Below are 113,719 nucleotides of genomic sequence, written 5' to 3' on the forward strand. Positions count from 1 at the left end.
AGCGTCGCGATGGGCGACGGCGAGTGCGCTGACGCGCCGGAATGCTTGAAGGGTCGCTGCGTACTCCGCCATGACGAAGGTAAGGATCTCAGGCCAGTGGGCGTCGACCCGCTGGTTTGGCAACTCCTCCTAAATCGTCCGACGCGACCGCTGCTATGGTCCGATCTCTCCGAATACCAGAGTGGGATCGTAGTCGTCGACCATGGCAATCGGCTCGTCGAGAGTGATCGTGAAGTTCCAGCCCTCGTTCTGGATTGCCTGGCCAAGTTCGTCCCAGGTCAGCTGTCGGCCATCGACGACCACGGCCATCTCATCCGGGCTGCGCCAGATGATCCTGCCGCGTACCTCGCGGTCGGCGATGGTCGGCTTGCCGCTGAATGGGCTGCGCTCGAGGTAGTGCCTGCCGATCTCGCGGCGGGCGGTCTCCCGTACGTGGTCAAGAGCGCGTTGCGGGTCGGCGTAGGGGGCTGCGAGTGAGCGGAACTCATACCCTTCCTCGACGCCGACTTCCGTGAGGTCGGCTTCGATGCCGGTGGCGCCGTGTGTGAGGCGGTAGGCCAGGACATGCGGCCGACCGTCAGGATCGACGAACATCTCTGGTGGCGGAGGCGACGGCAGCGGATCACGTCCGGTCCGGTCACACATCCACGAGTTCCAGCAAGCGTCGCAGAGCATGCCCACCGGGTTGAGATGAATCCGGGCGGGTTGCCCGCACCTGCTGCATTTCGCGCTTTCGGTAGCCACCTGCTGACTCTACGTCTTCGGGTGTCTCGGGCCGCGTACATGAGATCGGCGAGGCGATACGCTCGCCGTCATGCTCTCCGTAGCCGAGAGTCCGGTGTTCGCAGCCGCCCACGCCCTGGCCGCCTGGGTAGGCGAAGGACGTGCGGTCACGCCGGGCGGCGTACTTAAGCCCACTCTCGTCCCGGATGTCGCGAAGGCCATCAACGTTCCTTGTCCGATCAAGGTACGGCGGCTGAGCGATGTTCCCGAGGTGTTTCGGGCATGGCTGACCGCGGTAGCCATCGAGATGATCACGGTCAGCGGGGCGCGTGCCGTACGCTCCGAACCCGAACCGCACCTGGACGCCGCCCGCGGGTATGTGGCGCTGGAGCAGGTGATCGCGGCGCAGGTCACCGATCCGTGTGGGGCAGACCCGCGGATCTGCTGCCAGGTGACGCTCGACCTGCTCGCCGAGGAGGAGCCGCCGCTCGGGCAGGCGCTGCGGCGCGAAGTCGAGGCCGTCATGCGGCAGCGTCGCGACTGGGACTGGCGCGCATCCGGGCTGATCGACGGGCATCCCGCGGACCAGGTCGTGACCATTCTGCGCGAGTTCGGCGCGCTGGACACCCGGCTGAACGTGACTGAATTGGGCGAACATGCCCGCCGTGAACTGGCGGACCGGATCCCGCTGCCGGTCACGCCGGACTTGGACGCGGCCGAGGTGCTGCGCCGAGTGGCCATGTCCGCCGAGGAAGACGTACCGGAACTGTTGCGGCGATGGCGGATCCCTGACTACGGTTCGCTCGTTAGGCCGCCGAGGCCGCGCAATTGCCCGGTCGGTTGCTCGGTGGTTGCTCTTCGGCCATCGGCACCCGTGAACCCGCGGTGGCATTTTGGGGCATTTCGAGGACAACGGAAAGGGACGGAGCGCTACAAGGAAGTACATTTAGGTACGGCTTGACACAAAGGCTAGTGACTCTTAATCAGCGGGTCCGGGGTTCGAGTCCCTGGCGGCGCACCGCGCGAAAACCCCAGCTTGATGTGCCGAGCTGGGGTTTCTCGCTTCGTCGGCGGGCGCGTGGCCGACCGGCCCGGCTCCGGCTGGTCAGCTCATCTTCGGTACGCGCCACATCGGCCAGACGGCTGGGCCGTCGGGCAGAAGGATCGGTTCTCCGCACCGCACGAACCCGTGGCGTTCGTACAGCCGCAGGTTCGCCTGCCCGCTCGCCTCCAGGTAGGCGGGCAGACCGGCCGCGTCGGCGCGTGCCAGACCGCGGGCGAGCAGCGCGGAACCGGCGCCCTGCCCCTGGCAGGCGGGGTGAACGCCGAGGAACTGGAGGTGGAGGTGGTCGCGATCGCTCGGGTGCCGAGCGGTCGTGAGCTCCACATACTGCCTCAGGCGGACGGGCAGTTCCGGTGGCAGCCCGTCGGTCGCGGAGCCGGGCGTGGAGTCGTCGGCGGACCAGGGCAGCCAGACGGCGACGGCCACCTCGTCCTGGACCTCCAGGCCTCCGGCCGCGGCGGACTCGGCAACCACGAAGGCGAACATCCGGGCGGAGACCTCCGGGGTGAGCCAGCGGATGACGGCGTCGGCGGCGAAAGCGGCGGTGAGCACGCGAACGGCCGCGCCCGCGTCCCCTTCCGGTGTCCGGTCACGACGAAGGCCGCTCCCCTGGCCGCGGCTCGTCACGCGCCCTCCATCGGCGTCGCCGCCGCGGCGGCGGCCGCGGTCTCGAGAAGACGGCAGCGCTCGTCCGGCCCGATGTACCGTCCGGCGGCCACGACCGCGTGGATCCTCCGGGTGTTGGTGATGTCGGCCAGCGGATCGGCGTCCAGGACCAGCAGGTCGGCCAGCCTGCCCGGCTCGACCGTCCCCGAGATTCGCTCGCGTCCGAGGAACCTGGCGGGTTCGAGCGTCGCGGCCCGCAGGGCGCGCATCGTGCTCAGCCCGGAGCCGACCAGCAGTTCGAGCTCGTCGTGCAGGGCGAAGCCCGGGAACAGACCCGGGGTCACCGCGTCCGTGCCGGCCAGCACGCGCACGCCCGCCTCGTCCATGGCGGCGACCGTCGCCCGCCGGTGGTCGAACAGCCTGCGCCGCTTGGTCACCTCGTCCGAACTACGCCCGCCGCCGTGGAAGATCTGGTCCCGGACGAACGCCCACATGTCGGAGGTGCCGGGGGCCATGTAAGCGAGCCGCTGGTCGTCCAGCCGGATTCCCTCGGCCAGGTCGACCGCGGCGTGCATGATGAGCGTCGGGCAGTAGGCGACGTCCTCGGCGACGAACCGCTCGAACAGCGCCGTGGCGGATGCCCGGCTGTAGCGGTTGACTGACCCCCATTCCACCTCGTTGACCTGCTTGAACCAGTTCGCGTAGTGGAAACCGGGTTCGGGGGAGATCCGGGCCATCGCGGCCTCCATCCGCTCCACGTCGTCGGCGGTGGCGGGCCACAGGCCGTGGACGTGCTCGAAGGACCGCTGGCCCGCGCCGACCTGCTCGACGAGCGGGATCAGGTCGGACCGGTGGCCGACCACCGGGATGTCCTGTTTGGCCGCCTCGTCCAGTAGTGCGAAGTAGGGCTCCCTGCCCAGCCGGGAGTACGCCTTGACGAAGTCCGCTCCACCGTCCTTGGCCTCGCCGACGGCGCGCCGGGCCTCCTGCTCGGTGGTGACCGAGATGATCGGCGCGTCTTCGAACAGCTCTTCCCACAGGGCGGGGGAGCCGTCCACGATCGGGCTGGCGATGATCGACCGAGGTCCGAGCATCTTGCCCGCCTCCGTCCGCCGCCGCCATTCGTGCAGGTGCGGCTGACCCCACATCTCGCGTACCGTGGTCACGCCGTTGGCGATGTAGAGCGCGGGAAACTGCCGTTCGTCGTCGCCGCCCTCGCTGTGCACGTGCATGTCGGTCAGCCCCGGCAGCACATAACGCCCGGTAAGATCATGGATTTCGGTCCCCGGCGGGATCACGACCTGGGATGCGGGCCCCACCGCCACGATGGTGCCACCGGCCAGCAGGACGGTCTGGTCCGGCAGGGACGGCCCGCCGGCGACGTCGATCACGGTGACATGGGTGAGTGCCATGGGTACGTCGGCGAATGTCATGTGTACACCGTATGGATCGGCACGCCCGCAGGCTCGATCACCTGATGCACTTCTTCAACCGTACTGCTGGCTGGGCGCTGAACGGCGGCTCGCCGGGTTGCCCGCGTTCGCTTCCGAACTAGTACAGTTGGGCCGTGGCAGCGGTGCGGGATGATCAACGACCGGCGCAGCGCGTCGTTCTCGAGCTGCGCCGCAGGATCGCCGACGGCGTCCTGCGGCCCGGTGATCGGGTGCCTTCCACCCGGCAGATCGTGCGCGATTTCGGCGTCGCCATGGCGACCGCGAGCCGCGCGCTGACCCTGCTGAGGGAGGAGGGCCTGATCGTCACGCGGCCCGGCTCGGGCAGCGTGGTCAGGGTCCCCGAGACCCGCGCGCCCGCCGCGCCACGGTTGTCGCCCCGCGACCTGACCAGAGCGAAGATCATCGCGGTGGCCATCGCGGTCGCCGACCGCGAGGGGATCGAAGCGGTCTCCATGCGTGGCCTCGCGGGCAGGCTGGGCGTGGCGGCCATGTCCCTCTATCACCATGTCGCCGGCCGTGACGAGCTCGAGCTCCTGATGATCAACGCGGTGTTCCGGGCGCAGCCGCTGGCCGCCGTCCTTCCCGAGGGGTGGCGCGCGCAGCTGGAGGAGATCTACCGGCTGCAGTGGCGGCTCTACCGCCGTCACCCGTGGCTGGCCGGGCTGCTGTCGCTGACGCGGCCGCCGTTCGTCCCCGAGGCCATGATGCACAGCGAGCGGACCTTCGCGGCGCTCGCCCAGCTCGGCCTGTCGCCGGACGAGCGCAAGCGCGCGGCCCTCGCGCTCCCCGCGCTGGTGCGCGGGCTCGCCTTGACGGCGGCGGATGAGGTACGCGCGGAGCGCGAGACGCGCATGCGCACGACCGACTGGTGGGCGGCCATGGAGAGCGAGGCCAGGATGACGTTCCGGTCGGGGAGCTTTCCCCATCTCGCGGCCGTGGAGCAGACCGTGCTCGCCGAAGACCTGGAGGTCGTGTTCGAGCATTCGCTCATGCGCTATCTCGACGGGCTGGCGGGGCTCGCCGAGCAGCGATGACCGGGCTCGCCGCCAGCCCGGCAACCGACGCGAGAGCAGACGTCGCGCTCCGCATGCACGGCTTCCTCGATCTTGGTGAGTGAACCGGACCGAGCCTGCCCGAGCCCCGCGGCGTCGGTCCACCGGATGGCCGAGAGGGAGGGAAAATCCGTCCGGCCGGCCGCGATGCGCGAGCGGATCGTGGACGCTACGACAAGGGAACGTGGAGGCTCCGGCATGGCCCACCGTGCGGCGATGGGTGAGGCTTTCCTCCAGATTCAGCCGTTCCGATCAAAGGAGGGATTCCATGCCCGTCCTCCTCCAAGGGGGTCGACCTGGAGCAACTCCACGGTGATCCGCATGCGGTACTGGTTGCCCCCGACGAAGCGCCGCCGCGACAACATCAAGATCGTGGACTTCGGCAAGCGGGGGGAACACGGGGCCAGTGATCGATGACGGGATGGTGGACAGCTTCGGATCCGACTGGAAACCCCTTCTCATCCGGAGTTACCAGCGCCGCGTCGGCAAGGTCCGCGTGGAGTTCGTCTTCGACCGCAAGGGTAAGGACCCGCGGTGCTCGAGGACGTTCTGACCGACGGTCCGCTCTCGCCGGCCGCCCGGCGCCCTCATGGGTCTCCGACGCCTCGCAGCCTTGGGGCGGTTTCGGTGGGTGCCGGGAGGTGCGCCGGCCAGCGCCGTGCCACAGGCAGCATGGCCAGGCAGCCGGCGAGGCCGCACCCGCCCACGATCAGGGCCGGGTTGCCGGCGAGGTCGGTGAGCGCACCCGCCAGGCTGGTGGCCAGCCCGATTCCGGCCATCATCCCTGCGGCGGCGACGCCGAAGGCCCGGGCGCGGTGGGAGCCGGGCACCTCGCGTACGAAGCGGGCGTTGAGCGCGATCTGAAACGCCGTGCCGTACCCGCTCAGGGCCAGCAACCCGAGCACCACCGGGAGGGGCGGGCCGGCGGCGATCGGCACGAGGGCGAGGCACGACAGCAGCGCCATCGGGCGGACCTGCCTCCAGCGCGCGGCCGGCGAGGTGAAGCGGCCGTAGATGATCGCTCCGATCATGCAGCCGAAAGGCATGGCCGACAGCAGCAGCCCGACGGTCGCGTCACCGCCGCCAACCCACTGCGCGTAGGCGGTCATCAGCCCTTCCGGTGCCGTGGCGAAGGCCGCCCCCGCCCACCCGAGCAGGAGATACGCCCGCAGCTGCGGGTCGCGGGTGACGAGGCGGAAGCCGTCGGCGGTCGACCGGAGTACGGTGGGCGCCCCCGCCCGTGCCGGAGCCGGACGGCGGATGAGATGGCGGGCGAGGAGAAGCGCCGAGATGGCGAAGGTGGCGGCGTCGATGAGCAGCACCTCCCGCGCGGACAGGACCGCCAGCAGCAGCCCGCCGCCGGCGAAGCCGAGCATCTGAGCGATCTGGCCGGTCAGGCTGCTGATGCCGGCGGCGACGACGTACTTGTCCCCGTCGAGCACCTCGGGCATGGTCGCCGAGCGAGCGGCCTGGGCGGGCGGGGCGAGCAGCGCGGACACGAACAACACGCCGATCAACACGGCGACCGGAAGGCCCGGCGTCACCAGCAACGCGATCAGGCACATGCGGGCCGCATCGCTGACGATCATCACGGTACGCCGGGGAAAGCGGTCGGCCAGAGCCGACAGCACGGGTCCGAGGACCACCCACGGCAGATAGCCGATACCGAAGGTGACCGCCGCCAGGAACGCGGAGCCGGTGCCGGTGAACACAAGAGCCGCGACCGCGACCTTCGTGAGCTGGTCGCCGATCAGCGAAAGCAAGTGGGCGGCGAACAGGGCACGGAACTCCCGGAGCCGGAAGATCTCTCGATAGGTGGCGGCCGTTGTGTCTGTCGGCATTCTCTTCCCCGGATCAACTGCAGTCGAGGTGGGCCCGCACACCCCTGCACGCGGGCCCACCCCTTACCCTTCAATCGGCGCACACGACCGAATCAATACCAGGTGTTCCCTCGACGTGCCTTCACGTGAATCACCTCCGTCCTTCTCCGCTTGAAACGTTCGTTCTTTGGCTAGGCTATTGAATCTGGCACGCGAAACGATGTCGCGGGGTCCACGCTTTTTGGCGATGCGTCCACAGGAAAGGCGGATATGAGCGGGGAAGCGGAGCGGGTGCGGTCGCATCCTGCCGACTGGTTCGAGGTGTGGCGCGAGCAAATGAGCAAGGGCGCGGGATTGGAGATGGCCAGCGAATTCGCCGACGACATACGGGTCAGCGGGCAGGAAACGCCCCTCGGTCCCGTGGACCTTCAGGTGAAGTCGTTCCGGTCGGCGGCGGCGCGGCGACTGCGGGGCAGCACGATCGACGATCGCACGTATCAGATCGTCCTGCCCCTGCGCGGGAGCCTGCGCGCCTGCTGGGACGGGCGAGAAGCCGAGGTCGGCGCCGGAGACCTCTACGTGCACGACATGGCGCGGGCCGATCGTTACGAGTTCAGCGCGCCCCACGAGCACGGGTTGTTCGAGATGGCGGTGATCGCGTTCCCGAAGGTTCTCCTGCCCCGCAACGCGAGGCACGAGCAGATGCTCGGGCAGCGCATGTCCGGCAGGGAGGGAACGGGCGCGCTGCTGAAAGGCTTCATCGCCGAACTCGCCAACGGAAAGGGCGAATTCAGCACGTCAGAGAGAGTCAGGCTGGGTATGGTTCTCGTCGACCTGGCCACGGTCCTTCTCTCCTGCCCGGGCGGCGAGGAGATGATCGACCCAAGGGCTCGGGACAGATATTCCCTGACCCTGCAGGTTCAGCGGTTCATTCAGGTCAATCTCGCCGATGCCGAACTTTCGCCGAGGTCGGTCGCCGCCGCGCATCACATCTCGGTCAGTTATCTGCACAAGCTTTTCCAGGAGCAGGAAATCTCGGTCGCCGCATGGATAAAGACGCGCCGGCTGGAGCGGGTGCGCCGCGATCTGGCTGATCCGTCGCTGGCCGACGTCCCCATTCACGGAATCGCCGCCCGGTGGGGATTTCCGGACGCGGCCGGTTTCAGCCGTTCGTTTCGCGCGGCGTACGGCATGCCCGCCAAGGACTTCCGGGCGCAGGCGCTGGACGGCGGCGCCTGACGGCCGGTCGTCAAACGGTCGCCGGGCCCCTTCGCCAGCGGGCCGCGGCGGTCCTGACGATCGTGGGCACCATCCCGCGCACCCCCAGCGCCTGGATCCCGGAAAGGGGGCTCCAGTAGTCACGCCAGGTGACGATCTCCCCGCCCCGCGCGCGCAGCACCTGAATGTAGGGCATGCGGTACGGCTTGCCGGTGCTCACCACCCGCCCCCGCCCTTCGTACTCGGCGACGACGACCTCCGGATCGCCGGTCTCATAGACGCGGAGCCCGTGAAAGCCGGTCAGTTCCAGCGGAGTGGAGGTGATCGAGGTGAGATAGCGGCGGATCTCCTCCCGGCCCCGCAGGAACTTCGGCACTCCGGGTGGAGCGAAGGGCAGTTCGTGTGTCCCGTCGGCCGCGAACATGTCGGCGAAGCCGTTCAGGTCTTTGGCGAGGAAGAGCCGCTGCGCGCGTTCGAGGATCGCCTTGGGGAGGGTGTCGGGCGTTGGCATGGCGGGTCTCCTCATTGGGTCTACGGTTGTTGACTGAACTGATGCTAGTGCGAGCCGGCGGGTTGGGTCAACGGCTGTAGACTCAAGTTTCATGTCCGACCACCGTCCCCGCCTGTCCCGGGCCGAGCAGCGCAGACAGACCGAGAACCGGATCCTGGCCGCCGCTCGTCACCTCTTCGCCACCCTGGGGTATGACCGCACCACGATCAGGGGAGTCGCCGCCGCCGCGGAGGCCGACCCCGGGCTGGTGATGCGCTACTTCGGCTCGAAGGACGCGCTGTTCGCCCGGGTCGCCGAGGTCGCGCCCGACCGGCCGGTGGCCGGGACGCCGGAAGAGGTCGCCGAACTCCTGCTGGCCTCCATGGCGGACAAGCTGGAGTCCGATGCCCCGGGCGCCCTGGCGATGCTGCGTTCCATGCTCACGCACCCGGACACCGGCGACGAGGTGCGCGCCGCGATCGCAGAGCAGCAGCGGCAGGTGGCCGCCGCACTCTCCACCGACGACGCGGTTCTTCGCGCCGGGCTCATCGGCGCCCTCACCGTCGGGGTCCTGCTGAGCCGCCACCTCCTCCACCTGGAAGGGGTGAGGGACGCCGGAGCGGCGGAGATCGTCAGCGTGCTGCGGCCCGCCGTGCACGCCATCGCCCAGGGCACGGCCGCGCCCGATCCGCGGCGCGATCACTGATCGCGAGGTCGTCCCGAACCCGCCGGCGGTTCGGTGTTCGATGCCGTGGAAGGACACCCCGGCGTCCAGCACGCCGGGTGGCGAACTCGCGCACGGAGCAGAGCCAGGCCATCGGATGCCCTCACTCGGAAAGGGATCCGGATGCGGCACCGGCGGGACGCCTGCCGAGGACGAAGGCGCCGCCCTGGGCGTGGAAGACACCCATGGCCAGCACGCCCGCCGCGCCGGCGGCGAGCGCGGGGATCGGGTGTCCGCCGAGCTCGCCGGTGATCACCAGAGTGATGGCGATCACGTACATGGCCCAGCCGGCCACGAGATTCACCAGCGGGCTGGTGCCGAAGAGGGTCGGAAATCGTTCTCTGGTGATGCCCTTCACGAAATGGGGTGTGGCGTTGGCGGCCAGGACGCCGGCCAGGAAGCTGAGCAGAATCGTCTGCGTCACGGCACTCTCCTTGGGTCTTGGTCAGATCAGCATTCGGCCGGTGAGGCCGGTGAGGCCGGTGAGGCCGGCGAGCCGGCGTAGCCGGGTGCGCGGCACGGCCGGCTCCTCGTCCTGCTGGGCATTCCGCCGAGCACGTCGATCACCGCGAGTAGACCTGCGTGCGCCACGTGACACGCGCGCTCGAGGTGTCGGATGAGCTGTACGCCCGCAGCGCCGAGGCTCGGTAGCCGACCAGCTTCGCCGAGTCCCCGGCCGACCACGGGACGCTGACCGAGCCCGACCTCCCACAGGTCTCGGCCTTGAACCCCTTCTCCTTGCCGTTGACGTAGCCGCGCACCTTGACGCACACGCGGGCGGTGGCCGACCAGCGGTAGGACAGCCGCGTACCGAGACGGTGGGAACAGCCCTGCTGAACCGGGCCCCATGTCCTGGCCGGCGCGTTGACGCTCTTCTGGCAGTTCACCGGATCGGCCGCGGCCGGCCCCGCCGCCACCGGCGTCAACGCGATCGCGGCACCAGCCGCCGCCACCAGGCCGAGAATCCTTCTCATCGGTGTTTCCCCTCAGTAGGAGTGACCGCGCTCCCGCGGGCCTCCACCCAAGGATCTTGGCCGGGCACGGCGGCGTCCATGCCGGGAAGTCGCCCGCACTTGACTCCGCGTCCACAGGACGCTGATGCCTGGAGCACCCAGCCGCGTTCGACGTCGAGGACCAGCTTTCCGGTGCTGCCGCCGGACCCGACGCGCCGGTGTGCCGTCGCCCCGGCTCGCGGATTCCCTGGCGGCCTGGCCGCCTACGGCAGGCGCAGGCCGCGCAGCCGCGTCCACGACAGCAGCACGTGCACCCGGTCCGGCAGGTCCAGCTTGGTCAGGATGCTCGACACGTGCACCTTCACGGTGTATCGGCTGATGACGAGCCGGCGGGCGATCTCGTCGTTGGACAGGCCCTCGGCGATCAGCTCACACACCTGCCGCTCGCGGTCGGTGAGCCGGTCGGCCGCAGCCAGCAGCGCCCTGTCGGCGTCGGTGGGCAGCGTGGGCTGCAACGCCTCGATCATCCGGGTCGTCGCCTCAGGAGCCAGCACCGACTGGCCGGCGGCGACGATCCTGATGCCGTCGCGGATGCGCTCGCCCGGCGCGTCCTTGAGCAGGAAGCCGCTGGCTCCGGCCTGCAAGCCGGCATAGACGTAGCTGTCCAGGTCGTACGTCGTGAGAATGAGCACCCGGCTGTGCCCGCCGGCGATGCGGCGGGTGGCTTCGATGCCGTCCATGCCGGGCAGCCGGATGTCCATGAGCACCACGTCAGGACGGTGCTCCGCGACGGCGGCCACGGCGGCGGCACCGTCACCCACGGCGGCCACCACGGTCAGGTCGTCCGCCGCCCCGACCAGCCGGACCAGCGCCTCGCGAAGCAACTGCTCGTCGTCGCAGACCAGGACGCGGATGGCGGTCACGACACCGCCCGCAGCGGCAGCGTCGCGCACAGCTCGAACATCTCCCGCCCCGAGCTCACCTCCACGGTGCCGCCGAGGAGCCCGACGCGTTCGCGCATGCCGATCAGCCCCACCCCGCTCGGCCCGCCGGCGGGGGCCTCGGCGGGGACGGCGTTGACGACCGTGACCCTCAGGTGGGTGGCGGTGTAGTCGAGCGACACCCGTACGTCCACGGGGCCGGCGTGCTTGGTGACGTTGGTCAGCGCCTCCTGGACGACGCGGTAGGCGGCCAGCTCGATGCTGGTGTCGACGTGCCGTACGTCGCCGGAGCGAATCAGCGTCGCCCGTGGCCCGCCCGGCGGGATGGCCGCCACCAGAGCGTCGAGCTGGTGCAGCCGCGGAGGAGGAGCGAGCGGATCGTGCCCGGGCGGCGCCTGCCTGAGCACGCCGAGCAGCCGCCGCAACTCGGCCAGGGACTCCCGGCCGGTACGGGCCACCCGGCGCAGCGTCTCCTCCATGTCGTCACGGGTGTCCGCGCCGGCCTCCGCGTCCAGCACCATGGTGGTGACCGAGTGGTTGAGGATGTCGTGCAGCTCCCTGGCCAGCAGTGTCCTCTCGCGCTCCGCCGCGCGCCGCTCGGCCAGCTCGCGTTCGGCCTCCAGCCGCCGCGAGCGGGCCTGCAACTCGTGGATGCGGTCACGGCGGCGCCCGTCCACACGCCCCATGGCCCAGAACCCGACGACGAGCACCGCCGCCACCGCGTACACGGCCACCACCCGCAGGGGGTCGCCGAGTGACACCAGCGTGACCGGCAACCCGATGCCCAGCAGCGCCAGCACCGCCGCGACGCCGATGACCCGGTGGCCACCCCGGCCCCACGCCCCGAGACGGGACGCGGCGACCAGTGGCGCCACCAGGACGGGCATCTTGACGAGAATCAGCGCCAGCTCGAGGACGACGCTCACGCCCAGCACGGAGAGCGGAAAGCGGCGCGACAACATCAGCGCCGCCGACTGCGCGCCCGCCAGCGCCAGTTGCACGCCCGGCTCGTCACCGGGCACGACCAGCCAGGCGGCCAGCGGCGGCAGCAGGGCGGGCAGGCCGTCGCTCAGCCACTCCAGCCTGGTTTCGCGCTTCGCCGGATCGCCCGCGTACGCGCCCAGCCGGCCGCCACCAGCACCAGCACCGGTGCCCACGGCAGCAGCGCGATCGTCCAGCTCACCCCGAGCGGCGGGCCCGGCTGGTCGATCGCCTGGACCGGCAGGACTCCCGTCGAGGTCGCGCCCGCTCTCTCCACGGCGAACTCGAAGCGCCATGTGCCCTCCTCAGGCAGTGAGACGACGTCCAGCCCCCAGACCTGCTCCGCGCGGGGATGCCGCGGCAGCACGATGGCATCGCCGCGGCGCTGCAGGACGATGCCCTTCAGCCCTTTGCGGTCGCCGCTGGGCGACACGGTCGTGACCAGGCCTGTGCGCCCGCCGATGCCGCCCGCCGGTTCGAAGGTGAAGTCGAGGGACTGCAGGGCGCGGACCGGCCACTCCGTGAACCCTACGGTGATCGGGGCCCCGTCGCTCATGGTGACGGTCTCCGTGTGCACGATCTCACCGGGGAGCGGGGCGGCGGCGGCCGGTCCCGCGGCGGTCATCACGGCCAGGGCGGCCGCAAGAGCCACCAGGACGCGCCTCATGCCGTCACCGCCTGCGGGACGGAGAGGCCGCGCTCGTTGAAACGGCGCAGCAGGACGGCGCACTGCCAGCCCAGCCATCCCGCCCCCGCGCCCAGGGCGGTCGCCGCGGCCAGCGTGATCGGCAGGTTTATCTCCAGAATCCCGAGCCCGCCGTAGAAGAGCGCGGTGTTCGTACCGGCCAGCGCGCCGGCCGCCATCGCGATCCGCACCGGCTGCACCGCGCGCCGGACCGCCCACGCCGTCATGGCGCCGGCCAGCAGCGCGACGAGCGGATAGGTGACCGGGAACCCGATCAGCGCCTGTGGCATGTTCGCGGCGTAGTCGCGCATCGGCTGGCCGATCGCCTCGGCGTACCACCGGGTGGCGGCCGGGGCGAACAGTGAGAGCCCGCCTTGGACGAGCACGAACGTCAGCCCTGTCGCGGCGGGCCAGTGCCAGGAACGAGTGAGGCCGATGACCAGGCTCAGGATGAGCGCCGCCGCCGCGCTCAGGCCCAGCACGCGGGGCGCCACGCCGGGCAGCCATTCGAAGATGATCTCCGACACCATGCCGAAGGCCGACGTCGAGCCGAGGGTGGCCAGGCCGACGGCCAGGGCCAGGCCCCATCGCTCGGCCCGGGTACGCCGCAGCACGGCGAACGCCATGATCATGGCAAAGATCTCGACCTGGATGGACAGCCCGAGCCCGAAATGCGACGGGGTGGTCCCGGCGGCGATGTCGAAGCCGTACACCTCGTGCCACCACAGGTCGGAGCCCGCGTACAGGAGGTTGCCCGAAGCGCCCAGCCCGCCCACCAGGAACGGCCACGGCGCCCGGAACGTGCGCAACACCGTCACGGAGGGCGTGCTGGTGGGCGCGCCACGCGCCCACGTGGACTGCAGCACCACGATCAGGCAGGTGAGCCCGATGATGCCGGTGCCGGCGTAGAGGAGCAGGTGCGGGGCGGTCCAGAAGTTGTCGGGCCCGACGTCGCCGTGCCACTGCCCGTCCCACACCATGCCGGTCAGTAACGTGGCGTAGCCGAGGAGCAGGGACCAGGCGCCGGTGACCTCCCGGCGGGGTATGTGTGGAAGTTCGGATGACATGGGGGAGTCACTCCTAAGCTGTGATCAATGTGTTGACTTTGATGACTTCGGTGCCCGAGGTGTCGTGCACGCGGACGCCGATCTCCCACGGGCCCGTCATGGTGAACAGTTCGCCGCGGGCCACATAGCGGCCCGGCCCGTCGGACCGGGCCTGGAGCTCCGGCGTGGTGTGCCCCATGTGCGGCATCACCGCGGAGATCGAGACGTCCGCCGGGGACGCCGGGTGGAGCTCGACGCGCACGTCGAGAGGGCCGAGCCGGGGTTCGAGACGCACCACGACGGCGTGGTGGGTGCCCCGGCCGCGCAGCTCGGCCGGTCCGGGAGCGGCGGGACTCCCGTGGAAGATCCAGGCGATGCCGGCCGCGATCAGCAGCACGGGCAGGACGATGTACAGGCGGCGCCTCATCGGCCGCTCCCTTCTTCGGCGACCTCGATGACGTGGGGCACGGTGACGATCCGGTAGTCCCGGGCGTACTGGATCCAGACCAGGTAGCGGCCCGGCCGGGGAAAGCTGAAGACGAACTCGAGCCGGGGCCCGTAGCGGGCGACCGACTCGTCCGGCACCCGGGCGGCGGTGGCGTCGGCCATGGAGCGGGCCTCATGGACGTGGCCGAGGTAGCCGCCGTCATGGCTGCGCAGGATCAGATGGCCGGCCATGCCGAGCCATGGCCGCAGCGCGGTGGCGCCGGTGTCGAGCGTGAGGCGGAGCGGCCGTCCGGCTACGGGATGCGCGGGTTCGGTGACCGGCCGCGCGCCGGTGGAAGCGGTCACCGGCCGCGCGCCGGTGGAAGCGGTCACCGGCCTGTCCCCCCGATCGCGGTGATCCGGGTCGGGGACGGTGAACGTGCCCGAGACGAGCTGGCCGCCCGCACCGGCCCGTTCGAACTCGACGTACACGAGGTGCCGCCCCGGCTGCTCCGCGCGCAGCCGCACCTCGTACACGCCCGGCGCGGTCCTGATCGGGTGCACGTGCCGGAAGAAGCGGCCGTCGTCGCTGGTCACGACCAGGTGTGCCAGGGCGGCGTGGTGCTCGGCCAGGTCGTCCGCCGGGGCCCCGGTAGAGCCGTCGAACAACGTCACCCGCAGCCGGTAGGCCGACTGGAGGGCGGGTCGCTCCGGCGCCACCTCCACCAGCGGCTGCGCGTTCGGCCGGGTGAGCGTCTCGGGAGCCGGGGCACCCTCCGGCGCGAACCAGGGCGAGATCGCTCCGGTGGTGAACGCCACGACGATCGCCACCGCGAACGTCCCCGCGAACCCCACCGCCGCGCCCCTGCGCCGAAGCGCCGCACTCGCCAGTGCGCCGAGCAGCGCCACCGCCCCGCACGCGAAGGCCGCGTACACGACGACCTCCCACCGCGGCGTGGTCGGCACCAGCAGGCTGAACGGCAGCACCGACCGCTCCCCGCCCGCCCGCACCTCCAGCTCGTGCGGTCCCACGTCCTGGGCGCGCAGGATGGCCGGGTACATGCCGGGGCGCCCGCCCTCGACCCGCACGGAGGCCGTGGACGACCCGCCGTTCTCGACGGACCGGACGGCCAGCTCGACCTGCCCGCCCTTCCCGGGGTCGTGCGCGACCACGTCCACCTGCAGCGGAGCCGGTACCCGTATGCTCGCCCGCACCACGACGGTGAGTTCCATGCCGCCGATCGTCTGGGCGAAACGCGCATCGGCCTCGGCGTCCCGGCCGTGCGCGGCCGCGGGGGACGCCCAGGCGAGCAGGGCCACAAGGGCGAGCAGAACCGGGGTCAGACGGTTGATCACGGCGTCGAGCGTAGGAGCCGGCCCGCATCCGCCACATCGCCCGGCGGCACTGACGTGCCTAGTTCCACGGAACTACCGACGTCGCCGGATCGATCGTGCCGCCCCGCCCGCGCACGCCCGATGGCGGGGACGCGGCCGGCGTCCCCGCCAGGTCGGTTGGGGACGGCTACCGCTCGGCGGAGCGTTCGGCCTCGCGCTTGACCTTCTGGATCTGCTCGTCGGTGACGACCAGGTTGCCGAATTCCTTGACCGCCTGGTAATAGGTCCAGGCGAGCCCGTCACAGGTGGACTTCGACACTCCCGAATAGCCGGCGCACACCCGGCGCATGTCGAAGTAGAAAGCGTCGTCTATGCGGGGCTTGTTGGCCGGGAACTGGCTGACGTCCTTGTAATTGCGGTAACCGAAGTCGTGCCGCCTGCACGGCATGCGGAAATCGAAGCCGAGCGGCTGGTCGGGGCTGCTCGAGCAGAGGTCGGTGGACCAGTCGAAGGCGTAGTCGGCCCAGGCCGACTGGTTCTCCCACGCGTTGCGCCACGCATTGGCGCTCGTGGTGGTGGGCTGGCTGAACGAGGAGAGAGCGGCGAGTTTCTGCTCCAGCGTCACCGCGTGGGCCGGCAGCGCGAATCCGAATAAGGTGAACAGAAGGACGACGGCGGGGGTGATGAGGGCGATTGGTCGTCTGATCATGAAAACCTGCTCCAGATGCCCGGGGATATGGCAGGGTTCGCCTGATGTCCTTACGATGACGCGCGGTTCCGGGAAAATCCGAAGCAGATCTTGCCCAAACTTCCGGGCAGGCTTCGCACAGCATTGATCTTTACAATGCGACGCGATTCTGTCAGCTGTGGAGTCAGCGGGTGACGCGGCGGGACAGCAGCAGCCGCGCCGACCAGCCGGCGGCCCACAGCAGGAGCAGCGCAACGAGCGCGCCGCCCAGCACGATGGTCAGCCCGGCGCCGATGTTGGCCCCGACCGTGCCCGCCGTCACGACCCGCCAGCCGGCTCCCACGACGGCGCCCGCGGCCAGCACCGGGATCAGCGCCGCCCACCACCGGCGGTCGAACCGGCGCCGCCGCGACGCCCGCACCAGCAGTGCCGCCGTCACGCCCGCCACCACCAGCGCTCCCAGGCCGACGGCGCGCTCGGCCCACGGGCCCAGGCCGGGTGGACTGATCAGGTGGTCGAGGACCGTGCCGGGCGGCACGTCCGCGCTGAGGTCGCCCACCAGCCACCAGACGGCCACCGGTACGGCCAGCGCGCAGCCCGCGGCTGCCGCGAGAAGGCCCCGTCCCGAGGGCGATGCCGTGTCTCCCATGCGGTAAGTCTTACCGCCACGAGGGCCGGCATGCGCCCGGCCTTCAGCGTTCGCTCCCCAGCCGCTGCACCGAGCACCTGACCACGATGTGGGTGCCGAGCGTGATCGGCGGTTCGGCCAGCGGATCCCTGCCCGACAACGCCAGGCGCACGGCGGCCCGGCCCAGCTCGGTGTGCGGCAGGTGAACGGTGGTCAGCCCGATGTCCTCGGCGGGCGGCACGTCGTCGTAGCCGACGATCGAGACGTCCTCGGGGACGCGCAGCCCGTGCTCGCGCAGCGCCTTGACGGCGCCGGCGGCGATCAGGTCGGTGGCGGCGAAGACCGCGGTGAAGTCACGCGGCCCCTCGGCCAGCCGTCGCTTCATCGTCACGTAGCCGCTGCGCCGGTCGAAGTCGCCGCACATCTCCAGCGCGGGGTCGGCCGCGACCCCGTGATCGGCGAGGGCCGCGCGATAGCCCGCGACCCGGGTGTCCGACGTGGTGTTGCCGGGGCGGATCCCCAGGTAGAGGATGCGGCGGTGCCCGGCGGACAGCAGGTGCGCGGTGATCGCGTGGGCCCCGCCGGTGTTGTCGAAGTCGACCGTGAAGGCCGGCACCCCGTCACCGAGCGGGGGCCGGCCGCACAACACCAGGCGGGAACCGGAGGCCGCCAGCCCGTGCGCGTAGCGCGTCATGCGTTCGCGGTAGTCGTCGTCGAGGACCACGCCGCCCACCAGGATCACCGCCTCGGCCCGCTGCTCGCGCATGGTCTGGACGAAGGCCAGCTCGCGTTCGGGATTACTGCCCGTGGTGCAGACGAGCGACAGGCGGCCCTCGGCGGCGGCCTGCTCCTCCACCCCCTGGGCGATGTAGGCGTAGTAGGGCGAGTCGACCGAGTGGATGACGATGGCCACCGCGCCGGGCGAGGCCACGGACAGCGCTCTGGCCTGGGCGTTGGGCACGTAGTCGAGCTCGCGCACCGCGCGCAGCACCTTGCGCCTGGTGCTCGGGTGCACCGGATAGTCACCGGCCAGCGCGCGCGAGACGGTCGCCACCGAGACCCCCGCGTGCGCGGCGACGTCGCGGATGGTGACGCGTCTAGCCGGTCCAGACAACGCGTGCTCCCGCGGATCCATGCCGGCGGTAGGCGGGCTCGCGTCCGAGCCGGACTTCGACCCGCGAGCCGGCGGCATCATTCCACGAGACCTGCTCGCCGTGCACCGAGATTTCCGGGCTCTTGGCGGAAGGGGCCCGCCCCAGCCGCACCGCCGAGACGAAGATCGCCGTGCGACCGCCCGGGTGGGCGCCGACGAGGTAGGGGGTCGCGGAGTGGGGGCCGAACGCGTTCTCGTCGTGGCGGAGGGCGGCGGCTGCCGTGTCCCAGCCGTGCAGCCCGGCGATCTCGCTGACCAGTTCCTTCCCCGAGGTGGTGGTCACCGAAGCGGTGAGCCCGCCCGGCGTGACCGTGCACGGTTCGTCGGCGGCGACGGCGTGCCCGCCGTCGCGGACCACGCTCCCCGCGGGGGCGCTCACCCGGTGCACGCGTATCTCCCAGGGCCCGTCGAGCACGGACGCGGTCTCCACGACCACCTCCCCGTCGGCGTAGCGGGACGCGGCGAAGCCGTCGGCGACGCCGATGCGCTCGATCCGGCGGCGGCGGGTGGCCCGCCCGTCGGGCAGGAGCACGGTGAGATGGTTGTCGATGTTCTCGGCCCGGCCGCCGGGGCCGGTCTCGGGCGCGGTGTGGGTGGAGTAGCCGAGCTTGGCGTAGTGGGGGTCGTCCCTGGCGGTGTCGGGGTCGTTGCCGTCGCTGCCGTGGTTGACCAGGCGGGTGATCCCGTCATGGCGGTGCAGCAGCCAGCCGGGCGCGGGCAGGGCCAGGCTGAGCTCGCCCGCGTCGGGGTCGGCGGCCGGTGCGGTCCACACCGGGTGGTCGGGGCCGAGCAGCAACCCCAGGAAACCCTTGCTCGCCCAGTAGGGGGAGGCCGGCCCCGAGTAACCCTGGGTCACGGGCAGGAAGGGACGGTGCCAGCCCAGGCTGAGCAGGCCGCGTTCGTCGGGCGCGCCGTGGGCGGCGAAGTGGTCGAGTGTGCGGCCGGCCATCAGGCGGGTGGCGCCCGGCTCGATCGGGGAGGCGTCGAAGAGCGCGCCGAGCCAGAGCGGGGCCAGGCTCGCCATCCGGTAGGTGAGCGAACGCCCCTGGTGCATGGGAGCGCCGTCGGGGGCGAACAGGTGCCGGTAGCCGTCGAGGAACGTGCGGAGCCGGTCGCGGTGGACCGTCGCGTCGGCGCCCGACATCCTGGTCCACAACAGCGTGTAGAGGTGGATCGCCCATCCGCAGTAATAGTCGTAGTTCTGGCCGGCGCCGTCGGTGTACCAGCCGTCGCCGACGTACCAGCGCTCCACGTCCGCGAGGTGCCGGTCGATCTCGTCCTGGTCGTACGGGCCGCCGACCCCGGCGAGGAACTGCTCGACGATCACCTTGAACAGCACCCAGTTGCACGGCCAGGCGTGCTTGCCGACGATCCCGCCCAGCCAGGCGACCACCCGCTCCTGGACCCCGGGGTCGAGCCGGTCGAAGAGCATCGGCCGGGTCTCGTGCAGCGCGATCGCGATCGAGGCGGCCTCGACGATGGTCTGGTGGCCGTCGGCGATGGGCAGCCAGGCGAATTCGTGGCCGGGGTCGGTGCCGCCGGCCAGCCCTTCTGCGTAGCGCTCCAGCAGCGGCGCCGGCGCGGCGGCCGGGTCGCCGGCGAGGCGGAACGCGGCGAGCAGGAAGGTGCGCGCGAACCCTTCGAGCCCGTCGGACTCGGGCCCTGACCTGCTGGTGCGGCCGGGCAACCGGTATTGCGCGTGACCGGGCGTGGCGTAGGGAGTCACCGCGTCGAGCAGCCTGTCCGCGACGCTGACCCAGTTCTCGCGAGGGTGGTCAGCGCGCATGACGACTCCTTGGTAACGGGTTACTGTGATGCCGCGCCGAAGATACGCACGCACCGCGATGAGCGTCAAGCCTCGGTGTGTAACCGGTTACTACGACCCGTCCGCGTGGGCGCGGGCGCGCCACAGGAGATAGACGAAGTACGGCGTGCCGATCAGCGCCGTGACGAGCCCCGCCGGCACCTGCGCGGGGGCGATGACCGTACGCCCCAGCGTGTCGGCGAGACTCACCAGCAGCGCGCCGAGCAGCGCCGCCACCGGCAGGACCCTGGCGTGGTGGGCGCCCACCATCGCCCGGGCGGCGTGCGGGGCCACCAGGCCGACGAAGGCGACCACGCCGACCGCCGACACCGCCGTGGCGGTGAGCAGCACGGCGCCCGCGAGCGCGGCCAGCCGTACGGGCTCCAGAGGGACGCCCAGGATGCGCGGGCTGTCCTCGTCCAGGGAGAGCAGGTCAAGGTCCCGGCGCAGCCAGGCCAGCAGCGGCACGGCCAGCAGCAGCGCCAGCGCGACCGGGATCAGCTGCGCGGGCACGCGGCCGTACGTGGAGCCGGACAGCCAGGTCAGGGCCAGGGCGGTGTTCCACGGGTCGGCCTTGACGATGATCAGCACGGTGAGGCTCGTACAGGCGTACTGCACGGCGATCCCGATGAGGACCAGCCGGTCGGAGCTCAGGCCGCCGCGCCACGCCAGCCCGTAGACCAGGCCGAAGGCGGTCAGCGCGCCCAGGCCCGCCGCGCCGGTCATGGCCCAGATCCCGGCCACCGGAGCCAAGGTCAGCAGCGAGATCGCGCCGACGCCCGCCCCTGCCGTGACGCCCAGCACGCCCGGCTCGGCGAGGGGGTTGCGGCACACGGCCTGTACGGCGGTGCCCGCCACGGCCAGCGCCGCCCCCGCCAGCACGGCGGCCAGGACCCGCGGGTAACGCTGGTCGAGCACGAACGTCAGGGCCCGGCCCGTACGGCCCTGCAACCAGTTGAGCACGTCACCGGTCAGCAGCCACCGGTCACCGGCCAGCAGGCCCAGGACCAGCGCCCCGGCCAGCAACGCCGCGAACGTGCCGGTCACGGCCAGGAAGGCCGCGCGCGACCGGGTGGCGCCGATGCGCGCGGCCGGAGGGCGGCGCGTCGGCCCGGCGTCCCGGTAGCGGCGTGCCAGCCACACCATCGCGCCCGCGCCGAGCAGCGTGGTCACGACGCCCGGCGGCACCTCCACGCCGGCCTGCGCTCCCAGCACGGCACGGAGGGCGATGTCGGAGCCCAGCACGATGAGCACGCCGGCCAGCCCCGACAGGGGGAGCATCGACCTGTTCCTGTGCAGCCCGGGGATCGACCGGGGCAGCAGCCGGACGATCACCGGGGCACAGAGGCCGACGAACCCGATCGGCCCCGCCACGGTCACGGCGGCGGCCGCCAGCACGATGGCCAGCAGCGTCAGCCACAACCGCAGGCGCCGCACGTTCACGCCGAGCACCGAGGCGGTGTCGTCGCCGAGCCCGAGGATGTCCAGCCGCGGCCCGGCCAGGATCGCCGCCGCCATCGCCACCGCGATCACGGGGGCGAACTGGGTGACGGCGCGCAGGTCGCCCTGCACGAGAGAGCCGCTGCCCCAGGCGTACAACCCGGTCGTCTCCTCCTCGAAGAGGATCATCACCAGGTTGGTGAGCGAGCTCAACGCCAGCGCCGTGGCGGTGCCGGCCAGGATCAGCCGGGTCGTGCCGCTGCGCCCGCCCGCCGACATGGCCATCACCAGGGCCGCCGCGGCCAGGCCGCCGACCAGGGCGAGCCCGCCGGACACCGGCAGGGGCAGCGTCAGGCCGAACGCGGCGGCCGTGGCGATGGCGAGGTGGGCGCCGGAGCTGACGGCCAGCGTGTCCGGCGAGGCCATCGGGTTGCGGGCGACCGACTGCAGCAGCGAGCCGGCCACGCCCAGCGCGCAGCCGACGGTGACGCCGGCCAGCAGGCGGGGCAGCCGCGAGGCCAGCAGGACGCGGGCGGCCTCCTCGCTGCCGCCGAAGGGCCCGTTGAAGAGCAGCGCCAGGAGGTCCAGCGCGCCCACCGACGAGGTGCCCTGCGTCACGTGCACGGCGGCCACCAGGACGGTGGCGGCCACGGCGAGCAGGAAGACCCCGGCGGTCCCCAGCCGCCGCAGTGGCGTGGCGGGAGGCGCCGGAGCCAGGACCGGGACGCTCAACCCGCGTACGCCTTCACCAGCGCCTCGGCGTACTGCCGGCACGACAGGGGCCCGCCGAAGGTCCAGATGCCGTCGGGCAGCTTGGTGACCTGCCCCTTGGCCACGAACGGCAGCGACTTCCAGATGGCGTTGCTCTCCAGGCCGTCGGTGAACACGTCCACGCCGTCGGAGGCGTTGTAGAAGAAGCGGATGTCCGGGTCCTTCAGCGGGGACAGGCCCTCGACGTCGGTGGCGCCGAGTCCCCACACCTCGTCGACCTTGCCGGTCCAGGCGTTCTTCAGCCCGAGGCGGATGGCGACCTGGGAGACGAGCGAGCCCTCGCCGAACGGGCGGATCGAGATCGTGCTGCCCTGCTTCCACCCGTCGGCCATGACGAACGGCTTGCCCGCGGCGCCGGCGGCGGCGATCTTCTCCTTGGCGGCGGTCATCGCGGCGTCGAAGTCGGCCATGAGCTTGCCGGCCTCGTCCGTCCTGCCGACCGCGGTCGCGATCCTGTCGAGGTCGTCGCGCATCCGCTTGAGGTTGTCCTTGGCGTCGCTGCCCTCGAACGCCAGCACCGGCACGAACTTCTCCAGCTGGCTCACCAGCGCCGAGTCGCGTCCGGACTCCATGACGACCAGGTCGGGCTGGAGCGCGCTGATGGAGTCGACGCTGGGCTCCTGCCGGCTGCCGACGTCCTTGACCGAGGCGTCGAGCTTGATGGAGGTGTTCCAGGTGGCGTAGCCCTTCACGTCGGCCACGCCCACGGGCATGACGCCGAGGGAGGCCAGCATCTCGGTCTCTCCCCATTCCAGGCTGACCACCCTGGTCGCCGGGCGGTCGAGGGTGACCTGCTTGCCGCGGTCGTCGGTGACGGTCACGGCGGCGGCGGTCGATCCGCCGGGAGAGGGGGTCTGCTCGGTGACGGGCGCCTCGGTGGTGCCGCAGGCGGCGAGGGTCACGATCGCGGCGAGCGCCGTCAAAGCGCTGCGCAGTGAGGTCATGGTCGTTCCTGTCATGTCGTGGCGGGGACGTTTTTGGTGTGCCGGCCGATCGGCCGGGTGCTCACCGTCCCCGTCCTGGGGTCGTGGCTGACCTCGATGCGGATGCCGTACGTGTCGCTGAGCTGGTCCTCGGTGAGGACCTGAGCGGGCGGGCCGTCGGCGATGACCCGGCCCTCCCGCAGGAGCACGACGTGGTCGGCGATCTCGGCGGCCTGGTTGAGATCGTGCAGCACGACGCCGATCGCCACGCCGTGCTCGTCGGCCAGGTCGCGGACGAGCTCCAGCAGCTCCACCTGGTAGCGCAGGTCGAGGAACGTGGTGGGCTCGTCGAGCAGCAGCACGCCGGTGTCCTGCGCCAGGCAGGTGGCCAGCCATACGCGCTGCAGCTCGCCGCCGGACAGCTCGTCGACCGGGCGTTCGGCCATCGCCGTCACCCCGGTCAGCTCCATGGCCCGGCGTACGGCCTCGGAGCCGCCGGGGTCGCCGGCCCTCCAGCGCCCCCTGTAGGGGTGGCGGCCGTACCCGACGACGTCGCGGACCTGCACGCCACCGGGGGTGGGCCGGCTCTGGGCCAGGAGCGTCACCCGCCGCGCGAAGTCGCGGGCCGACAGGGCGAGCGCGGAGGCGCCGTCGCCCAGCGTCACGGTGCCGCGGTCGGGACGGTGCAGGCGGGCCAGGGCGCGCAGCAGCGTGGACTTGCCACTGCCGTTCGGGCCCACCAGCGCGGTGACGTGGCCGGGCCGCAGCACGATGCGGCCGTCCTCGACCACGGTGGCTCCGTGGTAGCTGAGGCACAGCTCCGCCCCGCGCAGAGAGATCTCCTCGGTCATGAGGATAGGTTAGGCTAACCTTGCCAAATAATCACCATGCCGCACGTACGGATTTATGGGCCGTTCGGCGAACGCCGGGCGGGCCTGCGCAACCACAGGCCGCCCGTGGCGGCGAAGACGACCAGCAATCCCGTGGCCACCAGCACCCGCCCGTCCGGCCCAGCCATGCCGCCGCCCCCGGTCGCCACGCCTCCCGTCGGGAGCTCGGTCACCGTCCTGGTCGTGGTGGAGGCCGGGCTGGTGGTCGTGTCCTCAGGGGTGGAGACGTCGGGGTCGGGCGTCTCCGACCCGGCGGTCTCGTCAGGGCTGGGGCTGGTGGACTCCCCGGTGACGGTGAGCGGATATTCGCGTAGCGACTCCTCGTCGTCGACCTCGCACTCGATCACGCGCTCCTGCGGGGTGGGGCCGAAGTTGACGGCGGCGGCGTGCACCGTGCCGGTGCCCGGGAAATTCGCGGTGGTCTTCATCTCGACGGTCGTCGCGGGCAGCGTGATCGGCTGCCCCGGCGTGACCGTGCCGAGCTGGCCGACTCCCGTGGCGGAGGTCAGCCTGTCGATCCCGCTGATGCCGGCGTAGGCGTACATCTTGAGCTGGCCGTCCGTGGCCGTCGTGGGGGCGAGCAGTCTCGCGGAGCCGACGTAGGAGCCGCGCCAGCCGATCGTCATCTGCGTGCCCACCGTGGCGTCCGTGGGCACGGTCAGCTCGATGTCGAGGCTGATCTGCTGTTGCATGCCCGTCGCGACGGTTTCGCACGTGTACGCCACTGTGTCGGCGTGCGCCGCCGAGGGCAGGGCGGTGTACGCGAGGGCCAGGGCCACGGCCGGGACGGCCAGTCGAACGCGCAAGGCGGCTCCTTGAGGCAGATGGTGCGCAAGAGGAGACGGGGCGCGAGGGCATTCGGTTGACAGATGTGTCCGCATCGGGACAACGCATGCGTTTCCTGGCCCGACCGATCTGTGGCTAGTTCATGACATGTCTGAATTTCGCCATGGCGGAAAGTCCTATGACCAGCGCAGTTGTGCCATCTTAGACCAGATGAAATGACGCACATGTGGAGGAAAGAGATGTGGCCTGGTCGATGGGCCCCAGTCCGGCGATGGGCCGCGGTGGCGGCCGCGCTGGCGGTGAGCATGACACCGGCGCCGGGAGCGCGGGCAGACTCCGTACCGGAGCTCTTACCGGCCGCCAACCCGCGAAGTTACGACGTCACGCTGATCACCGGTGACAGGGTGCACATCACCGTCGGCGAGGACGGCCGGCAGCGGGCGAAGGTCACCCCGCGAGACCCGGCACGCACCGGCTTCCGCATGGTGGACCACGGCGGCGAGCTGTCCGTGGTGCCCGCCGACGTGGCGGACCTGGTGCCGGAGCGGCTCGACCCAGAACTGTTCAACGTGACCTCGCTGGCCGCCCAGGGCTACACCGACCAGCAGACCGACTCCATCCCGCTGATCGTGCGGCAGGACGCGGGCGCCGCGCCCCTGGCCGGGCTCGCGGCCGTCACCCGGCTGGAGAGCATCGGCGCGACCGGGGTCAGGCTCGCGAAGAAGGACGCGGCCACGTTCTCGACCGGCCTGGTCACCGGCTCCGGACTGGCCGCGGGCGTGCACAAGATCTGGCTGGACCGCAAGATCACCGCACGGCCGGTCACGAGCGCGTCCACCGCCGGGGCCGCGGCGACGGCGACGGCGGCGGCCGGCGGCGACGGCGCCGGCACCACCGTCGCCGTCCTCGACAGCGGAATAGACGCCGGCCACCCCGACCTGGCGGGCAAGGTCGCGGGCACGCGCGACTTCACCTACGACGGCGACGGGGTCGACCGGTACGGCAGCGGCACGGCCATGGCGGGTGTCATCGCGGGCAGCGGCGCGTCGTCCGGAGGCACGTACACGGGCGTCGCTCCCGGGGCGCGGCTGCTCAACGGCAAGATCATCGATGGCTCCGGCAGCGGACTCGCCTCCTGGGCGATCGAGGGCCTGGAGTGGGCGTCGGGGGAGGCGGGCGCCGAGGTCGTGACGATGGCGGTGAGCGTCCCCGGCAAGGGCGGCCCGCTCACCGACGCCGTGAACGAGCTGACCGCCAGGAACGGCACGCTCTTCGTCATGAGCACGGGCGACCGGGGCTGCGAGGCCTGCGTCGAAAGTCCGGCGGACGCCCGGGCCGCGCTCACGGTCGGCGCCGTGGACGGCAAGGGCGGGCTCGCGGAGTTCTCCGGCTACGGGCCGGTGGGCCTGCACCGCGCGGTCAAGCCCGAGCTGAGCGCGCCCGGGGTCGGCGTGGTCTCGACCCGCGCCGGCGACCTCCCGCCCGCCGAGCCCGTCGGCGACCACTACGCGCGCTTCTCCGGCACCGCCCTCGCCGCGTCGTACGCCGCGGGCGCCGCCGCGCTGCTGCGCCAGGCCAGGCCCGGCATCACCGCTCCCGAGGTCAGGTCCGCGCTCGTGGGCGGCTCGGAAGCGCTGCCCGGCGTGCCCGTGGACAAGGGCGGAGCGGGCCGGCTCGACGTGGCAGGGGCGCTCGCGCGCACGGTGCTGGCCGGCGACGCGACGCTCGACTTCGGGCTCGCGACGGCCGGCGCCGGCGACCCGGTGACGCGTACGATCTCCTACCGCAACGTCGGTGCGGAACCGGTCACGGTCGCCCTCGACGCCGGTGCCCCGTTCACGCTCTCCACGACCGAGCTCACCCTGCCCGCGGGCGGCAAGGGCCAGGTGGACGTCACCCTCGACCCCGCCGGGGCACCGGCGGGCTGGGCCCGCGCGGAACTCGTCGCGACGCCCGCCGGCGGCGCCGCGCTGCGGACGCTGCTGACCGGCAACGTCGAGGTCCAGCGGGTCGAGCTCCGGGTGTCCGCCGTGGCACGGGACGGCCGCCCCCGCCGCATCCTGCCCAGCGTGGTCGACCTGGGCAACGGCGACCTCTTCGGCCGCGAGCTGCCGAGCGACCCCGACAGGCGGTGCGAGACGGACGCCGGGGACTGCTGGCTCGTCCCGCCGGGCACGTACTCGATCGCCGGAATCATCAGCACCCTGCGGCCGGGAGCCACCAGCGAGGGCCGCGGAGACATCGTCAACCAGAGCTTCGCCGGGTATCCGGAGATGGAGGTCACCCGCGACACCGACGTCGTGCTCGACGCGCGCAAGGCGGTCGCGGTGAAGATCGACACGCCTGACCATCACACCGCGCGGAACCGCGGAGCTGCCACCAAGCTCGTCTACACCAGGCAGCCGGTGAAGGGACCCAGGTATACCGAGAGCCTCCTCGTGGACGGCCGCCTTGAGGAGAGCTATTACCTGCAGCCCACCGCCAAGGTGACCAAGGGCGAGTTCGCGGTGGCCACGCGGTGGCGGCTGGAGGCGCCCGCGCTCACCATGTGGACGTCCGGCGTCGACCTCGACCCCGTATACGTCGACCCGGTCCACTTCAGCAACCGGTCCACGCAGTATCCGCGGTTCGACGGAACCGCGGTGCTGGCCGTCGCCGACGCCGGTGACGGCAGCGCGGCGGCGCTCAAGGGCCGTGACCTGCGCGGCCGGCTGGCGCTCATCCGCCGCACGCCCGGCACGCCCGTCTCGGCCCTCGCCAACGCCGCTGGGGCGGCCGGCGCCCGCATGGTGGCGATCTACGGTGACACGCACCTGGGCTGGGACGAGAGCCGGCTCACCGTGCCGACGGTGACGCTCGCGGAGGCGGAGGGCACACGGCTGGCCGAGCGGGCGAGCCGCCGGACGACCCACGTCGTCGCCAAGGGCATCGTGGCCAGCCCTTACGTCTACGACCTGTACCTGAGCGAGGAGGGCCAGGTCAGGAAGCAACCGTCGTACGTGGTCGGGAAACGCTCCCTGGCCCGCGTGGACACGGCCTTCCACAGCGAGCTGACCGACGACGTCGCCCTCTCCGAGGTCAAGTACGGCTGGATGCCGTGGGAGACCTTCTCGTGGGACTCGGTCAGGCCGGTGGCCAGGGCGCCGCGCGTGCGGACCGACTACCTGAGCCCAGCCCCCGACGTGCAATGGCACAGCGGGACCGACATGCCGGAACGGTCGTACAACTCGATCCTCCCCGAGGAGCCGCAGGGCGTGATGACCGTCAGGGACACCGTGCGCGGTTACCAGGCGGGCAAGCGGATCGAGCGCACGTGGCTGAAGCAGCCGGTGGCGCCCGGGTTCCCGGCGGACTCGCCCACGCAGCGGCAGGGCGACACGCTCACCGTCGACATGCACGCCTTCGTCGACGCCGAGGGGAACACCGGGGCCCAGCAGACCGACCCGTTCCCGCACGGCTACCTGTCGGACTGGCGCATCTACAAGGGTGACGAGCTGCTCGGCAGGACGGCGACCGGCGGCTCCGGACGGATCCTGCTGCCGCCGGAGCGGGCCGGCTACCGCGTGGAGTACACCGTGGAGAACCGCTCGACCTGGGCGCGCCTGTCCGCCAGGACGAGGACGGTGTGGACGTTCGACTCGGAGCGCGCCGAGGGCGATCCCGTCGTGCTGCCGCTGCTGGCCGTCGCGTACGACGTGCCCGTTGACCTGCGCAACCGCACCGCCTCCACCAGGCTCGGCCTGACCGTCGCCCACCAGGAGGGTTCGGAGGGCAGCGCGATCGAGAAGGTGACCCTCGAGACGTCGTCCGACGACGGCAGGACCTGGCGCCCCGCCCGCCGGCTGCGCGACAAGGGCGACGGCACGTACGAGGCCACCATCGAACGGCCCCGCCCGGGTGCGGTGTCGTTGCGCGTCACGGCCTCCGACGCCGCCGGCTCCACGGTGACGCAGGAGGTGATCCGGGCGTACGGAACCCGCTGACCCGAAAAACATCGTCTCTGGCGTTGACGACGATTCCTGCTCCAGGGTACCGTCTGTCTCTGTCAGAGACGATGTTCTGCCCGCCCGGGTGCCACTTCCCGGCGTGGTAGTAATGAGATCCCCGCAGGAGGCAGGAAAGACAGAGCTGGCACCATGACCGAGCACTACCTGGGCGTTCTCGGCGTCGCCGAGGCGCTGGGAGTGACCCGGCACGCGGTGCACAAATGGCGCTCCCGCCATCCGGCCGGCTCCGACCGCCCGTTCCCCGAGCCCGACGTCGAGATCGACGGGGCTCCCGGATGGCGTCCCGACCGGGTGGAGGAGATCGTCCGATGGCGCGACGGCCTGCCGGGCCGGGGTGCGGGCGGAGGCCGTCCGTCCGCCGCCCGCCAGGACTACCTCAGGGCGGCCCTGGCGCGCGGTCTCGACCGCGACGAGGCTCTGCGCGCGCTCGCCGCGTTCGTCGCGGAGTTCCCCGAGATGACCGAGCCGGAGGTCTGCGCCTGGCTCATGGAGAAGTGGCGCGGCTAGCTTGCCGGATCCACCGGCGACCCCAAGGAGACCCCTCGATGGCCCACCTTCCCCGGCCCGGCCGCACCCCCCTCACCGCGGAGGAGAAGTCCCGGGCGGAGGCCAGCTTCGTCACCCTCGTCGCCGAGCACCTCACCGCCGCCGGCCGGTTCAGGGTGAGCGCCGACACCCCCGAGCTGACCGAGATGTTCCAGAACGTCGCCCGCAGGGTGGGCGAGCTGCTCGGACGGCCCGTGGTCAGCTACGCCAACGGCAGGTACATCGTGATCACCTTCGGCCCTCAGGAGTAAGCGCCGCCGGCGAGCAGCACCCCATCCACACCGACGGAAGGCGATGACGCATGCCCGACATCAGCGGGGAGACCGCACCGGGATTCGAAGCAGTACGTACGGCCTTCGCCCGCAACCTGGCCGAGCACGAGGAGATCGGCGCCGCGGTCGCCGTCTACCTGCACGGCAGGAAGGTCGTCGACCTGTGGGGCGGCCTGGCCGACCCCGATGAGGGCCGTCGCTGGGAGCGCGACACCCTGCAGGTCGTCTACTCCACCACCAAGGCGATCACCGCCGCCTGCGCGCTCCTGCTGGCGCAGCGGGGCGAGCTGGACCTCGACGCGCCCGTCGCGCGATACTGGCCGGAGTTCGCGGCGCAGGGCAAGGACCGCATCCCGGTGCGCTGGCTGCTCACCCACCAGGCCGGCCTGCCCGCCATCGACCAGCCGATCACCCCGGCAGAGGCGATCGCCTGGGAGCCCATGGTGGAGGCGCTGGCCGTCCAGCGGCCCTTCTGGGAGCCGGGCACGGAACACGGCTATCACGGGCTCACGTACGGATGGCTCGTCGGAGAGGTCGTCCGCCGGGTGAGCGGCCGCAGCATCGGCGCCTTCCTCGCGGAGGAGATCGCCGGCCCGCTCGACCTGGACCTGTGGATCGGGCTGCCGGAGAGCGAACTGCACCGGGTCAGCCGGATCGTCACGTCCATGCCCGGCATGGCGGACCTGGCCGGGATCGACCTGGACGCCCTGCCCGAGCCCGCCCGCGAGGTGATGCGGGCCTACACCGACCCGGCGTCGCTGACCGTACGCTCGATGTCCGTGGTCTCGCCCCCGCTCGACCACAACGACCCCCGCGAGCAGCAGGCCGAGATGCCCTCGACCAACGGCATCTGTACGGCCCGCGCGCTGGCCCGCTTCTACGCCGCCCTCATCGGCGAGGTCGACGGCCACCGCGTCCTCACCCCCGCCACCCTGGCGGCGGCGACCGCCGAACAGGCCGCCGGCCCCGACCGCGTCCTGCGCATGCCGGTCAGGATAGGCACCGGCTTCGGCCTGCCGACCCCGGACATGTTCTTCTACACCCCCACGACCTTCGGGTTCGCCGGGCTCGGCGGTTCGCTCGGCTTCGCCGACCCGCAGAGCGGGCTCGCGTTCGGCTACGTGATGAACCACGTCAAGGAGGACGGCGAGAACCGGCGAGCCGCCACCTTGGTGGAGGCGGTCAGGAGCGCCATGACCGCCTAGCGGGGAGGCGCGGCGTGTGAAACGGCTTTGCCGCCGATCTCCGAACGTATGACAATGGCCGCTCGGAGCGCGGCGACCATCGGAGATGCGTTATGTCCCCAGAAGAGCGTGACGGTGCCGACGCGGAAGCCGCAGAGGAGTCGCCGGCGGCGTTCGGGACGATGTTGCGGGGCTGGCGTGAGCGGGCGTTGCTGACCCAGGAAGAGCTGGCCGCACGGGCGGGACTCAACGCCCGCACGGTCCGCCGGCTGGAGGCCGGACAGTTGCGACGGCCACGCGGCACATCGGTGCGGTTGCTGGCCGAGGCGCTGGGCCTGGACGAGGCGGAGCGGGCGACGCTGACGCACGCCGCGAGAAGTGCCCCGGCGAGTCCGGCGCCCGTGCGGGTGCCGCCGCGGCACCTGCCCGCCGACGTGGTGGCGTTCACCGGGCGGGAGCGGGAACTCGCCGCTCTCGACGGCGTCGGCGATCAGGGCACGGCGGGCACGGTGCTGATCACCGCCATCGACGGCATGGCGGGCGTGGGCAAGACGGCGCTGGCCGTACACGCCGCGCACCAGCTCGCCGCCCGGTTCCCCGACGGCGACCTGTTCCTCGACCTGCACGGATACACGCACGGCATGGTCCCGGTTGACCCGGCCGAGGCGCTGGCCAGGGTTCTCGCGGTGCTGGGCGTGCCCGGTGAGTCCATCCCCCAGCACGCCGACGACCGGGCGGCCCTGTACCGGAGCATGCTGGCGGACCGGAAGATGCTGATCGTGCTGGACAACGCCGCCGACGAGGCGCAGGTACGCCCGCTGCTGCCGGGTTCGGGCGGCTGCCTGGTTCTGATCACCAGCAGGCGGCGGCTGATCGGCCTGGACGATGTGCGTACGGTGTCGGTCGACGTGTTGCCGCCGGCCGAGGCGGTCGCGCTGCTGACCCGTACCGCCGGCCACGAGCGCGTCGCGGGCGAGCCGCCGCAGGCGCTGGCGGAGCTGGCCCGGCGGTGCGGGTGGTTGCCCCTGGCGATCCGGCTGGCCGCGGCCCGGCTCAAGGCGCATCCGACGTGGAGCGTGGGGCATCTGCTGGCACGGCTGGAGGAGCATCACCGCCGGCTGGGCGAGCTGCACGCCGGGGAGCGCAGCGTCACCGCGGCGCTCGATCTCTCCTACCGGGGGCTGGAGACGGCCGAGCGGCGCGCGTACCGGCTGCTGGGGTTGCACGCCGGCACCGACATCGCCCCGGACGCGGCGGCCGCGCTGCTGGCCACCTCCGTCGCGGCGGCGACCGGCCTGCTGGACCGGCTGCTTGAGGGAAACCTGCTGCAGGAGCCGGTGCCCGGCCGGTACCGGTTCCATGACCTCATCCGCGCTCATGCCGCCGCCCTGGCCGGTCAGGAACCGGAGGCGGAGCGGCGTGCCTCGGTCACCCGCCTGCTCGACCACTACAGCGGGGCCGCAACGGCGGCCATGGACCGCCTCTACCCCTACGAGGCCGACATGAGGCCGCGCCTTCCGCCGGGCGGCGGTCCTCTGCCCGCGATGGACGACGCCGAAGCATGGCTGGAGGCGGAGCTGCCCAACCTGCTGGCCCTCGCCCAGCACGCGGCCGAACACGGCTACCTGGACCACATCCGGCACCTGTCGGCCACCCTGCACCGGTGCCTGCGCATCCGAGGCCGCAACCCGGAAGCCGAAACCCTCAGCGCACGCGCGCTGGCAGCCGCCCGCGCCGCCGCCGACCACACGGGAGAGATGGAGGCTCTCATCGCGCTCGGCGAGATCCGTCACCGGCAGAGCCGCTACGAAACCGCGATCGAGGACAACGTGCGGGCTCTGGACATCGCTCGCGCCATAGGGCATCACTCCGGAGAACTGCGGGCACTCAACTCCCTGGGGCTGCTCCGCGCCGTCCACGGCGAGCACAGCCGATCGATCGAGAACTTCGCGCAGGCGCTCGCCATCGCCCGCGCGACCGGCCACCGCAGCGGCCAGCTGGACGCGTTGATCGGCGCCGGCCACATCCACCGGATGGTGGGGCAGCACGGCGAAGCAGCCGACTCCCTCGCCGAGGCTCTGGACATCGCCCGGGAGACCGGCCACCGCACCGGCGAGGTGCGCACGCTGCTCGCGCTCGGTCACCTCCATCTCGGCCGCGGCGAGTACGACGCGGCCACCGACCGCTTCACCCGGGCCCTCGACCTGGCCAACGGCACCGAGCACCGGCTCGGCCAGCTCGACGGCTGGATCTCTCTGGGCGACATGCACCGCATCGGCGGGCGATACGAGCAGGCCCATGCCTGCTACGAGCACGCCCTCGACCTCGCACGCGAGCTCGGCAACCGGAACTGGCAGTTCGAGGCCATCCACGGCATGGGCCGGCTGCGGCACGAGCAGGGCCATCACGACCAGGCGCTCGACGACCACCAGGAGGCGCTGCGGCTGGCCACGGACCTGGGCCAGCCGGGCGACCAGACCCGCGCCCATGACGGCCTCGCCCGCGCCCACGCCGCGCTGGACCAGGACGACGACGCTCGCCACCACTGGTCGCAGGCGCTGGCCATCCTGAGCAAGCTCGGCACCGACCACACCGACGAGCCAGGCGTCGACACCGACAACATCCGCGCCCATCTCGCCGCTCTCGGGTCGGACGGGTCCGAGCTCCGTCGCGACCCCTGAGGCGGGCGTGCGGCGTTCACCGGCGGCGGGGCGTGTAGGGCGGGAACGCGGTCCTGTCGTCGAGGTCGAGGTCCGTGTCGGGCCAGCGGCGCCGGAGCAGGGCGGCCAACCGGCGGGCCCAGCCCGCCAGGTGGGGCAGGCTGCGGTGCTCGTCGGCGGTACGGGCGGCGGCCTCCAAGGTGGCGACGAGCTGGACGCGGCTCCCGTCGCCCGGCGGGCGCGCCTCGACCTTGGCCAGGCGTTCCAGCCGGACCAGCACGTACGAGAAGCAGGCGGCGGCCAGGCCGAACCCGTAACGCCGGTCGTCCTCCGCCTCGGGCAGGCCGGCGGCCAGGGCCCGGCGGTAGCCGCCGGCGAAGGCGGCGTCCACCGACACCCAGCCGGGACCGGGGACGTGCAGGCAGACGGCGTCGTGCAGCGCGTGCGTGTAGCCGGCGAACTCGAAGTCGATGAGGCGGGCGTCCGGGTCGCCCGTCGCGTGCACGAGGACGTTGTTCGCCTCGGGGTCGCCGTTGCTCAGCGCCAGGAACGAGCCCGGATGCTCCAGCTCCTCCAGCGCGGCGGCGAGCTCCCGCTCCGCCCCGCCCTCGACCGGCGCGCCGAGGCGGGCCGCCTGCCTGCGTCCCTCCTCGCGAAACCCGGGGAACCGTTCGGCGTCGCCGGCCGGCCCGAGAACGCGCCTGCGCGCGCCGTAAAGTGCTGACCCGCCCGCTGTGGCGGCGCTGAGCTCACCGCGGATGCGGGCGAAGGCGGCCAACCCTTCCGCATGGGCGGTGGCGCCCTCCGCACGCAGCAGCCCGTCCAGCGCCGTACGCGGAGCCAGGTCCTCCAGCACGACGAGCTCCGCGTCGAGGTCGGCGGCGATCACCCGAGGCGCCAGGCCGGACGCCAGGTCGTCGGAGAGGAAGCGCAGCGCGGCCACCTCGGTGCGCAGCCGCTGCGACGTCGCGAGACGGGCGGCGCCCGGGTGCGGGCGCATCCACTTGACGATAACCCGCTCCCCGCCCTCCAGCCGCGCCCGCGCGATGGCGTACGGCTCCAGCCGCCGCCACCCGGCCACGGCCACAGGGCCGCAACGGTGACGCGACAGCAGGGACTCCACCTGGGTGACGATCACATCCACGGTCACCGGCGCCAGCCTATGGGGCCGCGCCCGTCGCCGAAAGATACCCTTCTCGGGACGAGCCGTTCGACGACACCGCCATGGAGCCGGGGACCGACTGACGATGGGCGCGGAACAGGATTTCAAGCAGGTCGGCGCCGAGCTGGCCGACCTGGGTGTGCGGATCTCCAGGATGATGGGGAGTCCCGCGCTCAAAGATCAGGCGGGGAAGGTTTTCGCGAGCCTGCAGCGCGACGGCGCGATGGTGTTCCGGCTGGTCAGGGACACCCCCGAACACGCAGCCGCGCTCCAGCTGGCCGGTGCGTCCCTGTTCGACCCCATGGGGCGGGGCAGGGTGATGAAGGACTGGGTGGTCGTGCCCCACACCGCGGCCGAGCGATGGACAGACCTGGCCGAGGCCGCCCTCAGCCGCCCGCGCTGACAGCGGACGCCGCTCGTCACGGAACGATCGTCCGGCCCTGCGCGGTGCCCTCCACGGCCGCGACGTAGGCGCGGGCCACCTCGGCGACCGGCGTCCCGCCCGCGCCGTCGAGGCCCATGCCCTCCAGGGTCTCCTTGATCCAGCCCGGGGCGATCACGTTGATCCGCAGCCCGCGGGGCAGCTCGCTCGCCGCGTTCCGTACGAATCCCTCGAGCCCGGCGTTGACCAGCGCGCCCAGTGACCCGCCGGCGAGCGGGGCGGCGAACGTGCCTCCGGTGAGGGTGATGGACCCCCCGTCGCGCAGGCGACGCAGCGCCCGTCTGGCGAGTGCGACCTGTCCCAGCAGCTTCCCCGCCGTTCCCGCGGCGAACTCCTCGTCCGTCACCGTCTCCAGCCGCACCAGCGGCCCGCTGGCCGCGCAGCACACCACCGCGTCGGCGTCGGGCACCGTCTCGAAGAGCGCGTCCAGCGACTTCCCGTCTTCGAGGTCCACCCGGACCGGCCCTCGCCGCGAGGCCGCGACGACCTCGTGGCGAGGGCTCAGGGCGGCCTCGACGGCTCGCCCCACGGTTCCCGACGCTCCGATCACGATCACCTTCATGTGATCCATGATGGCTCGTGAGCGTCTGTCACGCGTTGATGACCTCCTCCCTGTACTGGGCGTGCAGCGGGTCGCCGGTGGAGCCCATCCACGCGTCCATGGCGGCGCGCCGGCGGGCCAGCTCCTCGGGCGCGCCCCCGTCGGCGAGGTTGTTCAGCGCGTGGGGGTCGTTCGCGAGGTCGTACAGCTCCTCCCGGACGCGGAGCAGGTAGAACTGGGCACGCGCGGCGACCGCGGGGTCCGTCGAGTCGCGCATCGCGGGCCAGGTGAGGCCCTGCATGTTCTCCGCCCGGTAGTTCAGGCTGCCGTCGGACCAGGCGTTCCAGATGTAGCTCCAGCGCTCGTCGTGGACGCCGCGCATGTCGTAGCGCTGGTCCGAGCTGGACTCGTGGAAGACGGTGTTGATCTGGTCGCGGCCTGACTGGCTGCCGCCCTTCAGCAGCGAGGTGAGGTCGCGACCGTCCAGCCCTTCGGGGACGGTGGCGCCCGCGGCCAGGCACAGGGTGGGGAAGAGGTCCATCGTGGACACGAAGTGCTCGTCGTCGGTGCGGCCCGCGCCGGCCACGCCGGGCCACCGGACGATCAGCGGGGTGCGCGTGCACTGCTCGTACACGTTCGCCTTGCCGAACGGCACCGCCATGCCGTTGTCCGACATGAAGATCACGATCGTGTCGCCGGCCAGCCCGGACGCGTCGAGCGCGGCCAGGACCGCGGCCAGCGTGTCGTCGGCGCGCCGGGCGCTGCTCATGTACTGCGAGACCTCCAAGCGGATCTCCGGCACGTCCGGCAGGCAGGTACCCGGGCACCTCGGCGTCGTCGGGGCCGTACACCTTGGACGGCTTGGCGATGCTGGCCAGCTCGTCCCCGTCGAACCTGTTCTGTTCGGCCATGCTGCCGCTGAAGGGCCGGTGCGGGTCCTCGGAGTTGGCCATCAGGAAGAACGGGCGATTCTCGGACTTCGCCCGGTCGAACAGCTCCGTCGCGTGCCGCGCGTAGTCGGCGGGGTTGCGCCCCATGCCCAGCTGCTCGTCCGGAATCACGCTCAGATCCCAGGCGAACCGATCATCCGGGCCGAGGTGGGCGACCTTGCCCAGGATGCCCGTCAGGTAGTTCCGCGGGCGGAGCAGCTCGTTCAGGATCGGCACGCCGGGGTCGATGTCCTCGAAACCCTCGGCGCCGTTGCGGTGGGGGAAACGGCCGGTCATCAGCGCCGACCGGCTCGGCTGGCAGAGGGCGATCGGCACGTGCGCGCGGTGGAAGGCGACGCCCTCGCCGGCCAGCCGGTCGATGTTCGGCGTGAGGTCGGCCCGGCCGCCGAAGCAGCCGGGCGAGCCGCCGTGCATGTCGTCGACGGTGAAGAGCAGGATGTTCGGCGGCGCCGCGTTGCGGGCCCGTGGGGTGTCGCTCCAGGCGGCCCGCACGCCGAGGCCCGCGGCGACGGCTCCCGCGCCCGCCCCGGCCAGCAACGTACGCCGTGAAAGGGGTGTGTTCATACGTGTGATCTACCGGTCGGCGCGTTACGTTTCCGTTTCCGCCGGGACGCCCGATGGGCGGGACGCACAGGTCGACCCCTACTACGCTCCATGGAAGGGCATCATTGGGGGCGGAGGGATTCGTGACGGTCAACGGGGCGAGCCAGGCGGTGGAGGAGGCAGCACCCGCGGCGGGAGACGCGGTCGGGCGGGTGCTCGGCACCCAGGCGGCCTCGCCACTGTCGTTCTGGGTGGGCCTGGAGCCGGGCAAGGTCGTCCAGCTCGACGACGTGGTGGTGACCAGGCGCGACGTGCCCGGCTACGGCCCGGTGCTGGTCGCGGGCGTGGTGACGACCGTCGAGGCCCGGCACGAGGGCGCCGCCTACGACTCCGACGTCTTCCTCATCGCCGACGGCGCGTTGCCCGCGGCCGTGGTCGAGGTGGCCGAGGTGCGGGTGACCAGGGTCGAGCCCGAGGTGTTCGTGCCGCCGCTGCCCGGTGCCAAGGTCCATCTCGCCGGGTCCGACGACCGCGAGCAGGCACTCTACTTCGACGTGATGGACCGGCGCATCCCGATCGGGATGGGGCGCGACGGCCGGCCGATGTACGCCAACTTCGACTTCCTCGACGGCACCCGCGGCGCCCACGTGTCGATCTCCGGCGTGTCCGGCGTGGCGACCAAGACCTCCTTCGCCACGTTCCTGCTCTACTCCATCTTCAACTCGGGGGTCCTCGACGCCGAGTCGGCCAACACCAAGGCGCTGATCTTCTCCGTCAAGGGGGAGGACCTGCTCTTCCTCGACCACGACAACCTCCGGCTCGACGACGATGCCCGCGCCGTCTACGCCCGGCTCGGGCTGCCCGCGCGGCCGTTCGGCAGCGTGCACGTCTTCGCCCCGCCGCGCCCCGGCGACGCCAACGGCGTGCCCCACGTCTCGGCCCGCACCCAGGGCGTGAGCTCCTTCTACTGGACGCTGGTCGAGTTCTGCGAGGAGGAGCTGCTGCGGTTCGTCTTCGCCGACGCCGACGACGAGCGGGCCGGCTACTCGCTGCTGGTCGGGCAGGTCGCCGCCCGGCTGAAGGCGTGGGCGGAGCCGGTGGGCGACGGCGGCGCCGTCATGGTGCAGGGCACCGCCGCCCGCACGTTCGCCGACCTGGTCGAGTTGCTGTCCGACCAGCTGCAGGACGAGGGCACGCGCCAGCAGTGGACCGGCGCGCAGACCCCGCTCGGCACGGTCAACGCCTTCCTGCGCCGGCTGCGCAGCGCGGTGCGCCCGCTCTCGCCGATCGTCCGGGGCGACCTGCCCTTCTACCGCAACCACACCGTCAGCACCTCCGACGCCCAGGTCTCGATCGTCGACCTGCACAACCTGCCGGAGCGGGCGCAGCGGTTCGTCGTGGGCGTGGTGCTGCGCGGCGAGTTCCAGCGCAAGGAGTCGTCCGGCACCGCGAAGCCCCTGCTGTTCGTCGTGCTCGACGAGCTGAACAAATACGCGCCGCGCGAGGGCGACTCCCCGATCAAGGAGATCCTGCTCGACGTGGCCGAGCGGGGCCGCTCGCTCGGCGTCATCCTCATCGGCGCCCAGCAGACGGCCTCCGAGGTGGAGCGCCGTATCGTCTCCAACAGCGCCGTACGCGTCGCGGGCCGCCTCGACCCGGCCGAGGCCGCCAGGTCGGAGTACGGCTGGCTGCCCCCGGCGGTCCGCGAGCGCGCCACGATCGCCAAGCCTGGCACCATGTTCGTCGCCCAGCCGGAGATCCCGGTGCCGCTGGCCGTCGCCTTCCCCTTCCCCGCGTGGGCGACCCGGCCCGCGGAGGCGGCGGCCCCGGCCGCGAAGGCCTCAGGCGATCCGTTCCAGGGGCTGCCCGGCGTCGAAGAAGACATCCCGCCCTTCTGATCACAGGTGATGACGTGAAGATCCTGCACACCGCGGACTGGCACGTGGGCAAGGTGCTCAAGGGCCGTTCCCGCCTCGACGAGCACCGCGCCGTGCTGCGCGAGCTGGTCGCCGCCGCCCGCGACCACGACGTGGACGCCGTCATCGTGGCGGGCGACCTCTTCGACACCTCCGCGCCCACGCCCGAGGCGCAGGCGCTGGTGCTGAACGCGCTCATGGCCCTGCGCGGCGACGGCCGCGACGTGGTGGTGCTGGCGGGCAACCACGACAACCCGCAGCTGCTGGAGGTCTACCGGCCGGTGCTCGGCAAGCTGGGCCTGCACGTCATCGGCAGCTTCCGCCGCCCCGACGCGGGCGGCACGCTGGCCTTCACCGCCCGCTCGGGCGAGCCGGTGCGGCTGGCCGTGCTGCCCTTCCTGTCGCACCGCTACGTCGTACGCGCCGCCGAGGTGCTGGCCGGCACGGCCGCCGAGCACAACCGCGACTACGCCGCCCGCATCTCCGAACTGATCGGCGCGCTGACGGCCGGCTTCCACGGCGACACCGTCAACCTGGTCACCACTCACGGCACGCTGCCCGGCGGCGCGTTCGGCGGCGGGGAGCGGCAGGCCCAGTCGATCTTCTCCTACTACTTCGAGCCGACCGCCTTCCCGCCGTCCACCCAGTACGCCGCCCTCGGCCACCTGCATCGCCGCCAGCAGATCCCGGGCCCGTGCCCGATCTGGTACAGCGGCTCGCCCCTCGCCGTCGACTTCGGAGAGGAGGGCAACACCCCCGGCGCGCTGCTGGTGGAGGTTTCGCCCGGCCGCCCGGCCGTGGTGCGGGAGGTGGCCTTCGGCTCGGCCCGCAGGCTGCGTACGGTGCGCGGCACGCTGGAGCAGCTGGAGGGCCTGGAACAGGGCGACGACTGGCTCAAGGTGATCGTCGAGGAGAAACCCCGCGTGGGCCTGGCCGACGACGTCCGCGAGCTGCTTCCGGGTGCCGTGGACGTCATGCTGGACGAACGGTTCAGGCCGGTGCCGGCCACGCGCAGGACCGGCTCGGCCGACCGTGGCGCCCGCGAGTTGTTCCGCGAATATCTCACCGCCACCGGGCGGCACGACGACCAGGTGGCCGCGCTGTTCGACCGGCTGCACGACGAGGTGACCAGCTGATGCGCCCGCTGCTGCTCCAGCTCGACCACTTCGGCAGCTTCCGCGAGCCGGTGAGCGTCGACTTCTCCGACACCGAGTATTTCGCGCTGGTCGGCCCGACCGGCGCGGGCAAGAGCACGATCATCGACGCGATCTGCTTCGCCCTCTACGGCACCGTGCCGCGCTGGGGCAAGGAGAACGTCATCGCCCACGCCCTGGCCCCCTCGGTGTCCTCGGGGAAGGTGGCGCTGGTCTTCGAGAGCGGCGGCCGGCGCTACGGCGTCGTGAGGGCGATGGTGCGCGACAGCAAGGGCGCGGTGCGTACCAAAGAGGCCAGGATCGACGAGCTCGACCCCTCGGCCCCGCTCGACCAGGCCTACGACGCGGTGCTCAAGCCCCTGGCCGAGGGCGAGAACGTCACCCCCGAGGCGCAGCGGGTGACCGGGCTGGAATACCGGTTCTTCACCCAGTGCGTGGTGCTGCCGCAGGGCCGCTTCGCGGAGTTCCTGCACGCCGCGCCCCGCGAGCGGCAGGACCTCCTGGTGCAACTGCTCGACGCCGACGTCTACGAGCTCATCAGGCAGCGGGCCGTGCAGGAGGAGGAGCAGGCCAAACGCGACGCCGCCTTCGCCCGCGACCAGCTCGGCAAGCTGTCGGGAGCCACGGCGGAGGCCGAGCAGGAGCTGGCCGACCGGCTGGCGGCGCTGCGGCGCCTGGCCGAGACCATCGGCGCCGATCTCGACCTGCTGCGGGCCCGCGAAGCCGACATCCGGCGGGCCGAGCAGGAGCGCGCCGCCGTGGCCGAACGCCGGTCGGTGCTGGCGTCGCTGCGGATGCCGGACGCGGTGCCGACGCTGGCCTCGGCCCGGCGGGCCGCCGCCGAGTCGGTGGAGGCACTGGCCGCCGAGGTCGCGACGCTGGAGGCCGACGACCACGAGGCGTACGAAGCGCTGGCCGCGCTCGGCGACCGCGGGGCGCCCCGGGCGGCGCTGGCCGCCCTGGACGCCCGCGAACGGCACGCCGCGCAGGCCGCCCGCGCCCGCGCGGAGGCGGCGGCCGCGGCGGAGCCGCTGCCCGGCCTGGCCGCCGAGCGGAAGGCCGCGGAGCAGGCGCTGGCCGCCGCCGAGACCCAGCGCGAACGCCTGCGCGACGCCCACGCCGCCGCCCACCTCGCGCCCCGGCTGGCCGTGGGCGAGCCCTGCCCGGTCTGCCGGCACCCGGTCGCCGAGCTGCCCCGCCACGAGCCGCCCGCCGACATCCGCACCGCCGACCGCGCCCTCGCCGGAGCCCGCGACCGGGCCGAGCGCGCCAGCTCCGCCCACGCCAGGGCCGAGGCGTCGGCGTCGATGCTGGCCGGTCAGGCCGACCGGCTGGCGTCCGAGCTGGCCGCGCTGCCCGAGCCCGGCGACCGGGCGGAGCTCGAAGGGAGGCTGGCCGCGATCGGCAAGGCCGAGGAGGTCGCGGCCCAGGCCCGCAACGCCTTCCGCGCCGCCAGGGGCAGGCTCGAACGTGCCCGCACGGGCGCCGAGCAGGTCGAGCGGCAGGCCGAGTCCGCCTGGCGTACCCTCGAGTCCGCCCGCGACCGGCTGCTCGTCTCCGGCGGACACGACGACCCGCCGCCGCCGCTCACCCGCGACGACCTGCACCGGGCCTGGACCGACCTGCTCGGCTGGCGCGACCGGGCCGCGCAGGCCGCCCAGGCGGCGCTCGCGGCCTGCGACGGGCAGCTCGCCCAGGCGGGCGACGCGCTGTCCCGCGAGCGCCGCAAGCTGGCCGAACGCCTGGCCGAGCACGGCGTCGTCCCGCCGCGCGACGCCTCGCCCGACCAGCTCGGCGCGGCCGTCGCCGGGGCCGCCGCGCGCGTCGAGAGCGCGCTCGACCGCGTCAGGGACGACCGCAAACGCGCCGCCGACCTGGACGCGCAGATCACCGGGAAGGAGCACGAGGCCAAGGTCGCCCACGAGCTGGCCCTGCGCCTGCGCGCCAACGCCTTCGAACGGTGGTTGTGCGCCGAGGCTCTGGCGGTCCTGGTCGCGTCGGCGTCCGAGACGCTCCGCGAGTTGTCCGACGGCCAGTACGAGCTGACGCTCGGCGACAAGACCGGCGACATCGAGGTCGTCGACTTCGGTGAGGCGGGCATGCGGCGCAGCGCCCGCACGCTGTCCGGCGGAGAGACCTTCCAGGCCGCGCTCGCGCTGGCCCTGGCGCTGTCCGGGGCGGTCGCCAGAGGGCTCGACTCGATCTTCCTCGACGAGGGCTTCGGCACGCTCGACCCGGCCACCCTCGACACGGTGGCCACCACCCTCGAACGCCTGGCCGCCGGCCAGGACCGCATGATCGGCGTCGTCACCCACGTCCCCGCGCTGGCGGAGCGGGTGCCGGTACGCTTCGAGGTCAGGCGCGACGCCAAGGGCTCCCACGTGCGGAAGGCGGCCACGTGACCGGTTTCACCGTCGATCCGTGGGATCCCGGCTACGCCGCGGCCCTCGCCGTCGAGGCCCTGTCCGAGCTGGGCTCCACCAGCGCCGAACTGGTGCTCGACATCGAACGCCCGGCCGCCGACTGGAAACCCGTCACGCCGGGGCCTGACGCCGACCCGCCGCGCACCCTGCTGGTCGCCGACGGCGTCCGCAGGATCGACGCCCGCGTGTGGGTGCACGACCCCGGCTCGCCGATGCCCGTGCCCGGCATCGCCGCCTCCTACGCCGCGGGGATCGTCAGGTGCGGGCAGGACGGCGCCGAACTGGCGGAGATCCAGGTCAACCGCACGCTGATCTCCGCGTCGCCGGACACCCCCGAGGTGAGGACCGGCCACGCCCTCTACCGCGCCGGCAAGGCCGCCGACTCCAGCTTCGAGGAGCTGTCGCTGGCACTGCAGCGCCAGGTCACCCAGCTGGAGGTCGACCTCGCCGTGCGCCACCGGTCGGCGAGCGACGACCTGCTGCTGGTGGACGGGCCGCTGCGGGGCCGCACCCACCTGCCGCGCACGGTCGGCTACATCAAGACCCACCACACCGCCTACCTGCCGTCGCCGCAGTCGGCGGTGGTCGCCGCGCTCGCGCCGGGGCAGCGTACGCCGGTGTTCCTCATGGGCACGAGCTGGCGGCGGCACGCCTGGTACGTACGCCTGCCCGTCAGATCGACCGCCCCGTGGGCGGGCGTGGCGCGCTGCGAGGCCGGCGCCGACCTCGACCCCGCGCAGGTGGTGCGGCTCGCCGACGCGCTGACCCTGGCCCTGCCTCCGCTGGCCGGAGTCGACTACAAGGACCCGCGCGCGCCCCAGAACCTGGTGCCGATCGGCGGCCTGGAGAAGCTGCTCCGCCACCACCTGGGCGACGCGCGCCTGCTCTACCGCGCGCTGCGCAACGCCGCCCGCGGTTAGCGCCCGCTCCCAGCCGGTCGCTCGGCCGGTCGCTCGGCCGGTCGCTCGGCCGGTCGCTCAGTCGGCTGCGAACACCTGCGCGTCGTCGGCGAACGCCTTGAACTCCAGGGCGTTGCCCGCCGGGTCGAGCAGGAACATCGTCCACTGCTCGCCGGGCAGTCCCTCGAACCGCAGGTACGGATCGATGACGAAGGCGGTGCCGGCCGCGCGGAACCGGTCCGCCAGCTCATGAAATTCCGGAATCGTCAGGATCAGCCCGAAGTGCGGGACCGGCACGTCGTGGCCGTCCACCGGGTTGTGCACCCGCTCCGGACGCGCGGGCGCCAGGTGCGTGACGAACTGGTGGCCGTGCAGGTTCCAGTCGATCCAGCTGTCAGAGCTGCGGCCCTGGGCGCAGCCGATGAGCTCGCCGTAGAAGTGGCGGGCCTTGTCCAGGTCGTCGACGGGCACGGCCAGGTGGAAGCGGGGAATCATGGGCATCGGGAACGCCTGCCTTCCGATAGTGGCACGATCACACGCCCACCCTGCCCCTCCGCCGCCCCTCGACGCCAGCGCCCGCCTACCAGCCCTCGCCGAAATCGCAGATCTTCACCGTGGCGCTCTTCCTGGCGCGCGTCGGCTCGACCACCTCGAAGACGACGCTGTACGTGCCCTCCTTCTTCCACACGATCGACGGCAGAAGCGGCTTCGACGACGCGTTGCCCACCTTCGCGCCCTGGCTCTGACCGTTGAGCCGCCACCGGTAGCTGTAGGAGCCGGTCGCCGACACCTTCGCCCAGATGTTCATGTCGTAGCGCCAGCAGTCCCCCATCCGGATGCCCTCGTAGTCGAACGACACCGACGTCACCCCGCCCGCCTGCCTCGTCCTGGTGGGTTTCGCGGTGGTGGGCCGGGCCGACGGCCTCGGCGTGGTCCTCGTGCTCTTCGCAGGCGTCGGCGTGGCCCGGGTCCTGGTGGGTTTCGGGGTCTTCCTGCCGGGGCGCCGGCCGGCCGACGGGTCCAGCGGCCTGGGCGACCGCTTCGTGTCCGCGACCGTACGCGAGCCGGTGGGGGAGGAGGGCGCGGCGACGGTGGCGGTGGAGGCACCGACGTCACCGGGCGGGGTGGGAAGCAGGACCCAGGCGGCCGCCAGCCCGCCCGTCACGACCAGCGCGGTCGCGCCGGCCAGCAGGGCGATGCCGAGCCGGTTGCGCGACACCGGTCGGGTGGGACCGGTCCGGCCGGGCAACCCCTCCGGCGGCGGCCACCCGCGCCCTCCCACCGGAGGTGCCGCGACCGGCGGACCACCAGCGAAGGGAGCCTGGGCCGGGCCGCCGGGGAAGGGAGCGTGGGCCGGGCCGCCGGGGAAGGGCGCCTGGGACGGAATCGGGCCGCTGCCGGGGGAGTACCGGTCGTCGGCGGCTGACGCCCCGGCCCGGCCGCTGATGAGCTGGAAGAGCACGTCCTGCATGGCCGGCCGGGCGGCCGGATCCTTGGCCAGGCAGCCGTACACGATCGAGCGCAGCGGTTCGGGCACGTCGCCGAGGTCCGGCTCGTCGTACTGGATCCTGCTGAGCACCGCGGGCAGCGAGTCGTTGCCGAACGGAGGCGCGCCCGTGGCGGCGTACACGATGACCGAAGCCCAGGCGAACACGTCGGCGGCGGGCCCGGCGACCGCGCCGAGGAACTGCTCGGGCGCCATGTACGCGGGCGTCCCCACGATGCTGCTGGTACGGGTCAGGGCGGCGTCCATGGCACGGGCGATGCCGAAGTCGATGACGCGCGGGCCGTCCCGTCCGAGCAGGACGTTCGCCGGTTTGAAGTCGCGGTGCACGACGCCGGCCCGGTGGATGGCGGCCAGCGCGGTGGCCGTGGCGACCGCCAGCCGCTGCAGGTCTGCGCCCGTGTGGCGGCCGGCCCGCTGGAGCGAGGGCCCTTCGACGTACTCGGTCACGATGTACGGCCGCGCGCCCAGCGAGGCGTCCAGCACCTGCGCGATGCAGAACGGCTCCACCCGCCGCGCCGCCGCGATCTCCTTGGCGAAGCGGCCGTCGCCCGGCACGCCCTCCCGCAGCACCTTGACGGCGACCTGCGTCCCGTCGGGGGCCGTGCCGAGGTAGACCACTCCCTGGCCGCCCTCGCCGAGCAGCCTGACGACCCGGTACGGGCCGATGGCCTCCGGCGTCACCAGGTTTCCAGCGCGCAGACGCTGAACGACATGCTCTTGCGCGCCGAGGACGGCGAACTGACCTTCAGGGTCACGGTGTGGCGTCCCGCGGGCAGGTTCCACTGCCTGGCGGTCACGAACGCCGTGTAGTCGTCCTCGGGCACCCAGGACTTGCCGCTCTCCTTCGTGCTGCCGTCGACCAGCCACGCGTAGGAGACCCACACCCCGCGTCTGGTCGACTCCACGCGGGTCTGGACGTGCACCGGAGGCATGTAGCAGCCTCCGGACTCCGACTGGCCGGGGCCGCCCCTCAGCTCGAGCGCGAGGATGCTGGCCCTGGCGCTCGTGACCGGCTTCTTGGTGGTACGGGTGCGGGACGGCGTCGGCCGCGCAGTCGTCCGCTCGGGCGTCGCCGTGGGCGTGTGCTTCTTCGGAGTGCCGGCGGGCTTGGTGGTACGGCGGGCGGGGGGCCTGGTCTTCCTGGGGGTGCGCTTCGGGGTGGTCGACGGCGTGGCTTCGGCGGTGGGTTCGGCGGTGGGGGTGGTGGTGCTGGGGGAGGGCGCGGCGATCGGCTTCTCCTCCTGCGTACCCCATCCGGGGGCGATCCAGACGATCCCGCCGATCAGCGCCGCCACGACAACACCCGAGACACCCGCCACCAAGGGCACCACCAGCCCTCTACGGCCAGCCGCCCTCCCCGCGCCCGGCCCGCCCGGGTGCCGCCCGTTCGGAGGCAGCGGACCGCCCGCGCCGGGCCCGCCCGCGTACCGCACGTTCGGAGGCGGGGGACCCCCCGGGTGCGGCCCGGCCGGCATGCTTCCGTGCTGCGCGGCCGTTCCGGGCAGAGGACCGCTCCCTGGCCGGCCGGCTCCGGGCACGTGCGGCGGCAGCTGCATCGGGCCGGAGCCGCCCGCGTGCGGCACGGGCGGGTTGTTCCCGCTCAGCAGCCGCAGCAGCACGTCCCGCATGGTCGGCCGGGCCCGCGGGTCCTTGGCCAGGCAGTCGTACACGACCGAGCGCAGCGGAAGCGGCACGTCGCCGAGCTGCGGCTCGTTGTTCAGGATCCGGTTGATGATCGCGGGCAGCGTGTCCTGCCCGAACGGCGGCGTGTCCGTGGCCGCCCACACCATCACCGACGCCCAGGCGAACACGTCCGCCGGCGGCCCCACCGGCTGGCCCGCCAGCTGCTCGGGCGCCATGTACGCGGGCGTCCCCACGATGCCGCTGGTGTGGGTGGCCGCGTCGTCCGTGGCGCGGGCGATGCCGAAGTCGATGACGCGAGGGCCGCCCGGGCCGAGCAGCACGTTCGCGGGCTTGAAGTCGCGGTGCACGACGCCCGCCGCGTGGATGGCGGCCAGCGCGGTGGCCGTGGCGACCGCCAGCCGCTGCAGATCGGCCCCGGCGTGCCGGCCGGCCTCGTGCAGCGACGGGCCCTCGACGTACTCCGTCACGATGTACGGCCGCGCGCCCAGCGAGGCGTCCAGCACCTGCGCGATGCAGAACGGCTCCACCCGCCGCGCGTTCTCGATCTCCTTGGCGAACCCGTCGTCGAGCCCGGCCCTCGAACGCAGCACCTTGACCGCCACCCGCGTGCCGTCAGGCGCCTGCCCGAGGTAGACGGTCCCCTGGCCGCCCGAGCCCAGCCGGCCGAGCAAGCGGTATGTCCCTACCGCCGTCGGGTCGTCCTCCCGCAGCGGTTCGACGTGCGCCATGAGAGCAGTGACTCCTGAGACGGGTGCGGTGATCTTTACGTACGATACTCACACGAAAGAAGTTTTGTAGTGATGTTACTGGCCTGTAGGAAATCGCCGCCGCAGCCAGAAAACTGGGTCGCGGATCCGCGTACCGGCGCCTATCGTGACAGCGCCGAACACGGACCAAGGAGGCCCGCCATGCACCGCGACGAGATGTCCTTTTGAGCCCACCAGCAAGCGCCGCCGGGGGTTCCCTCCAGCGAGACGCACGTCAAGCGCGGCGACCGGCGCGTCGGCCGCGACAAGGAGCTGATCGAGAAGCTCGGCGGCAAGGACCCGTGCCCCTGCGGCTCAGGGCGGCGCTTTCCGACGGTGCTGCCGTCCGACCGGCCGCTACGACGGCACGCTCGGCGACTACTACGTCCGCGACCGCCCGTAGAGCCGCCGCAGGTGTCGCCCAGCCCTCACCGGCGAACCCCCGCCCCGCCCTCACCCCGCCAGCCTGACGACGGCGGCGGGGACGGCGGCGGGGCGCCGAGTTCTGTCGGTGGGACCTGGCAGGGTGACTCCGCATCCTCCCGACCGCCCCCGCCACAGGGGCCGGGCGCCGATGACGCGGGAGGGCCGGAAAGAGGTGCGGTGACCGGTGAGCGGGTCCGTCCGGATGATGTTCGCGCCGCTGGCGGTCCGCGGCTTCCGCCGCTACTACGCGGGGCAGACGGCCTCGGCGTTCGGTGACGCGCTGACGCCGCTCGCCGTCGCGTTCGCCGTCCTTGACCTCACCGGATCCCCGGTGGATCTGGGAATCGTGGTGCTGAGCACCCGCCTGCCCGTGATCCTGCTGACCCTGCTCGGCGGCGCGGCCGGCGACCGGTTCTCGCGCAGGACCGTCATGCTGCTCGCCGATCTGGCCCGGTTCGCCGCGCACGGCGTGACGGCGGTGTTGCTGCTCACGGGCACGGCGAGCGTCTGGATGCTGGTCGTCCTGCAGCTCGTCGCGGGCGCGGGATCGGCCTTCTTCAACCCCGCCGCCGTGGGGCTGGTCGCCTCGCTGGCCGGCCGGGAGCGGCTGCAGGCGGCCAACTCGCTGATCTCGATCTCCAGGAGCACGGCCTCGATGCTGGCTCTCGGCACGGCGGGGGCGCTCGTGGCGCTGGCGGGGCCGGGCTGGGCGATCGCGGCCGACGCGCTGACGTTCCTGGTGAGCGCGGCCTTCCTCTACCGGTTGCCCGCTGATCTGGCCGCCGAGCGGCTCCAGCGCGGCGGCGGGCTGCTGGCGGGCATCCGCGGCGGGATCGCCGAGGTGCTCGGGCACTCCTGGTTGCAGGTCTGGACCCTGCATGCCGCGGTCACCAACCTGATCGTGGTCTCCCCGATCCTCGTCCTCGGCCCGTACGTCGCCGACCAGCACCTCGGCGGCGCCCCCGCCTGGTCGGCGATCGGCATCGCCTACGCCTTCGGCGGGCTCGCCGGCGGGCTGGCCGGGGCGCGGTGGAGACCGGCACGGCCCATGGCGGCGGCGATCCTGCTCTTCCTCCTGATGGCGCCCTTCCCGGCGTTGCTGGCTCTGCCCGCCGACGTCTGGCTGCTGGCGCTCGCGGCCGTCGCCGCCGGCCTGCAACTGGTGGTGTACAACGTGCTCCAGACCACCTGCCTCCAGCAGCACCTGCCCGAGCGTTTCGTGGCGCGGGCGACGTCGGTCACGATGCTGGGCGGGCTCGTGGCCGCACCGCTCGGCATGGCGCTGGCCGGCCCCGCGGCCGCTCTGCTCGGCACCCGTCCCGTGCTGGGCGCCGGCGCCGCGACCGCCGTGCTCCTGACGGCCGCCGCGTTGCTCGCGCCGGCGGTGTGGCGGGTCCGGGGAGAGCCCGCCGCTGTCCAGGATCCCGTGCCGGAGCCCACGGGATGAGCCGCATCGTGTACTTTTGCCGCCTCCGGCGCTCTCATCAAGCAGCGGCTCCTCCTCTGCAGAGGGGCCCCACCATCACGACCGAGGAGACGATGACCATGGGCAAGGCACTCGTAGCCGTCCTGGCCGGCGGGGCGCTGCTCGCCACCGGCACACCCGCACACGCCCGGACCGTCCGTGCGGAGCAGGCCGCTCAGGCCGTTGAGGGTGCCAAGACCAGGCTGGGCCCCAACGGCTACGGCAAGGTCAGGCTCGGGATGAGCGCGAAGAAGGCGAGGGCGACGGGCAAGGTCGTGCTCAAGATGCCCCTGCGGGGAGGCTCGTGCTCGGGCTGGGACCTGAAGGCGCACCCCACCGGCAAGAACAGCGTGGGCCTGTACATCTCCAAGCGGCGCGGCGTGGCCGTGATCTTCGCCCCGAAGGGGGTCAGGACACCGGAGGGCATCGGCATCGGCTCCACGACCAAGCAGGTCAAGAAGGCGTACCCACGGTGGAAGACCGCCGCGAGCGGCTTCCTTCTCGCCTCCGTGCCGGGCAACAAGAAGGCCTACTACGCCTTCATCGCCTCGAAGAAGGGCACGGTCAAGGAGCTGGCGTTCGGGCTGAACACGCAGGACTGCGTCAACTGAGCAGGGCCTTTCGCCGACGAGGGCGCGGCCAGGTACGACATCGTCACCGTCGAGCCGGGCCGGCTCACGCGGCGGGCACGCGCTAGGCGCGGGGGCGGGGCAGGGAGGCGATCACGACCAGGCCGCCGCCCTCGCGCGGCCGGGCCCGCACCTCGCCGCCGTGCGCGAGCGCCACCGACCGCACGATCGACAGGCCCAGCCCGGCGCTCTTCCCCGTGACCGTCCGTTCGGCCCCGTGCCGGTGGAAGGGCTTGAAGAGCAGCGGGACGTCGTACGGCGGCACGCTCGGGCCGGTGTTGCTGACCTCCACCTCGACCTTCCCGTCCGACACGGTACGGCTCACCACCCGCACCCATCCGGTGCCGTCGTCGAGGTTGTATCGGATGCCGTTCTCCACGAGGTTGTGCACGAGCCGTTCGAGCAGCAGCGCGTCCCCGGTGGTGGGGGCCTGCTCGGCGACCTCGTACATGGTGACCTTGGCCTCGAAGGCGTCGGAGGAGGTGTGGGCGACCACGTGGGTCACCACGTCGGCCAGGTCGACCGGCGACCGGTCCGCGATGTGCTGGTCCGATCTGGCCAGCAGCAGCAGTCCGGAGATGAGGCGTTCGTGGCGGGCGTTGATCTCCAGCAGGTTCTCGCCCAGTTCCTTGACGTCGGGCGTGGCCGTACGCCGGTGCATGGCCAGCTCGACCAGGGCCCGGTTCAGGGTCAGGGGTGTGCGCAGCTCGTGGGAGGCGTTCGCGACGAACCTGCGCTGCCCGTCGAAGGAGTGGTCGAGTCGCTCGACCATGGTGTCGAAGGTGTCGGCGAGCTCCTTGACCTCGTCGTCGGGCCCGTCCAGGGAGATCCGTTCGTGCAGGCCGCGATCGGCCATCGGGGCGGCGGCGATCCTGCGCGCCGTGGCGGTCACCTGGTGCAGCGGCGCCAGCACCCGGCCCGCCACCACCCATCCGAGCACCACTGCGGCGGCCCCGACCACGATCAGCGCGATGACTCCCTGGGTGATCAGCGACGTGACGGCGACGCCGCGCAACTCCATCTCCTGCTGCTCTATGAACTCCCTCGCGGCCTCGCCCGAGAGCTCGACCCCGTCGCGGAGGAGGAAGGTCTTCTTCAACTTGCCGGGCTCCGGCGTGAACCGGCTCTCGAAGTAATGGTTGAGCTGCTGGTTGAACAGGAGATAGGTGACGCCGAGCAGCGTCAGCCCGGCGACCATGAACAGGGCGCCGTAGACGAGGGTGAGCCGCAGCCGGAGCGTCGGCTGCGGGCGTGGCAGACGCAAGAAGATCATGCGATGCGATACCCCACTCCGGGCACGGTCTCCACGACCGGCGGGTCGGCGAGCTTGCGGCGCAGCTTCAGGATGGTGAGCCGGACCGCGCCGGTGAAGGGGTCGGCGTGCTCGTCCCACGCCTTCTCCAGGAGCTGCTCGGCCGAGACGACGGCCCCGTTCGCCCGCATCAGTTCGGCCAGGACGGCGAACTCCTTCTTGGACAACGGTACGAACCGCCCCTTCCGGTACACCTCCCGCCGCGCCGGGTCGAGCGTGATCCCGGCCCGCCGCAGCACGGGCGGCGTCGCGGGGCGGGAGCGCCGGCCCAGCGCCAGCACGCGGGCGGCCAGCTCGGGGAAGGCGAACGGTTTCGGTAAGTAGTCGTCCGCGCCGATGGACAGCCCGGTCACCCGGTCGTCGAGTTGCGCGGCGGCCGTCAGCATCAGCACCCGCGCGTCGGAGTCCGACGCCACGAGCTCCTTGCACACGTCGTCGCCGTGCACGCGCGGCAGGTCGCGGTCCAGCACGACGACGTCGTAGTCGTTGACCGCGATCCGCTCCAGCGCGCTCTCGCCGTCGTGCGCCAGGTCGACCGCGTGGGTCTCGTCCCGCAGCCATTCGGCGATCGCCTCGGCGAGGATTCGCTCGTCTTCCACCACCAGCACTCGCATGGCGTATCCAAGGCCCTTTCATCCGCTTGCCGAGGCCGATTGTGGCGCAAGAGATATTCGCTCGAAGTAAGCCGAAATGGAAACGTCGAGGAAACAGCCGGCTCTATTGCATCTCCCTTCGACGACATTTCGACGGAGGAGAGCTCTGATGCGAGGACGAGTCCTCAGCGCGCTGGCCGTGGCGCCGGTCGCGTTCACCCTGGCCCTGACCGGATGCGGATCCGGCAGCGACGGCGGATCCGATGTGGCGTCGGTGAGCGGCGGCACCGGCAACCAGGCCGCGGCCACCAGCAAGCCGAGCGTGGATCCGCAGGAGCAGGGCCTGAAGTTCGCGCAGTGCATGCGCGAGAACGGCGTGGAGGTCCCCGACCCTGAGCCTGGCAAGGGCGTCAGGATGAAGCTGGAAGCGAAGGGCCAGGAGGATCGGGAGCGGATCGAGAAGGCCCAGGAGGCCTGCAAGGAGTTCGCCCCGAGCGGGCAGAAGTCGGGCCAGGGCGACCCCAAGATGGGCGAGAACCTGCGCAAGCTCGCGCAGTGCATGCGTGACAACGGCGTCGAGAACTACCCCGACCCCGAGGGCGGCATGATGCGCATCACGGGCGAGGTCGGCAAGGACCCCGACTTCAAGGACGCGCAGGCCAAGTGCCAGAAGGAGTCCGCCGACGCCGGTATGGGAGATTCTTGATGGCTCCGGCGACGGACCGGGCCACGCCCCTCGACGGGAAGGCGGAGCCCGGCGCGACGCCCGCCCGCCGCCGACGCGGCGGGCGGGGCAAGCTGGTCGCCGGCCTGCTGGTCGCCGTGGCCGTCGCCGGCGGCGGGCTGATCGCGGTGAACGGCGCCGGCCTGCTGGACGGGAAGGCCGGGCCGACGCAGCCGGCCGGCGCGCTGCCCCCGGCCACCACCGAGGTGACCGAGCAGACCCTGAACGACACCAGGGAGGCCGACGGCGAGCTGGGCTACGGCCCCGTGACCACGGCGGTGAGCAGGAGACCGGGCACGATCACCTGGCTGCCCGACAGCGGCCGGCAGATCACCCGCGGCAAGTCCCTCTACCGGGTCGACAACGAGCCGGTCATGCTGATGTACGGCAAGACGCCCGCGTACCGCGACCTGAAGGCCGGCCTGGAGGGCGACGACGTCGAGGCGCTGGAACGCAACCTCAGCAAGCTCGGCTACGACGGCTTCACCGTCGACGACGAGTACACCTACGACACGGCCGAGGCCGTCATGCAGTGGCAGGAGGATCGAGGGCTGGACGGGACCGGCGTGGTCGAGCTGGGCCGGATCGTCTTCGCGCCCGGCAAGGTGCGGGTGGAGAGCCTGGAGACCGAGGAGGGTCAGCCGACCGCGCCCGGGCAGAAGGTGCTGACCTACACCGGCACGTCCAAGGTGATCACGGTCGACCTGGACGCCGAGGACCAGCGGATGGCCAGGAAGGGGGCCAAGGTCGAGGTCACGCTGCCTGACGGCAGGAGCGTGGACGGCAAGGTGACCGAGGTCGCCACCGTCATCCAGCCCGGCGAGAGTCAGGACGCCGAGCCGGAGACCCGGCTGGAGGCGCTCGTCTCGATCGGCGACTCGAAGGCCGCCAAGGGCCTCGACAAGGCGGCGGTGGACGTGACGTTCACGGCCTCCAAGCGCGAGGACGTCCTGACCGTGCCGGTCGCGGCGCTCGTGGCGCTGCAGGAGGGCGGGTTCGGCCTCGAGGTCATCGAGGGAGGAAGGTCCCGGTACGTCGCGGTGGAGACGGGGTTGTTCGCCGGAGGCCGGGTCGAGGTCAGCGGCGACGGGCTCGCCGAGGGCATGACCGTGGGGATGCCGACGTCATGACGTACCCCATGATCGAGCTGACGGATGTGTCCAGGACCTATCCCGGAGGCGTGGCGGCGCTGCGGTCGGTGTCGCTGCGGATCCGGCACGGCGAGCTGGCCGCCATCGTCGGGCCGTCCGGCTCGGGGAAGTCGACCATGCTCAACGTCGTCGGCACCCTCGACCGGCCCTCCTCGGGGACCGTCCACATCGACGGTTACGACGTCTCGACGTTGTCGGACGGGCAGCTGTCGGCGCTGCGGGCCACCACGATCGGCTTCGTCTTCCAGTCGTTCCACCTCGCCGCGAAGGTCCCCGCGCTGGACAACGTGGCCGACGGGCTCATCTACACGGGCCTGAGCAGGCAGGAGCGGCGCCGCCGCGCGGCGGCCGCGCTGGACCGGGTGGGGCTGGGGCACCGGATGGACCACGAGCCGCACGAGCTGTCCGGTGGTGAACGGCAGCGCGTGGCCATCGCGAGGGCCGTGGCGGGCGACCCGCCGCTGGTGCTGGCGGACGAACCCACCGGGGCGCTGGACTCGGTGTCGGGGACGGGGGTGATGGAGCTGCTGCACGAGCTGAACGCGAGCGGCACGACCATTCTGATCATCACGCACGACCGGGAGATCGCGGCCGGCCTGCCCCGGCAGGTGCGGATGCGCGACGGCCGGATCGTCTCCGACTCCGCCGCCGCCCCGCACGGCGAGCCCTGGCCCCGGCACGCCGGATCAGGGGTGGCGTGATGGCGGGCATCGAGGTGGCGCGGCTCAAGCCGTCGCCGGCCAGGATGCGGCCGGGCGACGTCCTGCGGGTCGGCGCGATCGGTCTGCGCACGCGACCGCTGCGGGCGTTCCTGTCGGCGCTGGGCATCGCGATCGGCATCGCCGCCATGGTCGGCGTCGTCGGGCTCTCGTCCTCGTCGGGCGCCGAGCTCGACCGTACGCTGTCGGCGCTCGGAACCAACCTGCTCACCGTGTCGTCGGGCACCACGCTCATGGGCGAGGCGGCGCAGATGCCGAAGGACGCGGAGGTGATGATCGAACGCATCGGCCCCGTCGAGCGGGCGTCGTCGGTCGGGAAGGTCTCCGAGGCCAAGGTGTACCGGTCGGAGCGGATCCCCGAGGCGCAGACGGGCGGCATCAGCGCGTACGCCGCGAGCCTCGACCTGCCCGCCACGGTGGGCGCGACCCTGAGCAGCGGCACGTGGCTGAACGCGGCCACCGAACGTTACCCCGCCGCCGTGCTCGGTTCCGTCACCGCCCAGCGGCTCGGCATCGGCGCTGCGGGAACGGACACCCAGATCGTCGTCGGCGGCGTGCGGTTCACGGTCGTCGGCGTCCTGAACCCGGTGGCGCTCGCCACCGACCTGGACAGCGGGGTACTGGTCGGATGGCCGGTGGCGGAGTCGAGGCTGGACTTCGACGGCCACCCGACCACGCTCTACACCCGGTCGGATGAGGCCAAGCTGGAGTCGGTACGGCAGGTGCTGGCCGGCACGGCCAACCCCGAGGCGCCGAACGAGGTGGACGTCTCCCGCCCGTCCGACGCGCTGGCCGCCAAGCAGGCGACCAGCCAGGCGTTCGCCAACCTCCTGCTGGGCGTCGGCGCGGTGGCTCTGCTCGTCGGCGGCGTCGGCGTGGCCAACACCATGGTCATCTCGGTGCTCGAACGCCGTGCGGAGATCGGCCTGCGGCGGTCCCTGGGCGCCACGCGCGGCCAGATCCGCACGCAGTTCCTCGCCGAGTCGCTGCTGCTGTCCGCGATGGGCGGGAGCGGGGGGATCCTGCTCGGCACGGGCGTCACCATGGGGTACGCGCTCTACAGCGGCTGGCCGTCCGTGGTGCCGGCCTGGGCCACGGTGGGCGGTCTTGCGGCCACCCTGCTGATCGGCGCCGTGGCCGGCCTCTACCCCGCCATCCGCGCCTCCCGGCTGTCACCGACGGAGGCCCTGTCCACCCCGTGAGCCGCCGGGCGCGGCGGGGCCGGCGGCGCGTCAGGGGCGCCAGCGGCGCAGCCCGGTGTCCTGCTCGTACGGCTGCGCGTCCGGGTAGGTGACCAGCTCCACCACGCTGCCCCAGGGGGTGCGGCAGTGGACGAACCGGTTGCGCCCGCCCGACTCCGGCCCCGGCAGCGGCACCGGCTCGCCCATCGGCGACCCGCCGGCCTCGATCACCCGCTGGACCGCCGCGTCCACGTCGTCCACGTACAGGGCGACGTGCTGCCACCCCAGATCGCACATGAGGACCGGGTCGGCCTGCCGCGGCCCGCCGAACTCGAACAGCTCGATCCCGGGCCCGTTGGGCAGCCGCAGCATGCGGATCGCCACCTCGACCGTCCCCTGGGGCACCCCGAGCCGCCGCTCGACCGCCCACCCTCCCTTCGGTCCGCGCTCCTTGGGCAGGGTGTCGTAGAGCACCTCGGCCCCGAACGCGCGGGCGAAGAACTTCGTCGCCTCGTCGAGGTCGGGCACCGTCACCCCGACGTGGTCGATGCCGTGCACGGTCATGGACTGTCTCCCCTCACCGCCGCCGGGCCGCTGCCGATCCGTCGTCGAGCCGTCGTCGTCCTGACGCCGTCGCGTCGTCCTCTCTCGCGCCGGCGTCACCGGCCGCGGAGCTTGGAGATCAGCCCCAGGTCCTCCGCGCAGCGGCCGAGCCCGAGCGCCACGGACTCCAGCGGCCGCTCCGCCCTGCTCACCGGAATGCCCAGCGCCGCCCGCAACCGCCGGCCGAGCCCGCGCAGCAGCGCGCCGCCGCCCACCACCACCGCGCCGCGGTCGGCGAGATCCACGGAGATCTCGGGCGGGCACTGCTCGACGGTCTCGATCGCGGCCCGCACGATGGACTCGATCGGCTGCCTGGTCGCCTCGTAGATCCGCTGCACGGGCAGCGGCACCGAGCGCTCGCGGCCGGTGTCGCTCTCGCGTCCGCGCACGGTGACCTGCCGATACAGCGGCTTCCACGCGGTGCCGGCGCGCCGCTTGGCCGACTCGGCCTCCTCCTCGTCGAGTTGCAGGCCGTGGTCGCGTTCGACCTGGCGGATGATGGCCCGGTTCATGCCGTCGCCTCCGCCGGGGACCGTGGCGGCCGCGATCACGGAGCCGTGGGAGAGCACGGCGATCCGCGTGGTGTCGCGTCCGATGTCGATCACCATGCGCCCGGCGCAGTCCTTGACCGGCAGGCCCACGCCCAGCGCCGCCGCCAGCGCGTGCGGGATCAGCAGGATCCCCCTGGCCTCCGCCTCGAACGCGATGTCGCGCAGCGCCGCGCGCTCGATGGGGGTGGAGTTGTTCGGCAGCGCCAGCACGACGCGCGGCCTGGAGAACGGGTGCCCGTGCACCTTGCGCAGGAAGTATCTGATCAGGTGCCGGGCGAGTTCGTCGTCGACCGGGAGGCCGCCGCTGACCGGCCAGCGTGTCTCTCCCCGCTCGCCCTGCGCGGCCTCGGCGCCGTACCCGACGACCCGGCCCGTGCGGCTGTCCAGCATGACGGCGGAGGGCTCGTCGAGCACGATGCCTCTGCCCTTGACGTAGATCCGGGTGCTCGCGGCACCCAGATCCATCGCCAGGTCATGACCGAGCACGTTCATCGCGGACCGTCCATCGTGGCGCCTGGGGCGTCGACCAACATGCGGGGTGTATTTCCTGGGCCACTCCAACACAACACCAGGAACCGAACGGTCTCCTTTTACCCGGCGGCGTACGATTCGGGTCGTGCTCGACTATGACCTCGAAGCCGCACATTACGACGAGACCCGTGGCGGTCTGCCGCGGGCCGAGGCCGCCGCGGAGGCCGTGCGCGCTCTGCTGCCCGGGGGCACGCTGCTCGACGTCGCGTGCGGCACCGGGCTGGTGAGCAGGGAACTGGCCGGGCGTGGCCTGCGGGTGCTCGGCGTGGACGCCTCCGCCGGCATGGCGCGGGTCGCCGCGCGGCGCGTGCACGTGGTCCTGGGTGACGGCTGCGCGTTACCCGTACGCGACGGGTCGGTCGACGCGGTCACCACGATCTGGCTGCTGCACCTGCTCGACGACGCCCGCCCGGTGATCGCCGAGGCCGCGCGCGTGGTGCGGCCGGGCGGGGTGTACGTCACGACGGTGGACAAGCGCGCCGCCCACGGGCCTGGAGGGCGGCGGCGTCCCGCCGACGGCCGGGAACTGGTCGTGGCGGAGGCGGTCCGGCACGGTCTGCGCCAGGCCGGCGAGACCACGTTCGTGGGTCACGGGCAGGGGCGGGACGGGCCGGACCCGGTGTTCCGGCTGCTGGCGTTCACCCGCGACGGGTGACAGGGCGGAGTCGGTTTCGCATCGAAAGCGACGCCGTGCGAAGCTGTGGTTGTCCCCAACACCATGGAGGTCCTCATGGCGGAATCACCGGAGCCGGAAGTCAGCGAAACTCCCGAGGACGAGATGAAGCGCAAGTTCCGCGAAGCACTGGAGCGCAAGCGCAACCAGCACGCGGGCTCCGGCGCTGGTGGCAGGGGCGTCGACCCATCGAAGATTCACGGGGCGCACGGCCCGGCTGCGAGTAAGAGATCGTTCAGGCGCAAGAGCGGCGGCTGAGCCGGAAAGGACTGAGGGGGTACGGCATGCCGTACCCCCTTTCGTATTCCCGCGCAAGGTAGATCTTTGCCCGGTTCATGGCGAATCGTTTGCGTATGTCCGATTCGCTGCTAGAGTTGCCGCCATTACCAGCCGGTGACCTGGCCCTTACCCAAGAGAGGGCCTCCGGCTGGCGCCGAATCCCGACTCGATCGGGAACCGGGGACCCACCTCACTGGGGTGAATCCGGCCCGTGCCGGTAGGGCATCTCCACGCCCGAACCCGTCAGCTAACCCGGTAGGTGTGATGGAGAGGACAGAACGCATGTATGACCGCAGCGCACCCCCGAATCGCGTAGCGCCGGCCGCCGCCTGAGCGGCCTCCCTTCCCCCCTTTCTTTCCCTCGCCCGATGTAGTCGCTCGGGCGTGCCGCAGCGCCGTGCCCTCTTGCCGGCGTGCCTCCCCCTCGTCCCCTCGCGAAGGACTTCACACTTTCATGTCTCCCCGTTTTGGCCTGCGTTCCCTTGCCCTGCTCACCGCCTCCGCCGTCGGCTCGATGAGCGTCGTCTGCACCGCGGCACACGCCGATCCCGGCGCCGAGGAGAAGGCCCTGTACAAGGGCTCCACCACGGCGTCGTACTTCTGGGACGACGGCTCGGGCAGGGCGGGCGACACCGGCCTGCCCGCCAGCGGCAAGCCGATGCAGAAAGGCATGGCCGCCAGCCCGAGCTGGCCGCTGCTGACCGAGGGGTACGTGATCTACAAGGGCAAGAAGATGCCCTTCTTCGTCGGGGACAGAGGGCCGGGGGAGCCCTCCAGCCGCGGCATCATGCTGGATCTCGACGCCAAGACGTTCGCCGACCTGACCGGCGGCACCTTCAACTCCCGCTCGCTGATGGTCAACGGCAACGGCGGCAAGGGGCACATCAAGATCGACTATGTCATCACCAAGTGGGGTGACGGCCTGGGCAAGAAGGGGCGGCCGGTGCCCTTCTCGACCGGCGCCTACGCCCGGCGGGGCTGACTTTACGAACGCGACACCGCGGGCTTCATGGACGCCATCGGCTGGCCGGCCGCCCACGTGGTCGGCGCGTCCATGGGCGGGATGATCGCCCAGTCCCTGGCCATCCGGCATCCGGCACGGGTGCTGACCCTGACCTCGATCATGTCGACGCCCGGCCACACGGTCGCTCCGCCGACGGAGGCCGCGTTCGCGGCCCTGACCGCCCGCCCCGCCGCCGAGCGCGCGGCCGTCATGGCGCAGGCGCTGGAGACGTACGCGGTGATCGGCTCGCCCGGCTACGCGATGGACCGGGAGCGGGTCGTCCGGAGGGCCGGGCGCGCGTTCGACCGCTGCTTCGACCCGGCGGGCACGGGCCGGCAGCTGGCCGCGATCATGGCTTCGGGTGACCGTACGGACCTGCTGGCGAGCCTCACCATGCCGGCGCTGGTGCTGCACGGGGAGGACGACCCGCTGGTCCCGGTCGAGGGCGGCCGGGCCACGGCGGCGGCCATTCCCGGCGCCCGGCTGGTGACCTATCCGGGCATGGGACACGACCTGCCCGAGCCGCTCTGGCCGGAGATCGCCCGCGAGATCACCAAGCTGACCGCCGCCTGACCGCGCGGCCGCTCCCGGGCTACGCGGACCGCTCCCGGCGCCGGAGGATCTCGGCCACGTGGGTCTCGGCCCACGCGGCCACCGCCGCGATCGGGGTGTGCAGGGAGCGGCCGAGGTCGGTCAGCCCGTACTCCACCCGCGGTGGCACCTCCGCGAACACCTCGCGCGTGATCAGCCCGTCCTGCTCCATGGTCCGCAACGTCTGTGTCAGCACCTTGGGCGTGACCCCGCCGATCCGCGAGCGCAGCCGGGTGAAGCGCATCGGCCCGTCGGCGAGGCAGAGCAGCACCAGTGCCGACCATTTGTCGCCGATCCGATCGAGAACCACCCGCGTCGGGCAATTCGGGTCGAAGACATCACCGGTATCCACAAGGTACTTATAGCACGGTGAAGTAACCAGTATCCGATGGATATCGTGACGCCATGAAGATCCTGCTTTTCGGCGCGACCGGCATGCTCGGTCAGCGCATAGCCGCCGAACTGGCCGGTCGCGGGCACGACGTGACCGGCCTCAGCCGCAGCGGGCCCGTCAAGGGCGACGTCCGCGACGCCGCCACGCTGGCCAAGGGCCACGACGCCGTCGTCTCCGCCATCGCGCCGCCGCGCGACGGCACCGAGCCGGGACCGCCCTTCCTCGCCGCCAACCGCGCCCTCATCGAGGGTGTGCGCGCGGCCGGGGTGCGCCGGCTCATCGTCGTGGGCGGCGCCGGCAGCCTCAAGGTCCCGTCCGGTGTCGACCTGGTCGACACGCCCGGCTTCCCCGAGAGCCTGAAAAAGGAGGCGCTGGCCGCTCGTGCCGCGCTCGAGCTCTACCGGGAGGTCACGGACCTCGACTGGACCTACGTCTCGCCGGCCGCGGAGCTCGCGCCGGGCGAGCGTACGGGCGCCTTCCGTCTCGGCGGCGACATGCTGCTGACCGACGAGCGGGGCCGCAGCGCCATCAGCGCCGAGGACCTCGCGGTCGCGATCGCCGACGAGGTGGAGCAGAACGCCCACCCGCGCAGCCGCATCACCGCCGCCTACTGAGCCCGAGCGTCCTCGTCGGGGAGCAGGGCCTTCTCGTCGGGCTTGTGCACGAGCACGTTGTCCACGTACGACTTCACGGCCGCGGCCAGTCCCACGTCGGCGTCCGCGCCCTCCGACAGGTACCAGCGATGGTCGAGGATCTCGTGGAAGAGCTGCGCGGGCTCCAGCTTCCCGCGCAGCCCGGCGGGGATCGCCTCGACCGTGGGCTGGAACACCTCCGCCAGCCACCGGTGCGCCACGATGGCCTCGTCCTCGTGCCGCAGGCCCTTGGCGACCCGGAAGCCGTCGAGGTCGTTGAGCAGCCGCCGCGCCTGGTTCTCCTCCACGTCGAGCCCGGTCAGCCTGAGCAACCGCCGCTGGTGGTGCCCCGCGTCCACGACCTTGGGGCGTACGATCAGCCGTCCGGTGCCGACCTTGCGCCGCACCATCATCTCGGCCACGTCGAAGCCGAGCAGGTTGAGCCGTCTGATCCGCTGCTCCACCCGGTGCCAGTCGACCTCCTCGATGATCTCGCTCTGGGTGATCTCGTCCCACAGGCGGTGGTAGCGGGCGACGATGTCCTCGGCGGTGTCCATGGGGTCGATCGACGGGTGCAGCAGCCCGCCGGCCTCCAGGTCGAGCATCTCGCCGAAGATGTTCGTGTGCGCCACGTCGATGTCGCCGCGCCGCTGCCCCTCGCTGATCATCGGGTGCATCTCGCCGGTCTCGGCGTCCACGAGGTAGGCCGCGAAGGCCCCCGCGTCCCTGCGGAACAACGTGTTGGACAGCGAGCAGTCCCCCCAGTAGAAGCCGTTCAGGTGCAGCCTGACCAGCAGCACGGCCAGCGCGTCCAGCAGGCGGGTGAGCGTGTCGGGGCGCAGGGTGCCCGACATGACCGCGCGGTAGGGGAGCGAGAACTGCAGGTGCCTGGTGATCAGTGCCGCGTCGAGCCCGTTCTCGCGGCCGGTGACGTACGCGACGGGCTCCACGGAGGGGGCGTCGAGCCGGGCGAGGTCCCACAACAACTGGTATTCGCGCTTGGCGTACCGCTCGCTGATCTCCTTGATCGCGTACACCTTGCCGGACAGCCTGGCGAACCGCACCACGTGACGCGAGATGCCGCGGGGCAGATCCACCAGGTGACGCTGCGGCCAGTCTTGGAGGGGCACCTCCCAGGGGAGGCGGATCAGGTCAGGGTCGCCTAGCGCGCCGGTGATCTGCAGGGGCATTTCATCAGGATATGGTGCACCGGTGGACGAGTTTCTCAAGTGGTACTTTTCCGACCGTCCCGTCATCGCCAGCACTTTGGGGGCGGACGGCTACGATCACACCCTCGGCGATTTCACCGCCACCGCCTGGACCGCCCGCGAGCAGGAGGAGGTCCGCTGGCACGACCGCCTGTCGGCACTCGAGACCACGTCGCTCGACGACACGATCGACAGAGACCTGGTGCTCTCCCAGCTGAGAGGCTCGATCGCGCTGGCGTCCTGGCCCGCATGGCGGCGCGACCCCGCCACCTACCTGTCCGCGATCTTCGCCTCGATGTTCACGCCGTTCCAGCACCGCCTCAAGCCGGAGCCCGAGCTGGTGACGGCCGCCGTCTCCCGTCTCGCCGAGGTGCCCGGCGTGCTGGCCGCCTGCCGCGCCAACCTGGACCCCGACCTGGCGGCCCCGCTGCTGGTCCAGCGCGGGCTCGGCCAGGCCCGCACCGGCCGCAACTTCCTCACCCGCACGATCCCGTCCATGGTCCAGGACGAGGCCCTGCGCGCGACGCTCGCCGAGGCCGCCGAGCCCGCCGCCCGGGCGTTCGACGAGCTCGTCACCTTCCTGGAGGGCTTCGAGTGCGGCGGCAGCTGGCGGATGGGGGAGAAGCTCTACTCCACGCTGCTGCGCGAGCGCGAGATGCTCGCGTACGGCGCCGCCGAACTGCACGAGAAGGGCAAGGCCGCCTGGGCGGAGCTGGACGCGCGGATGCGCCAGGTCGCGCTCGGGGTCAACGGCGGCGAGGACTGGCGGGCGGCCATGGAGTCCCTCATGGACGACCACCCGCCGACGCTGGCCGACATGCGCGCCGAATACGAGGCGGAGACCCGGCGGGCCCGCGCGTTCGTCAAGGAGCACGACCTGGTCACGTTCGCCGACGGCGAGGAGTGCCACGTGCTGCCGTCGGCCGAGTACACGCGGCCCGTCCTGTCCGTCGCCCACTACCTGTCGCCGCCGCCGCTGAGCGCCTCACGCACGGGTGTCTTCTTCGTCCCCTACACGCCCGACGACTTCACCCCCGAGCAGGTACGCCAGCGCCTGCGCACCAACTCGCGGGCCCAGATGCCGTCGATCGCCGTCCACGAGGCCTACCCGGGGCACCACTGGCATCTGTCGTACATGGCGGGCAATCCGCGCCCGGTCAGGAAGGTCTTCCGCACCCCGTACTTCACGGAAGGCTGGGCCCTGTACGTCGAGAAGGTCCTGCACGAGCAGGGCTACTTCGACACCCCCGCCACGGAGCTGGCCCATCTCGACTGCCGGATCTTCCGCGCCGCCCGGATCGTGGTGGACACCGCGCTGCACTGCGAGGACATGTCCGTCGAGGAGGCCGAGACGTTCATGGCCACGAAGGCGTCGCTGTCGCCGGGGACCGCCCAGGGCGAGGTGAACCGCTACTGCGCCTGGCCCACGCAGGCGCCGTCCTACCTCACGGGCGCGATCGAGATCGACCGGATCCGGGAGTCGTTCCGCGGCACGCCGAAGGAGTTCCACGACCGGATCGCCGGGTCAGGGGGCCTGCCCCTGGGCCTGGCCGAGCAGGCCGCGCTCGCCTGACCGTCACCGGCGGTGCGTTCGGACCGCACGGCCGGGCCGGGCGGGTCAGGGGCGGCGGGGGAAGGCCGGCGGGTTGAGGGCGCGGTCGACGACGGCGGCGAGCTGCTCGTCCGTGAGGATGGCCGGCTTGCCGACGCCGAGCCCTCTGACGTACACCTCGCACAACCACTCCAGCAGGCGGGTCGCCTCGAACGCCTGCTCCAGCGTCGGCCCGATGGTCACCCCGCCGTGGTTGGCCATCAGGGCCGCCTGCTTGCCCACCAGCGCCGCCCGTACGTTGGCGGCCAGCTCGGGAGTGCCGTACGTGGCGTATTCGGCGACCTTGACCACGCCGCCGAGCGCCAGCGCGTTGTAGTGCACCGGCGGCAGCTCCGTCATCGTGGTGGCCACGACCGTCCCGAACACGGAGTGCGTGTGCACCACGGCCAGCGCGTCCGTGGCCTCGTAGACGGCCAGGTGCATGGGGGTCTCGCTGGACGGCTGGGCGTCGCCTTCGACGAGGTGGCCCGAGACGTCCACGATCGGGCACAACTCGGGCGTCAGCCGGTCGAGCGCCACCCCTGAGGGCGTGACCGCCACCAGGTCGCCCTGGCGCACGCTCAGGTTGCCCGAGGTGCCGATGACCAGGCCGAGCTCGACGGCCCGCCGCCCGTACTCGCACAGCTGCTCGCGGAGGCTCATGTGCGTCGAATGTAGCGGGTCGTCCGAAAAGCGGCAATTAGCGGCGGTCGAGGGCGCCCAGCATGATGCGTTCCGCGCCCTCCCGGGTGAGCCGGCCGGGGTAGAGCAGCAGGTGCAGGCTGAGGCCGTCCACCAGGGCGAGCAGGTGCTCGGCGAGGTCGTCCAGCTCGTCGTCCCGGTACTCGTCCCGGTGATCGTCGCAGTGCTCGTCCCGGTGGCCGTCCGGGCGCAGCTCGCCGGCCGCGCGGGCCTGCCCGAGCAGGTCGCGTACGGCGGCGCGCAGCTCGGCCGCCTCCGCCCGCTGGACCTCGGCCAGGCGTTCGGAGGTCAGGCTGCGGCTCCAGAAGCTGACCTCGAGCCGGGTCTCCCGGCCGCGCTCGTCGTCCAGCGGCAGGTTGTCGAGCAGCAGCTCGCGCAGCGCGGCCAGCCCTGTCGCGCCCTCGACCTTGGCGGTCAGCCGGGCGCGGATGCGCTGGTGCGACTGGCGCAGCGCAGAGAGCAGGATCTCGTCCTTGTCAGCGAAGTAGTGGGCGAGGACCCCGTTGGAGTAGCCGGCCTCCTTGGCGATGGCCCGCGTGGTGGCGGCGTCGATGCCGTCCCTGACGATCACCCGGCCGGCCGCCGCCATGACCTCGCGCCTGCGTTCGTCGTGGTCGACGATTTTCGGCATCGGGTAGCCCCTCTCGTAGGCGTACCTCACCATATTGACTTTTTATTCGGACGTCTGTCTATTTAAACCATGACCGTCGCCACCGTCGGCGTGCACATCGTCGACATCCTCGCCAGACCCGTCGAGCACATCCCCGACGGCCAGGACACCGTGCTGGTCGACCAGATCCGCCTCACCGCCGCGGGCGCCGCCGCGGGAACGGCGGTCGACCTGGTCAAGCTGGGCAACTCCGTGGTCACCATGGGCGCCGTCGGCGACGACGAGCTGGGCGACTTCCTGCTGGCGGTGCTCACCAAGCGCGGCGTGGACGTCTCGCGCCTCGCCCGCAGGGCGGGGGAGCAGACCGCCGCGTCGATCCTGCCCATCAGGCCCGAGGGCGGCCGGCCCAGCTTTCACGTGCCCGGCGCGAACCTCGGGGTGACGTACGCCGACCTGGACCGCGAAGTGCTGCGGGGCGCGCGGGCGATCCACCTCGGCGGGATGGACGTCACGTTCGGCCTGGGCGACCCGGCCTTCTTCGCGCTCCTGGACGAGGTACGCGCGGCCGGGACGATCGTCACGATGGACCTGCTTTCGGAGATGCCCGACCTGCTGGACATGGCCACGGCGTTCCTGCCCCACGTGGACTACGTCCTGCCCAACGAGTCGCAGGCCCTCCTCATGACGGGCGCCACCGACGTCGCGGCGGCCGCGGACGCCCTGCTGGCCCGCGGGCCGCGCGGCGTGCTCGTCACCCTCGGCGCGGCGGGCAGCCTCGTCGTGACCGCGGACGGCGCGGAGCGGGTGCCCGCGATCAAGGCGGAGGTGGCCGACACGACCGGCTGCGGCGACGCCTACTGCGCCGGCTTCCTCACGGGCCTGCTGCACGGCCAGGACGTGCCGGTCGCCGCCCGCTGGGGCACGGCCGCCGCCGCCCGCGTGGCCACCGGCCTCGGCTCGGACGCCGGCCTCACCGACCTCGCATCCACCCTCAGCCTCCTGTAAGGACCCCAAGATGACCGACGCAGAACTCCGCCGCAGGGCCTCGAAGGTCGTCCCCGGCGGCATGTACGGCCACCTCAACGCCGCCCTGTTCGCCCCCGGCTTCCCGCAGTTCTTCGAACGCGGCGAGGGCTGCCGGCAGTGGGACGCCGACGGCAGGGAGTACATCGACTTCATGTGCAGCTGGGGCCCCGTCGTGCTCGGGCACCGGCACCCCCGTGTGGAGGAGGCCGCCGCCCGCCAGGCCGCGCTCGGCGACTGCCTCAACGGGCCCGGGCCGATCATGGTGGAGCTGGCCGAGCTGCTGGTGGACACGGTGCCGAGCGCCGACTGGGCGATGTTCTCCAAGAACGGCACCGACGCCACCACGCAGGCGCTCATGGTCGCCAGGGCCGCCACCGGGCGGGCGAAGGTGCTGATGGCGCACGGCGCCTACCACGGGGCCGACCCCTGGTGCACGCCGTCACCCGCGGGCACGACGCCGAACGAGCGGGCCGACCTGGTGGAGTTCACCTACAACTCGCTGGAGTCGCTGGAGGCCGCCGCGGCGACCGTGGAAGGGGACGTGGCGGCGATCATCGTCACCCCCTTCAAACACGACTCGTTCGAGGACCAGGAACTGGTGGAGCCGGCCTTCGCCCGCGGCGCCCGCGCCCTGGCGGACCGACTCGGGGCCGCCCTGGTGATCGACGACGTGCGGGCCGGGTTCCGCGTCGACCTGCGCGGCTCGTGGGAGCCGTACGGGGTGCGCCCCGACCTGACGGCCTGGTCCAAGGCGATGGCCAACGGCTACCCGATCGCCGCCGTGACCGGCACGGACGCGCTGCGCGGCCCGGCGCAGACGCTGTACTCGACGGGGTCGTTCTGGTTCTCGGCGGTCGCGATGGCGGCGGCCAAGGCCACCATCGAGACCCTGCGCGACACGGACGGCATCGCCGCCATGGAGCGGGCGGGCGCGCGACTGCGCGAGGGGCTCTACGCGCAGGCCAAGTCGCACGGGTTCGCCGTGAACCAGACGGGACCGGTCACGATCCCGTGGCTCAGCTTCGACGGCGACGCCGACCTGTCCGTGGCGATGCACTGGAGCGACGCCTGCCTGCGGCACGGCGTCTACCTGCACCCGTGGCACAACTGGTTCATGTCGGCGGCGCACACGGAGGACGACGTGGCCAAGGCTTTGGAAGGCACGGACCGGGCGTTCGCGGAAACCCGCGCCCACGTCGGCTGACGGCCGCCACACAACCTGGTACCGGTTCCCCCAACACGTTATGTGATCGGCCGGTCACTCGTTAGAGTGGGTGCCTCTCGGAGCCCTCATGCCGGAGGGGCTCGAACCATGGGGGTCTCATGCGCGTGTCCAAACTTCCGCTCGTCCTGCTCGCCGTCGCCTGCGCCGGAGCCTGCGCGGGTCCGCCCGCCCCGGTCCAGAACGCGGCCGGTCCCGAGGCCGCCAAGAGCCCGGAGAGCGCGATCACGTTGTCCGGTTCCGGCGAGTTCACCGACGACGACACCTCGGCCATCGCCTACGACCGCAAGCTCGCCCCGAAGGGCGCCCAGGCGAGCGTCACCGTCGAGTCGTCAGGAGACGAGACCACGACCTCGCTCGTCGCGGAGGGCCTGCTGCCCGACCGGCGCTACGGCGTCCACCTGCACACCAAGCCGTGCGGGAAGAAGCCCGACGACTCCGGTCCGCACTTCCAGCACAACCCGGGCAAGATCAATCCGGAGAGCGAGGTCTGGCTCGACATCCGCACCGACGACGAGGGGGCCGGTCGCTCGACGGCCCGCAACGACTGGGCGCTCGACCCCGACAAGCTGCCGAGCTCGCTGGTCATCCACTCCAAGCCCACCACGCCCAAGGGGTCCGAGGCCGGCATGGCGGGTGACCGCGTCGCCTGCCTGACGCTCGCCAAGGTGTGACACGTCCCGATTTCTCTCTCGGCCCGCCTCCCGAACGCTCAGGAGGCGGGCCGACGCCGTGTGCCGGCCGCTTTCCCGTAGGGTGACGAGTCCTTGGCGGAGTTGTGCGCGTCGTAGCGTTACACGCTCGGCACGGTCGATTACGTTCGGTGATGGAACCGGCGAGTCGTACCCTCTCACCCGCCCGCCGGCACACACCGCATGCCCATGCCGTGCTCCTGCGGCGACCCGACCTGGGCCCGACGGTGGGCGTGAAGAGCGCGTCAGGCCCCCTGGTTCCTGTCCGAGCCGGTCACAGCCACCAGGCTTTTCGCAAAACACAGGAGTCCACATGCGATTCACGTCCAAAGTCTGCACGGTCGTCGCCCTGGCGGGGGCGGCTCTCGGGCCCGTCGCCACTCCCGCCGTCGCGGCCCCCGTCACCTGCTCGGATGCCGCGTTGAAGCGCGCGATCGAGAGGGCCAACACCGTCGGCGGGACTCTGGACCTCCAGGCCGGCTGCGTCTATCGCTTGGCAAACGCCGACAACGGCGCCAACGGGCTGCCAGTGATCAGGGCGGATGTCACGGTCAACGGCAACGGCGCGACCATCGAAAGGGCGGCGTACGCCTCGGCCTTCCGCTTCTTCCAGGTGAAGCGCGGAGGCAAGCTCACCCTCAACCGGGTCACTCTCCGTAACGGCCGGGTCAACGGCGCGAACGGCGGCGCGATCCTCGTCGACACCGGGGGTGCCCTGACGTTGCAGGACAGCGTCATCACCGGCAGTTCCGCCGCCAAGGGAGGCGCCGTCTACACCCAGGGCACCATCTCGGTCAGGAACTCCCAGATCGTCGGCAACACCGCGACCGAGGTCGGCAACAGCATCGGAACGGGCTCCAGCGCCGCGGTCATCGTGTCCAACTCCACCGTGGCCGACCAGGCGGGTCCCTCCGTCAACCTCGGCAACACCGTCGAAATGGGAGACCTCTTCGACGGGGACGGCTTCCTGTAAGCCGCGCCGCCTGCGCGAAGTCGCCGGACCGGGGCCTCACACGCATGGCGCGTGAGGCCCCGGTCCGGTTCCGCAGCCGCGTGCTCAGGAGCCGTCGGCCAGGGGGAAGGCGCCGCGGGCCAGGGCGGTCAGCTCGGCGCCCAGCTTCCCGTCGTCGAACGCCGCCTTCGGGTTGACCGCCATCGAGGTCACGACGTACGTCTTCCCGGCGGAGGTGCGAGCCAGGAAGCTCTGGTCGTGCACGCCCGGCTCCGAGCCGCCCTTGTACCACACCGTCGGCCACTGCTTCGGGTCGAGCCCGAGCGCCGAGGCGGGGACCGACATGGCCTTGTCGACCTGCTTGTCGTCCATCTTGATCAGCTGGGCCTGGGCACGGCAGATGTCGGAGGGCGAGGCGAAGTACTCGATCGTGTCCAGCTCACGCGGCTTGGTCCAGGCCTTGACGCGGGTCAGCGGGACCTCGGCGACGACCTTCTCCAGGTAGTCCCGCTTCTTCGCGGTGCTCAGCGACAGGTACCTCTTGGCGTGGCGGGGATAGTCGGCGCCCTTGAGCACGAACAGTTCCCGCGTTTTGAGCAGCGGGAAGTTGCGCTTGTCGGTGGCGCCCCAGGCGCGCATGGTGCGCTCGACCGCCTTGCGGCCCACCTTGTGGATCAGCAGGTCGGTGGCCGTGTTGTCGCTGATGGAGATCATCAGCTTGGCGGCCTCCATCACGGTGACCTTGCTGCCGTCGGGCCGGTCCTGGAGCTCGCCGCTGGGCAGGCTCTTCAGCTCGGGGGTGATGGTGAGCTCGGTGTCCCAGCTGAACGCGCCGGCCTTGATGCGCTGGGCCACGGTGCCGAGCACGTACAGCTTGAAGATCGAGCCCAGCGGGCGCTTCCTGTCGCGGGCGATGGCGTGCACGGGGCGGCAGTTCCCGTTCTTGGCCCCGTTCCCGGCCACCTCGGCCGCGAGGAAACCGGCCTGCGGCGCCGCCTTCTTCAGCCGCTCGTCCAGTTCCGCCCAGCTCTTGGGGGCGGGCGCACGGAACAGCAGGCCGTTGATCAGCCCGGCGGTGTCCACCGACAGCGAGATCTCGTGTCGCCACTCGCCCTCGGTCGCCAGGGCGATCAGCGCGTCCTCCCTCGACGTCGTGACCTTCTCCAGCCGCATGCCCTTGAAACTCGTCAGGACCTGGTTGATGACCTTGGCCGGGGTTCCCTTGAGGAAGTCGGCGGCGAAGTGCTTGCCGATCTCCGCCTCCGGGACCGGCGGGGAGGCCAACGCGTCGAGCAGCCAGGCCAGCTGCTTGCCTGCGGGCGTGTCAGGGATTCCGGGCGCGGCGACGGCGGTCGCCGGCACGGTGGCTGCCGGGACGCTCGCGGCCCCAGCGGGAATGGGCTGGTTCACGCAGGCCGTCATGGAGACCGCGACCGCGGCAGTCGCCAGAACCCGGGTGGGCTTCGACGGGATGTTCATGAGGGGGCTCCTTCGACCTCGACTTCGGCGTATCACCAGCGAACCGGAGCGCGGGGTTGCGGGCCACCAGGTGGACCGCCGTTCTCGCAGGTGAGGCTGTCCGTAGGAAATATGCGGATAACCTCATAGACGCCCTCCCGATCCCCCATGACGATGGAGGCTTATGACATCCAGGCTGGTGGCCGGGCTGCTCGCGGTGGCCTCGGCCATGGGGATCGTGGCGGGCATGTCGCTGGTGGGAGGCTGGCCGTCCTCACTGGTGGCGCTGGTGTCCATCATGATCGTCCTGATGCTGCCCGCCGTGGGCTGGTTGCTGGCGTTCAGACGTCCGGAGATCCGCTACGGCTGGGTCCTGCTCGCGGCCGGCCTGTCGCTGGGGATCGGCACGCTCGGCGTGGGGCTGACCGCTTCCGGCGCCCCCGCGGGACTGTTCAACCACGTGTCCACCGTCGCGTACGCGCTGTTCTACGGGCTGACCTGGATCTTCGTCCCGCTGCTGTTCCCCGACGGCCGGCTGCCCTCGAGGCGCTGGCGGGCCGTCCCGTGGATCTCGGGCCTCGCGATCGCCGTGCACGGCATCGGCACGGCGATGGCCGGGCTGGATCCCGGCAGCCCGGCGATGACGTCCTTGCCGGCTGACCGCCTGGTCGCGGCCTCGGTGGGCGGCTTCGGGCAGTTCGTCACGTGGGTCATCGCGGGGGTCGTGTTCTGCGGCCTGGTGCTCCGCTGGCGGCGCAGCGAGCCGCCCGAGCGCGGGCAGTACGCGTGCATGGTCGCGGGCGTCGCCGCGACCGCTGCGGGCGGCGTGCTGACGTCGCTCTTCCTTCTCGGGCTGAGCACGCCGACCCTCACGGCGATCGCGGGCCTTGCGCTGGTCGGATCCCTTCCCGCCGCCCTCGGGGTGGCGATCGTGCGGCACCGGTTGCTCGACATCCGGTTCGGCATCAGGGGGTCGCGCCTGCACCTGGTGTTCGACGTGCGGCCGACGGTCGGTGAGATGCTGTCGGACCTGGGCACCGCGCTGGAGGACACGCCGGAGCCGGTGGAGCAGCTCGGCCGGCTGGCCGCCGCGGTGCGCGCCGGGCTGGAGCTCGAATGGGCGGCCGTGACGCTCGCCGACGGGACCCGCGTGGTGGCGGGCCGGGCGGAGGGCCCGGCCGCCCTGACGATGCCGGTACGCGGCGGTCTCGGGCACATCGAATGCGGCCCCAGGGACGCCGGACCGCTGACCGCCCAGGACCGGCGGCTCCTGGAGGCGCTGGCCGTGCCCGCGGGCCTGGCGATCCAGAGCGCCGGGCTGGTCACCCGGCTGGTCAACGCGCAGGAGGCCGAACGCCGCCGCATCGAACGCAACATCCACGACGGCGTCCAGCAGCAGCTCGTCGCCCTCATCGCCGGCATCGAGCTGGCCCGCGCCACGGGAGCGGGCGCCGACATGCTCGCCCACCTGCGCGAGCAGGCCCGCCAGACGCTCGCCGACCTGCGCGAGCTGGCAGCCGGCATCCACCCGTCGTCCCTCAGCCAGGGCGGCCTGGTGGAGGCCGTCGAGGAGCGCTGCTCGCGCCTGCCCGTGCGCACGACGGTGACCTCGTCCCCGGACCTGCGGTCGAGGCGCTTCACCGACGAGATAGAAGGTGCGATGTACTTCACGGTGAGCGAGGCCGTGGCCAACGCGCTCAAGCACGCGAAGGCCGCGACCATAGACGTACGCCTGTCGCGGGCGGGCGGCCGCCTGACCGCCGCCGTCACTGACGACGGGAAGGGCTTCGACGCCGCGCTCACGCGGCGCAGGGGACTGGCGACGTTGTCGGACCGGCTGGACGCCCTCGGCGGCGGCCTCGCCGTCGGCAGCGAGCCGGGGAAGGGGACACGGGTGAACGCGTGGGTGCCGGTCGATGAGTGAGCCGATCCGCACGGTCGTGGCCGACGACCACTATCTGGTGCGCGAGGGCACCCGCCGGCTGCTCGAGATGTCGGGCGAGGTGGCGGTCGTGGGCGCGGTGGGCAACGCCGACGAACTCCTCGACGCCGTACGCCGGCTCAGCCCCGACGTCGTGATCACCGACATCCGCATGCCGGGAGGGGAGTGGCGGCCGGGCTTCGAGGGCATCGACGCCGCCCACCGCATCCGCTCCGCCCACCCGGGCGTCGGGGTGGTGGTGTTGTCGCAGTTCGCGGACGCGCTGTTCGCGTTCGAGCTGTTCAAGCACGGCACCGAGGGCTACGCCTACCTGCTGAAGGACCGGGTGGGGGATCTGGACGAGCTGCTCGGCGCGATCAACGCGGTGGCCTCGGGCGGCTCGGTCATCGACCCGAAGGTGGTGGAGGGCCTGCTGGCCAGGCGTGACGTGCGCGGCCAGCGGGAGGAGCTGACCGGCCGCGAGCGCGACGTGCTGCGGGAAATGGCGCACGGCCGCTCGAACTCGGCCATCGCCCGGGCCCTGCACCTGTCGATCTCGTCGGTGGAGAAGAACGTCAACGCCATCTTCACCAAACTCGGCCTGGAGAACAGCGGGGACGTGCACCGCAGGGTGGCCGCCGTCCTCGCCTACCTGGGACCCGACCCGTCGTAGCGTGCTGCCCCCGCTCAGCCCTCGCTGCTGGCGTGAGCGGCCTGCACGGCCTTGCGCAGCGCGGTGGCCACCGGTTCGACCGGCTCCGACAGTTGCTCGATCCGTCTCCTGCCGTGGTGGCGTTGCTCCCGCGCCGGCGGCATGATCTTCAGCCTGGCCGCCGCCGCGAGGGCCGCCAGGATCCGGACGTCCTGGTCGAGGCGGCTCACGGGCCGGCCGCCGAGCGCGGCCCTGCTGACGCGCTCGGCGAGCTTGCGCGACAGGTACGGCCTTCGCGGCGTGATCCGCTCGACGGGGAACAGCAGCACCCGCCGCCGCTCCACCCGGATGAGCCGGGCGGCCTCCAGCTCGTCGCGGACGAGGCGGAACGCGTCCGCGCGGTCCTTGCGGATCCACTGCCGCCACGACTTGGGTGGGGAGTTGGAGATCTGCTCCCACACGGCCGCCTGGAGCGGGCCGGGGTCGACGGGGGCGATGACCGCCCGCGCCATGCCCGCGTCGTCCGTCAGGTTGCCGGCCACCAGCAGCTCGGCCAGCGCCGCCGCGCGCAGCAGGTAGCCCAGCTCGCCGCGGTTGGCCAGTCGTTCCTTGCGCAGGTCGAAGGCGAGCAGGAACGCCGACCTCGGCAGGGACTCATCCCGCTTCACCTGTATCTCCGTCTTCATCCGGCGGCTCCTTGTCCTCCTGGGTTTCCTCCTGGCTTTCCTGGTTCTTCCGGGGGCGTCCGCGGGGCCGCATCCGACCCACGCCGTCGGGCAGGCGCCCGGCCTCCGACAAGGCCCTGCGCAGCAGGAACTCGATCTGCGAGTTGGTGCTGCGCAGGTCGTCGGAAGCCCACCTGGCCAGCGCGTCGTGGACCACCGGGTCGAGCCGCAGGAGGATCTTCTTCCGTTCCACGACGTTTACTGGTAGAGCGTTCCGGTGTTCACGATCGGCTGGGTGTCACGATCGCCGACCAGTACCACGAGCAGGTTGCTCACCATGGCGGCCTTGCGCTCCTCGTCCAGCTCGACCACCTCGTGCTCGGCGAGCTTGGCCAGCGCCGTCTCGACCATGCCGACCGCTCCTTCGACGATCCGCTGGCGGGCCGCCACCACCGCGCCGGCCTGCTGGCGGCGCAACATCGCGTGGGCGATCTCCGGCGCGTAGGCCAGGTGGATGATGCGGGACTCGATGACCTTCACCCCGGCCGCGGCCACCCTGATCGAGATCTCCGCGGACAGCTTCTCGTTGATCTCGTCGGCGTTGTCGCGCAGGGACAACCGCGGCTCGCCGTGCGAGTCGTACGGGTAGCTGCCCGCGATGTGGCGCACCGCCGTCTCCGCCTGGATGGCGACGAACTCCACGAAGTCGTCCACCTCGAAGACCGCCTGCGCCGTGTCCTCCACCTGCCAGACCACGACGGTCGCGATCTGGATGGGGCTGCCGTCCGCGTCGTTGACCTTCGTCACGTCCGTCTCATGGTTGCGGATCCTGGTGGACACCCGCCGCCGCAGGGTGATCGGGTTGACCCACTGCAGGCCGGGCGTGCGCAGGGTGCCGACGTAGCGGCCGAGCAGCTGCACGACCCTGGCCTCACCCGGGGCCACCGCGGTGAGCCCGAAGGACAGCACGATGCCGATGAGGATCGCCAGCACGGACGCCACGAGCAGCCACACGCCGCCCTGCCCTGCCCCCGAGGCGAGCATGGCGATGGCCACGACGAGCAGGGCCACCCCCGCGAGCGTGACCAGCGTGGACACGCCGGCCATCACGAACCCGTTGGCCGCCCGGACCGGGCGCTCGCTCGTGCGCGGCGCCGGCATGTCGATGACGGCCCCTTCGACTGCGACCCCGCCTGTTGTGCCGCTCATGGCCGGTCTCCTTCTCTGCTGATTTCACGTTGCTATCTAAGTGATATCACTTTTTGAGCAAGAGGGCGAGAGGGATTTCCGGGCACAGGTCGGCCCCGCCCGGAGCGGGGCGCGTGCGGGCGGGGTGGTTCGGGATCAGCCGAAGACGGCGGGTGGGGGGACGGGCGCCAGGACGGGGTCGCCGTCGTTGATGGGGGCGGCCCCGGCGACGAAGTTGGTCAGCGCCTCGCCGTGCACGCAGCGCGCCTGCGTCAGGCCCCCGGCCGCCCTGCGGCTCAGCAGGTCGAGCGGGAGCGCGGTGCGGGACGCGGCCACGATGAGGTTGCCGAAGCGGCGGCCGCGCATGATCCCCGGCTCGGCCATCAGGGCCACGTGGCCGAAGGTGGCCGTCACGGTGGCCAGCAGGCGCCGGGCGAACGCCAGGCCCTTGCCGTCGGCCAGGTTGATCAGCAGGGTGCCCGACGGGCGGAGGACGCGCGCGATGTCGCCCATGTACTCGGTCGTGGCCAGCTCCACCGGCATCGTCGCGCCGGAGAAGGCGTCGAGCACCACCAGGTCGGCCGAGGCGTCCCAGATCTTGGCGGTGCCCGCGCGGCCTCCGTCGACGATGACCTTCAGTTTCGGGACGGACCGGAGGTTCAGCTGCTCGCGTACGAGGTTGACCAGCAGGCCGTCGGGCTCGATGACGATGTGGCGGGAGCCGGGGCGGGTGGCGGCGACGTAACGGGGGATCGTGCAGGCGCCGCCGCCCACGTGGAGGCAGCTCAGCGGCCCTTCCGCCAGGAGGTCGATCACGTCCGCCATGAGCCGGACATACTCGAATTCCAGAAATGTCGGGTCTTGTAGGTCTACGTACGACTGAGGTACGCCATCCTTGGACAGCACCCAGCCGTCCTGCCTGTCCAGATCCCGGAGAAGTTCGATCTCGCCGAACGTCACCGGATAAAGGCCGGGCATCGGTTCCCGCTGTCCACGTGCCACGCTGATCCCTCCTGGGAGAACCGTATGCGACGAAGAAGACTGATGGTGCTCGTTGTCGCTCTTGTCGCGGTGCTCGGTGCGGGTGCGTTCGCCGTGATGGCGTCGAGCCGGGTCCGGGGGAGCGCGTCCGAGACCGCCGCGGCGTATTTCACGGCGTGGCGCGAGGGCGACGTCCTGGGCATGGTCCGCCTGGTGCACCGGCCGCCCCCCGACTTCTCCCAGCGGCACTACGCGCTGACGGAGGAGTTGCACGTCGAGTCCATCCAGCTCACTCCCGGCCAGGTGAAAAGCGCGGGCGACGAGAGTGCCGAGGTGTCGTTCTCGGGGGTGCGCCGGCTCGCCGAGCTCGGGGCGTGGCCGTTCACCGGCGTGTTACGGCTCGGCGTGCGCGAGCGGGCCTGGAAGGTGTTGTGGGCGCCCGAGACGCTGCACCCCCTGCTCAAGGACGGCGGCACGCTGGAGCTGGGCGAGGTCGAGGCGCCGGCGGCCGAACTGGTCACCAGAGAGGGCCACAAGATCCCCAACGACAGCTACGCGGAGGCGTACCTCGATCCGCTCAAACCCGAGTTCGAGACCGCCCATCACGGCTGGGAGCTGGTGTCCAGGGTCCCGGGCCGGCCCGCCAGGCGGGTGCTGGCCCGCGCGCCCGAGGCGAACGTCGAGCGCACCACCCTGTCGCGCCCGGTCCAGGCGGCGGCCGCCAGGGCTCTGGACGGGGTGGACGACTCGGCGGTCATCGTCATCCGGCCGAGCACCGGCGAGATCCTGGCGCTGGCCGACCGCCTCAGGAACAACTACAGCGCCGTACGGGACGTCTTCCCGCCCGGCTCCGTCTTCAAGACGATCACCGCCGCCGCGCTGCTGAAGTCGGGGCTCGACCCGTCGGCCCAGGTCGAGTGTCCCGGCACGTACACCATCCCGTTCCACCGCGCCTTCCAGAACGACGGCCAGGTGGACCGCGGCGTCGTCAGCTTCGCCGACGCGTTCGCCCACTCGTGCAACACGACCTTCGTCCAGCAGGCCACCACCAGGATCGACGCCGGCGCGCTGCGCGAGACCGCGGACCTGTGGGGGTTCGGCCGGCCCATCGCGACCGGCATCGGCGGGACCTGCGGCGCCATGCCCGACACCGACGATCTCGACATGTTCGCCGCGGACGCGATCGGCCAGGGTGAGGTGGTCGCCACCCCGCTGTGCATGGCCACGCTGGCCGCCGCCGTGCAGAGCGGCGTCTGGCGCTCGCCCCGGCTGCTGTCGAAGGAGCTGGTACGCCGCATCGACGGTCCGCCGCACGACGACGTGCCCATGGACCAGGCGGTCGTGAGCGCGCTGCGCGACATGATGGCCGCCGTGGTCGATCACGGCACGGCCAGTGAGGCCGGGCTGCCCGAGGGCGTGGCGGGCAAGACGGGCACGGCCGAGGCCGTGGACGGCGAGGGGCCACACGGATGGTTCATCGGTTACCGCGATGACCTGGCCTTCTGCGTGTTCGTCCGGCATGGGGGATCGGGGCGCCGGGCGGCCGTCCCCATAGCGGCCCGGTTCCTCAACGGGCTGTGACCTCTGTTGCCTCTGAGCTGAGGGGCCGGCCGCGTGAGGGAACAAACCTACGGTACCGTAGGTTCCCATGACGACCCTCACCGTCAAGCCACGGCTGCGGGGCTGGTTGCACACCGGAGCATTGCCCGTCACGCTGGTCGCGGGGTTCGTGCTCGTGGCGCTCGGCCCGACCCTGCAGGCCCGCCTGGCCTCCGCCGTCTACGCGATCACCTCGGCCCTGCTGTTCGGCATCTCGGCCACCTACCACCGCAGCACGCTGGGTCCCCGCCTGGCGGAGTTCCTGCGCAGGTTCGACCACGCCAACATCTATCTGATCATCGCCGGCACCTACACGCCCTTCGCCCTGCTGGCGCTCGACGGGGTGGCCAGGGTCGCGGTGCTCTCCGTCATCTGGGGCGGAGCGCTGGCCGGCGTGCTGTTCCGGGTGTTCTGGATGAGCGCCCCGCGCTGGCTCTACACGGTCCTCTACCTGGCGCTGGGCTGGACCGCGATCTTCGTGATGCCGCAGTTGCTGCAGGGCGCGGGCGTGGCCGCCGTCGTGCTGGTGGCCGTCGGCGGCGTGTTCTACTCGGCCGGAGCGATCGTATACGGCCTGCGCCGTCCCGACCCGGCGCCCCGCTGGTTCGGCTTCCACGAGGTCTTCCACGCCTGCACCGTCGCCGCCTACCTGGTGCAGTACATCGCGGTCTCGATCGTGGTCTACTCGCACGGGTGAGCGCGGCGGCGACCCGTGGCCGGCGACGACGGCCGGGTCACTGACATTTGACCCGGTGCTGGTCTGTTCTCGGGTGTTTCTCGGAAAACAGACCAGTATGGGTGATATCGCAAGTTCGTGGTGGATGTTGCTGATCCGTGGCCTCGCGGCCATCGTCTTCGGCTTCCTGGCGCTCATCTGGCCGGGCATGACGTTGCTCGTGCTGGTGATCTTCTTCGCCGCGTACGTCCTGGTGAACGGGGTGTTCGCGCTGCTGTCCGCCTTCCGTCACGGCGCCGGGTCGCGGATCTGGCTGCTCATCTCCGGAATCGTCGGCATCGTGGCCGGCGTGGTGGCGTTCGCCTGGCCGGGGATCACCTCCATCGCCCTGCTCTACGTCGTGGCCTTCTGGGCCATCGTCGCCGGCGTCGCCGAGGCCATCGCCGGGATCCAGCTGCGCAAGGACATCGAGAACGAGTGGATGCTCATCGTCGGCGGCATCCTGTCGGTGATCTTCGGCGTCCTGCTGCTCATCTGGCCTGGGCCGGGCCTGCTCAGCCTCGTCTGGCTCCTCGGCATCTTCGCCATCCTGTATGGCATCGCCGAGGTCGCTCTGGCGCTTCGCGTGAAGAACTTCACTTCCAGTCCACGTGTGCCGTAAATTTTATGTGTGAGAAGGCGTTCCTCGAAAGGAACGTACGACCCTACGTGGAGGCGCCATGGACGTGCACACCCGCCTTGCCCACCACCTGCTCGTCGACGGCTACCGCCTGGTGCTCGACCTGGAGCTCAGCCGCGGCTCCTGGCTCGTCGACGCCCGCGACGGCCGCCGCTACCTCGACTTCTACACCTTCTTCGCCTCCGCCCCCCTCGGCGTGAACCCGCCCTTCGACGCCGACTTCACCCAGCTCCTCGGCCAGGTCGCCCGCAACAAGCCGGCCAACCCCGACATCTACACCGAGCACCTCGCCGACTTCGTCGACACCTTCGTCCGCGTGCTCGGCGACCCCGCGCTCCCGCACCTGTTCTTCGTCGAAGGCGGCGCCCTCGCCGTCGAGAACGCGCTCAAGACGGCCTTCGACTGGAAGAGCCGCCGCAACGAGGCCGAGGGCCGCTCACGCGACCTCGGCACCAAGGTTCTGCACCTGACCAAGGCCTTCCACGGCCGCAGCGGCTACACCCTCAGCCTGACCAACACCGAGCCGGGCAAGACCGACCGGTTCCCCATGTTCGACTGGCCGCGCATCGACGTGCCCGCCATCCACTTCGGCGACGTCGAGGCGGCCGAGCAGCGCGCCCTCACCCAGGCCAGGGAGGCGTTCGAACGCCACCCCCACGACATCGCCTGCTTCATCGCCGAGCCCGTCCAGGGCGAAGGCGGCGACAACCACATGCGACCGGAGTTCCTCCAGGCCATGCAGCGCCTGTGCCACGAGTACGACGCCCTGTTCGTCCTCGACGAGGTGCAGACCGGCGGCGGGACGACCGGGACGCCGTGGGCCTACCAGCAGCTCGGGCTGGAGCCCGACGTGGTGGCGTTCGCCAAGAAGGTGCAGGTCGGCGGGATCATGGCCGGTCGCAGGGTGGACCTGGTGCCGGACAACGTGTTCCAGGTGAGCGGCCGCATCAACTCCACCTGGGGCGGCGGCCTGGTGGACATGGTGCGCAGCAGGGGCATCTTCGAGATCATCGAGCGCGACGGCCTCATCCAGCGCGCCGCGACCCTCGGCACCGTGCTGCTCGAACGCCTCACCAAGCTGGAGGCCGAGCGCCCCGAATCGGTGGCGAACGTCCGCGGCCGGGGCCTCATGTGCGCGTTCGACCTGCCCGACAGGGCCGCCCGCGACGCCCTGGTGGCCAGGCTCAGGGAGGACCAGGGGGTGCTGGTGCTGCCGTGCGGCCCCCGGTCCGTACGCCTGCGGCCGGCGCTGAACATCCTGGAGAGCGACATCGACCACGGCATGGCGGCCCTGTCCGAGGCGCTCTGAGCGGCGTCACTGCGTGACGCTGGTGGCGGTGCGGCGCGGTCCGAAGTAGCGCCAGAAGAAGTTGATCAGCACATTGACCCGGTTGCGCCCGCCCAGCAGGTACGCCACGTGCACGAAGATCCACACCAGCCAGGCGGGCAACCCGCGCATGGTCATCCCGTTGGCGAGCTGCAACACCGCCTCGGCCTTGCCGACGGTGGCCATGATGCCCGGGTCGCGGTAGGAGAAGCGCCGCAGCGGCCCGCCGTGCGCGGCGGCCAGGATCTGCCGGCCCACGTGCTTGCCCATCTGGATCGCGGGCTGGGCGAGCTGGGGCAGCGGGTCCGGCTGTCCCGACAGGTCGCCGGCCACGAAGATCTCGGGATGGTCGCGTACGTTCAGCGCCTCCGTCAGCGTCACCCGGCCTCCCTTGCCCTGCGGCAGGCCCCAGTCGGACACCTGCTTGGGCGCGGCGACGCCGAGCGCCCACACGGTCACGTCGCTCGGCAGCCGCGTGCCGTCGCACAGCACCACGGCGTCCGGTTCCACGGACGCCACCGTCGCCCCCAGGCGCAGCTGCACCCCTCTCCTGCGCAGCGCCTCGGCCGCCGCGTCGCGTAGCCGCGGCTTGTACGGCGACAACACGAAGTCGAACCGTTCGACGAGCGTCACGCTGGTCTGGTCGGGGCGGAGCTCGGGATGCGTCAGCGGCGTCGTGTGCCGGCGCAGCTCGGCCAGCGTGCCCGCCATCTCGACGCCGGTCGCGCCCGCACCCACCACCACGACGTGCGTGCTCTCGCGCCGGCCCGCCGCGGTGTCCTCCAGGTAGTGCTGGAGCCGCCGGCGCAGCGCCGCCGCGTCACCGAGGGAGTAGATCGGCAACGCGTTCTCCGGCGCGCCCGGCACGTTCAGCCAGTTGGTGGTGACGCCCGTGGCCAGCACGAGGTAGTCGTAGTCGAGCCCGCTGCCGTCCTCGAACTCCACCCGCCGCTCCGCGGGCAGCACCTTGCTCACCGCCGCCCGGCGGGCCCGCACGTTCGGCCACCTGGCCGCGAACGTCCTGATCGGATAGGACACGTCGGCCGTTCCCATCCCCGCCGTGGCCACCTGGTAGAGCAGCGGCTGGAAGGTCGAGTAGGGGTTGCGGTCGACGAGCGTCACCAGCGCGCCGCCCTTGGCCAGTTCCCGGGTCGCGTTCAGACCGGCGAAGCCGGCTCCTACGACGATGACTCGTGGTCTCCTCGTCATGACAGTCCTCTCCCCGCGAAACGGCGTCATGCATCCCTATGGCACCGACAGCGGCTTTTAAACCACCACGGGGAGAAGAGCGCTCCTCCTGCGCGGCCGCCGGGACGTGGCCTCAAGGGGCGGATCGGCCAAGGGCGGGTGCGACGAACCCGGCCGGGGAGCATGGGCGCGCCGCAGCCGTGCGGCGCGGCCGGTCAGGAGGTCAGGGGCGCAGGGGCACGGCCCACCGGCGAAGCCGTTCCGGTGGGCGTTCCCGGGCGCGGACGGCTACTTCTGGCGTGACTGCCACAACCCGATGGCGGTGACGCGTGAGCTGACGCCGAGCTTCGCGTAGATACGGTTGACGTGGTTTTTCACCGTCTTCTCGCTGAGGAACAGGCGCTGCGCGATCTGACCGTTGGACTGGCCAGTGGCGATCAGGTCCATGACCTCGGCTTCGCGTTTGCTCAAGGACGTGAACACGCTATCGAACGCTGCGTCGTCGACTCTCATCCGGCCTCCGGGGGCGCGCAGACGGTCAGATCGCCGATGGCCCCCGTGCTCCGGCGTTAGCGGTAGACAGCGAGCATAACTCGCATTGTCAGGATTTGGGGGCGTTGTTGGAAGAAAACGACGACGGCCGGTCCCGAAGGACCGGCCGTTCGTTCAGGGTGAGTGAAGGGACTTGAACCCTCGACATCCAGGACCACAACCTGGCGCTCTACCAGCTGAGCTACACCCACCATGGCCGCCGCTGCGCGGTGGCACAAGAAAAGTGTAGCGGTGTTCGGGAGTCTTTACGCCACTGGTTTAGTCTCCGACACGCTCGGCAAGCGATCTCGCGGTGGCAGAATCGGGCCCCGGCTGGGCCACGAAGATCGCCGCGCGGTAGTAGCGAAGCTCCCTGATGCTCTCCTTGATATCCGCCAGAGCACGGTGTCCGCCCTGCTTTTCCGGGGCGGCGAAGTAGACCCGGGGATACCACCGGCGGACCAGTTCCTTGATCGACGAAACGTCCACCATCCGGTAGTGCAAATAGGCATCGACCCCGGGCATGTCGCGGGCGATGAACGTGCGGTCCGTGCCGATGGAGTTGCCGCACAGCGGCGCCTTCTTCGGCTCGGGCACGTGGCGGCGGATGTAGTCGAGCACGAGGGACTCGGCCTCCGCCAGCGTCACGCCGCCCGGCAGCTCGGGAAGCAGCCCGGAGGCGGTGTGCATCTCGCGCACGACCTCCGACATCTGCTCCAGCGATTCGGGCGGCGGCTTGATGACCACGTCGACGCCTTCGTCCAGCTGCCGGAGCTCGCTGTCGGTGATGACGCACGCCACCTCGACGAGCGCGTCGCGCCCGAGGTCGAGCCCGGTCATCTCGCAGTCGATCCAGACCAGCAAGTCACTCATTCGCTCTCCTCGCACAGCGGCTCGGAGCAATCCGCCCGCTTGTTACCCCCACCAGCCTAGTGCCACCGGTCATGCGGGCTTGAGCGAGTCGATGACGTCACCCACCACATCGGTGCCCAGATTGTCGGGGACGGAGACGTAGACGATGGCCGGCCGCCGGCCGTCGCCGCGGTCCATGAGCACGATAGCGCCGTTCTCCTTCTTCCACTTGTAGTCGTTCTCCTCCGACACCTTGCTGAAGTCGAGCTCGAACTGCAGGATCCAGGCGTCACTGTCGCCGATCTTCATCGCCTTGTCCTCGACGATCTTGCTCTCGTGCGCGAGCCGGTAGTACCTGCCGAAGTTCATGAAGACGGCCTTGGCCGTGTCACCCAGACGGGAGGCGCCGGTGTAGGGGTAGATCGGGTTGAGCACGCCCGCGTAGACGTTGCCGATCCAGTCGCCGTCGCCTTCGTAGTTCTCGTGCGAGACCTTCTGCACCCCGCTCGACCACTTCTGCTGGGCGGGGTCGGGGCCGTTGATGGCGCTGGACTCGGGCACCGTCCAGTCGTCGGGCGCCTCGAAGGAGACCCCGGCCTGCGGGTCGGTGACGCGGCCGCTCACCGGTTGCGGGAGCTCGACGGCGCCTTGGCTGGGCGGCGGCTGGTTCGACGGGGGATCGTTGGTGGGCGGGTCCGGCTGGAACGTGTCGGTGGGCGACGGGCCGGCCATGGGTTCGGTGCCGCCGCGGTTGACGAGGACGACGCCTCCGACCACGATCAGCGCGACCACCACGAGTGCCGCCAGCCCGCCGAACACCCACGGCATCGGATTGCCCTGCCTGGGCGGCGGGCCGTGGCCGGGCCCCGGCAGCGGAACGCCGCCCCACTGCTGCGCGGGCGGCGCGGGCTGGCCGTAGGCCGACTGCCCGTACGTCGGCCCGCCGTACTGCAGCGTGGGGTTGGCCGGCGTCGCCGACCAGCCAGGGTCCGGCTGCGGTCCGGAACCGGGTGACCTGGGCCCCGGACCCTGCGACGGGGGCTCGAAACCGGGCGGCTGGAGATCGGGGCCGTGCGCCTGGGGCCCGGTGACCGGCTGCTGGGGGGCGCCGGCGGCCGGCTCCTGCGCGTGGGTGGCGTCGGTCCACTGGCTGCCGTCCCACCAGCGCAGCCGGGGCTCTCCATAGGGGTCCGGGTACCACCCCGCGGGGGTCTGCGTGGTCATGTTCGCCAGATTAGTCCTCTCTCACGCGAAACTCGGACTTCCCGGTACGGCGGCCGGCCCGTGACCCCTTCGAGCCGGGAGTGAGAGCTCTCCTGGCAGCCGGCCCCGGCGCTCAGCACTTGTAGGTGAAGGTCGCCTCGCCCGATCGCACGGGGCCCGGCGTGAGGACACGCAGCGTCGCCGTGGCCTTGACGGTGCTCTTCCCCTGCAGCTTCCAGCGCAGCGGCAGCGCGTACGACGTCTCGCCGGCCCTGGCGCGCAGCGTCCCCTTGACGACCTCCTCGTCCAGGCTCTTGCGCCATTCGAAGGCGATCTCGCCGGGCGCTCCGTTGGTGACCACCGTGCCGGTGACCAGGACGGAGCTGTCGCAACCCTGGGTCTTCTCCGGCGCCGTCACCTCGACCGACGTGATCGCCAGGCCGGGCGTTCCGCCCAGCCTGTACCAGGCCAGGATCGCCCCCGCCATGACGGCGGCGAACACCGCGGTGGACAGGATCGTACGCCGGCGCCGGGCTCGCGAGGCCCTGCCCGCCTGCTTCGGGCGCGCGGCGGGTTCGCCGCGCCCGTCCCGCCAGATCCGCTCGGCCGTGGTCTGCGGGCGCTGCGGCTCCGTGCCCACCCCCGGCCCGAACCGCACGGGCCCAGGGGAACGGCCGGGCACGTGCAGCAGCGTGACGACGTCGCCCTCGTCCCGCGGCACGACCGGCGCCCGCGCGTGCGCGGGCGGCTGCGCGAACGCCGACCTGCCGCGGGCCGCCCGGGCCAGCGCGTCCCTGCTGACCGTGCCGCCGGGCAGCGCCGAACGTCCGGTGACCAGCGTGTCCCTGGCGGCGGCCAGGCCGAGGGTGGTGGCCGAGGTGGCGGCGCGGGTGAACAGCCCGGCGGCCTCCGGCGTGCTCTGCTCGCAGGAGGCGGCCAGCCCGCGCGCCAGGGACGCCCAGCCGGTCGCGTCCCGCGCGGGTGGGGAGGCCTGGCCGCGGACGGCGTCGGACAGGCCGCGTTCCGACAGCAGCGCGGCGCCCTCCGCCGTGATCACCACCGTGCGCGGATGCACGGAGCCGTGCGTGACCCCGGACGCGTGCAGCGCGAGCAGGGTCTGGGCGGTCTCCACCAGTACGGCCGCCGCGCCGTCGGCGGGGATCGGCCCCGAGGCGAGCAGGTCGGCCACGGTGGGGCCGGCCGCCTGCGCGGTGAGCAGCCACACCTGCTCGCCGGTGGCCACGACGTCGGCCACCGGGATCAGCCCGGTCAGGCCGGCGAGCACGAGCCGCTGGTCGGTCATCACCGACTGGACGACCCGGTCGCGGACACCGGGCAGTACGATGATCTTGGGATCGAACAGCAGCGCCCCGGCCCTGCGGCCGTCGGGGGAGATGGCGTCGATCCAGTTGCCGAGCTCGGTCACCCAGGTGTGCTGGGTGAGCCGGAAGCCGGCGATTCCGTTACCGGGGCCGTTCGCAGGGTCGTCCATCGCCGCTACCCCCCGCCTGTGAGTGTCTAGCGCCTGCCTCCGTGGCGTCGCGGGGTGCGGCGCCGCACCGCAAGTGTGACCGGAAGCGTGCCCGTCGTCACGAGTCCGGTCGCGAACAGCAGGGCCTGCGCCTGACCCGAGGCGTCCTGCCGGGGCTGCTCCCCGGCGGTCGGCAGGTCACCGGCGGGCCGGTCGTCTCCCGGCTCGCTGCGCGGCGGTGTCCCGGGCCCCGGCGGCTGCTCGCCTTCCGGCCCGTCGGAGGCGGGCGGTTGCGTGGGCTCGGTCGGCCGGTTCGTCGGGATGGTGAAGGTGGGCGCGGACGTCGGGGTGGGGTCGGGCGACGTCGACGGCGGCCGGTCACCGTCGGGCACGTGGACGTCGCCGCTGAGCCGCGGCCGCTCGGGGGTCGGCGTCGGGGTCGGGGTCGCGGTCGGCTTCCTGTTCTGGCGGGGAGTCCTGACCCGGGTCGGCGTGGGCCGGGGCTTCGGGGTGCGCGTCCGCGTGGCCGGGCGGTTGCTGGGCGGGGCGGTTGGCGCCGTGCCGCTCACGGTGGGAGCCGGCGTGGACGGCGTGGCGTCCGGCGTACGGCTGGTCCCCTCCGGTGAGGGCGGCTCCTCATCCGTCATCGGGGGCTCCGGTGCCCCCGGCTCGGTCGTGGCCGGCGTGACCAGGGTGAGCTGCGCCTGCAACACGGGTTTGTCCTCGGCCGCGTTGACGAGGAGCACGATCGCGGCGACCAGCACGACGGCGGCGGTGGCGCCGATGGCGAGCTTGGCGGGAAGCGTGCGAAGGAGGCGCGACGGGTCGCGGAAGCGGGTCTCGACCACCGTCGTGCCCGTCTCGGCCGGCTCGTCGAGCCCGGTCGGGAAGAACAGCACCAGCATGCCGGCCAGGGCGGCCAGGCGGCGGCGTCCGCGCTCTTCCCAGTCGGGGCCGTACGCCCCGGCCGCGACGGTCTCCAGCTCGGCCAGGAACGCCTCGGCCGACGACGGGCGCGCGGCCGGATCCTTGGCGAGGCCGCGTTCGACCAGGCCGCGCAGGTGCTCGGGCACGTCGCCGACCGGCGGGGTGGCGCGCTGGTGCTGGTGGGCCAGCGCGGCCACGTTGGCCGCGCGGAAGGGGCGGGAGCCGGTCAGGCACTCGAAGAAGACGACGGTGGCGGCGTAGACGTCGGTGGCGGGCCCCGCCGGCGCGCCCGACCACTGCTCAGGAGCCATGTACGGGGGCGTGCCCGCGGGGCTCGCCCCCTGGCCCGTCCTGACCGCGATGCCGAAGTCCACCAGCTTGCTGGTGCCGTCGCTCTGGACCATGACGTTCTCGGGCTTGAAGTCGCGGTGCACGACGCCGATCGCGTGGGCCGAGGCCAGGCCCCTGAGCGAGCCCTTGAGCACGGTCAGCGCCGCCTCGGGGCCCGTGGGGCCCTCGGACCGGATGAGCTCGCGCAAGGAGACCCCGTTGACGAGCTCCATGATGATCGCCGCGCCCTGGCCGCTCTCGACGTAGTCGATGAGGCGGGCGTGATAGGCGCTCTGCAGCGTGGAGAGCAGCCGGGCCTCGTGCCGGAAGCGGGCGACGAAGCCGACGTCGGAGCGGAGCTCGTCGCTGAGATATTTGATGGCCACCTCGGCGCCGTCGTAGTCGCGCCGGGCCAGGACCACGCGACCGGCGGCGCCCGCCCCGAGCTCACGAACCGCGGCATAGCCAGGGACCCCCCACTGACCATCACCATGCATAGCGGTCTCCTCCGGAGTCGTACGGGCCCCCACCTCATCAAACGGTCCGTAGCTTAACCAGAGGGAACCACAATCCCGCTACTGATATCGCTAGATGTCAGCTTTGTCACCTGATGGTGCCGGGTGACTCCGCCCTCGGGCTCTGGCTCGGCTCGTCCTCCGGCTCCTCCTTGGGACATTCCGGCGTGCTACCGGAGGCGCCGGCGTCGCCGTTGCCCGCCGCGGGCACGGTGGCGGCCGTCACCGTCCACGTCGAGCCGCAGCGGAGCTTGGCGGGGAAGCGCAGCGTTCTCGTGTACGAGGTGCCGCCGGACAGGGTGACCGCCCGGGTGCCCAGGCGTTCGCCGCCGGCCGCGAACGAGACGGCCAGGCGTACCCGCTGGGTGTCCGACGTGACCACCGCGACCGTCGCGGCCAGCCCGTCGCCGGACGCCGCGGCCCGCTGGACCGACACCCGCCGCACGGCCGGAGGGCACGGGACCCGGGCCCGCGCGCCTGCCGTCCTGCCGCCCGCGCGCACGGTCACCGACAACGTCGCGCCGCACGGGCGTGACCGGAAGGTGTGGGCGAGCGAGCGGGCGTACGAGGTCCGGCCGGACAGGTTCGCGGAACGGGTGGCGACCTGGTCCCCGTTGACCGCGAACTCGGCCCGTACGGGGATCTCCGCCGTGCCGCTCGCGCTCACCCGCAGCCGGGCGGTCGCGGTGCGGCCCGGCGCGGCGGGCAGGCCGAGCGAGACGCGCAGGCCCGTCACCTCGGTCGGGCAGGGCGGCAGGGAGAACGTGCCCGACCCGGCGCCACCGGCCGCCGCGGGTGACGTGGTAACGGCCAGCCGGAGCGCGCCGCCGCACGGGCGCTCTCCCATGGCCCAGGTGAGCGTGCGGGTGTACGACGTGTCGCCGCTCAGGCGTACGCGCTGGACATGGCCGTCCGTGCCGGGGGCCCGCCAGGTCGCGACGGCGACGACGGGGGCGGTGCCGCTGGTGCGCAGCGTGACCGTGGCGCGGGCGACCCCTTTCTCATCCACCGCGAGAGCGCCCACGCCGACCCGCAGCACCGTGGTGGCCGGTGCGGACGTCGGCGTGGAGGTGCCGGTGGGCCCGCCCGGCGCGGACCCGGACGCGTCCGGGGTCCGTACCGGAGTGGTGGTCGCGCCGGGACTGCGCACCGGCGTCACGGGCGTCGCGGTCGCGCCGGGGGTTCGTGCCGGTGTGGTGGCGCGGGGTGTCCGCGCGGGGCCGGTGGTCGCGCGCGGCGGGGCGCCGCTCTCCTCGGGCGTGCTCGCGTCCCTCGTCGGCGTGCCCTCCGGCGGCGTGCCGGCCGTGCTCTCCGAGGGTGTCCCCGGGGTCGTCGCGGGCGTCGTCTCCGGCCCGCCGGAGACCGGTGCCGTCGAGAGCTCCGTCGGCGGCACCGCCGCAGCCGCGCCGATCTGCGCCGGTGGCGGCTGCCGGTTGACCAGCACGACCGCCACCGTCACGGCCGTCGCCGCCGCCACGCCGGCGGTCACCACCACGCGGGCCGCCTTCGAGCGCATCCCGCGGAGCACCCTTGCACGGGCCGCTCCCGGCTGCATCCTCACGCGGCTCGCTTTCGAGCCCGTTCCGCGGAACACCGTCCTGGCCAGCGACGTGCCGACCTCGGGGGCGGGCGTTTCCGGCCGGGGCAGCAGCAGGGCGAGCAGCGCGACGAGCGCCGCCAGCCGCCGCCTGCCGCGCTCCTCCCAGTCGTCCCCGTACGCCGCCCTCGCGGTGGCCTCCACCTCGGCCACGAACGCCGACGCGCTCGCCGGCCGCAGCGCCGGGTCCTTGGCCAGGCCACGGCTGATCAGCCCGCGCACCGGCTCGGTGACGTCGTGGGCGGGCACCGGGGCGTACAGGTGCTGGTAGCCCAGGACGCTCGGCTCGGTGGACCGGTACGGACGGTGCCCGGTCAGGCACTCGAAGAAGACGGCCGTGGCCGCGTACACGTCGGTGGCGGGGGAGGCGGGCCGCTCCTCCCACAACTCGGGCGCCATGTAGGGAGGTGTGCCCTCGGTGCGCGCGACCGTGCCCTGGCGTACCGCGATGCCGAAGTCGACGAGCTTGCTCACCCCGTCGTCGCGGACGATCACGTTCTCCGGCTTGTAGTCCCGGTGCACCAGGCCGAGGGCGTGCGCCTTGGCCAGGCCGAGCAGCGAGCCCTTCAGCACGACCAGCGCCGCCTCCGGCCCGGTCGTGCCGTTCTCGCGCAACAGCGCCCGCAGCGAGACGCCGTTGACCAGTTCCATGACGATGGCCGCGCCGTGAAGGTCCTGGATGTACTCCCACAGCGTGGCGATGTGCGGGTCGCGCAACGTGATCAGCAGCCGCGCCTCCGACTGGAACCTGGCCAGGGCGGCGGGATCGTGCAGCAGCCGCGTCGACAGGTATTTGACGGCGACCTCGACGCCCGTCTCGTCATGGACGGCCAGCGTCACCCGCCCGCCGGCACCCTGCCCGAGCTGCTTGATCTCCGTGTAACCGGGGGCGCTCCACTGCATATGCCTCTCCCATCAGGGCCGGCCCACCTGATGAGACGCGTGATCAAGCAGTCAGGTTTTCCAGGTGCGCCTGCTTTATGGAACTACTCACGGGAGAGGACGTGAACAGGTGTGGCGATACCTTCTGGGAGCACCGGATCGGGCTCCGGCTCGCCCCGGGACGTGACCAGGGGCACCACCCCGGCCCACACGGGCAGCTCGTAGTCCTCGGGTTCGTCCTTGGGCGCGCCGCGCCGGATCTTGACCGACGCCTCCTCCAGCGACAGCGCGAGCACGGCCGTGGCGGCGAGCTCCTTGCGCGAGGGCAGGCGGGCGTAGTCCCACTGGCCGGGCGCGAGCTGTTCGGACAGCGCCCGCAGCGCATCCATGCGCTCGTCGGGGTCGGTCACCAGCCTGGGGCGGCCGTAGATGATCGCCGAGCGGTAGTTGAAGGAGTGGTTGAAGATCGAGCGGGCGAGCACGATGCCGTCCAGGTGGGTCACCGTGACGCACACCTCGCTCCCGTCACCGGCCCGTAGGGACCGCGCGCCGGTGGAGCCGTGCAGGTAGAGGGTCTCACCGATGCGCCCGTAGCCGGTCGGCACGACCATGGGGTGGCCGTCGACGACCACCCCCAGGTGGCAGACCAGCCCGGTGTCCAGCACCTCGTAGAGATCGTTCCTGTCGGTGCTGCCGCGCTCTTTGGCACGGCCGAGCGTGGTGCGCGAAGTGGTGGAGAGCATGGTTCGACCGTACGGGCGAAGTGGACCTATTCTGTAGGGCCACTATCAGCCCCTTCGTAGAGACCACTTCCGCCGGTGCACACTCCGCCATCCACCGCGCCATCCACCGCGGGCCGTCGGCCGCAGCCTACCGCCCGCACCCACGTCGACCTGCCCGTGTCCCTGTCGCGCGACTCGGCCGAGCCGCTCACGGCGCAGCTCGCCGGCTGGTTGCGCCGCGCCATGCTGGACGGCGCCCTGGCGCCGGGGGAGCGGTTGCCGTCCACGCGGGCGCTGGCGGTGCAGCTGGCGGTGAGCAGGACCGTGGTCACCGAGGCGTACCAGCAGCTCTACGCCGAGGGCTGGCTGGACGGGCGGCACGGCTCCGGCACGTACGTGGCCGACATCGAGACGCCGCGTCCGCCCCAGGAGAGGCCGTCACAGGAGGCGCGCGTGCCCGCCGAGCCGCTCCCGGGCAGGGAGATCGACGGCGGGATCGACCTCAGGCCGGGCCGGCCCTGGGTGCGCGACTACGACAGAGCGGCGTGGAAGCGGGCCTGGCGCAAGGCGGCCGACCTGCCGCCCGGCGGCTCGCCCGACTCCTACGGCCTGCCGCGGCTGAGGGAGCTCCTCGCCGACCATCTGCGCCGCGCCAGAGGGATGGCCGTCGGCCCGGAGAACGTCCTGGTCACCCGGGGCACCGGCAACGGGCTCGACCTGTGCGCGATGGCGCTGCTCGGCACGGGCGTCAGAGCGGGGGTCGAGGACCCCGGCTATCACGTGGCGCGCACGGTCTTCGCGGCCAGGGGCGCGGAGGTGGTGCCGTGCCCGGTGGACGCCGACGGCGTCGTCGTCGACAGGCTCCCGCGCGACCTGCGCGTGCTCTACACCACGCCCGCCCACCAGTATCCGCTGGGCGGCAGGCTGCCGATCCCGCGCAGGGAACGCCTGCTGGCCTGGGCCAGGAGCACCGGCGCGACGATCGTCGAGGACGACTACGACGCCGAGTTCCGCTACGACGTCGCCCCGCTGCCCGCCCTCTACGGCCTCGACCCCGCGCGGGTGGTGCTCCTGGGCACGCTGTCCAAGATCCTCGCCCCTGACGTCGGGGTGGGCTGGCTGGTCGGCGACCCCGCGCTCGTCGAGCGGATCGCGGGGCTGCGCCACACGGTGGCCGACCGCACCAGCGGTCCCGTGCAGCAGGCCGTCGCCACCCTGCTGGAGCGCGGCGACCTCGACCGGCACCTGCGCAGGATGCGCCTGGAATACGCGCGCCGCCGGGCGCTGGTCGTCGACCTGCTCGGGCCCGTCTGCAGGCTGCGGGGCGACACGGCGGGGCTGCACGTGCTGGCCGAGCTGCCCGAGACCGTCGCGCCCGCGGTCGTCGCGCGGGCCAGGGAACACGGCATCCTGCTCGACTCCATCGAGCACCACCACCACGGCCGTCCCCGCCTGCACGGCCTGGTGATCGGGTACGGCTCCGCCTCGCTCGCCGACGTCCGGCGCGGCTGCCACATCCTGGCCGGCCTGATCAGGCGGGCGACCGGCTGACGGGGCCCTCCGGGGGCTCCAGACGGCGCAGGGCGGGCAGGGCGCGGGCGGCGTACAGCGGGTCGACGGGCAGCACGTGCCCGGCCCACCAGCGCGCCGGGGCGGGGTGCGGTGACGCCTCGGCGTAGCCGGGCGCGTAGTCGTCGTACGGCGGGTCATACAGGTAGCCCGTCGCCACCCCGTGCCACTCCAGCTCGGCGATGGCCGCGTCCCTGTCGCGGACGAGCAGCGGCACGCGGAACAACGGCTGGTCCAGGTTGTCGCGCACGGCGGGAGCGACCGTGGGCAGCTCGGCCAGCCGCCGAACGCCCGCCAGGCGGCGAGCCCGCGTCCTGGGCACCTGGGCCAGCCGCCTTGACCGGTACCAGCGGACGAGCCGGCCCCGGTGACGGCGGTAGTCGTGCAGGTCGGCGCGGACCCAGGGGTCGAAGGGCGGCAGCGCGGGCGCCTGCTTGAGCGCCGCCCGCAGCCCGTCGGGGTCGAGCGGGATCCGGTAACCCTCGCGCGACTCGTGCAGGCCGAGGGCCCTGGAGAGGGCGAGCGCGGGGCGTACGAGGTTGGACCGGAGCGCCGCCTGGCGGGCCATGGACGTGGCCACGCTCATCAGGTCGGCGCGCAGCGAGCCGGGGGCCAGCAGCTCGTCGCGGGCGCGGGCCAGCGCCCTCATGTCCGACACGCTCTCGACGGCGAGCACGCCGCCCGAGCCGGCCCCGGCGTGTTTGGAGAGGCTGAAGACGCCCGCCTGGCCGAACGTTCCCAGCGGCCGGCCGTCGACGTGGCTGTCCAGGGCGTGGGCCACGTCCTCGATGAGGATCTTGCCGGTGAGGGCTGGGACGCGGTCGGGCAGGCCGTACAGGTTGGTGGTCAGGACCGCGTCCACGCCGTCGAGGTCCACCCGGGTGACGTCGATGTTGCCGTCACGGGGGGAGAGCGGCGCGATCACCGGCCGCAGCCCGGCGGCCAGCACCAGGAACAGGATCTCGTCGGCGGAGATGGGCGACATGAGCAGCCGCTGGCCGGGCCGGCACCAGTGGCGTAACGCCAGGTAGAGGCCTAACCGGTTGGACGGAAGCGACAGACAGTGACGGCCTGTGCGCTCTGCGATTGCCTTCATCCTTGTAGGACAGTACGCAGCTTTCCATACGTTTTCAACGCTTTGTCGGCCGTCTTGAGCAAGATCGGGTTGGCCATCACCGTGGCGCGCGTCTTGCGCGCGGGCACCCGCACCATCCAGTGCAGCCCCGCCGCGGCGCCGACCCTGGCCACCCGGCCCTCGGCCACCTGCAGCTCGCCGGTCTTGAGCTTGTCTTTGTACTCCTTCTGGCCCCGGCCCATGTCGATGACGCGGATGCCGGCCTCGGCGGCGCGCTCGGCCATCGCGAGATGGTGGATGAGGCCGGGGGAGTATTTCGCGAAGCGGGGGTCGTAGGCGGGGAACCAGCCGACCAGCGCGGTGCCGGTGCGCAGCCCGAAGTGCCCGGCCACCGGCTGGTCGTCGGCGTGGACCATGTCGAGCACCCCGGCGAAGCTCTCCGACCGGGTGGCCAGCAGCCGCTCGACCAGCTCCACGATCCACCGCTGGGAGAACCGGTCGGTGCGGCCCGTGCGGCGGTACTGGTCGGTCTTCCAGCCGAGCAGCGTGCGCAGCGGCGCCACGTCGGCGCTCGCGTAGTCGTGGCGGATCTTCCCGACCTCGCGCTCCAGCTTGCGCGCCTTGGCCAGGGTTGATTTGTACGTCTTGCCGGAGTGCTGCCTCAGGAACTCGGTGTAGCGGTCGTAGCCGTCGCTCAGGTCGATGATCGGTGACGGGTGCCGCTCGTGCCGGGGTTCCAGCAACGGCTGCCCGGCCACCAGGTGGTCGAACTCGTAGACCGACAGCCCGCAGTCCCTGATCAGCCGGCGGGGATCGAGGTCGAGGCCCTTGACGTGGACGATGCCCTGCGCGTCGGTGAGCCCGGCGGCGACCGGCTTGCCGATGCCCAGCGGATGCCGCTCGAAGGGGAAGAACCCGACGATCTCCGGACCGTCGTGAAGCACGGCCACGCGGACGACATCGCGGACCTCGCCCACCGTGATCGTGAACTCGGGCGACAGGAACGGGTTGTCGAAGACGGTGCCGGGCTCCTGCAGGCTCCGCCACCGATCGATCTCGGGCTCTCCCAGCTCACGAGGCAGGGCAAGGGTGACGCGCATGGGCTCCTACTGTGTGCAGCCACTCTGTGTCCAGCGTCTGGGCAGACGTGTACTCCCCAGGGTAAAGGATCTCGCGCCATGCACATCGCCGCTGGTCTGGAACGTTACGCAACTCCCAGCTGGCATTCAGCACAGAATGAGGTTCTAATGTGTGTTCATGACCGTACCTGGCATCGACCACCCCAGCCTGGTCGCGTGGATGGGCCGTAACGTGCCCGACGCGGGCGAGCCCCTGTCCGTCTCGCTGATCTCGGGTGGGCGGTCGAACCTGACGTATCTGGTCGAGGCCCGCGAGCGCCGGCTGGTGCTGCGCCGGCCGCCGCTCGGCCATGTGCTGCCCACCGCCCACGACATGCGGCGCGAGTTCCGGGTCATCTCCGCCCTCGCGCCGACGCCCGTGCCGGTGCCGGGTCCTGTCGCGTTCTGCGGCGACGAGGACGTGATCGGGGCGCCGTTCTACCTCATGGAGTACGTGGCCGGCGCCGCCGTACGGACCAGGGAAGAGCTCGGCCACCACACGCCTGAGCAGGCGCGGCGGCTGTCGGAGCGGCTGGCCGAGGTGCTGGCGGCCATCCACGCCGTCGACTACCGCGCCGTCGGGCTCGCGGACTTCGGGCGGCCGGAGGGCTACATGGCCAGGCAGCTCGACCGGTGGTGCCAGCAGTGGGAGCGGTCGAAGACGTCGGAGTCGCCGGAATACCACCGGCTCGTCGGCCGGCTGCGGGAGCGCTTGCCCGCCGAGTCCGCCGGCACGCTGGTGCACGGCGACTACCGGCTCGACAACACGCTGATCAGGCTGGGGGAGCTCGAGATCGCGGCCGTGGTCGACTGGGAGATGTCCACCCTCGGCGACCCGCTGGCCGACCTGGGGCTCACGCTGACGTACTGGCACGACGCGGGGGACGACGAGCGGGCGGGGATCCCGGTGGCGGGCGACGTGACGGTGGCGCCCGGGTTCATGAACGCCGCCGAGTTCGCGAGCCACTACATCAAAACATCAGGTCGGGATATTTCGGATCTTGGGTTCTATGTAGCTTTCGGTAACTTCAAGCTGGCGGTCATCGTGGAGGGTATCCACGCCCGCTTCCGGCAAGGTAAGACCGTGGGAGAGGGATTCGACCACATCGGCTCCGCCGTACCCACGCTGATCGCCCGCGCCCACCGCATGCTCGACCAGCACTGAAGAAGCTCGGCCGGCGAACGACCGGCACTCGACCGCGGCCGAGACGCTCGACCAGCCTGGACCCCGGGCCGACCCCGCAAGGAGCGCCATGAGCACAGTTGCACTGATCACCGGAGCGGCCAGCGGCATAGGAGCCGCCGTGGCACGCCGGCTCTCGGCCGGCGGGGTCAAATGCGTGCTCGTCGACCGCGACGGCGAGGGCGTGGAACGGCTGGGCAAGGAGGTCGACGGCGCGTGGCTGGCCGCCGACGTCAGCGAGGAGCAGGCCTCGCTCGACGCCGTCGCGCTGGCCGAGCAGCGGTACGGCCGGCTCGACCTGGTCCACCTCAACGCCGGCGTCAGCGGGCGGGTGGACCTGGCCGACTTCGACGTCGAGCGCTACCGCCAGGTGGTCGGCGTGAACGTGGACGGCGTCGTCTTCGGTGTCCGGGCCAGCGTCCCGCTCCTCGCCCGTTCCGGCGGCGGCGCCATCGTGGCCACCTCGTCGCTGGCCGGGCTCGTGGCCTTCTCCGGCGACCCCGTCTACACGATGACCAAGCACGCCGTCGTCGGCCTGGTCAGGGCGCTGGCCGAGCCGCTGGCCGCCCAGAACATCCGCATCGGCGCCGTGTGCCCCGGCTTCACCGACACGCCGCTGGTCGCGGAGTCACGCGAGGTGTTCGTCAACGCGGGCTTCCCGCTGCTCACCGCCGGCGACGTGGCCGCCGCCGTCGAGTCCGCCTTCTACGCGGAAACCCCGGGCACCCTCCTCATCGTCCAGCCTGGTAGGCAGCCGGTGCCGTACCGTTATGCCGGGGTCCCCGGCCCCGCGGGCGGCCAGCGGCCACCACGTGTGGATTGAGGTACGCGATCTACAAGTGGGACGCATAGTGTCATTAAGGCTGGCCTACGCCCAGCCTTTCTGTATGTTCGTCCTCTTGTGGACTCGTGAGGAATGAGGAGCGTTCAGTGATCCCGACCGATGGCCGTCATGCGCGCCGACGATCGCCCTGGCCCATAGCCCTTGGAGCCGGCATCCTCGCGGTCGTCCTCGTGGCGGGCATCATGGTCTACGCCTCGCTCAGGTCGCAGGGGCGCAGCGACTTCGACGGTCAGGTCGCCACGAGGGTGCCCACGGAGCCGGCCCCCCGGCTGGAGGAGCCGCCCGCGCTGCCCAACTGGCCGCGCTGGGGCGTCACGCACACGCAGTTCAGCGCAGACAACGAGCCGGAACACGTCCTCGAGCAGGCCAGGGGCGTGCTCGGCCGGGTGCCCATGGTGCAGAACCAGCACATCATGGGCTGGGGCGTCGGCAACCCCGAGCCGAGCCCGGGACAGTTCAACTTCGGCGACCTCGACCGGCGGCTGACCTTCATGTCGTCGTCGCGAGGGCTACCGGTGATCACGTTGTGCTGCGCGCCCGACTGGATGAAGGGCGGTAAGGCCGGGCGTACAGACTGGAGCAAGAACCACACCGTCGCCCCCGAACCCGAGCATTTCGACGACTTCGCCAAGCTCGCCGTCAGGGTCGCCAAGCAGTATCCGACCGTCAAGCACTACATGGTCTGGAACGAGTTCAAGGGCTTCTGGGATCCGGCCACCAATAAGTGGGACGCCAAGGGATACACCGAGCTGTACAACAAGGTCTACACGGCCTTGAAGAAGGTGAACAGCGACATCAAGATCGGCGGGCCGTACATCCCGATCGAGAGCAACGCGAGGAGCCAGGAGCCCTCCGAGCTCAGCGGCTCCTGGGGGTCCGTCGACCAGCGCGCGCTCGACGCGGTCCAGCACTGGATCGACCACAAGCAGGGCGCCGACTTCATCGTGGTCGACGGCGCGTCGATGACCAACGACAAGGGCAACGTCCCCAACGACTTCGCCGCCCAGGCCAAGTTCGGGGCCATCACCTCGTGGCTGCGGCAGAAGAGCGGCGATCTGCCGGTGTGGTGGGCGGAGTGGTACGTCGAGCCGGAGAACTCCGGATGGACGGAGGAACAGCGCACCGCGGTGCAGGCGACGGCACTGATGGAGTTCGCCACCAGCGGCGTCACCACGGCGCTCTACTGGAACCCGCAGATGAAGGACGAAGGCGAGTGCCCCGGCTGCCTGTGGGCGCCGAAGGTGGGCGGCGAGATGCCGATGGCCGGCCTGCTGAGCGGGTTCGCCAAGTGGTTCCCCGCCGGGGTCGAGGTCTCCAAGGTCAGGACCTCCGACCAGCGGATCAGAGCCATCGCCCAGCAGCGCCAGAGCGTCATGGTGAACACGTCCGGCGAGGACGTCACCGCGACCGTCGACGGCAGGCAGGTCACCCTGCGGCCGTACGAGATCAGGTGGTCCGGCAGAGGCATGTGAGCATGCCTGCCGGGTTCCTCATCGGCGACCGGGAAGGCGACGGCTTGCTCCGATCGGGCGGGCCGGCCTGGTCCCGTACGTCAGGTAACGCAGCAGCCACTCCACCGGCCCGTACCCATGCCCGCCGAGCCACCACCGGCTGTAGACGACCTGGGCGGCGAAGACGCCCGCGGCGATCAGCAGCTCCATCGGCGGGCTGACCCGGTCCACGAGCGCCAGCCCGTACCCCGTGAAGATCAGCGCGCAGATCAGCGACTGCGCCAGGTAGTTGGACAGCGCCATCCGGCCGGGCGCGGCCAGGGCTCGCCCGATGCGCGGCACGCGCGGCAGCAGCCGCAGGAACGTCGCCGCGTACGCGGCCGCCAGCAGCGGCGCCGTCGCCAGGTCCACCGCCTCGCCCCAGAACTTGTGCACCACGCCGGTCCAGGCGGCCAGCGCGGCGAAGGACGCCCCCGCAAGACCGGCCGTGAAGCCCGTCCACTGCAGCCTGCGCAGCGTTGTCGCGTGCGCGGACAGGTCGCGCAGGGCGCCTGACTTGCCGGCCGCCAGCCCGAGCAGGCACGCGGCCAGCACCGCCGGCCCCTGGAACAGGACGCGCAGCACGGTGATCAGCGACAGCTTCCTCAGGTGCTCCGACACGATCTGCCAGAAACCCCCGCTCAGCGCCGCGTCCGACCTGGCGGCTTCGGCCGCGCCGTCCGTCATCGTGCCCGACAGATCCAGCCCCAGCGTGGCCAGCACGGCCGCCAGCACGAAGCCGAGCGCCAGCACCGCCGTCAGCGCGACGGCCAGCAGCACGGCAGTCCTGGGCCTGATCCGGTGGAGGAACAGCAGGGCCAGGCCCACCACGGCGTACGTCGTCAGGATGTCCCCGGGGAACAGCAGCACGGCGTGCGCCAGCCCGATCAGGAGCAGCCCGGCCAGCCGCCGCAGGAACATCGGCCGGAACGCGCGCCCCTGCCGCGCCGCCGAGTCGAGCTGGAGCGTGAAGCTGTAGCCGAACAGGAACGAGAACAGCAGGTAGAACTTGTTCTCCGCGAACATCGTCACGAACCATCGCACGGCCCAGTCGGACGGCGAGCCGAAGGCGGGCTCCGCCATCCCGGCCATCCGGTATCCGGAGGCCAGGAAGGCGATGTTGACGACGAGGATGCCCAGGAGCGAGAAGCCCCGCAACGCGTCGACGGAGACGATCCGTGCGGCAGCGGTACGTGCGTCCGGTTCTACGGGAAGTGCCCTCTGTGCCCTCATTGAGGGCATCATCCCGTAGAACCTGAGAGTTTCCTGGGAATTCAGTTATTTTGTGCGATGTAAATGAACCGTTCGATGATGACCGCGATGGCCACCACGAACGCCGGGACCGCCAGGAACAACAGGCGTTTGCGCGTCTTGCGCGCCCGGTTGGGACCGTTCAGGCGGATGATCTCGTAGCCGAGCAGCGCCACCCACGTCACGATCAGAGCCCCGATGCCGACCGGCGTCCACGGCGAGGTGGGGTCGCCGCGGCTCTTGTAGGAGTTCGGTTCGGGGATCTCCGTCCCCCTGACGAACTTCTTCCAGGTGTAGAGCGCCGCGTCCTCGTTGGAGAACACCCGTTTCAGGCTGGGCGAGGTGTCCAGCGCCGCACGGAACTTGGCCCCCCAGTCCGCCGGATAACCCTCGTTCAGCTGCAGGTAGCTCACCTGGCCGGTGCTCACCATCAGGTACGAGTTACGCGGCTGCTCCTGCAACGCCTTGACCGCGTCGGCGATCTTCGTCGGATCCTTGTGCACGAGCGCCTGCACGTTGAAGCTGACCCGCTCGACGTCGCGCTCGCCCCACGGCAGGGTCGGCGTGACCTCCGGCCCCAGCTTGGGCACCAGATAGAGCACCCGCGCGCTGGGCTTGTCGTGGTCGTAGACGTAGTGCAGGGCCGCCACCTCGCCGGTGGTGACCCGCTCGAACTTCTCGTTGCCGTACCTCGCCAGCAGGAACGCCATCGCGAACAACACCGCGAAGCACGCCGCGAGCACGACCGAGATCTTCCTGGTCAGCTCGGGGTTGAAGCGCACGTTCCGCTTGCGCAGCGGCACGGTCTCCTCGCGCACGTCGGCGCTGTCGGCCGGCAGGTTGGGGAAGAACGCGTACGCGGCCAGCAGGCACGCGCCGGGCAGCGCGAACATGTAGATGCGCAGCCCGATCTCGCCGCCGTAGCTCTGCAGCCCCAGCGCCAGCACGGGAACGCAGAGCAGGATCAGCGCCGACCTGTCGAACACCCCCCGCCGCAGCCGCCGGAACAACCCGGCCGCCGCCAGCCCGAGGATCACCACCAGGATGCCGAGCCGGGCCTGCAACACCATCGCGTGGGCGGGGTCGGTGCCCTCGATCCGGTCGCCGGTGTTGCTGCGCAGGTTGGACAGGACGTTGCCCAGGCCACCGAAGATCGTGTCGATCTGGCTCGCCCAGAAGCCCACCGTCATGTAGCTGATCCAGGCCGCCACCACGAGCCCGAGGAAGAACGGCAGCCCCCACGTCAGCGAGGTCCGCTTCACCAGCAGGAACGCCGTCAGCACGCCGAGCATCATGAACGGGGTGATCTGGTGCGAGGCCACCGACGCGATGAACAGCGCCATCAACATCATCAGCATGAGCAGCTTGTCGGCCCGGTAGGTGCCGGTGTTGGCCAGCTCGCCCGGCGTCATCGCGTCCAGCCTGCCGAGCAGCTTGCGCAGGCCCTTCGGGGCGATCGGCCTGGTCCGCGGCTCGACCCGCCCGAACCATCGCAGCAGGATCGCCACGTACGCCAGATACAGGGCGAACGTGAAGCCCTGGGGCGAGAAGTAGTCCTGCCCGATCCACTGCACCAGCACGAACAGCAGCGCCGCGAACCACCGCGCCCGCGTGGTCGCCACCACCTGGCGCAGGATCAGCACGAACGGCAGCAGGTACAGCAGGTTCGACAGGAGCGGCGTCCACTGCAGGATCGTCGTCATGTCGCTGATGCCGGCGGCCTTCGTCACGAACGCGAACAACGCGAAGAAGCCCGGCCAGCCCATGCGGGCGTCGATGCCGATCGCCGTCTCGCCCGTCCTGCTGATGAACTCCACGAAACCGGCATGGATGTACGCCGTCGGGAAACGCGGCTCGCTCGCCACGAGCGACCCCACGCCGTGCAGGGCGAACGCGATCGCGGCGATCTGGAACAGCAGCAGGAACTTGCGGTCGGTGCTCTGGGCGACCGTGACGAAGAACGACACGAGCATGATCAGGATCGCCAGGAACGCGGTGACCGGGAGCGCCGAGATCAGCCCGAGACCGTCGATGTCAGCCGGGTCCACACCCCGCAGCGGCCCCGGGGACACCTTGACGGCGAGCACGAACATGAGCAGGCCCTCGAGGACCAGCAGCACGGGCAACCACCGGGGCGCGCTGGCGATCAGCGCGCTGACCCGGGCTTTCAGCGACTGCGGTCGCGCCGGCGCCCGCCGCGCGACCGGCCCTCCGGCCGGACCCTGCGGCAGCGCCTCCTGCACCACACCCACGCGCCCGTACGGCGGCCCCCCGACGTGCGCCCTGCCGGCGGGTCCTCCACCGGCGGGCCCTCCACCGGCGGGCCCTCCACCGGCGGGTCCTCGACCGACGGGCCCTCCGACATGAGGACTCCCCGTTGCGGGCGGCGCTCCGGTGTTCGGGTTCCCGCCGTGTGGGGTTGCCGCTGTGGGTGGCGCTCCGAGGTTCACATTTCCGGCGTGAGGGCTTCCCGTGGCCGGGGTCGTGGCCGGCGGCGCTGCGGTGTTCGGGTTCCCGGTGTGAGGGCTGTCTGTGGCGGGCGGCGCTGCGCTACCCGGGTTTCCGCCGCGAGCTCCCGGCTCGGCCTTACCGGCCGGTTGCGGAGGCACACCCGCCTGCCCGCCTCCCGCCGGTTTCGTCCCGCCGGCAGCCTGCGGCTTACCGGCACCTGGTGACGTACCGGTGCCCGGTGCGGCTGCGGTCGGCTGGGTGCCGCTGGAAGGCTTCTCCTCGGACGGTCCTGGGCCGGTGGCGGGCTTCGTTCCACCGGAGGGTCGGGAACCGCCCGACGACTGCGATCCGCCGGACGGCTGCGAACCGGAGGGTTGCGACTTGCCGGACGGTTGGGAGCCGCCGGGTGGCTGGGCGTCGGCGGCGGGTGGCGGGCGGAGCCCGGGGCTGGTCGGGGCGGTCTCCGGTGAGGAGCCCGCGTCGCCCTTCCCTGGCGGAGGTGTCACCGGGAGGCGGATGGCCGTGGTGCGCTCGGAGCCGGGCTCGGCGGCGCTCTCCGCGGCTTCCGCCTCGGTCTCCTCAGACGTGCCGGAGCCCTCACCAGGGGGCTCGAACGTCAGCTTCGGGATGATCCCGGTAGCTTCCGGATCGAAGGGCACGTCTGAGTCCTCCTTGTCCCCGCGCGCATCCTGGGAGCCCGTGGTCCCCGGTGTCACGCCATTGCTGTCCCGTTGCCTCGCGTTGACCATCATGCGGTCCCGGACGACCCCTGAGTGACAGCCGGTCGACCTGTATCGCCGAATCCGAGAATCTTACGCAGATTTCCGAAGATCAACAGCGCAACGAGGAGCTCGCTGGCCAGCAGACCGTATCCCACCGCGTTCACTCCGGCGAAGGGGAACAGCACGCACGTGGACACCAGCACCAGGACGGCCAGCCCGATCTGGACGACGGCCAGCGTGCGCGCCCTGCTCTGGGCGCGCAGCGCGCTCAGATAGACCTCGATCAGCACCCGGGGCAGTACGGCGAGCGCCATGAGCCGCAGCAGCGTCGTGCCCTCCTCGGCGAAGGCGGGCCCGAAGATGGTCAGGATGAGCGGCGCCCCGGCGATCGCCACCGCGATGATCGGAACGACGATCATGAAGGCGCGCCGCAACGCCCGCCGGCAGTTCTCGGCCAGCTGGGACCGGTCGAACGCGCCCTCGACGGTCAGCGACACCGCCATGTTCATGGCCAGCAGCTCGATCATGCTGGCCAGGGTGTGCGCCATCGAGAAACGCCCGAACGTGGCCTCGCCCACCTGGGTGGCGATCACCACGGGCACCAGGTAGACGATGGCCAGGATGGACAGCGTCCCGGGGAAGTCACCCGCCAGGAACCTTCCAATTTCGCGCAGACGAGGAGGCTGCAGCTCCGCGCCGGCCTGCCTGGTGTGCCGCGGCACCACGACGCCGAAGATCAGGAAGTTGATCGGGATCAGTGCGAGGGCGGTCGGGACGACCCAGGAGACGAAGATGCCGCCGGAGGGCAGCGCGCCGGCGAGGGCGACCAGCAGCCCCATCTTGACCAGGCCGAAGACCAGGTTGTTCAGCGGTACGAACGGGGCTCTGCGCAGGCCGGTCAGCACGACGTCCTGGAGGGTGAACACCGCCCACACCACCACGGACGCCAGGAAGAACAGCCCCGGCCCGAACCCGGCCAGCACCGAATAGGTCTCGCCCCACAGGGGGAGCGTCAGCAGGAAGCCGACAGCGGCGACCCCGCCCGTGGCGGCGGCCAGGCCGTACCCGCGCAGGATGAGCTCGGGCGTGCGGCGGCCGGCCACCGGCAGGTAGCGGGCGAGCGCTCCGACGAACCCGAGCGCGACCAGCGACGCGAACAACCGCATCGCCGTGATCACCGCCTGGCCGCGGCCGAACTCGTCGGGGGTGTAGTAGTGGGCGGCCAGCAGCCAGTAGCCCATGCCGAGCACGCCGGTGATGACGGTGTTCGCCATGAGCGCGTAACCCTGCCGGAACAGCGGGTTGCGCAGGTCGACGAGGATCCGTCCCCAGACCCTAGACATTGCCGCGCACCCGTTGCAGCCCGTACCTCGTCCTGCGCACGACGGCGTAGCCCTTGGTGAGGATGCGCTCGCGCATGTAGATGAGAGGTACGGCGGTGCCTTCGACGGCGCGCTTGAACATGTTGATGGTCGTGCCCTTGCCGACCGTCAACCGGGGGATGGCCAGCATGTCGTGCCGGTCCGCGGCGATCGTGTTGCTGACGGCGCAGGCGGCGAAGTAGCCGGCCTTGCGCACCTCGCGGCGTACGCGGGCGCTGGAGTAGCCGTAGGGGTAGGCCATGGTGGCGACCGGCGCGCCGATCTTCTCCTCCAGCAGGCCCTTGTTCCTGCGCAGCTCCTGCCGGAGGTCCTCGGTGCGGAGCTGGTCGAGCTGGGGGTGGCTGTGGCTGTGGCCGCCGATCTCGATGCCGGTCTGCGCGGCCTCGCGGGCCTGGCCCCAGGACAACATGTCGTCCAGCGGCCTGCCCGCCGCGTCGTCGCCCGCGTCGGACACCCAGCCGCTGGTCAGGAAGACCGTGGCGGGGAAGTTGTAGCGTTCGAGCAGTGGAAGCGCGTGGCTGTGGAAGTCGGCGTAGCCGTCGTCGAAGGTCACGACGACCGGCTTGTCGGGCATCGAGCGGCCGTTGTTCTTGTTGAGCGAGGCCACCAGGTCGCCCAGCGTGAGCGGGGTGAAGCCGCTCTCCGACAGGTAGGCCAGCTGCTCGGCCAGGTCGGAGGGCCGCACCGCGTGCGGCCTGGTGTCGTCGTTGGGGCTGTCGGTGACCGAGTGGTACATCAGGATCGGGACGCGGATCATGAGCGTGCCACCTTCAGCCGTGCCGTGCCCACCACGTATCCCCAGGTTGTCCAGGCCAGCCCGATCACGATCGCGGCGGCCCGGCCGAGCCCGCCCAGGTCGCCCCGCAGGGCCTCGCCCACGCCGCGCAGCGCGCCGAGCGGCAGCGTCTTGATCGCGTGCGCCCGCTCGCTGGCGAGCCCGTCCTGGGTGCCGACCTCCTGCGTCACCAGGGCCTTCGACAGGCCCTCCGCGTAGCACCTGGACCGGAAGTAGGCGAAGCCCTCGCGCTGCTTCGACACCTTGTGCCCGATCACCGCGCGCGGCTCGAACAGCATGACGGAGCCGGGCTTGCGCTGGGTGAGCCGGATGCAGAACTCGGTCTCCTCGCAGCCCAGCGGCCGCGACTTGCGCCCCTGGACGCTGCGCCCGATGCCGCTGTGGAAGCCGCCCACCTCGGACACGACGTCGCGCAGGAAGGCGGCGTTGCCGCCCATCACGTTGCGGATCGGCGCCCTGACCGCGGGCATGCCGCGGTAGGTGCAGCCGACCGTCCAGTCGAACTCGTACGGGAACCACCGCGGCCGCCTGCCGGACGCCCACAGGGGGTCGGTGCGACCGCCCACGCCCACCACGCCGGGTTCCTGGAAGCCCTCCTCCAAAGCCTCCAGCCACCCGGTGTCGGCGACGGCGTCGTCGTCGAGGAACGCGACGATCTCACCGTTGGCCGTGGCCGCCCCGGTGTTCTTGCCTCCGGACAACCCCTGCTCGTGCGTGTTCTCCACCACGATGGCCTGTGGATATTCGCGCTTGAGCTTGAGGTGCAGGTCGGGGTTGTGGTCGACCACCAGGATCAGCTCGTGGGCCGGGCGGGTCTGGTTCTCGACCGACTCGACTGCCTGCCTGATGTCCTCCCACCGCTCCTCGGTGTAGACGCAGATGACAACAGACGTGTTCACAACGGTCCTTTTTATGCGACGCCTCGGTCAGCGGCAGGAGTGGCGGTGGGCTCAGGCTGGGGCGGAGAGGGCTGGCGGCGCCACTCCTTCAGGATGGTCTTGAGCACACGGAAGCCATCTCGTACGACGTGCAGGTTGCTCTCGCCGTGGATGCGGTTACGCTCGTGACTCGGCACCTCGTGCACCTTCAGCCCGGCCTTGGCCGCGCGCACGTTCATCAGCGTCTCCACCTCGAAGCCGTCGCAGTCGAGGTCGAGCACGTCGAGGTGGCGCGCCCAGAAGGCGTTGTAGCCGTAGCACAGGTCGGTGTACTGGGTGCGGTACATCACGTTGACGATGCCGGTGAGCACCTTGTTGCCCAGACGGCGGTTGAGCGTCAGGTCGTCGCTGCCGCCGCCGGCGGCGTAGCGCGAGCCCTTGACGAAGTCGGCGCCGGTCACCAGCGCGCCCACGAAGTTGATGATCTCGCGGCCGTCGGTCGAGCCGTCGGCGTCGATCATCACGATGATGTCGCAGGTGCACGCCGCGAAGCCGGCGGCCAGGGCGTCGCCCTTGCCCTTGCCCGTCTGGGTCACGACCTTCACGTTGGGCCGCAGCCGCCTGGCCACGGCGACCGTGTCGTCGACGGAGTTGCCGTCGACCAGCACGATCTCGTCGACCCACTGCGGGATGGTGGCGAAGACGTGCGGCAGGTTCTCGGCCTCGTTCATCGCCGGCACGACCACGCTGACCGTCGGTGAGATGGCCAGGTGCGGCGTCACGGGCGTGAAGCTCGACGGTGGCGGCATCGACCGCAGGGGTCCGGCCTGGAGCTTGCCGTTGTGCTTGGTTATCTCGGGACTCATGGCGAGGGAATTCCTTCCGGGACCCCGTCGTGCGAACCGGACGAGGCCATCCCCGGGTGCTGCGGGAATGACGAAACCGGTGGGCGGTGCATTGGGGGTCCTGTGTGGAGAGTGAGGGTGTTAGGTGCTGGTGCCGGGGGTGGGAGCGGTCAGCTCGCTCCCGATGCTTCCTTGACTACATTGGGTGACTCCTGCTGTTGCACTGAGGTGCGCACCCGACCAAAGCCCTTGAGGACACGGTCGGCCGCCTTATAAAGAGACGGTCGGTCCATGACAATTGTTCGGGCCTTGTTGAAAGGAGTTCGGCCGATCCAGTGCACCGCCGCGGTCGCGGACGGTCTCGAGATGCGGCCTTCTGCGACGTACAGGACCCCGCTCTTGAGCCAGTCTTTGTACTCCTTGCCGCCCTTGCCCATGTCGACCATGTGCAGCCCGTCGTTCGCGGCGGCCTCGGCCATCTGGAGATGATGGACGATGCCCGGCGAATAACGGGCGAACTCTGTGTCGTAGGCGGGGAACCACCCTACAAGCGTGGTGGCCGTACGGAGGCCGAAATGTCCAGCCACCGGAGTGTCGCCCGCATAAAGCATGGTGAGCACGCCTCCGAAATCAGATGACTTTTCGGCATGCATCATTTCCGTCAGCTCGACGATCCACGGCTGGGCGAACCTGTCGACCCGGCCGGTCCTGCGGTATTGGTCCGACTTCCAGGCCAGCAGGGTGCGCAGCACCTCGGGGTCGGGCGAGGCCCACGCGAAGCGCAGCTCTCCCTGGTCTCTGCCGAGCTTGCGCTCCTTGTAGCGGACGGTCTTGAGGTTCTTCGGCGAGTTGGCCTTGACCTGGTCGATCCAGGCCTCGAACCCCGAGGTGAAGTCCATGACCGGGGCCGGGCGGACATCCTGCTCGTAGGGGGCGAAGGTGGGCTGCCCTGCCACCAGATGGTCGAAGTCGAACACGCTGAGCTTGCAGGCCCGCAACAGCGCCTTGGCGTCGAGCTCCAGGTCCGGCGTGGCGATCAGGCCGTGGCAGGTGGTCAGGAAGCCGCCGAGCGGCTTGCCGATGCCGAAGCTGTGCCGTTCGTACGGGAAGAAGCCGGCGATGCCGCCGCCGTCGGAGATGACCGCCACCCTCACGTAGTCGCGCAAACGGTCCATCGCGACGGCGAACTCGACGGAAAGGAACGGGTTGTCCAGACCCGGGTCCGCCTTCTGCAGCTCCCGCCACCGGGCGCGTTCGGAGTCTCCGAGGTCTCCCGGCCGAACTACCTGGATGTTCACCTTGCCCTGGCCCCCTGTTCGGTCTGCATGCTCTTCCCCCGGTACAACACGCGAAGCACGTACATGAACCCTCCGAGCACGGCGACGGTCGCCACACCGGCCCTCGGCGACCACGCGTTGAACAGCAGCATGGCCTGCGCGAGAAGCACGTTCAGTACGAGACTTGCGGCAGCCCCTACTGATAGTGCGGCAAGGGGATCACGATCACGCAACAGTCCCACCACTGCGGCCCCAGGAACGAACAGCAGGAACAGGGAGATCAAGAACGGGCGCAGCGGTGTCTCGATGTCGAACAGCGCGACTGTCGCCCCCGCTATGCAGGCGAACGCCAGCACCCACGCCAGCGCTCTGCGGTGCTTGAGCATCTCCTGGATTTCTCCTGATCTTCCTGGTCGGGGCGTGTTTGATCGCAGTTCATGGGACCAATCAGCGCCTGGGCACGTCAATGCCGACGCTTGGTGACGCTGACCGGTTCACCCTCGGGCTGAGATTTCTCATGTGAACTTCAACACATGGTCAAGCGCTCTTCGGCCCCGGAGTGGTCCCCAAGCACACCAGAATGCCCTATGAGGCAGGGGATCTTCGAGCCAGGGCCCGAATTATGCCCAATTGTCGACTAAGCACCGATCTACCAGCGCTTGGTACGACGATGACCCGTTCACTCGTCCATGGTGTCCACGGAGGAGCTCTCCGCACCGGCGGTGGGCGTCTCCGGTGGCTCGGTGATCTCCGTGGGCACGTCGCCGTCCGGCGCGTCGGAGGCGGGCGGCCGCTGGTCGGCCACCCAGGACAACGAGCAGGATCTGGTGCCGCCGTTCGAGGTGAAGGCGACGCGGCCACGGCCGGACACGGTCGGATCGACGGCCGTCACCACCACCCGCACGGAGCCGCCCGCCTTGATGGACCCGCTCGCCGGGTGCACGTCCAGGCCCTGCGAGGCGGTGGCCACCCAGGAGACCGGGGCGTTGCGGGCGCTGAGCCCGATCCTGGCCAGGCCGTCCATCCCCTCCGGGCACGACGCGACGAGCCGCGGGCCGGGCGCGGGCCTGCGCCGGGAGGCCGTGGGAGCGGGGGCGGGCCTGGTGCGGGGCCGCGTGGCGACCGGCCGCCCGCTCGGCGCGCGCCTGTCCGGCCGGGTCGCGCCCGGGGTCGGCGTCCGGGTCGGCGTCGGCGTCGGCGAGAGCGCCGGCTCGTCCTCCTCCTCCAGAACGGGCTCGGGATCGGGGCTCAGCGCCACGGAGAGCGCGGGGGACGGTGCCGGCGGCAGCGCGGCGCCGCTGGAGACGTCCCGCCCGTTGATCACGACCACGGCGCCCGTCGCGGCCAGCAGACAGGCCCCGGCCAGCGCGACCGGCGCCAGCCGGCGCGGCCTGCGCCGGCGCGAGCGGCCCTCGGCGGCCACGGGGAACCCCGTCCGGTCGAAGCTGTCGCCGCGGTCGGTGATCAACGTACGGGTCTGGTCGCGCTCCGGGTTGACGCACGTGTCGACCACCCGGCGGCGCAGCGACAGCGGCGCGAAGACGACCGGCACCATGTCCAGCAGCCGAAGGGCCGAGATCTGCCGGTGCCGGCCCTCGGTGCACACCTCGCACCCGCCGATGTGCCCCGACAGCCGCCGGCGCAGCAGCGGGGTGAGCGGCCCCTCCCACGAGTCCACCATCGCCGACAGGTCAGGACAGTGCGCCCGCCCGGTCCTGGCCAGCACCACGGCGGCGGCGGCGTTCTCCAGGTGGTCGCGGGCGCGGCCCAGCCTGGCGGTCACCTGCCGCGAGGTCAGCCCGAGCACCGCGCCCACCTCGGCCGGGGTCAGCCCGTGGCGCAGCGACAGCACCAGGACCTCGCGCTCGTTCCTGCTCAGCTCGCCCAGCGTCTCGTGGACCAGGTCGGCCAGTTCGGGGTCGTCGTGGTCGCCGGGCTCCGGCAGCGGCAGGCCCTCCACGGGGGTGCCGCTCCGGTGCGACATCCTGGCCTGCGCCTGGAACCGGGCCAGCGCGTACAGCCAGGCCCGCAGCCTGGCGGGCTCCTTCAGCCGGTCCGCGCATCCTTGCGCGGTGACGAGCGCGTCGTGCACGGCGTCCCCGGCGACCTCCCGCTCCTCGATGAGCGAGCAGGCGTAGTCGTGCAGCCGCTCGCCGTAGGAGTCGTACAGCCTGGCGGGGGCGTCGGTGTCCGCGCGCCGCAGAGCCTCGACGAGCTCCTGATCGTCGGTACGGTCGACGCTCGGCCATCCAGGCACGGATTCCCTCCCCGCGGGTGGTACGGGCTACTCAGCCCCACGCGGAGAGGACGCCGCCCCCTTTGAGCCGGTTCGCCCACCATGCCGAACGGTTATGAGGGTGGGCGGGTTCAGCCGTCGCAGTTGGGGGAGCAGAGGCGGCGCTCCATGCCCTGCAGGAAGAAGTCGCGGACCTGCAGGATGTCCTTGGCGATGTACGCCTCGCCGCCCGTGGCCTTGGCCAGCGCGTCCATCTGCCGCTTGCCCTTCTCGGCCTCCGGGCCGAACGCGATGAGCAGGATGCTGATGGGCCGCTTCGGGTTGTAGGTCTTCTTCAGGTACCGCAGGATCTCGGCGTTCTTGACGCCACCGTCGGGATCGTCGTTGCCGGCGCCGTCCGTGAGGATCAGCAGCGTGTTGATCTTGTCTTGCCGGAACGTCTTGGTCAGCTCGGCGTAGGCGGCCCTGATCGTGTCGTTCAGCCCGGTGTCGCCCGTGGGCTTCGCCTGGATCTGGGAGAACGTCGTGGCCAGCGCCTCCTTGCGCAGCGCCCCGTCGATCGACTCGGAGAGCGGCCCGACGGAGACCAGCTCCTTCCAGTCCTTGTCCCGCCCGTCCAGATGCGTGGAGAACGTCCACAGACCCACCTCGGAGTCGGCGGGGAAGAGCGCGAGCCCCTCGGTCGCGATCTTGTTGATGGCCTGCATGCGGGTCATGTTCGTGCCGGGCACGGGCAGCGCCATCGTTCCCGAGACGTCGAGCAGGGTGAGCAGCCGGGAGCCGAGGTTCAGCCTGGACCAGGTCTGCACCATCCTGGCCACCGTCGCGGTGTCGGGCGGTTCCAGCGCGGTCGGCGGGTCGGCGGTGAAGCCCTTCTCCTCCGACAGCGCGTCGCCCGCCTTGCCGTCGGTGCCGCGGAACCCGGCGGCGCGCAGGATCTTCCCGGCCGACTCCGTCGTCAGGTTCTGCTTGAAGTCCGCCGCCGCCTTCAGCACCGCCGGGTCCTTGGTCAGGATCGTGACGGGGTAGTCGAGGCTGAGCGTGCCTTCCTTCGGATAGAGCGCCACCACCGGCGCCTCCGGCTTCTTCGCGTTGTGGGCGTGGATGGCCTGCTCGGAGGTCACCCCGACGGGCACCCTGCTGGACTTCACCGTGAGGCTGGCCAGCAGCGCCGTCGGGTCGGGCGCGAGCTGGCCGGACAGCTCCTTCAGCGCGCCCACGAGCGCCTTGTCCTGCTTGGCCTCCCTGGCCGTGCCGGCGGCGGCCAGCAGCGCGGCCAGCCCGGCGGAGTTCTTCTGGGGGTCGAGGGCCAGCACGCGTACCTTCTTGCCGGGCCCGTCCACGTTCGCGACGTTCGCCGCCGCGATCATCGCGCTCCAGCTCGGCTGCAGGGTGCCGGTGAGCTTCTGCGCGGCCGACTCGGCCGCCGCCAGCACCACGGGAGAGGTCGCGATCGACCCCTCGACCTGCGGCAGCGCCTTGCCTGCCGAGGTCTGGCGCATGCTCTCCATCAGCAGGCTGGAGTCGGCCACCCAGAAGTCGGCCGGCATCTTGCCCGCGGCCAGCGCGTTCGCGGTCTTCGCCGCCGCCTGCTTGGCCACCGTCACCTCGACGCACTTGCTGTCGATCGAGTGCATGGCCTTGTTGTAGTTGCCGGCGATCTTGTTGAGCGCGGGGTGGATGTCGGGGGTCGCGACGACGCGCAGCGGCAGCTTGCCGCTGGAGCAGTCGTGGTTCCTGTTGAAGATGACGAACGCGGCGACGCCGAGGAGCACGGCCATCGCGACGGCGCCCGCCAGCGGCACCAGCACCCTGCCGCGACCGTTGCCGGATCGTTTGCGCGGGGGTGGAGGTTCGCTGGCCCGGTATCCGCCGTCGAGATCGTCTGTGCGGTGTCGCCCCACGATGCCCTCTTAGGTGTGTAGGAACCTTCCGGAGACCCTAGCGGGAGAAGCTCCGCAATACTCCGGGAACGATACTCGGTGCGGTCAGTGTGGTTAAACAGCCCTTTTGGTGCGTTGATTACGGTGTGTTGCCTTCAATGGCAGCATGCGTGACCGCGCCAGGCGCGCCTTCCCTCGCGTACGGCGACCACCGCCAGGGCGACCGCGACGGCCGGGTCGACCCACCACCAGCCGATCGTGTTGAGCCACAATCCGGCGAGCACGCCCGCCGCCATGGCGGCACAGATGAGGTTCTGCGTGCCCTCGCCCGCCGTCGACGGCGACGCCAGCCGCGCGCCGAGCCGCCGCTTGGCGATGCCCAGCAGCGGCATGCTGACGAGGCTGACCGCCGTCACCACGATCCCCAGCACGCTCGGCACCGCCCGGTGCCCCGCGCCCAGGTCGTACGCCACGTGGATGACCAGATAGGGCGCGAGCAGCCAGAAGCTCACCGCCACCGCCCGCCTGGCGGTGGTCTCCGCGCTCGGCGACAGCGTGCGGGCGCCGGTGAACCGCCACACCACGATCATGCTGGCCGCCGCCTCGACCACGGCGCACAGGCCCCATCCGATCAGCGCGACGGAGTGTGCCACGAGGCCCGCCGCCAGGCCGAGCGTGCTTTCCACGCCCAGCCAGACGAGCGTAGCCACCGAGAGTGAGCGAGCCGCGCGAGCGGCGCGCAACCAGTCTGCTGACGCGGCCGGATGCTCACGAATCCGCTGGTCAGGCACCATGAACCCCCGAACTCCCGGCTTCCGGCCGTCGACAGCGCTACGTACCGTACCCACTACTCTCCGTAACTCTAGAGTGCGGGAGCAAAGGATGTTCAAGGTTCGGCGCATAATGGACGAAGATCGTCAGATGGGGGGAGACGATTGCCGTTCACGCCCAGTCACATCGCCGCGGTGGTGCCGCTGCTGGCATCTTCCCGGGTGCGCAGGTTCGCCGACCCGTGGGCGCTGGCGCTGGGGGCCATGGCGCCCGACCTGCCGCTGTTCCTGCCGTTCCTGCCCGACTACACCGACTGGCACTCCTGGCCGGGTGTGGTCACTCTCGACCTCGCCGCGGTGCTCGTGCTGCTGCCGCTCTTCCACGTCGTGTTCAGGGACCCGCTGGTCGCCCTCCTGCCCGCCGCGCTCGCCGGCCGCGCCGCGCTGCTGGCTCCCGAACGGCTCAGGCTCCTGCCGATCGCCGCGGGCGCGGTGATCGGCGCCGCCTCTCACGTGCTCTGGGACTCCTTCACCCACTCCACCGGGGTCGTGGAATGGGGCGGCCGGCTCGGAGACCCCCTTTTCGGCGAGATCCCGCTCTTCCGCCTCCTGCAGTACGCCTCCTCCGCGATCGGGCTGGCCGTCGTCGTGTGGTGGGGCCGGCGCGGACTGGCCAGGATGCCCGCCGAACCGGTGCCCGGCCGCCTGCGGATCTCGCCACGCGCACGGTGGTCGGCCCTGGCCGCGTGCGCGGCGGGCACGGTGGCGGGCGCCCTCCTGTGGCCGCTCGTGGACGAGCCGAGCCCGGAACTGGGCGTCCCCAGCGTGCTCACCAAGACGGGCGCGGGCACCCTGATCGGACTGTGCCTCGTCCTCACCTGCTACGCGGTGGTCTGGCAGGTCAGGCGGCGCATGGCAGTATCGGAAGGTGCTTGAGTACGTCACCGACCCCGACGACCCGCGCCTGAGCGACTACACCCGGCTCAGGGACGTGGAGCTGCGCAAGAGCCTGGAGGCCGAGCGCGGGCTGTTCCTCGCCGAAGGCGAGAAGGTCATCAGGCGCGCCATCGGCGCCGGCTACCCGATCCGCTCGGTCCTGACCACCCGCCGCTGGCTGGCGCCGCTGCAGGACGTGCTCGGCGACGCCACCGTCTACGTGGTGAGCGACGAGATCATGTCCGGCATCGCCGGCTTCCAGGTCCATCGCGGGGCGCTGGCCTCGATGGAACGCCTGCCCCTGCCCGGCGTCGAAACCCTGCTCAAGCGGGGCGGGCGGCGCCTGCTCGTGCTGGAGGACCTGGTCGACCACTCCAACGTCGGGGCGATCTTCAGGTCCGCGGCGGCGCTCGGCGTGGACGGCGTCATCCTCTCGCCCCGGTGCGCGGATCCGCTCTACCGCAGGGCGGTCAAGGTGTCGATGGGTGCGGTGTTCTCGATCCCGTACGCGCGGATGGACGACTGGTTCGAAGGGCTCGCGCACCTGCGGGAGGCGGGCTGCCGGACCCTGGCCCTGACCCCGGACCAGACCGCCGTCCCCATAGACGAGGTCAGGGCCGCGGGCCGGGTGGCGCTGCTGCTGGGAGCCGAGGGCGACGGGCTCTCGTCCCACTGGCTGGAGGAGGCCGACCAGGCCGTGTGCATCCCCATGAGCGCCGAGGCCATGGCCGCCGGGGTCGACTCCCTCAACGTCGTGGCCGCCGCGGCCATCGCCTGTCACGGGCTGATGCGCTCGTCCCCCTGACGTCTCATCCCGGGTGGCTCGGCCGGGACGCGTTTAGGACGCGCACACGGGGCACGGCGAAACCGTCGTGAGGAGACGGAGATGCACCCTGTACAGAAGGCCACCTCGCTGGGCATGGGCGTGCTCAGCGGCGCGCTGGCGACCCTGTTGTTCCGCCGGATGTGGAAGCTGGCCGCGGGCGAGGACGA

104 protein-coding genes, 2 tRNA genes, 1 pseudogene and 1 riboswitch (1 of these 108 only partly in view) are annotated in these 113,719 nt (G+C 71.6%); of the genes and pseudogenes, 45 read left to right on the forward strand and 62 right to left on the reverse strand.

Going from position 1 to position 113,719, the window contains the following annotated elements; all coding sequences use genetic code 11:
• Nucleotides 1-153: 153 nt before the first annotated feature.
• The gene (locus tag ABGB14_RS29520) at nt 154-744 is read right to left on the reverse strand and encodes a hypothetical protein (RefSeq protein ID WP_347647090.1); all 591 of its coding nucleotides are present in this window, start codon (nt 742-744) and stop codon (nt 154-156) included.
• Nucleotides 745-814: 70 nt separating this feature from the next.
• On the opposite strand from ABGB14_RS29520, the gene ABGB14_RS29525 reads away from it, so the two are divergent.
• Both ABGB14_RS29525 and ABGB14_RS29530 read left to right on the forward strand, forming a co-directional pair.
• Nucleotides 815-1,684 carry a hypothetical protein gene (locus ABGB14_RS29525; RefSeq protein WP_347647091.1) on the forward strand — a complete coding sequence of 290 codons (870 nt, stop codon included), beginning with the start codon at nt 815-817 and terminating at the stop codon, nt 1,682-1,684.
• Nucleotides 1,651-1,741 (forward strand) — tRNA-Ser (locus ABGB14_RS29530). Before ABGB14_RS29525 ends, ABGB14_RS29530 begins: the two co-directional genes overlap by 34 nt.
• An 87-nt stretch (nt 1,742-1,828) precedes the next feature.
• Here the strand turns inward: ABGB14_RS29530 and ABGB14_RS29535 are convergent.
• A complete protein-coding gene (locus ABGB14_RS29535) occupies nt 1,829-2,413 on the reverse strand; it encodes an N-acetyltransferase (protein WP_347647092.1) in 585 nt (194 codons plus the stop codon).
• Nucleotides 2,410-3,825 carry an amidohydrolase family protein gene (locus tag ABGB14_RS29540; protein ID WP_347647093.1) on the reverse strand — a complete coding sequence of 472 codons (1,416 nt, stop codon included), beginning with the start codon at nt 3,823-3,825 and terminating at the stop codon, nt 2,410-2,412. The genes ABGB14_RS29535 and ABGB14_RS29540 overlap by 4 nt, the downstream gene beginning before the upstream one ends.
• Nucleotides 3,826-3,959: 134 nt before the next feature.
• Between ABGB14_RS29540 and ABGB14_RS29545 the strand changes: the two genes are divergently transcribed.
• Nucleotides 3,960-4,880, forward strand: coding sequence for a TetR/AcrR family transcriptional regulator C-terminal domain-containing protein (locus ABGB14_RS29545; RefSeq protein ID WP_347647094.1), 921 nt, complete (start codon nt 3,960-3,962; stop codon nt 4,878-4,880).
• 605 nt (nt 4,881-5,485) lie between these two features.
• On the opposite strand, the gene ABGB14_RS29550 is transcribed toward ABGB14_RS29545, so the two are convergent.
• Nucleotides 5,486-6,739, reverse strand: coding sequence for an MFS transporter (locus ABGB14_RS29550; RefSeq protein ID WP_347647095.1), 1,254 nt, complete (start codon nt 6,737-6,739; stop codon nt 5,486-5,488).
• A 249-nt stretch (nt 6,740-6,988) separates the two neighbouring features.
• Here ABGB14_RS29550 and ABGB14_RS29555 point away from each other — a divergent pair, with 249 nt between their 5' ends.
• Nucleotides 6,989-7,957, forward strand: coding sequence for a helix-turn-helix domain-containing protein (locus ABGB14_RS29555; protein ID WP_347647096.1), 969 nt, complete (start codon nt 6,989-6,991; stop codon nt 7,955-7,957).
• A 10-nt stretch (nt 7,958-7,967) separates the two neighbouring features.
• Here ABGB14_RS29555 and ABGB14_RS29560 read toward each other — a convergent pair whose 3' ends face one another.
• Nucleotides 7,968-8,447, reverse strand: a complete 480-nt coding sequence (locus tag ABGB14_RS29560; protein WP_347647097.1) for a nuclear transport factor 2 family protein — start codon at nt 8,445-8,447, stop codon at nt 7,968-7,970.
• Between the two features lie 91 nt (nt 8,448-8,538).
• Here ABGB14_RS29560 and ABGB14_RS29565 point away from each other — a divergent pair, with 91 nt between their 5' ends.
• The gene (locus ABGB14_RS29565) at nt 8,539-9,132 is read left to right on the forward strand and encodes a TetR family transcriptional regulator (RefSeq protein ID WP_347647098.1); all 594 of its coding nucleotides are present in this window, start codon (nt 8,539-8,541) and stop codon (nt 9,130-9,132) included.
• 121 nt (nt 9,133-9,253) lie between these two features.
• Here ABGB14_RS29565 and ABGB14_RS29570 read toward each other — a convergent pair whose 3' ends face one another.
• The 16 genes from ABGB14_RS29570 to ABGB14_RS29645 all read right to left on the reverse strand — a co-directional run bounded on the left by ABGB14_RS29570 (nt 9,254) and on the right by ABGB14_RS29645 (nt 24,620).
• Entirely contained in the window at nt 9,254-9,574 is a 321-nt protein-coding gene (locus ABGB14_RS29570) for a hypothetical protein (protein ID WP_347647099.1), read from the reverse strand.
• 139 nt (nt 9,575-9,713) lie between these two features.
• Nucleotides 9,714-10,124 (reverse strand): hypothetical protein, encoded by a 411-nt coding sequence (locus ABGB14_RS29575; RefSeq protein WP_347647100.1) that lies wholly within the window; start codon nt 10,122-10,124, stop codon nt 9,714-9,716.
• 242 nt (nt 10,125-10,366) lie between these two features.
• Nucleotides 10,367-11,056: a response regulator transcription factor gene (locus ABGB14_RS29580; RefSeq protein ID WP_347647101.1), complete on the reverse strand. Its 690-nt coding sequence runs from the start codon at nt 11,054-11,056 to the stop codon at nt 10,367-10,369.
• The gene (locus ABGB14_RS29585) at nt 11,023-12,201 is read right to left on the reverse strand and encodes a histidine kinase (protein WP_347647102.1); all 1,179 of its coding nucleotides are present in this window, start codon (nt 12,199-12,201) and stop codon (nt 11,023-11,025) included. Before ABGB14_RS29585 ends, ABGB14_RS29580 begins: the two co-directional genes overlap by 34 nt.
• The gene (locus tag ABGB14_RS29590; protein WP_347647103.1) at nt 12,114-12,692 is read right to left on the reverse strand and encodes a hypothetical protein; all 579 of its coding nucleotides are present in this window, start codon (nt 12,690-12,692) and stop codon (nt 12,114-12,116) included. Before ABGB14_RS29590 ends, ABGB14_RS29585 begins: the two co-directional genes overlap by 88 nt.
• Nucleotides 12,689-13,777, reverse strand: a complete 1,089-nt coding sequence (locus ABGB14_RS29595; RefSeq protein ID WP_347647104.1) for a hypothetical protein — start codon at nt 13,775-13,777, stop codon at nt 12,689-12,691. Before ABGB14_RS29595 ends, ABGB14_RS29590 begins: the two co-directional genes overlap by 4 nt.
• A gap of 13 nt (nt 13,778-13,790) precedes the next feature.
• Nucleotides 13,791-14,183 carry a FixH family protein gene (locus ABGB14_RS29600; RefSeq protein ID WP_347647105.1) on the reverse strand — a complete coding sequence of 131 codons (393 nt, stop codon included), beginning with the start codon at nt 14,181-14,183 and terminating at the stop codon, nt 13,791-13,793.
• The gene (locus ABGB14_RS29605; protein WP_347647106.1) at nt 14,180-15,538 is read right to left on the reverse strand and encodes a hypothetical protein; all 1,359 of its coding nucleotides are present in this window, start codon (nt 15,536-15,538) and stop codon (nt 14,180-14,182) included. Before ABGB14_RS29605 ends, ABGB14_RS29600 begins: the two co-directional genes overlap by 4 nt.
• Nucleotides 15,539-15,704: 166 nt before the next feature.
• Nucleotides 15,705-16,226, reverse strand: coding sequence for a phospholipase (locus tag ABGB14_RS29610; protein ID WP_347647107.1), 522 nt, complete (start codon nt 16,224-16,226; stop codon nt 15,705-15,707).
• 163 nt (nt 16,227-16,389) lie between these two features.
• A complete protein-coding gene (locus ABGB14_RS29615) occupies nt 16,390-16,854 on the reverse strand; it encodes a hypothetical protein (RefSeq protein ID WP_347647108.1) in 465 nt (154 codons plus the stop codon).
• 43 nt (nt 16,855-16,897) lie between these two features.
• A complete protein-coding gene (locus ABGB14_RS29620; RefSeq protein WP_347647109.1) occupies nt 16,898-17,947 on the reverse strand; it encodes a LacI family DNA-binding transcriptional regulator in 1,050 nt (349 codons plus the stop codon).
• Complete coding sequence (locus ABGB14_RS29625; protein ID WP_347647110.1) at nt 17,931-19,772, reverse strand: DUF2264 domain-containing protein; 1,842 nt, start codon at nt 19,770-19,772, stop codon at nt 17,931-17,933. The genes ABGB14_RS29620 and ABGB14_RS29625 overlap by 17 nt, the downstream gene beginning before the upstream one ends.
• Before the next feature lie 90 nt (nt 19,773-19,862).
• Complete coding sequence (locus ABGB14_RS29630) at nt 19,863-21,962, reverse strand: iron ABC transporter permease (RefSeq protein WP_347647111.1); 2,100 nt, start codon at nt 21,960-21,962, stop codon at nt 19,863-19,865.
• Nucleotides 21,959-22,945, reverse strand: coding sequence for an iron-siderophore ABC transporter substrate-binding protein (locus tag ABGB14_RS29635; protein ID WP_347647112.1), 987 nt, complete (start codon nt 22,943-22,945; stop codon nt 21,959-21,961). Before ABGB14_RS29635 ends, ABGB14_RS29630 begins: the two co-directional genes overlap by 4 nt.
• An 11-nt stretch (nt 22,946-22,956) precedes the next feature.
• Complete coding sequence (locus ABGB14_RS29640; RefSeq protein ID WP_347647113.1) at nt 22,957-23,775, reverse strand: ABC transporter ATP-binding protein; 819 nt, start codon at nt 23,773-23,775, stop codon at nt 22,957-22,959.
• 53 nt (nt 23,776-23,828) lie between these two features.
• A complete protein-coding gene (locus tag ABGB14_RS29645; protein WP_347647114.1) occupies nt 23,829-24,620 on the reverse strand; it encodes a hypothetical protein in 792 nt (263 codons plus the stop codon).
• Nucleotides 24,621-24,881: 261 nt separating this feature from the next.
• On the opposite strand from ABGB14_RS29645, the gene ABGB14_RS29650 reads away from it, so the two are divergent.
• The 5 genes from ABGB14_RS29650 to ABGB14_RS29670 all read left to right on the forward strand — a co-directional run bounded on the left by ABGB14_RS29650 (nt 24,882) and on the right by ABGB14_RS29670 (nt 33,290).
• Nucleotides 24,882-28,583 (forward strand): S8 family serine peptidase, encoded by a 3,702-nt coding sequence (locus ABGB14_RS29650; protein ID WP_347647115.1) that lies wholly within the window; start codon nt 24,882-24,884, stop codon nt 28,581-28,583.
• A 153-nt stretch (nt 28,584-28,736) separates the two neighbouring features.
• Nucleotides 28,737-29,114 (forward strand): hypothetical protein, encoded by a 378-nt coding sequence (locus ABGB14_RS29655; protein ID WP_347647116.1) that lies wholly within the window; start codon nt 28,737-28,739, stop codon nt 29,112-29,114.
• A gap of 38 nt (nt 29,115-29,152) precedes the next feature.
• Nucleotides 29,153-29,404: a hypothetical protein gene (locus ABGB14_RS29660; RefSeq protein ID WP_347647117.1), complete on the forward strand. Its 252-nt coding sequence runs from the start codon at nt 29,153-29,155 to the stop codon at nt 29,402-29,404.
• A 50-nt stretch (nt 29,405-29,454) separates the two neighbouring features.
• On the forward strand, nt 29,455-30,630 hold the full coding sequence (locus ABGB14_RS29665) for a serine hydrolase domain-containing protein (protein WP_347647118.1): 1,176 nt from the start codon (nt 29,455-29,457) through the stop codon (nt 30,628-30,630).
• 92 nt (nt 30,631-30,722) lie between these two features.
• The gene (locus ABGB14_RS29670; protein ID WP_347647119.1) at nt 30,723-33,290 is read left to right on the forward strand and encodes a tetratricopeptide repeat protein; all 2,568 of its coding nucleotides are present in this window, start codon (nt 30,723-30,725) and stop codon (nt 33,288-33,290) included.
• A 16-nt stretch (nt 33,291-33,306) separates the two neighbouring features.
• Here ABGB14_RS29670 and ABGB14_RS29675 read toward each other — a convergent pair whose 3' ends face one another.
• On the reverse strand, nt 33,307-34,419 hold the full coding sequence (locus ABGB14_RS29675; protein WP_347647120.1) for a hypothetical protein: 1,113 nt from the start codon (nt 34,417-34,419) through the stop codon (nt 33,307-33,309).
• A 97-nt stretch (nt 34,420-34,516) separates the two neighbouring features.
• Here ABGB14_RS29675 and ABGB14_RS29680 point away from each other — a divergent pair, with 97 nt between their 5' ends.
• The gene (locus ABGB14_RS29680) at nt 34,517-34,834 is read left to right on the forward strand and encodes a hypothetical protein (protein ID WP_347647121.1); all 318 of its coding nucleotides are present in this window, start codon (nt 34,517-34,519) and stop codon (nt 34,832-34,834) included.
• 16 nt (nt 34,835-34,850) lie between these two features.
• Here the strand turns inward: ABGB14_RS29680 and ABGB14_RS29685 are convergent, their stop codons facing one another.
• A complete protein-coding gene (locus ABGB14_RS29685; RefSeq protein ID WP_347647122.1) occupies nt 34,851-35,435 on the reverse strand; it encodes a short chain dehydrogenase in 585 nt (194 codons plus the stop codon).
• 28 nt (nt 35,436-35,463) lie between these two features.
• A complete protein-coding gene (locus tag ABGB14_RS29690; protein ID WP_347647123.1) occupies nt 35,464-36,183 on the reverse strand; it encodes a sulfatase/phosphatase domain-containing protein in 720 nt (239 codons plus the stop codon).
• On the opposite strand from ABGB14_RS29690, the gene ABGB14_RS29695 reads away from it, so the two are divergent.
• The 5 genes from ABGB14_RS29695 to ABGB14_RS29715 all read left to right on the forward strand — a co-directional run bounded on the left by ABGB14_RS29695 (nt 36,182) and on the right by ABGB14_RS29715 (nt 43,320).
• Complete coding sequence (locus ABGB14_RS29695; RefSeq protein ID WP_347647124.1) at nt 36,182-36,913, forward strand: hypothetical protein; 732 nt, start codon at nt 36,182-36,184, stop codon at nt 36,911-36,913. The genes ABGB14_RS29690 and ABGB14_RS29695 overlap by 2 nt on opposite strands.
• A 137-nt stretch (nt 36,914-37,050) precedes the next feature.
• Nucleotides 37,051-38,805, forward strand: a complete 1,755-nt coding sequence (locus ABGB14_RS29700; RefSeq protein WP_347618723.1) for an ATP-binding protein — start codon at nt 37,051-37,053, stop codon at nt 38,803-38,805.
• Between the two features lie 14 nt (nt 38,806-38,819).
• Nucleotides 38,820-39,959, forward strand: coding sequence for an exonuclease SbcCD subunit D (locus ABGB14_RS29705; RefSeq protein WP_347647125.1), 1,140 nt, complete (start codon nt 38,820-38,822; stop codon nt 39,957-39,959).
• Complete coding sequence (locus ABGB14_RS29710; RefSeq protein ID WP_347647126.1) at nt 39,959-42,379, forward strand: SMC family ATPase; 2,421 nt, start codon at nt 39,959-39,961, stop codon at nt 42,377-42,379. The genes ABGB14_RS29705 and ABGB14_RS29710 overlap by 1 nt, the downstream gene beginning before the upstream one ends.
• On the forward strand, nt 42,376-43,320 hold the full coding sequence (locus tag ABGB14_RS29715; protein ID WP_347647127.1) for a hypothetical protein: 945 nt from the start codon (nt 42,376-42,378) through the stop codon (nt 43,318-43,320). Before ABGB14_RS29710 ends, ABGB14_RS29715 begins: the two co-directional genes overlap by 4 nt.
• 57 nt (nt 43,321-43,377) lie before the next feature.
• On the opposite strand, the gene ABGB14_RS29720 is transcribed toward ABGB14_RS29715, so the two are convergent.
• The 3 genes from ABGB14_RS29720 to ABGB14_RS29730 form a co-directional block, all read right to left on the reverse strand.
• Nucleotides 43,378-43,800 (reverse strand): VOC family protein, encoded by a 423-nt coding sequence (locus ABGB14_RS29720; RefSeq protein ID WP_347647128.1) that lies wholly within the window; start codon nt 43,798-43,800, stop codon nt 43,378-43,380.
• Between the two features lie 79 nt (nt 43,801-43,879).
• Entirely contained in the window at nt 43,880-45,487 is a 1,608-nt protein-coding gene (locus ABGB14_RS29725; RefSeq protein WP_347647129.1) for a protein kinase, read from the reverse strand.
• A complete protein-coding gene (locus tag ABGB14_RS29730) occupies nt 45,484-47,178 on the reverse strand; it encodes a protein kinase (protein ID WP_347647130.1) in 1,695 nt (564 codons plus the stop codon). Before ABGB14_RS29730 ends, ABGB14_RS29725 begins: the two co-directional genes overlap by 4 nt.
• Nucleotides 47,179-47,806: 628 nt before the next feature.
• Here ABGB14_RS29730 and ABGB14_RS29735 point away from each other — a divergent pair.
• Complete coding sequence (locus ABGB14_RS29735; RefSeq protein WP_347647131.1) at nt 47,807-49,069, forward strand: MFS transporter; 1,263 nt, start codon at nt 47,807-47,809, stop codon at nt 49,067-49,069.
• Nucleotides 49,070-49,161: 92 nt separating this feature from the next.
• On the forward strand, nt 49,162-49,698 hold the full coding sequence (locus tag ABGB14_RS29740) for a hypothetical protein (protein WP_347647132.1): 537 nt from the start codon (nt 49,162-49,164) through the stop codon (nt 49,696-49,698).
• Nucleotides 49,699-49,780: 82 nt separating this feature from the next.
• Here ABGB14_RS29740 and ABGB14_RS29745 read toward each other — a convergent pair whose 3' ends face one another.
• Complete coding sequence (locus ABGB14_RS29745) at nt 49,781-50,989, reverse strand: HAMP domain-containing sensor histidine kinase (RefSeq protein WP_347647133.1); 1,209 nt, start codon at nt 50,987-50,989, stop codon at nt 49,781-49,783.
• Nucleotides 50,986-51,642, reverse strand: coding sequence for a response regulator transcription factor (locus ABGB14_RS29750; protein WP_347647134.1), 657 nt, complete (start codon nt 51,640-51,642; stop codon nt 50,986-50,988). Before ABGB14_RS29750 ends, ABGB14_RS29745 begins: the two co-directional genes overlap by 4 nt.
• 148 nt (nt 51,643-51,790) lie before the next feature.
• Here ABGB14_RS29750 and ABGB14_RS29755 point away from each other — a divergent pair, with 148 nt between their 5' ends.
• The 4 genes from ABGB14_RS29755 to ABGB14_RS29770 are packed head-to-tail and all read left to right on the forward strand — an operon-like array spanning nt 51,791 to nt 55,417.
• Entirely contained in the window at nt 51,791-52,327 is a 537-nt protein-coding gene (locus tag ABGB14_RS29755) for a hypothetical protein (RefSeq protein ID WP_347647135.1), read from the forward strand.
• Nucleotides 52,327-53,475: a peptidoglycan-binding protein gene (locus ABGB14_RS29760; protein ID WP_347647136.1), complete on the forward strand. Its 1,149-nt coding sequence runs from the start codon at nt 52,327-52,329 to the stop codon at nt 53,473-53,475. Before ABGB14_RS29755 ends, ABGB14_RS29760 begins: the two co-directional genes overlap by 1 nt.
• Nucleotides 53,472-54,197 (forward strand): ABC transporter ATP-binding protein, encoded by a 726-nt coding sequence (locus ABGB14_RS29765; protein WP_347647137.1) that lies wholly within the window; start codon nt 53,472-53,474, stop codon nt 54,195-54,197. Before ABGB14_RS29760 ends, ABGB14_RS29765 begins: the two co-directional genes overlap by 4 nt.
• Entirely contained in the window at nt 54,197-55,417 is a 1,221-nt protein-coding gene (locus tag ABGB14_RS29770) for an ABC transporter permease (RefSeq protein WP_347647138.1), read from the forward strand. Before ABGB14_RS29765 ends, ABGB14_RS29770 begins: the two co-directional genes overlap by 1 nt.
• Before the next feature lie 30 nt (nt 55,418-55,447).
• Here ABGB14_RS29770 and ABGB14_RS29775 read toward each other — a convergent pair whose 3' ends face one another.
• On the reverse strand, nt 55,448-55,960 hold the full coding sequence (locus ABGB14_RS29775; protein WP_347647139.1) for a VOC family protein: 513 nt from the start codon (nt 55,958-55,960) through the stop codon (nt 55,448-55,450).
• Between the two features lie 95 nt (nt 55,961-56,055).
• Entirely contained in the window at nt 56,056-57,042 is a 987-nt protein-coding gene (locus tag ABGB14_RS29780; protein WP_347647140.1) for a rod shape-determining protein, read from the reverse strand.
• A 124-nt stretch (nt 57,043-57,166) separates the two neighbouring features.
• Here ABGB14_RS29780 and ABGB14_RS29785 point away from each other — a divergent pair, with 124 nt between their 5' ends.
• From ABGB14_RS29785 to ABGB14_RS29800, 4 genes and pseudogenes are all read left to right on the forward strand, one after another.
• Nucleotides 57,167-57,736, forward strand: a complete 570-nt coding sequence (locus ABGB14_RS29785) for a class I SAM-dependent methyltransferase (protein ID WP_347647141.1) — start codon at nt 57,167-57,169, stop codon at nt 57,734-57,736.
• Between the two features lie 75 nt (nt 57,737-57,811).
• Entirely contained in the window at nt 57,812-58,012 is a 201-nt protein-coding gene (locus ABGB14_RS29790) for a DUF5302 domain-containing protein (protein ID WP_132601313.1), read from the forward strand.
• A gap of 163 nt (nt 58,013-58,175) precedes the next feature.
• Nucleotides 58,176-58,310, forward strand: a riboswitch (cyclic di-AMP (ydaO/yuaA leader).
• A 177-nt stretch (nt 58,311-58,487) separates the two neighbouring features.
• Nucleotides 58,488-59,015, forward strand: a complete 528-nt coding sequence (locus ABGB14_RS29795) for a hypothetical protein (protein ID WP_347647142.1) — start codon at nt 58,488-58,490, stop codon at nt 59,013-59,015.
• A 21-nt stretch (nt 59,016-59,036) separates the two neighbouring features.
• Nucleotides 59,037-59,609 (forward strand): annotated as a pseudogene (locus ABGB14_RS29800) (alpha/beta hydrolase); the annotation flags it as partial.
• A gap of 19 nt (nt 59,610-59,628) precedes the next feature.
• On the opposite strand, the gene ABGB14_RS29805 reads toward ABGB14_RS29800, so the two are convergent.
• Nucleotides 59,629-59,937: a helix-turn-helix domain-containing protein gene (locus ABGB14_RS29805; protein WP_347647143.1), complete on the reverse strand. Its 309-nt coding sequence runs from the start codon at nt 59,935-59,937 to the stop codon at nt 59,629-59,631.
• Nucleotides 59,938-60,032: 95 nt separating this feature from the next.
• On the opposite strand from ABGB14_RS29805, the gene ABGB14_RS29810 reads away from it, so the two are divergent.
• Nucleotides 60,033-60,635 (forward strand): NAD(P)H-binding protein, encoded by a 603-nt coding sequence (locus tag ABGB14_RS29810; RefSeq protein ID WP_347647144.1) that lies wholly within the window; start codon nt 60,033-60,035, stop codon nt 60,633-60,635.
• Here the strand turns inward: ABGB14_RS29810 and ABGB14_RS29815 are convergent.
• On the reverse strand, nt 60,629-61,843 hold the full coding sequence (locus ABGB14_RS29815; protein WP_347647145.1) for a DUF4032 domain-containing protein: 1,215 nt from the start codon (nt 61,841-61,843) through the stop codon (nt 60,629-60,631). The genes ABGB14_RS29810 and ABGB14_RS29815 overlap by 7 nt on opposite strands.
• Nucleotides 61,844-61,865: 22 nt before the next feature.
• Between ABGB14_RS29815 and ABGB14_RS29820 the strand changes: the two genes are divergently transcribed.
• Nucleotides 61,866-63,434, forward strand: a complete 1,569-nt coding sequence (locus ABGB14_RS29820) for a DUF885 domain-containing protein (RefSeq protein ID WP_347647146.1) — start codon at nt 61,866-61,868, stop codon at nt 63,432-63,434.
• Nucleotides 63,435-63,479: 45 nt separating this feature from the next.
• Here ABGB14_RS29820 and ABGB14_RS29825 read toward each other — a convergent pair whose 3' ends face one another.
• Together ABGB14_RS29825 and ABGB14_RS29830 are read right to left on the reverse strand one after the other, a co-directional pair.
• Nucleotides 63,480-64,115 carry a class II aldolase/adducin family protein gene (locus ABGB14_RS29825; protein WP_347647147.1) on the reverse strand — a complete coding sequence of 212 codons (636 nt, stop codon included), beginning with the start codon at nt 64,113-64,115 and terminating at the stop codon, nt 63,480-63,482.
• A 37-nt stretch (nt 64,116-64,152) separates the two neighbouring features.
• Entirely contained in the window at nt 64,153-64,818 is a 666-nt protein-coding gene (locus tag ABGB14_RS29830; protein ID WP_347647148.1) for a TetR/AcrR family transcriptional regulator, read from the reverse strand.
• Nucleotides 64,819-64,854: 36 nt separating this feature from the next.
• On the opposite strand from ABGB14_RS29830, the gene ABGB14_RS29835 reads away from it, so the two are divergent.
• From ABGB14_RS29835 to ABGB14_RS29850, 4 genes are all read left to right on the forward strand, one after another.
• Complete coding sequence (locus ABGB14_RS29835; RefSeq protein WP_347647149.1) at nt 64,855-65,769, forward strand: carbohydrate kinase family protein; 915 nt, start codon at nt 64,855-64,857, stop codon at nt 65,767-65,769.
• Between the two features lie 10 nt (nt 65,770-65,779).
• Nucleotides 65,780-66,994: an aminotransferase class III-fold pyridoxal phosphate-dependent enzyme gene (locus tag ABGB14_RS29840; RefSeq protein WP_347647150.1), complete on the forward strand. Its 1,215-nt coding sequence runs from the start codon at nt 65,780-65,782 to the stop codon at nt 66,992-66,994.
• Nucleotides 66,995-67,113: 119 nt separating this feature from the next.
• Nucleotides 67,114-67,686: a superoxide dismutase family protein gene (locus ABGB14_RS29845; protein ID WP_347647151.1), complete on the forward strand. Its 573-nt coding sequence runs from the start codon at nt 67,114-67,116 to the stop codon at nt 67,684-67,686.
• Nucleotides 67,687-68,017: 331 nt separating this feature from the next.
• Nucleotides 68,018-68,677 (forward strand): hypothetical protein, encoded by a 660-nt coding sequence (locus tag ABGB14_RS29850; protein WP_347647152.1) that lies wholly within the window; start codon nt 68,018-68,020, stop codon nt 68,675-68,677.
• A gap of 84 nt (nt 68,678-68,761) precedes the next feature.
• Here ABGB14_RS29850 and ABGB14_RS29855 read toward each other — a convergent pair whose 3' ends face one another.
• Nucleotides 68,762-70,135, reverse strand: coding sequence for a serine hydrolase (locus ABGB14_RS29855; protein WP_347647153.1), 1,374 nt, complete (start codon nt 70,133-70,135; stop codon nt 68,762-68,764).
• Between the two features lie 163 nt (nt 70,136-70,298).
• Here ABGB14_RS29855 and ABGB14_RS29860 point away from each other — a divergent pair, with 163 nt between their 5' ends.
• Complete coding sequence (locus tag ABGB14_RS29860; protein ID WP_347647154.1) at nt 70,299-72,038, forward strand: ATP-binding protein; 1,740 nt, start codon at nt 70,299-70,301, stop codon at nt 72,036-72,038.
• Complete coding sequence (locus tag ABGB14_RS29865) at nt 72,031-72,708, forward strand: response regulator transcription factor (protein ID WP_347647155.1); 678 nt, start codon at nt 72,031-72,033, stop codon at nt 72,706-72,708. The genes ABGB14_RS29860 and ABGB14_RS29865 overlap by 8 nt, the downstream gene beginning before the upstream one ends.
• Before the next feature lie 14 nt (nt 72,709-72,722).
• Here ABGB14_RS29865 and ABGB14_RS29870 read toward each other — a convergent pair whose 3' ends face one another.
• The 4 genes from ABGB14_RS29870 to ABGB14_RS29885 form a co-directional block, all read right to left on the reverse strand.
• On the reverse strand, nt 72,723-73,373 hold the full coding sequence (locus ABGB14_RS29870) for a GPP34 family phosphoprotein (RefSeq protein ID WP_347647156.1): 651 nt from the start codon (nt 73,371-73,373) through the stop codon (nt 72,723-72,725).
• Nucleotides 73,342-73,605 carry a hypothetical protein gene (locus ABGB14_RS29875; RefSeq protein ID WP_347647157.1) on the reverse strand — a complete coding sequence of 88 codons (264 nt, stop codon included), beginning with the start codon at nt 73,603-73,605 and terminating at the stop codon, nt 73,342-73,344. The genes ABGB14_RS29870 and ABGB14_RS29875 overlap by 32 nt, the downstream gene beginning before the upstream one ends.
• Nucleotides 73,606-73,610: 5 nt before the next feature.
• On the reverse strand, nt 73,611-74,561 hold the full coding sequence (locus tag ABGB14_RS29880; protein ID WP_347647158.1) for an SPFH domain-containing protein: 951 nt from the start codon (nt 74,559-74,561) through the stop codon (nt 73,611-73,613).
• 135 nt (nt 74,562-74,696) lie between these two features.
• Complete coding sequence (locus ABGB14_RS29885; protein ID WP_347647159.1) at nt 74,697-75,542, reverse strand: fused MFS/spermidine synthase; 846 nt, start codon at nt 75,540-75,542, stop codon at nt 74,697-74,699.
• A gap of 24 nt (nt 75,543-75,566) precedes the next feature.
• Here ABGB14_RS29885 and ABGB14_RS29890 point away from each other — a divergent pair, with 24 nt between their 5' ends.
• From ABGB14_RS29890 to lat, 4 genes are all read left to right on the forward strand, one after another.
• A complete protein-coding gene (locus tag ABGB14_RS29890) occupies nt 75,567-77,102 on the forward strand; it encodes a penicillin-binding transpeptidase domain-containing protein (RefSeq protein ID WP_347647160.1) in 1,536 nt (511 codons plus the stop codon).
• A gap of 67 nt (nt 77,103-77,169) precedes the next feature.
• The gene (locus ABGB14_RS29895; RefSeq protein WP_347647161.1) at nt 77,170-77,817 is read left to right on the forward strand and encodes a hemolysin III family protein; all 648 of its coding nucleotides are present in this window, start codon (nt 77,170-77,172) and stop codon (nt 77,815-77,817) included.
• Between the two features lie 97 nt (nt 77,818-77,914).
• Nucleotides 77,915-78,457, forward strand: coding sequence for an HdeD family acid-resistance protein (locus ABGB14_RS29900; RefSeq protein WP_347647162.1), 543 nt, complete (start codon nt 77,915-77,917; stop codon nt 78,455-78,457).
• Nucleotides 78,458-78,515: 58 nt separating this feature from the next.
• A complete protein-coding gene (gene lat, locus ABGB14_RS29905) occupies nt 78,516-79,784 on the forward strand; it encodes an L-lysine 6-transaminase (RefSeq protein ID WP_347647163.1) in 1,269 nt (422 codons plus the stop codon).
• A 6-nt stretch (nt 79,785-79,790) separates the two neighbouring features.
• Here the strand turns inward: lat and ABGB14_RS29910 are convergent, their stop codons facing one another.
• From ABGB14_RS29910 to ABGB14_RS29950, 9 genes are all read right to left on the reverse strand, one after another.
• Entirely contained in the window at nt 79,791-81,011 is a 1,221-nt protein-coding gene (locus ABGB14_RS29910) for an NAD(P)/FAD-dependent oxidoreductase (protein ID WP_347647164.1), read from the reverse strand.
• 267 nt (nt 81,012-81,278) lie between these two features.
• Nucleotides 81,279-81,503: a helix-turn-helix transcriptional regulator gene (locus ABGB14_RS29915; RefSeq protein ID WP_132601090.1), complete on the reverse strand. Its 225-nt coding sequence runs from the start codon at nt 81,501-81,503 to the stop codon at nt 81,279-81,281.
• Between the two features lie 157 nt (nt 81,504-81,660).
• A tRNA-His gene (locus tag ABGB14_RS29920) sits at nt 81,661-81,733 on the reverse strand.
• A 67-nt stretch (nt 81,734-81,800) separates the two neighbouring features.
• Nucleotides 81,801-82,394, reverse strand: coding sequence for an oligoribonuclease (gene orn, locus ABGB14_RS29925; RefSeq protein WP_347618763.1), 594 nt, complete (start codon nt 82,392-82,394; stop codon nt 81,801-81,803).
• A 69-nt stretch (nt 82,395-82,463) separates the two neighbouring features.
• Complete coding sequence (locus ABGB14_RS29930) at nt 82,464-83,597, reverse strand: DUF2510 domain-containing protein (protein ID WP_347647165.1); 1,134 nt, start codon at nt 83,595-83,597, stop codon at nt 82,464-82,466.
• A 112-nt stretch (nt 83,598-83,709) separates the two neighbouring features.
• Nucleotides 83,710-85,068, reverse strand: coding sequence for a hypothetical protein (locus ABGB14_RS29935; protein ID WP_347647166.1), 1,359 nt, complete (start codon nt 85,066-85,068; stop codon nt 83,710-83,712).
• Between the two features lie 26 nt (nt 85,069-85,094).
• On the reverse strand, nt 85,095-86,801 hold the full coding sequence (locus ABGB14_RS29940) for a protein kinase (RefSeq protein ID WP_347647167.1): 1,707 nt from the start codon (nt 86,799-86,801) through the stop codon (nt 85,095-85,097).
• A 106-nt stretch (nt 86,802-86,907) separates the two neighbouring features.
• Nucleotides 86,908-89,319, reverse strand: coding sequence for a protein kinase (locus ABGB14_RS29945; RefSeq protein WP_347647168.1), 2,412 nt, complete (start codon nt 89,317-89,319; stop codon nt 86,908-86,910).
• Nucleotides 89,320-89,402: 83 nt separating this feature from the next.
• A complete protein-coding gene (locus ABGB14_RS29950; protein ID WP_347647169.1) occupies nt 89,403-90,041 on the reverse strand; it encodes a pyridoxamine 5'-phosphate oxidase family protein in 639 nt (212 codons plus the stop codon).
• A 150-nt stretch (nt 90,042-90,191) separates the two neighbouring features.
• Here ABGB14_RS29950 and ABGB14_RS29955 point away from each other — a divergent pair, with 150 nt between their 5' ends.
• Nucleotides 90,192-91,571: a PLP-dependent aminotransferase family protein gene (locus tag ABGB14_RS29955; RefSeq protein ID WP_347647263.1), complete on the forward strand. Its 1,380-nt coding sequence runs from the start codon at nt 90,192-90,194 to the stop codon at nt 91,569-91,571.
• Here ABGB14_RS29955 and ABGB14_RS29960 read toward each other — a convergent pair.
• On the reverse strand, nt 91,552-92,685 hold the full coding sequence (locus ABGB14_RS29960) for a DegT/DnrJ/EryC1/StrS family aminotransferase (RefSeq protein WP_347647170.1): 1,134 nt from the start codon (nt 92,683-92,685) through the stop codon (nt 91,552-91,554). The genes ABGB14_RS29955 and ABGB14_RS29960 overlap by 20 nt on opposite strands.
• Nucleotides 92,682-93,764: a GNAT family N-acetyltransferase gene (locus ABGB14_RS29965; protein ID WP_347647171.1), complete on the reverse strand. Its 1,083-nt coding sequence runs from the start codon at nt 93,762-93,764 to the stop codon at nt 92,682-92,684. The genes ABGB14_RS29960 and ABGB14_RS29965 overlap by 4 nt, the downstream gene beginning before the upstream one ends.
• A gap of 157 nt (nt 93,765-93,921) precedes the next feature.
• Here ABGB14_RS29965 and ABGB14_RS29970 point away from each other — a divergent pair, with 157 nt between their 5' ends.
• The 3 genes from ABGB14_RS29970 to ABGB14_RS29980 all read left to right on the forward strand — a co-directional run bounded on the left by ABGB14_RS29970 (nt 93,922) and on the right by ABGB14_RS29980 (nt 97,281).
• On the forward strand, nt 93,922-94,947 hold the full coding sequence (locus ABGB14_RS29970; protein WP_347647172.1) for a phosphotransferase family protein: 1,026 nt from the start codon (nt 93,922-93,924) through the stop codon (nt 94,945-94,947).
• 88 nt (nt 94,948-95,035) lie between these two features.
• Entirely contained in the window at nt 95,036-95,788 is a 753-nt protein-coding gene (locus tag ABGB14_RS29975) for an SDR family NAD(P)-dependent oxidoreductase (protein WP_347647173.1), read from the forward strand.
• Between the two features lie 107 nt (nt 95,789-95,895).
• A complete protein-coding gene (locus ABGB14_RS29980) occupies nt 95,896-97,281 on the forward strand; it encodes a xylan 1,4-beta-xylosidase (RefSeq protein WP_347647174.1) in 1,386 nt (461 codons plus the stop codon).
• A gap of 18 nt (nt 97,282-97,299) precedes the next feature.
• On the opposite strand, the gene ABGB14_RS29985 is transcribed toward ABGB14_RS29980, so the two are convergent.
• The 11 genes from ABGB14_RS29985 to ABGB14_RS30035 form a co-directional block, all read right to left on the reverse strand.
• The gene (locus ABGB14_RS29985; RefSeq protein ID WP_347647175.1) at nt 97,300-98,532 is read right to left on the reverse strand and encodes a DUF418 domain-containing protein; all 1,233 of its coding nucleotides are present in this window, start codon (nt 98,530-98,532) and stop codon (nt 97,300-97,302) included.
• 41 nt (nt 98,533-98,573) lie between these two features.
• Nucleotides 98,574-100,802 (reverse strand): hypothetical protein, encoded by a 2,229-nt coding sequence (locus ABGB14_RS29990; RefSeq protein ID WP_347647176.1) that lies wholly within the window; start codon nt 100,800-100,802, stop codon nt 98,574-98,576.
• Between the two features lie 947 nt (nt 100,803-101,749).
• Entirely contained in the window at nt 101,750-103,066 is a 1,317-nt protein-coding gene (locus ABGB14_RS29995; protein WP_347647177.1) for a hypothetical protein, read from the reverse strand.
• Nucleotides 103,059-103,862 (reverse strand): polysaccharide deacetylase family protein, encoded by an 804-nt coding sequence (locus ABGB14_RS30000; RefSeq protein WP_347647178.1) that lies wholly within the window; start codon nt 103,860-103,862, stop codon nt 103,059-103,061. Before ABGB14_RS30000 ends, ABGB14_RS29995 begins: the two co-directional genes overlap by 8 nt.
• Nucleotides 103,859-104,800 (reverse strand): glycosyltransferase family 2 protein, encoded by a 942-nt coding sequence (locus tag ABGB14_RS30005; protein WP_347647179.1) that lies wholly within the window; start codon nt 104,798-104,800, stop codon nt 103,859-103,861. The genes ABGB14_RS30000 and ABGB14_RS30005 overlap by 4 nt, the downstream gene beginning before the upstream one ends.
• A gap of 11 nt (nt 104,801-104,811) precedes the next feature.
• Entirely contained in the window at nt 104,812-105,645 is an 834-nt protein-coding gene (locus tag ABGB14_RS30010; protein ID WP_347647180.1) for a glycosyltransferase family 2 protein, read from the reverse strand.
• A gap of 149 nt (nt 105,646-105,794) precedes the next feature.
• A complete protein-coding gene (locus tag ABGB14_RS30015) occupies nt 105,795-106,772 on the reverse strand; it encodes a GNAT family N-acetyltransferase (protein WP_347647181.1) in 978 nt (325 codons plus the stop codon).
• Between the two features lie 146 nt (nt 106,773-106,918).
• Nucleotides 106,919-107,287, reverse strand: a complete 369-nt coding sequence (locus tag ABGB14_RS30020; RefSeq protein ID WP_347647182.1) for a hypothetical protein — start codon at nt 107,285-107,287, stop codon at nt 106,919-106,921.
• A 293-nt stretch (nt 107,288-107,580) separates the two neighbouring features.
• Nucleotides 107,581-109,158 (reverse strand): sigma-70 family RNA polymerase sigma factor, encoded by a 1,578-nt coding sequence (locus tag ABGB14_RS30025; protein WP_347647183.1) that lies wholly within the window; start codon nt 109,156-109,158, stop codon nt 107,581-107,583.
• 110 nt (nt 109,159-109,268) lie between these two features.
• Nucleotides 109,269-111,041: a substrate-binding domain-containing protein gene (locus ABGB14_RS30030; protein ID WP_347647184.1), complete on the reverse strand. Its 1,773-nt coding sequence runs from the start codon at nt 111,039-111,041 to the stop codon at nt 109,269-109,271.
• A gap of 134 nt (nt 111,042-111,175) precedes the next feature.
• Nucleotides 111,176-111,730: a cation transporter gene (locus ABGB14_RS30035; protein ID WP_347647185.1), complete on the reverse strand. Its 555-nt coding sequence runs from the start codon at nt 111,728-111,730 to the stop codon at nt 111,176-111,178.
• Between the two features lie 225 nt (nt 111,731-111,955).
• On the opposite strand from ABGB14_RS30035, the gene ABGB14_RS30040 reads away from it, so the two are divergent.
• The 3 genes from ABGB14_RS30040 to ABGB14_RS30050 all read left to right on the forward strand — a co-directional run.
• Nucleotides 111,956-112,726: a DUF4184 family protein gene (locus ABGB14_RS30040; protein ID WP_347647186.1), complete on the forward strand. Its 771-nt coding sequence runs from the start codon at nt 111,956-111,958 to the stop codon at nt 112,724-112,726.
• A complete protein-coding gene (locus ABGB14_RS30045) occupies nt 112,719-113,531 on the forward strand; it encodes an RNA methyltransferase (RefSeq protein ID WP_347647187.1) in 813 nt (270 codons plus the stop codon). The genes ABGB14_RS30040 and ABGB14_RS30045 overlap by 8 nt, the downstream gene beginning before the upstream one ends.
• Before the next feature lie 81 nt (nt 113,532-113,612).
• A protein-coding gene (locus tag ABGB14_RS30050; protein WP_347647188.1) for a DUF4235 domain-containing protein crosses the window boundary here: on the forward strand, nt 113,613-113,719 show its start. 157 nt of this gene lie beyond the right edge of the window; 107 of the gene's 264 nt are visible here — the first part of the coding sequence; the start codon lies at nt 113,613-113,615; its stop codon lies off the right edge, out of view.

Source organism: Nonomuraea sp. B10E15, assembly GCF_039871615.1.
GTDB lineage: Bacteria > Actinomycetota > Actinomycetes > Streptosporangiales > Streptosporangiaceae > Nonomuraea.

Bases quoted from the DNA above. Each gene is read 5' to 3' on its own strand.
- ABGB14_RS29945 (WP_347647168.1), bottom strand. From the start codon at position 89,319: ATGCAGTGGAGCGCCCCCGGTTACACGGAGATCAAGCAGCTCGGGCAG.
- ABGB14_RS29815 (WP_347647145.1), bottom strand. From the start codon at position 61,843: ATGCCCCTGCAGATCACCGGCGCGCTAGGCGACCCTGACCTGATCCGC.
- ABGB14_RS29855 (WP_347647153.1), bottom strand. From the start codon at position 70,135: ATGAACATCCCGTCGAAGCCCACCCGGGTTCTGGCGACTGCCGCGGTC.
- ABGB14_RS29765 (WP_347647137.1), top strand. From the start codon at position 53,472: ATGACGTACCCCATGATCGAGCTGACGGATGTGTCCAGGACCTATCCC.
- ABGB14_RS29845 (WP_347647151.1), top strand. From the start codon at position 67,114: ATGCGCGTGTCCAAACTTCCGCTCGTCCTGCTCGCCGTCGCCTGCGCC.
- ABGB14_RS29775 (WP_347647139.1), bottom strand. From the start codon at position 55,960: ATGACCGTGCACGGCATCGACCACGTCGGGGTGACGGTGCCCGACCTC.
- ABGB14_RS29755 (WP_347647135.1), top strand. From the start codon at position 51,791: ATGCGAGGACGAGTCCTCAGCGCGCTGGCCGTGGCGCCGGTCGCGTTC.
- ABGB14_RS29600 (WP_347647105.1), bottom strand. From the start codon at position 14,183: ATGAGGCGCCGCCTGTACATCGTCCTGCCCGTGCTGCTGATCGCGGCC.
- ABGB14_RS29625 (WP_347647110.1), bottom strand. From the start codon at position 19,772: ATGCGCGCTGACCACCCTCGCGAGAACTGGGTCAGCGTCGCGGACAGG.
- ABGB14_RS30020 (WP_347647182.1), bottom strand. From the start codon at position 107,287: ATGCTCAAGCACCGCAGAGCGCTGGCGTGGGTGCTGGCGTTCGCCTGC.
- ABGB14_RS29935 (WP_347647166.1), bottom strand. From the start codon at position 85,068: ATGGACGACCCTGCGAACGGCCCCGGTAACGGAATCGCCGGCTTCCGG.
- lat (WP_347647163.1), top strand. From the start codon at position 78,516: ATGGACGTGCACACCCGCCTTGCCCACCACCTGCTCGTCGACGGCTAC.
- ABGB14_RS29690 (WP_347647123.1), bottom strand. From the start codon at position 36,183: ATGAGCAGCGCCCGGCGCGCCGACGACACGCTGGCCGCGGTCCTGGCC.
- ABGB14_RS29995 (WP_347647177.1), bottom strand. From the start codon at position 103,066: ATGTCTAGGGTCTGGGGACGGATCCTCGTCGACCTGCGCAACCCGCTG.
- ABGB14_RS29835 (WP_347647149.1), top strand. From the start codon at position 64,855: ATGACCGTCGCCACCGTCGGCGTGCACATCGTCGACATCCTCGCCAGA.
- ABGB14_RS29635 (WP_347647112.1), bottom strand. From the start codon at position 22,945: ATGACCTCACTGCGCAGCGCTTTGACGGCGCTCGCCGCGATCGTGACC.
- ABGB14_RS29640 (WP_347647113.1), bottom strand. From the start codon at position 23,775: ATGACCGAGGAGATCTCTCTGCGCGGGGCGGAGCTGTGCCTCAGCTAC.
- ABGB14_RS29615 (WP_347647108.1), bottom strand. From the start codon at position 16,854: ATGGGAGACACGGCATCGCCCTCGGGACGGGGCCTTCTCGCGGCAGCC.
- ABGB14_RS29555 (WP_347647096.1), top strand. From the start codon at position 6,989: ATGAGCGGGGAAGCGGAGCGGGTGCGGTCGCATCCTGCCGACTGGTTC.
- ABGB14_RS29550 (WP_347647095.1), bottom strand. From the start codon at position 6,739: ATGCCGACAGACACAACGGCCGCCACCTATCGAGAGATCTTCCGGCTC.
- orn (WP_347618763.1), bottom strand. From the start codon at position 82,394: ATGAGTGACTTGCTGGTCTGGATCGACTGCGAGATGACCGGGCTCGAC.
- ABGB14_RS29880 (WP_347647158.1), bottom strand. From the start codon at position 74,561: ATGAGCGGCACAACAGGCGGGGTCGCAGTCGAAGGGGCCGTCATCGAC.
- ABGB14_RS29760 (WP_347647136.1), top strand. From the start codon at position 52,327: ATGGCTCCGGCGACGGACCGGGCCACGCCCCTCGACGGGAAGGCGGAG.
- ABGB14_RS29565 (WP_347647098.1), top strand. From the start codon at position 8,539: ATGTCCGACCACCGTCCCCGCCTGTCCCGGGCCGAGCAGCGCAGACAG.
- ABGB14_RS29975 (WP_347647173.1), top strand. From the start codon at position 95,036: ATGAGCACAGTTGCACTGATCACCGGAGCGGCCAGCGGCATAGGAGCC.
- ABGB14_RS29960 (WP_347647170.1), bottom strand. From the start codon at position 92,685: ATGAAGGCAATCGCAGAGCGCACAGGCCGTCACTGTCTGTCGCTTCCG.
- ABGB14_RS29825 (WP_347647147.1), bottom strand. From the start codon at position 64,115: ATGAGCCTCCGCGAGCAGCTGTGCGAGTACGGGCGGCGGGCCGTCGAG.
- ABGB14_RS29525 (WP_347647091.1), top strand. From the start codon at position 815: ATGCTCTCCGTAGCCGAGAGTCCGGTGTTCGCAGCCGCCCACGCCCTG.
- ABGB14_RS29770 (WP_347647138.1), top strand. From the start codon at position 54,197: ATGGCGGGCATCGAGGTGGCGCGGCTCAAGCCGTCGCCGGCCAGGATG.
- ABGB14_RS29985 (WP_347647175.1), bottom strand. From the start codon at position 98,532: ATGAGGGCACAGAGGGCACTTCCCGTAGAACCGGACGCACGTACCGCT.
- ABGB14_RS29695 (WP_347647124.1), top strand. From the start codon at position 36,182: ATGTACTGCGAGACCTCCAAGCGGATCTCCGGCACGTCCGGCAGGCAG.
- ABGB14_RS29590 (WP_347647103.1), bottom strand. From the start codon at position 12,692: ATGAGGCGCGTCCTGGTGGCTCTTGCGGCCGCCCTGGCCGTGATGACC.
- ABGB14_RS29860 (WP_347647154.1), top strand. From the start codon at position 70,299: ATGACATCCAGGCTGGTGGCCGGGCTGCTCGCGGTGGCCTCGGCCATG.
- ABGB14_RS29890 (WP_347647160.1), top strand. From the start codon at position 75,567: ATGCGACGAAGAAGACTGATGGTGCTCGTTGTCGCTCTTGTCGCGGTG.
- ABGB14_RS29740 (WP_347647132.1), top strand. From the start codon at position 49,162: ATGACCATGGGCAAGGCACTCGTAGCCGTCCTGGCCGGCGGGGCGCTG.
- ABGB14_RS29540 (WP_347647093.1), bottom strand. From the start codon at position 3,825: ATGACATTCGCCGACGTACCCATGGCACTCACCCATGTCACCGTGATC.
- ABGB14_RS29560 (WP_347647097.1), bottom strand. From the start codon at position 8,447: ATGCCAACGCCCGACACCCTCCCCAAGGCGATCCTCGAACGCGCGCAG.
- ABGB14_RS29610 (WP_347647107.1), bottom strand. From the start codon at position 16,226: ATGATCAGACGACCAATCGCCCTCATCACCCCCGCCGTCGTCCTTCTG.
- ABGB14_RS29795 (WP_347647142.1), top strand. From the start codon at position 58,488: ATGTCTCCCCGTTTTGGCCTGCGTTCCCTTGCCCTGCTCACCGCCTCC.
- ABGB14_RS29655 (WP_347647116.1), top strand. From the start codon at position 28,737: ATGACCGAGCACTACCTGGGCGTTCTCGGCGTCGCCGAGGCGCTGGGA.
- ABGB14_RS29790 (WP_132601313.1), top strand. From the start codon at position 57,812: ATGGCGGAATCACCGGAGCCGGAAGTCAGCGAAACTCCCGAGGACGAG.
- ABGB14_RS29745 (WP_347647133.1), bottom strand. From the start codon at position 50,989: ATGATCTTCTTGCGTCTGCCACGCCCGCAGCCGACGCTCCGGCTGCGG.
- ABGB14_RS29750 (WP_347647134.1), bottom strand. From the start codon at position 51,642: ATGCGAGTGCTGGTGGTGGAAGACGAGCGAATCCTCGCCGAGGCGATC.
- ABGB14_RS29940 (WP_347647167.1), bottom strand. From the start codon at position 86,801: ATGCATGGTGATGGTCAGTGGGGGGTCCCTGGCTATGCCGCGGTTCGT.
- ABGB14_RS29720 (WP_347647128.1), bottom strand. From the start codon at position 43,800: ATGCCCATGATTCCCCGCTTCCACCTGGCCGTGCCCGTCGACGACCTG.
- ABGB14_RS30000 (WP_347647178.1), bottom strand. From the start codon at position 103,862: ATGATCCGCGTCCCGATCCTGATGTACCACTCGGTCACCGACAGCCCC.
- ABGB14_RS29900 (WP_347647162.1), top strand. From the start codon at position 77,915: ATGGGTGATATCGCAAGTTCGTGGTGGATGTTGCTGATCCGTGGCCTC.
- ABGB14_RS29910 (WP_347647164.1), bottom strand. From the start codon at position 81,011: ATGACGAGGAGACCACGAGTCATCGTCGTAGGAGCCGGCTTCGCCGGT.
- ABGB14_RS29895 (WP_347647161.1), top strand. From the start codon at position 77,170: ATGACGACCCTCACCGTCAAGCCACGGCTGCGGGGCTGGTTGCACACC.
- ABGB14_RS29660 (WP_347647117.1), top strand. From the start codon at position 29,153: ATGGCCCACCTTCCCCGGCCCGGCCGCACCCCCCTCACCGCGGAGGAG.
- ABGB14_RS30010 (WP_347647180.1), bottom strand. From the start codon at position 105,645: ATGAGTCCCGAGATAACCAAGCACAACGGCAAGCTCCAGGCCGGACCC.
- ABGB14_RS29670 (WP_347647119.1), top strand. From the start codon at position 30,723: ATGTCCCCAGAAGAGCGTGACGGTGCCGACGCGGAAGCCGCAGAGGAG.
- ABGB14_RS29730 (WP_347647130.1), bottom strand. From the start codon at position 47,178: ATGGCGCACGTCGAACCGCTGCGGGAGGACGACCCGACGGCGGTAGGG.
- ABGB14_RS29870 (WP_347647156.1), bottom strand. From the start codon at position 73,373: ATGAAGACGGAGATACAGGTGAAGCGGGATGAGTCCCTGCCGAGGTCG.
- ABGB14_RS29810 (WP_347647144.1), top strand. From the start codon at position 60,033: ATGAAGATCCTGCTTTTCGGCGCGACCGGCATGCTCGGTCAGCGCATA.
- ABGB14_RS29680 (WP_347647121.1), top strand. From the start codon at position 34,517: ATGGGCGCGGAACAGGATTTCAAGCAGGTCGGCGCCGAGCTGGCCGAC.
- ABGB14_RS29865 (WP_347647155.1), top strand. From the start codon at position 72,031: ATGAGTGAGCCGATCCGCACGGTCGTGGCCGACGACCACTATCTGGTG.
- ABGB14_RS29830 (WP_347647148.1), bottom strand. From the start codon at position 64,818: ATGGTGAGGTACGCCTACGAGAGGGGCTACCCGATGCCGAAAATCGTC.
- ABGB14_RS29930 (WP_347647165.1), bottom strand. From the start codon at position 83,597: ATGACCACGCAGACCCCCGCGGGGTGGTACCCGGACCCCTATGGAGAG.
- ABGB14_RS29840 (WP_347647150.1), top strand. From the start codon at position 65,780: ATGACCGACGCAGAACTCCGCCGCAGGGCCTCGAAGGTCGTCCCCGGC.
- ABGB14_RS29950 (WP_347647169.1), bottom strand. From the start codon at position 90,041: ATGCTCTCCACCACTTCGCGCACCACGCTCGGCCGTGCCAAAGAGCGC.
- ABGB14_RS29710 (WP_347647126.1), top strand. From the start codon at position 39,959: ATGCGCCCGCTGCTGCTCCAGCTCGACCACTTCGGCAGCTTCCGCGAG.
- ABGB14_RS29915 (WP_132601090.1), bottom strand. From the start codon at position 81,503: ATGAGAGTCGACGACGCAGCGTTCGATAGCGTGTTCACGTCCTTGAGC.
- ABGB14_RS29685 (WP_347647122.1), bottom strand. From the start codon at position 35,435: ATGAAGGTGATCGTGATCGGAGCGTCGGGAACCGTGGGGCGAGCCGTC.
- ABGB14_RS29595 (WP_347647104.1), bottom strand. From the start codon at position 13,777: ATGTCATCCGAACTTCCACACATACCCCGCCGGGAGGTCACCGGCGCC.
- ABGB14_RS29665 (WP_347647118.1), top strand. From the start codon at position 29,455: ATGCCCGACATCAGCGGGGAGACCGCACCGGGATTCGAAGCAGTACGT.
- ABGB14_RS29965 (WP_347647171.1), bottom strand. From the start codon at position 93,764: ATGCGCGTCACCCTTGCCCTGCCTCGTGAGCTGGGAGAGCCCGAGATC.
- ABGB14_RS29575 (WP_347647100.1), bottom strand. From the start codon at position 10,124: ATGAGAAGGATTCTCGGCCTGGTGGCGGCGGCTGGTGCCGCGATCGCG.
- ABGB14_RS29780 (WP_347647140.1), bottom strand. From the start codon at position 57,042: ATGAACGTGCTCGGTCATGACCTGGCGATGGATCTGGGTGCCGCGAGC.
- ABGB14_RS29970 (WP_347647172.1), top strand. From the start codon at position 93,922: ATGACCGTACCTGGCATCGACCACCCCAGCCTGGTCGCGTGGATGGGC.
- ABGB14_RS29850 (WP_347647152.1), top strand. From the start codon at position 68,018: ATGCGATTCACGTCCAAAGTCTGCACGGTCGTCGCCCTGGCGGGGGCG.